Annotated in this window: 105 protein-coding genes, 1 tRNA gene and 1 other RNA gene (1 of these 107 running past the window's edge); 73 read left to right on the top strand and 34 right to left on the bottom strand. The window is 48.4% G+C overall.

Going from position 1 to position 115,343, the window contains the following annotated elements; translation table 11 throughout:
- Nucleotides 1–102, bottom strand: the start of a protein-coding gene (locus Q0G26_RS05060) for a hypothetical protein (RefSeq protein ID WP_293829022.1). Its footprint begins 411 nt before the window's first position; 102 of the gene's 513 nt are visible here — the first part of the coding sequence; its start codon is at nt 100–102; its stop codon lies off the left edge, out of view.
- 215 nt (nt 103–317) lie between these two features.
- On the opposite strand from Q0G26_RS05060, the gene Q0G26_RS05055 reads away from it, so the two are divergent.
- The 14 genes from Q0G26_RS05055 to Q0G26_RS04990 all read left to right on the top strand — a co-directional run bounded on the left by Q0G26_RS05055 (nt 318) and on the right by Q0G26_RS04990 (nt 13,701).
- Nucleotides 318–878, top strand: a complete 561-nt coding sequence (locus Q0G26_RS05055; RefSeq protein WP_293829021.1) for a hypothetical protein — start codon at nt 318–320, stop codon at nt 876–878.
- Between the two features lie 115 nt (nt 879–993).
- The gene (gene rsmI / locus Q0G26_RS05050; protein WP_366517734.1) at nt 994–1,881 is read left to right on the top strand and encodes a 16S rRNA (cytidine(1402)-2'-O)-methyltransferase; all 888 of its coding nucleotides are present in this window, start codon (nt 994–996) and stop codon (nt 1,879–1,881) included.
- Nucleotides 1,874–3,835: a methionine--tRNA ligase gene (metG, locus tag Q0G26_RS05045; protein WP_293829019.1), complete on the top strand. Its 1,962-nt coding sequence runs from the start codon at nt 1,874–1,876 to the stop codon at nt 3,833–3,835. Before rsmI ends, metG begins: the two co-directional genes overlap by 8 nt.
- 120 nt (nt 3,836–3,955) lie before the next feature.
- Entirely contained in the window at nt 3,956–4,546 is a 591-nt protein-coding gene (locus Q0G26_RS05040; protein ID WP_293829018.1) for a hypothetical protein, read from the top strand.
- 3 nt (nt 4,547–4,549) lie between these two features.
- Complete coding sequence (locus tag Q0G26_RS05035) at nt 4,550–5,329, top strand: TatD family hydrolase (protein ID WP_293829017.1); 780 nt, start codon at nt 4,550–4,552, stop codon at nt 5,327–5,329.
- Between the two features lie 190 nt (nt 5,330–5,519).
- Nucleotides 5,520–6,968 (top strand): aminotransferase class I/II-fold pyridoxal phosphate-dependent enzyme, encoded by a 1,449-nt coding sequence (locus tag Q0G26_RS05030; RefSeq protein WP_293829016.1) that lies wholly within the window; start codon nt 5,520–5,522, stop codon nt 6,966–6,968.
- A gap of 10 nt (nt 6,969–6,978) precedes the next feature.
- Complete coding sequence (gene tmk, locus Q0G26_RS05025; protein WP_293829015.1) at nt 6,979–7,614, top strand: dTMP kinase; 636 nt, start codon at nt 6,979–6,981, stop codon at nt 7,612–7,614.
- A 1-nt stretch (nt 7,615) separates the two neighbouring features.
- Nucleotides 7,616–8,641, top strand: a complete 1,026-nt coding sequence (locus Q0G26_RS05020) for a DNA polymerase III subunit delta' (protein ID WP_293829014.1) — start codon at nt 7,616–7,618, stop codon at nt 8,639–8,641.
- A 6-nt stretch (nt 8,642–8,647) separates the two neighbouring features.
- Nucleotides 8,648–9,490: a stage 0 sporulation family protein gene (locus tag Q0G26_RS05015; protein ID WP_021720771.1), complete on the top strand. Its 843-nt coding sequence runs from the start codon at nt 8,648–8,650 to the stop codon at nt 9,488–9,490.
- Complete coding sequence (locus Q0G26_RS05010; RefSeq protein ID WP_293829013.1) at nt 9,465–10,211, top strand: methyltransferase; 747 nt, start codon at nt 9,465–9,467, stop codon at nt 10,209–10,211. Before Q0G26_RS05015 ends, Q0G26_RS05010 begins: the two co-directional genes overlap by 26 nt.
- Nucleotides 10,212–10,359: 148 nt before the next feature.
- The gene (locus Q0G26_RS05005) at nt 10,360–11,328 is read left to right on the top strand and encodes a 3D domain-containing protein (RefSeq protein WP_293387884.1); all 969 of its coding nucleotides are present in this window, start codon (nt 10,360–10,362) and stop codon (nt 11,326–11,328) included.
- A 15-nt stretch (nt 11,329–11,343) separates the two neighbouring features.
- The gene (gene rnmV / locus Q0G26_RS05000) at nt 11,344–11,886 is read left to right on the top strand and encodes a ribonuclease M5 (RefSeq protein ID WP_293829012.1); all 543 of its coding nucleotides are present in this window, start codon (nt 11,344–11,346) and stop codon (nt 11,884–11,886) included.
- Nucleotides 11,883–12,734, top strand: a complete 852-nt coding sequence (rsmA, locus tag Q0G26_RS04995) for a 16S rRNA (adenine(1518)-N(6)/adenine(1519)-N(6))-dimethyltransferase RsmA (protein ID WP_210685194.1) — start codon at nt 11,883–11,885, stop codon at nt 12,732–12,734. Before rnmV ends, rsmA begins: the two co-directional genes overlap by 4 nt.
- Nucleotides 12,735–13,023: 289 nt before the next feature.
- Nucleotides 13,024–13,701: a heparan-alpha-glucosaminide N-acetyltransferase domain-containing protein gene (locus Q0G26_RS04990; RefSeq protein ID WP_293829011.1), complete on the top strand. Its 678-nt coding sequence runs from the start codon at nt 13,024–13,026 to the stop codon at nt 13,699–13,701.
- A 219-nt stretch (nt 13,702–13,920) separates the two neighbouring features.
- Here the strand turns inward: Q0G26_RS04990 and Q0G26_RS04985 are convergent, their stop codons facing one another.
- The 3 genes from Q0G26_RS04985 to Q0G26_RS04975 are packed head-to-tail and all read right to left on the bottom strand — an operon-like array spanning nt 13,921 to nt 15,986.
- Nucleotides 13,921–14,928 carry a hypothetical protein gene (locus tag Q0G26_RS04985; RefSeq protein WP_293829010.1) on the bottom strand — a complete coding sequence of 336 codons (1,008 nt, stop codon included), beginning with the start codon at nt 14,926–14,928 and terminating at the stop codon, nt 13,921–13,923.
- Nucleotides 14,925–15,500, bottom strand: a complete 576-nt coding sequence (locus Q0G26_RS04980; RefSeq protein ID WP_293829009.1) for a hydrolase — start codon at nt 15,498–15,500, stop codon at nt 14,925–14,927. Before Q0G26_RS04980 ends, Q0G26_RS04985 begins: the two co-directional genes overlap by 4 nt.
- A 51-nt stretch (nt 15,501–15,551) precedes the next feature.
- The gene (locus Q0G26_RS04975) at nt 15,552–15,986 is read right to left on the bottom strand and encodes an Rrf2 family transcriptional regulator (RefSeq protein WP_293829008.1); all 435 of its coding nucleotides are present in this window, start codon (nt 15,984–15,986) and stop codon (nt 15,552–15,554) included.
- Between the two features lie 186 nt (nt 15,987–16,172).
- Between Q0G26_RS04975 and Q0G26_RS04970 the strand changes: the two genes are divergently transcribed.
- From Q0G26_RS04970 to Q0G26_RS04950, 5 genes are all read left to right on the top strand, one after another.
- Nucleotides 16,173–16,511 carry a hypothetical protein gene (locus tag Q0G26_RS04970; protein ID WP_009144405.1) on the top strand — a complete coding sequence of 113 codons (339 nt, stop codon included), beginning with the start codon at nt 16,173–16,175 and terminating at the stop codon, nt 16,509–16,511.
- A 57-nt stretch (nt 16,512–16,568) separates the two neighbouring features.
- Nucleotides 16,569–17,507, top strand: a complete 939-nt coding sequence (locus Q0G26_RS04965) for an AEC family transporter (protein ID WP_293829007.1) — start codon at nt 16,569–16,571, stop codon at nt 17,505–17,507.
- A gap of 92 nt (nt 17,508–17,599) precedes the next feature.
- Nucleotides 17,600–19,003 (top strand): FAD-binding oxidoreductase, encoded by a 1,404-nt coding sequence (locus Q0G26_RS04960; protein WP_293829006.1) that lies wholly within the window; start codon nt 17,600–17,602, stop codon nt 19,001–19,003.
- Nucleotides 19,004–19,215: 212 nt separating this feature from the next.
- Nucleotides 19,216–19,506, top strand: a complete 291-nt coding sequence (locus tag Q0G26_RS04955) for a LysM peptidoglycan-binding domain-containing protein (RefSeq protein ID WP_293724767.1) — start codon at nt 19,216–19,218, stop codon at nt 19,504–19,506.
- Between the two features lie 248 nt (nt 19,507–19,754).
- Nucleotides 19,755–20,183, top strand: coding sequence for a hypothetical protein (locus tag Q0G26_RS04950; protein ID WP_293724754.1), 429 nt, complete (start codon nt 19,755–19,757; stop codon nt 20,181–20,183).
- 66 nt (nt 20,184–20,249) lie between these two features.
- On the opposite strand, the gene Q0G26_RS04945 is transcribed toward Q0G26_RS04950, so the two are convergent.
- The 6 genes from Q0G26_RS04945 to Q0G26_RS04920 form a co-directional block, all read right to left on the bottom strand.
- Complete coding sequence (locus tag Q0G26_RS04945) at nt 20,250–21,320, bottom strand: ABC transporter ATP-binding protein (RefSeq protein ID WP_293693702.1); 1,071 nt, start codon at nt 21,318–21,320, stop codon at nt 20,250–20,252.
- Nucleotides 21,321–21,322: 2 nt separating this feature from the next.
- Nucleotides 21,323–23,020 carry an iron ABC transporter permease gene (locus tag Q0G26_RS04940; protein ID WP_293829005.1) on the bottom strand — a complete coding sequence of 566 codons (1,698 nt, stop codon included), beginning with the start codon at nt 23,018–23,020 and terminating at the stop codon, nt 21,323–21,325.
- Entirely contained in the window at nt 23,020–24,111 is a 1,092-nt protein-coding gene (locus Q0G26_RS04935) for an ABC transporter ATP-binding protein (protein ID WP_293813525.1), read from the bottom strand. The genes Q0G26_RS04940 and Q0G26_RS04935 overlap by 1 nt, the downstream gene beginning before the upstream one ends.
- 98 nt (nt 24,112–24,209) lie before the next feature.
- Nucleotides 24,210–25,241 (bottom strand): ABC transporter substrate-binding protein, encoded by a 1,032-nt coding sequence (locus tag Q0G26_RS04930; RefSeq protein WP_293829004.1) that lies wholly within the window; start codon nt 25,239–25,241, stop codon nt 24,210–24,212.
- Between the two features lie 287 nt (nt 25,242–25,528).
- A complete protein-coding gene (locus Q0G26_RS04925; protein WP_021719170.1) occupies nt 25,529–25,735 on the bottom strand; it encodes a cold-shock protein in 207 nt (68 codons plus the stop codon).
- A gap of 124 nt (nt 25,736–25,859) precedes the next feature.
- A complete protein-coding gene (locus Q0G26_RS04920; RefSeq protein WP_293829003.1) occupies nt 25,860–26,507 on the bottom strand; it encodes a DUF6198 family protein in 648 nt (215 codons plus the stop codon).
- A 197-nt stretch (nt 26,508–26,704) separates the two neighbouring features.
- Between Q0G26_RS04920 and Q0G26_RS04915 the strand changes: the two genes are divergently transcribed.
- The 8 genes from Q0G26_RS04915 (at nt 26,705) to pdxT (ending at nt 35,840) form a co-directional block, all read left to right on the top strand.
- The gene (locus tag Q0G26_RS04915) at nt 26,705–27,676 is read left to right on the top strand and encodes a YybS family protein (protein WP_293829002.1); all 972 of its coding nucleotides are present in this window, start codon (nt 26,705–26,707) and stop codon (nt 27,674–27,676) included.
- Nucleotides 27,677–27,736: 60 nt separating this feature from the next.
- Nucleotides 27,737–29,785, top strand: coding sequence for a DHH family phosphoesterase (locus tag Q0G26_RS04910; RefSeq protein WP_293829001.1), 2,049 nt, complete (start codon nt 27,737–27,739; stop codon nt 29,783–29,785).
- Nucleotides 29,757–30,203, top strand: a complete 447-nt coding sequence (gene rplI / locus Q0G26_RS04905; protein WP_021719166.1) for a 50S ribosomal protein L9 — start codon at nt 29,757–29,759, stop codon at nt 30,201–30,203. Before Q0G26_RS04910 ends, rplI begins: the two co-directional genes overlap by 29 nt.
- 138 nt (nt 30,204–30,341) lie before the next feature.
- Nucleotides 30,342–31,526, top strand: a complete 1,185-nt coding sequence (locus Q0G26_RS04900; protein ID WP_293829000.1) for a M20 family metallopeptidase — start codon at nt 30,342–30,344, stop codon at nt 31,524–31,526.
- 21 nt (nt 31,527–31,547) lie between these two features.
- Nucleotides 31,548–32,951 (top strand): AbgT family transporter, encoded by a 1,404-nt coding sequence (locus Q0G26_RS04895; protein ID WP_293828999.1) that lies wholly within the window; start codon nt 31,548–31,550, stop codon nt 32,949–32,951.
- Nucleotides 32,952–33,239: 288 nt separating this feature from the next.
- Nucleotides 33,240–33,998: a sulfite exporter TauE/SafE family protein gene (locus Q0G26_RS04890; protein WP_293828998.1), complete on the top strand. Its 759-nt coding sequence runs from the start codon at nt 33,240–33,242 to the stop codon at nt 33,996–33,998.
- Between the two features lie 394 nt (nt 33,999–34,392).
- On the top strand, nt 34,393–35,265 hold the full coding sequence (gene pdxS, locus Q0G26_RS04885; protein WP_293692892.1) for a pyridoxal 5'-phosphate synthase lyase subunit PdxS: 873 nt from the start codon (nt 34,393–34,395) through the stop codon (nt 35,263–35,265).
- Entirely contained in the window at nt 35,265–35,840 is a 576-nt protein-coding gene (pdxT, locus tag Q0G26_RS04880; protein WP_293828997.1) for a pyridoxal 5'-phosphate synthase glutaminase subunit PdxT, read from the top strand. Before pdxS ends, pdxT begins: the two co-directional genes overlap by 1 nt.
- On the opposite strand, the gene Q0G26_RS04875 is transcribed toward pdxT, so the two are convergent.
- Complete coding sequence (locus Q0G26_RS04875) at nt 35,841–37,253, bottom strand: PLP-dependent aminotransferase family protein (protein WP_293828996.1); 1,413 nt, start codon at nt 37,251–37,253, stop codon at nt 35,841–35,843. It lies immediately after the preceding gene.
- Between the two features lie 268 nt (nt 37,254–37,521).
- Between Q0G26_RS04875 and Q0G26_RS04870 the strand changes: the two genes are divergently transcribed.
- The gene (locus Q0G26_RS04870) at nt 37,522–38,988 is read left to right on the top strand and encodes a bifunctional metallophosphatase/5'-nucleotidase (protein ID WP_293828995.1); all 1,467 of its coding nucleotides are present in this window, start codon (nt 37,522–37,524) and stop codon (nt 38,986–38,988) included.
- Nucleotides 38,989–39,122: 134 nt separating this feature from the next.
- On the opposite strand, the gene Q0G26_RS04865 is transcribed toward Q0G26_RS04870, so the two are convergent.
- The 5 genes from Q0G26_RS04865 to gluQRS form a co-directional block, all read right to left on the bottom strand.
- Nucleotides 39,123–40,286 carry a M20 family metallopeptidase gene (locus tag Q0G26_RS04865; RefSeq protein WP_293828994.1) on the bottom strand — a complete coding sequence of 388 codons (1,164 nt, stop codon included), beginning with the start codon at nt 40,284–40,286 and terminating at the stop codon, nt 39,123–39,125.
- Between the two features lie 167 nt (nt 40,287–40,453).
- Nucleotides 40,454–41,749, bottom strand: a complete 1,296-nt coding sequence (locus Q0G26_RS04860; RefSeq protein WP_293828993.1) for a hypothetical protein — start codon at nt 41,747–41,749, stop codon at nt 40,454–40,456.
- A gap of 88 nt (nt 41,750–41,837) precedes the next feature.
- The gene (locus tag Q0G26_RS04855) at nt 41,838–42,692 is read right to left on the bottom strand and encodes a patatin family protein (protein ID WP_293828992.1); all 855 of its coding nucleotides are present in this window, start codon (nt 42,690–42,692) and stop codon (nt 41,838–41,840) included.
- 175 nt (nt 42,693–42,867) lie between these two features.
- Nucleotides 42,868–43,086 carry a hypothetical protein gene (locus Q0G26_RS04850; protein ID WP_293828991.1) on the bottom strand — a complete coding sequence of 73 codons (219 nt, stop codon included), beginning with the start codon at nt 43,084–43,086 and terminating at the stop codon, nt 42,868–42,870.
- A gap of 53 nt (nt 43,087–43,139) precedes the next feature.
- Nucleotides 43,140–44,096 carry a tRNA glutamyl-Q(34) synthetase GluQRS gene (gene gluQRS / locus Q0G26_RS04845; protein ID WP_293828990.1) on the bottom strand — a complete coding sequence of 319 codons (957 nt, stop codon included), beginning with the start codon at nt 44,094–44,096 and terminating at the stop codon, nt 43,140–43,142.
- Between the two features lie 214 nt (nt 44,097–44,310).
- Here gluQRS and Q0G26_RS04840 point away from each other — a divergent pair, with 214 nt between their 5' ends.
- The 15 genes from Q0G26_RS04840 to Q0G26_RS04770 all read left to right on the top strand — a co-directional run bounded on the left by Q0G26_RS04840 (nt 44,311) and on the right by Q0G26_RS04770 (nt 62,379).
- The gene (locus Q0G26_RS04840; protein WP_293828989.1) at nt 44,311–44,871 is read left to right on the top strand and encodes a hypothetical protein; all 561 of its coding nucleotides are present in this window, start codon (nt 44,311–44,313) and stop codon (nt 44,869–44,871) included.
- Nucleotides 44,872–44,998: 127 nt separating this feature from the next.
- Nucleotides 44,999–45,637 carry a tRNA (guanosine(46)-N7)-methyltransferase TrmB gene (trmB, locus tag Q0G26_RS04835; RefSeq protein ID WP_009144566.1) on the top strand — a complete coding sequence of 213 codons (639 nt, stop codon included), beginning with the start codon at nt 44,999–45,001 and terminating at the stop codon, nt 45,635–45,637.
- A 13-nt stretch (nt 45,638–45,650) separates the two neighbouring features.
- Nucleotides 45,651–46,847 carry a putative peptidoglycan glycosyltransferase FtsW gene (locus Q0G26_RS04830; protein WP_293828988.1) on the top strand — a complete coding sequence of 399 codons (1,197 nt, stop codon included), beginning with the start codon at nt 45,651–45,653 and terminating at the stop codon, nt 46,845–46,847.
- Nucleotides 46,844–48,877, top strand: coding sequence for a penicillin-binding transpeptidase domain-containing protein (locus Q0G26_RS04825; RefSeq protein ID WP_293828987.1), 2,034 nt, complete (start codon nt 46,844–46,846; stop codon nt 48,875–48,877). The genes Q0G26_RS04830 and Q0G26_RS04825 overlap by 4 nt, the downstream gene beginning before the upstream one ends.
- Before the next feature lie 115 nt (nt 48,878–48,992).
- Nucleotides 48,993–50,663, top strand: coding sequence for a formate--tetrahydrofolate ligase (locus tag Q0G26_RS04820; RefSeq protein WP_293828986.1), 1,671 nt, complete (start codon nt 48,993–48,995; stop codon nt 50,661–50,663).
- Between the two features lie 113 nt (nt 50,664–50,776).
- Entirely contained in the window at nt 50,777–51,607 is an 831-nt protein-coding gene (locus Q0G26_RS04815) for a tetrahydrofolate dehydrogenase/cyclohydrolase catalytic domain-containing protein (protein ID WP_293828985.1), read from the top strand.
- A gap of 38 nt (nt 51,608–51,645) precedes the next feature.
- Entirely contained in the window at nt 51,646–52,071 is a 426-nt protein-coding gene (locus tag Q0G26_RS04810; RefSeq protein ID WP_293828984.1) for a VanZ family protein, read from the top strand.
- A 253-nt stretch (nt 52,072–52,324) separates the two neighbouring features.
- Nucleotides 52,325–53,344 (top strand): biotin synthase BioB, encoded by a 1,020-nt coding sequence (gene bioB / locus Q0G26_RS04805; protein ID WP_293828983.1) that lies wholly within the window; start codon nt 52,325–52,327, stop codon nt 53,342–53,344.
- 499 nt (nt 53,345–53,843) lie between these two features.
- Nucleotides 53,844–55,325 (top strand): Sau3AI family type II restriction endonuclease, encoded by a 1,482-nt coding sequence (locus Q0G26_RS04800; protein ID WP_293828982.1) that lies wholly within the window; start codon nt 53,844–53,846, stop codon nt 55,323–55,325.
- 64 nt (nt 55,326–55,389) lie between these two features.
- The gene (gene dcm / locus Q0G26_RS04795) at nt 55,390–56,592 is read left to right on the top strand and encodes a DNA (cytosine-5-)-methyltransferase (protein ID WP_366517737.1); all 1,203 of its coding nucleotides are present in this window, start codon (nt 55,390–55,392) and stop codon (nt 56,590–56,592) included.
- Between the two features lie 35 nt (nt 56,593–56,627).
- Nucleotides 56,628–57,041, top strand: a complete 414-nt coding sequence (locus Q0G26_RS04790) for a very short patch repair endonuclease (RefSeq protein WP_293828980.1) — start codon at nt 56,628–56,630, stop codon at nt 57,039–57,041.
- Between the two features lie 375 nt (nt 57,042–57,416).
- A complete protein-coding gene (locus Q0G26_RS04785; protein WP_293828979.1) occupies nt 57,417–59,918 on the top strand; it encodes a response regulator in 2,502 nt (833 codons plus the stop codon).
- A 22-nt stretch (nt 59,919–59,940) separates the two neighbouring features.
- Complete coding sequence (locus tag Q0G26_RS04780; protein WP_293828978.1) at nt 59,941–60,306, top strand: Hpt domain-containing protein; 366 nt, start codon at nt 59,941–59,943, stop codon at nt 60,304–60,306.
- The gene (crcB, locus tag Q0G26_RS04775; protein ID WP_293828977.1) at nt 60,303–60,677 is read left to right on the top strand and encodes a fluoride efflux transporter CrcB; all 375 of its coding nucleotides are present in this window, start codon (nt 60,303–60,305) and stop codon (nt 60,675–60,677) included. The genes Q0G26_RS04780 and crcB overlap by 4 nt, the downstream gene beginning before the upstream one ends.
- Before the next feature lie 91 nt (nt 60,678–60,768).
- On the top strand, nt 60,769–62,379 hold the full coding sequence (locus tag Q0G26_RS04770) for an AAA family ATPase (protein ID WP_293828976.1): 1,611 nt from the start codon (nt 60,769–60,771) through the stop codon (nt 62,377–62,379).
- Nucleotides 62,380–62,464: 85 nt separating this feature from the next.
- On the opposite strand, the gene Q0G26_RS04765 is transcribed toward Q0G26_RS04770, so the two are convergent.
- Together Q0G26_RS04765 and Q0G26_RS04760 are read right to left on the bottom strand one after the other, a co-directional pair.
- Nucleotides 62,465–63,334 (bottom strand): EamA family transporter, encoded by an 870-nt coding sequence (locus Q0G26_RS04765; protein ID WP_293828975.1) that lies wholly within the window; start codon nt 63,332–63,334, stop codon nt 62,465–62,467.
- Complete coding sequence (locus Q0G26_RS04760) at nt 63,331–64,134, bottom strand: tRNA 2-thiocytidine biosynthesis TtcA family protein (protein ID WP_293828974.1); 804 nt, start codon at nt 64,132–64,134, stop codon at nt 63,331–63,333. Before Q0G26_RS04760 ends, Q0G26_RS04765 begins: the two co-directional genes overlap by 4 nt.
- Nucleotides 64,135–64,333: 199 nt before the next feature.
- Between Q0G26_RS04760 and pcrA the strand changes: the two genes are divergently transcribed.
- Both pcrA and ligA read left to right on the top strand, forming a co-directional pair.
- Nucleotides 64,334–66,559 (top strand): DNA helicase PcrA, encoded by a 2,226-nt coding sequence (gene pcrA / locus Q0G26_RS04755; RefSeq protein ID WP_293828973.1) that lies wholly within the window; start codon nt 64,334–64,336, stop codon nt 66,557–66,559.
- A gap of 36 nt (nt 66,560–66,595) precedes the next feature.
- A complete protein-coding gene (ligA, locus tag Q0G26_RS04750) occupies nt 66,596–68,635 on the top strand; it encodes an NAD-dependent DNA ligase LigA (protein WP_293828972.1) in 2,040 nt (679 codons plus the stop codon).
- Nucleotides 68,636–68,680: 45 nt separating this feature from the next.
- Here ligA and Q0G26_RS04745 read toward each other — a convergent pair whose 3' ends face one another.
- Nucleotides 68,681–70,240: an amino acid carrier protein gene (locus tag Q0G26_RS04745; RefSeq protein ID WP_293828971.1), complete on the bottom strand. Its 1,560-nt coding sequence runs from the start codon at nt 70,238–70,240 to the stop codon at nt 68,681–68,683.
- A gap of 292 nt (nt 70,241–70,532) precedes the next feature.
- On the opposite strand from Q0G26_RS04745, the gene Q0G26_RS04740 reads away from it, so the two are divergent.
- The 7 genes from Q0G26_RS04740 (at nt 70,533) to ffs (ending at nt 76,936) form a co-directional block, all read left to right on the top strand.
- Complete coding sequence (locus Q0G26_RS04740; RefSeq protein WP_366517736.1) at nt 70,533–71,939, top strand: FAD-binding oxidoreductase; 1,407 nt, start codon at nt 70,533–70,535, stop codon at nt 71,937–71,939.
- A 133-nt stretch (nt 71,940–72,072) separates the two neighbouring features.
- Nucleotides 72,073–73,473, top strand: coding sequence for an FAD-binding oxidoreductase (locus tag Q0G26_RS04735; RefSeq protein WP_293828969.1), 1,401 nt, complete (start codon nt 72,073–72,075; stop codon nt 73,471–73,473).
- Between the two features lie 75 nt (nt 73,474–73,548).
- The gene (locus Q0G26_RS04730) at nt 73,549–74,946 is read left to right on the top strand and encodes an FAD-binding oxidoreductase (protein WP_293828968.1); all 1,398 of its coding nucleotides are present in this window, start codon (nt 73,549–73,551) and stop codon (nt 74,944–74,946) included.
- Nucleotides 74,947–75,195: 249 nt separating this feature from the next.
- Nucleotides 75,196–75,507, top strand: coding sequence for a helix-turn-helix transcriptional regulator (locus tag Q0G26_RS04725; RefSeq protein ID WP_293828967.1), 312 nt, complete (start codon nt 75,196–75,198; stop codon nt 75,505–75,507).
- A gap of 152 nt (nt 75,508–75,659) precedes the next feature.
- On the top strand, nt 75,660–76,520 hold the full coding sequence (locus Q0G26_RS04720) for a universal stress protein (RefSeq protein WP_293828966.1): 861 nt from the start codon (nt 75,660–75,662) through the stop codon (nt 76,518–76,520).
- Between the two features lie 156 nt (nt 76,521–76,676).
- A tRNA-Ser gene (locus tag Q0G26_RS04715) sits at nt 76,677–76,766 on the top strand.
- A gap of 70 nt (nt 76,767–76,836) precedes the next feature.
- Nucleotides 76,837–76,936: signal recognition particle sRNA small type (gene ffs / locus Q0G26_RS04710), an RNA gene on the top strand.
- Nucleotides 76,937–77,001: 65 nt separating this feature from the next.
- Here ffs and Q0G26_RS04705 read toward each other — a convergent pair.
- Nucleotides 77,002–78,570: a nitrite/sulfite reductase gene (locus Q0G26_RS04705; RefSeq protein WP_293828965.1), complete on the bottom strand. Its 1,569-nt coding sequence runs from the start codon at nt 78,568–78,570 to the stop codon at nt 77,002–77,004.
- Between the two features lie 167 nt (nt 78,571–78,737).
- On the opposite strand from Q0G26_RS04705, the gene dnaX reads away from it, so the two are divergent.
- The 13 genes from dnaX to rlmH all read left to right on the top strand — a co-directional run bounded on the left by dnaX (nt 78,738) and on the right by rlmH (nt 91,369).
- Entirely contained in the window at nt 78,738–80,558 is a 1,821-nt protein-coding gene (gene dnaX / locus Q0G26_RS04700; protein WP_293828964.1) for a DNA polymerase III subunit gamma/tau, read from the top strand.
- An 85-nt stretch (nt 80,559–80,643) separates the two neighbouring features.
- Nucleotides 80,644–80,970, top strand: coding sequence for a YbaB/EbfC family nucleoid-associated protein (locus Q0G26_RS04695; RefSeq protein WP_293693793.1), 327 nt, complete (start codon nt 80,644–80,646; stop codon nt 80,968–80,970).
- Between the two features lie 4 nt (nt 80,971–80,974).
- Nucleotides 80,975–81,574, top strand: coding sequence for a recombination mediator RecR (gene recR / locus Q0G26_RS04690; RefSeq protein ID WP_021720182.1), 600 nt, complete (start codon nt 80,975–80,977; stop codon nt 81,572–81,574).
- Nucleotides 81,575–81,596: 22 nt separating this feature from the next.
- Nucleotides 81,597–81,869 carry a pro-sigmaK processing inhibitor BofA family protein gene (locus Q0G26_RS04685; RefSeq protein WP_293828963.1) on the top strand — a complete coding sequence of 91 codons (273 nt, stop codon included), beginning with the start codon at nt 81,597–81,599 and terminating at the stop codon, nt 81,867–81,869.
- A gap of 199 nt (nt 81,870–82,068) precedes the next feature.
- Nucleotides 82,069–83,286: a dicarboxylate/amino acid:cation symporter gene (locus Q0G26_RS04680; protein ID WP_021720184.1), complete on the top strand. Its 1,218-nt coding sequence runs from the start codon at nt 82,069–82,071 to the stop codon at nt 83,284–83,286.
- Nucleotides 83,287–83,498: 212 nt separating this feature from the next.
- On the top strand, nt 83,499–84,164 hold the full coding sequence (locus tag Q0G26_RS04675; protein ID WP_293828962.1) for a CoA pyrophosphatase: 666 nt from the start codon (nt 83,499–83,501) through the stop codon (nt 84,162–84,164).
- 14 nt (nt 84,165–84,178) lie between these two features.
- Nucleotides 84,179–85,537: an LCP family protein gene (locus tag Q0G26_RS04670; protein WP_293828961.1), complete on the top strand. Its 1,359-nt coding sequence runs from the start codon at nt 84,179–84,181 to the stop codon at nt 85,535–85,537.
- Between the two features lie 341 nt (nt 85,538–85,878).
- On the top strand, nt 85,879–86,736 hold the full coding sequence (locus Q0G26_RS04665) for a DegV family protein (protein WP_293828960.1): 858 nt from the start codon (nt 85,879–85,881) through the stop codon (nt 86,734–86,736).
- Nucleotides 86,737–86,757: 21 nt separating this feature from the next.
- Nucleotides 86,758–88,365, top strand: coding sequence for a DAK2 domain-containing protein (locus Q0G26_RS04660; RefSeq protein WP_293828959.1), 1,608 nt, complete (start codon nt 86,758–86,760; stop codon nt 88,363–88,365).
- Nucleotides 88,366–88,371: 6 nt separating this feature from the next.
- On the top strand, nt 88,372–88,803 hold the full coding sequence (locus tag Q0G26_RS04655) for a Fur family transcriptional regulator (protein WP_293828958.1): 432 nt from the start codon (nt 88,372–88,374) through the stop codon (nt 88,801–88,803).
- Nucleotides 88,804–88,966: 163 nt separating this feature from the next.
- Complete coding sequence (locus Q0G26_RS04650; protein WP_293828957.1) at nt 88,967–89,782, top strand: MBL fold metallo-hydrolase; 816 nt, start codon at nt 88,967–88,969, stop codon at nt 89,780–89,782.
- A 13-nt stretch (nt 89,783–89,795) separates the two neighbouring features.
- Nucleotides 89,796–90,893: a trypsin-like peptidase domain-containing protein gene (locus tag Q0G26_RS04645; RefSeq protein WP_293828956.1), complete on the top strand. Its 1,098-nt coding sequence runs from the start codon at nt 89,796–89,798 to the stop codon at nt 90,891–90,893.
- The gene (gene rlmH / locus Q0G26_RS04640; RefSeq protein WP_210685123.1) at nt 90,890–91,369 is read left to right on the top strand and encodes a 23S rRNA (pseudouridine(1915)-N(3))-methyltransferase RlmH; all 480 of its coding nucleotides are present in this window, start codon (nt 90,890–90,892) and stop codon (nt 91,367–91,369) included. Before Q0G26_RS04645 ends, rlmH begins: the two co-directional genes overlap by 4 nt.
- 236 nt (nt 91,370–91,605) lie before the next feature.
- Here rlmH and mnmA read toward each other — a convergent pair whose 3' ends face one another.
- Genes mnmA through Q0G26_RS04625 form a run of 3 tightly spaced genes read right to left on the bottom strand, consistent with a single transcriptional unit; the run spans nt 91,606 to nt 94,902 of the window.
- Complete coding sequence (gene mnmA / locus Q0G26_RS04635) at nt 91,606–92,679, bottom strand: tRNA 2-thiouridine(34) synthase MnmA (protein WP_293828955.1); 1,074 nt, start codon at nt 92,677–92,679, stop codon at nt 91,606–91,608.
- Nucleotides 92,676–93,755 carry a [FeFe] hydrogenase H-cluster radical SAM maturase HydE gene (gene hydE, locus Q0G26_RS04630; protein ID WP_293828954.1) on the bottom strand — a complete coding sequence of 360 codons (1,080 nt, stop codon included), beginning with the start codon at nt 93,753–93,755 and terminating at the stop codon, nt 92,676–92,678. The genes mnmA and hydE overlap by 4 nt, the downstream gene beginning before the upstream one ends.
- A 4-nt stretch (nt 93,756–93,759) precedes the next feature.
- Entirely contained in the window at nt 93,760–94,902 is a 1,143-nt protein-coding gene (locus Q0G26_RS04625) for a cysteine desulfurase family protein (protein WP_293828953.1), read from the bottom strand.
- A gap of 406 nt (nt 94,903–95,308) precedes the next feature.
- Between Q0G26_RS04625 and cysK the strand changes: the two genes are divergently transcribed.
- Nucleotides 95,309–96,238 carry a cysteine synthase A gene (gene cysK / locus Q0G26_RS04620; protein ID WP_366517733.1) on the top strand — a complete coding sequence of 310 codons (930 nt, stop codon included), beginning with the start codon at nt 95,309–95,311 and terminating at the stop codon, nt 96,236–96,238.
- A gap of 118 nt (nt 96,239–96,356) precedes the next feature.
- Here the strand turns inward: cysK and Q0G26_RS04615 are convergent, their stop codons facing one another.
- Nucleotides 96,357–96,794, bottom strand: coding sequence for an Rrf2 family transcriptional regulator (locus tag Q0G26_RS04615; protein WP_293828952.1), 438 nt, complete (start codon nt 96,792–96,794; stop codon nt 96,357–96,359).
- Between the two features lie 366 nt (nt 96,795–97,160).
- On the opposite strand from Q0G26_RS04615, the gene Q0G26_RS04610 reads away from it, so the two are divergent.
- Nucleotides 97,161–97,718, top strand: a complete 558-nt coding sequence (locus Q0G26_RS04610; protein ID WP_293828951.1) for a hypothetical protein — start codon at nt 97,161–97,163, stop codon at nt 97,716–97,718.
- Nucleotides 97,719–97,814: 96 nt separating this feature from the next.
- Here the strand turns inward: Q0G26_RS04610 and hemL are convergent, their stop codons facing one another.
- The 8 genes from hemL to Q0G26_RS04570 all read right to left on the bottom strand — a co-directional run bounded on the left by hemL (nt 97,815) and on the right by Q0G26_RS04570 (nt 106,062).
- Complete coding sequence (hemL, locus tag Q0G26_RS04605; RefSeq protein ID WP_293828950.1) at nt 97,815–99,113, bottom strand: glutamate-1-semialdehyde 2,1-aminomutase; 1,299 nt, start codon at nt 99,111–99,113, stop codon at nt 97,815–97,817.
- A 12-nt stretch (nt 99,114–99,125) separates the two neighbouring features.
- The gene (hemB, locus tag Q0G26_RS04600) at nt 99,126–100,115 is read right to left on the bottom strand and encodes a porphobilinogen synthase (protein WP_293828949.1); all 990 of its coding nucleotides are present in this window, start codon (nt 100,113–100,115) and stop codon (nt 99,126–99,128) included.
- 14 nt (nt 100,116–100,129) lie between these two features.
- Complete coding sequence (gene cobA, locus Q0G26_RS04595) at nt 100,130–101,647, bottom strand: uroporphyrinogen-III C-methyltransferase (protein WP_293828948.1); 1,518 nt, start codon at nt 101,645–101,647, stop codon at nt 100,130–100,132.
- Between the two features lie 13 nt (nt 101,648–101,660).
- Nucleotides 101,661–102,581: a hydroxymethylbilane synthase gene (hemC, locus tag Q0G26_RS04590; RefSeq protein ID WP_293828947.1), complete on the bottom strand. Its 921-nt coding sequence runs from the start codon at nt 102,579–102,581 to the stop codon at nt 101,661–101,663.
- Nucleotides 102,553–103,857 carry a glutamyl-tRNA reductase gene (gene hemA, locus Q0G26_RS04585; RefSeq protein WP_293828946.1) on the bottom strand — a complete coding sequence of 435 codons (1,305 nt, stop codon included), beginning with the start codon at nt 103,855–103,857 and terminating at the stop codon, nt 102,553–102,555. The genes hemC and hemA overlap by 29 nt, the downstream gene beginning before the upstream one ends.
- Nucleotides 103,811–104,473, bottom strand: a complete 663-nt coding sequence (locus Q0G26_RS04580) for a bifunctional precorrin-2 dehydrogenase/sirohydrochlorin ferrochelatase (protein ID WP_293828945.1) — start codon at nt 104,471–104,473, stop codon at nt 103,811–103,813. The genes hemA and Q0G26_RS04580 overlap by 47 nt, the downstream gene beginning before the upstream one ends.
- A gap of 270 nt (nt 104,474–104,743) precedes the next feature.
- Nucleotides 104,744–105,289, bottom strand: a complete 546-nt coding sequence (locus Q0G26_RS04575; RefSeq protein ID WP_021720205.1) for an NADH peroxidase — start codon at nt 105,287–105,289, stop codon at nt 104,744–104,746.
- 161 nt (nt 105,290–105,450) lie between these two features.
- Nucleotides 105,451–106,062, bottom strand: coding sequence for a hypothetical protein (locus tag Q0G26_RS04570; protein WP_293828944.1), 612 nt, complete (start codon nt 106,060–106,062; stop codon nt 105,451–105,453).
- A gap of 177 nt (nt 106,063–106,239) precedes the next feature.
- On the opposite strand from Q0G26_RS04570, the gene Q0G26_RS04565 reads away from it, so the two are divergent.
- The 3 genes from Q0G26_RS04565 to Q0G26_RS04555 all read left to right on the top strand — a co-directional run bounded on the left by Q0G26_RS04565 (nt 106,240) and on the right by Q0G26_RS04555 (nt 109,976).
- Nucleotides 106,240–107,850, top strand: a complete 1,611-nt coding sequence (locus Q0G26_RS04565) for a polysaccharide biosynthesis protein (protein WP_293828943.1) — start codon at nt 106,240–106,242, stop codon at nt 107,848–107,850.
- Between the two features lie 13 nt (nt 107,851–107,863).
- Nucleotides 107,864–108,802 (top strand): peptidoglycan DD-metalloendopeptidase family protein, encoded by a 939-nt coding sequence (locus Q0G26_RS04560; RefSeq protein WP_293828942.1) that lies wholly within the window; start codon nt 107,864–107,866, stop codon nt 108,800–108,802.
- A gap of 247 nt (nt 108,803–109,049) precedes the next feature.
- Nucleotides 109,050–109,976 carry an alpha/beta fold hydrolase gene (locus tag Q0G26_RS04555; protein ID WP_293828941.1) on the top strand — a complete coding sequence of 309 codons (927 nt, stop codon included), beginning with the start codon at nt 109,050–109,052 and terminating at the stop codon, nt 109,974–109,976.
- 42 nt (nt 109,977–110,018) lie between these two features.
- On the opposite strand, the gene Q0G26_RS04550 is transcribed toward Q0G26_RS04555, so the two are convergent.
- Nucleotides 110,019–110,666 (bottom strand): HAD-IIIA family hydrolase, encoded by a 648-nt coding sequence (locus Q0G26_RS04550; RefSeq protein WP_293828940.1) that lies wholly within the window; start codon nt 110,664–110,666, stop codon nt 110,019–110,021.
- A 103-nt stretch (nt 110,667–110,769) separates the two neighbouring features.
- Here Q0G26_RS04550 and Q0G26_RS04545 point away from each other — a divergent pair, with 103 nt between their 5' ends.
- Together Q0G26_RS04545 and Q0G26_RS04540 are read left to right on the top strand one after the other, a co-directional pair.
- Complete coding sequence (locus Q0G26_RS04545) at nt 110,770–111,582, top strand: HAD-IIA family hydrolase (RefSeq protein ID WP_293828939.1); 813 nt, start codon at nt 110,770–110,772, stop codon at nt 111,580–111,582.
- Nucleotides 111,583–111,622: 40 nt separating this feature from the next.
- Nucleotides 111,623–112,849 carry a M24 family metallopeptidase gene (locus Q0G26_RS04540; RefSeq protein ID WP_293828938.1) on the top strand — a complete coding sequence of 409 codons (1,227 nt, stop codon included), beginning with the start codon at nt 111,623–111,625 and terminating at the stop codon, nt 112,847–112,849.
- A gap of 60 nt (nt 112,850–112,909) precedes the next feature.
- On the opposite strand, the gene Q0G26_RS04535 is transcribed toward Q0G26_RS04540, so the two are convergent.
- Nucleotides 112,910–113,548: an isochorismatase family protein gene (locus tag Q0G26_RS04535; protein ID WP_293828937.1), complete on the bottom strand. Its 639-nt coding sequence runs from the start codon at nt 113,546–113,548 to the stop codon at nt 112,910–112,912.
- Nucleotides 113,549–113,981: 433 nt separating this feature from the next.
- Here Q0G26_RS04535 and Q0G26_RS04530 point away from each other — a divergent pair.
- Nucleotides 113,982–115,343, top strand: a 1,362-nt coding sequence (locus tag Q0G26_RS04530; protein WP_293828936.1) for a ShlB/FhaC/HecB family hemolysin secretion/activation protein, incomplete at its 3' end; no start/stop codon positions are given.

The following is a 115,343-nucleotide window of genomic DNA, read 5'->3' as shown; positions in this document are numbered from 1 at the left end:
TTCTGTCATTAAACAGTATTGGCTGAAGAGCAATTTTTTTTCTTCTATGTAATGCTTGCGGATATAGGCTTCCAGGGAATGGCATAATTTAAAATCTAACATAGCGTATCTCCTTAAGTGAAAAGTATTTGCTTATAGTTTAGCAGATGCAAGGTAGTCTGTAAAATAGCCTGCTAAAGGATGTTTTTTATACTGTAAAAGCTTCGCCTGGTTTATAGCGTATTTATGTAGCAGAAAAGCTAATTTTTATCTCGACAAAATTTCCTGCGCAGGTTACAATTAAATTACAGAGAATACATTTAAGGATGGTGAATGCTATGAAAAAAATCTTGCTATTACTGTCGATGCTGATGTTTATTTTTACTGCTACCGTATCGGCGGCTAGTGCTGTTTTCCTAAAGAACCAATGGTATGAGCCCAGCGAAGGCACAGCAGAATATGTCAGAGTATTTACAACGGATAATCCTGATTATTATCGCTATATCAATGACAGATTTGCTTTTGCTATTAATCTCCCGGCAAATTTCAATCAGGCTTTCGAGAGCACTAACGGCGATGGCTGTATTTTTAAGGATGAATACGGCTCCAGCTTTACTGTCAGCGGCGGTCACAATATGGGCATGACGCTTGCCGATGAATATAATATGGATATCCAAAATCATCCGTCTGCTGCCTATAGGGCTAAGGGTGATGACTGGTACGTTATTTCCTATCTGGAAAATGACAGGATTTACTACAAAAAGTGCTTTATAAACGGTGAATATTGGAATACCTGGTATTTTGATTATCCTTCCTGGCTGGCAGACAGCTATAATAATAAATGCGCTGCTATTGAGCCGACATTTACACCCGGTTGGAAATCCGGCAGGGCTATTTAATGATAAGCTGAACGCGTAACGAAAGTTACGCGTTTTTTCTTTATTTATCGCGCCTTGTGTGATAAAATTAATATATTATGGGTTAGTATGTATTGCACCTGCTGACCACAGGTAAATGACAGGAGGCGGAGCTGTGACAGCAGAGCAAAACAATATATATGGAACACTTTATTTATGCGCTACGCCTATCGGTAATCTTGAGGATATGACACCGCGCGCTTTGCGGATGCTGCAGGAAGCAGATTTGATTGCGGCGGAGGATACACGTCATACGCTGCAGCTTTTGAATCACTTTAATGTCAAAGGTCGCCTGGTGCGTTATGATGAGCACAGCAAGGATAAGCAGGGCGAATATCTTTTAGGCCAACTGCTGGAGGGCAAAAATGTTGCCCTTGTGAGCGACGCAGGCTTTCCGGGAATTGCAGACCCCGGTGAGGCTTTGGCTCATGATGCGATTGCCCATGGTATCAGAGTGGTGCCTGTTCCCGGTGCCAACGCTGCTTTGTGCGCTTTGATTGCCAGCGGCCTGCCGACGTATCCGTTTTTCTTCGGCGGTTTTTTGCCCAAGAGCAAGCGCAACAGACGCGAGCAGCTGGAGCAATGGCAGCACATTCCTGCGACGATAATTCTTTACGAAGCGCCGCACAGAATTGTGGAGGTGCTGAAGGATATCCTGGTTGCCTGGGGCGACCGTCCTTTGGCGGCAGCACGCGAGCTGACGAAGCTGCATGAGGAATTCTACCGTGGCACAGTCAGCGGCTGTCTGGAATGGCTGGAGGCCAATTCACCGCGTGGTGAGTTCTGCCTGGTGCTTGGTGCCGGCGACGGTGCTTTCGCTGCAGCCGAGGAGGAGCTGGAGCCTCTTGACGAGGTGCGCAAGCTGATGGCTGATGGCGTAGATAAAAAGGCTGCCTTGGCGCAGGTAGCAAAAAAACGTAAAATTCCCAAACGGGAGCTATATAACCAACTAATTTCTGAAGGAGATGGGTCTGACAATGACTAAACCGAGTTATTATATTACAACACCAATTTATTATCCGAGTGATAATCTGCATATAGGCCATGCCTATTGCACAACTATCGCTGACAGCCTGGCACGCTTCCACCGCCTGAAGGGTGAGGATGTATTCTTCCTGACCGGCAGTGACGAGCACGGTCTGAAAATCCAGCGTAAGGCTAAGGAAAAGGGCGTAACCCCGATTCAGTATGTAGATGCAATTATTGCTAACTTCAAGCTGCTGTGGAAAGAGCTGAATATCTCCAATAATGACTTTATCCGCACCAGCCAGGAGCGTCATCACAAGGTAGTTCAGGATGCACTGCAAAAAATTTATGAGCAGGGCGATATCTATAAGAAAAACTACAAGGGCCTGTACTGCGTACCCTGCGAATCCTACTGGCTGGAGCGTCAGCTGGATGAAAACCATTGCTGTCCCGACTGCCATCGTCCGGTAGAGGAGATGGAGGAGGAAAGCTACTTCTTTAAAATGAGCAAATACCAGGATTGGTGGCTGCAATTCATCGAAGAGCATCCGGACTTTATCCAACCGGCAAGCCGCCGCAACGAGATGATTAATTTCGTTAAGCAAGGTCTGGAGGATTTGTGCATTACCCGTACCACCTTTGACTGGGGTATTCCTGTTCCGTTTGACAAAAAACACGTTGTTTATGTATGGTTCGACGCTCTGCTGAACTATCTGACCGGTATTAAATATGGTACCGATGATGCCTTCTTCCACAAATACTGGCCGGCAAGCCTGCATCTGGTAGGCAAGGAAATCGTGCGCTTCCACACCATTATCTGGCCGATCATGCTGCATGCTATGGGTTTGGAAATGCCGCAAGAGGTTTATGGTCATGGCTGGCTCGTAGTTGACGGTGACAAAATGTCCAAATCCAAGGGCAATGTTATCGACCCGCTGGGTCTGATTGATGAGTTCGGCGCTGATGCTATCCGCTACTTCCTGCTGCGCGAAATCAACCTGGGCAGTGACGGTAACTTCTCCCGTGATGCATTGATTACCCGTGTAAATGCAGATTTGGCCAACGACCTGGGCAACCTGCTGCACAGAACCGTAAGCATGATTGAAAAATATCATGGCGGTATTGTTGCTGATACGGGTGATAGCGAACCGATTGATGACGAGTTGAAGGCTCTCGTTAAAGAAACCGTAGCTAACTATGTTAAGGCTATGGACAACATGGAAATCAACACTGCAATTAAAGGCGTATGGGCTTTAATCAGCCGCGCCAACAAATATATCGACGAAACCGCTCCTTGGATTCTGGCTAAGGACGAGGCTAAGGCTGACCGTCTGAAGACTGTTATGTATAACCTGGCTGAAACCCTGCGTATCGTGGCTATTTTAATCAGCCCGTACATTCCGACCACCAGCCCGAAGATTTACACCCAGCTTGGTCTGGCTGTGCCTGAGCAGTTCCTGCTGGCTGACGCTGAATGGGGCGGCCTGGCAAACGGCACTAAGGTTTGCAAGGGCGAGCCTCTGTATCCGCGTATCGAGGTTACCGAAGACGGTGCAACCATCATCGGCGGCAAACGCTATGAGCATAAGGCTGCAGCTCCCGTACCTGCTCCGGTGGAAGAAGCAAAGCCTGCTATGGAGCCGATTAAACCGGAAATCGCCTTCCCTGACTTCGAGAAGATTGACCTGCGCGTAGGCAAGGTTCTGGAAGCGGAAAAGGTTAAGAAATCCAAAAAGCTCCTCAAGCTGCAGGTAGAAATCGGTGATGAGGTACGCACTATTGTCAGCGGTATCTCCCAATACTATGAGCCTGAACAGATGGTGGGCAAAAACGTTGTTGTTGTAGCAAACCTGGCACCTGCTAAGCTGATGGGTATCGAATCCTTCGGCATGCTGCTGTGTGCTTCCGACGGACAGGGCAATCTGGCTCTCGTTGACCCGCAAAATCTTGCTTCCGGCAGTCGTGTAAAATAAAAAAGTGCTTGATGCACTCTAAGATTTAGAGCAGTCACTCTGATACGTTTTGGCGGATGAGGAGTGCCTGCTCTTCGTCTATTAACATATAGTCTTTTGTTTTGGAAGGGGGACTTATCAGTGTCCGAAAAGCTTTTTTCGCGCTTGTTCTGGCGCCCGTATCTTTGTATAGGCATCAGCATGGTTTTAGTGCTGTTCAGCAGCATGGTGCCGTATATTCTGCCGCATGCATGGCTGGGGGAGCATTATCCCGGTTATGGCTTCTATATGTTTAAGGGTATGGCCTGGACGCTGAAGCTGGCGCTGCTGATTTATTTATATGGCATTGTCTGCATATTTACGAAAAATTATTTCCCTAAGCTGAGCAGCCTGTGCACCGAAGAGGTGCGCGCGGTGATTACCGGCTATAAGAGCAGCTGGAGCCGTGGCAAGCAGCTGTGTCCGGTTTTTACCTATAAAGTCGGTGATAAGGAATACAGCGAGGCTTTGAATGAAGCCAAGGGAACGAAGGAAAAGAGTGGCGACGTGCTGGAGCGTGGCTTTACGCTGAAGCTGCCGCGTAAAATTATTTATAATCCGCAAAACCCTAAGGAATTTTATCTGCTGGGATGCGAATATTATTCGCGTAAGGCGGCGGTTTTCCGTTATATTTTGTTCAGCATGCTGTTGTTTTTGCAGCTGTATCTGAACTTTTTTGTGAATGTGAGGTAGATTATGAGCAGAACTGGTTTGTGGGATTCGCATGCCCATTTAGATGACGAAGCGTTTAATGAGGACAGAGAGCAGCTGATTGCACAGCTGGAGCAGGATATGGACGGTATCGTCAATCCCGGCTGTGATGCTGCCAGCAGTGCTGTTGCGGTGGAGCTGGCGGAAAAATATCCGTTTATCTATGCGGCTGTTGGCTGGCATCCGGAAAATTTAAAGGGCATTCCTGCCGATTATCTGCAGCAGCTGGCAGAGTGGGCACAGCATCCGAAGGTTGTGGCAATCGGTGAAATCGGCCTTGATTATTACTGGAAGGAAAACGAGCCGAAGGAGGTACAGAAGCGTATTTTCTTAGAGCAGCTTGACCTGGCTAAGCAATTTAACCTGCCGGTGATTATTCATGACAGAGATGCGCATGGCGATATGCTGGAGCTGTTCCAAAAGGAGGTGCATGGCGTACAGGCAGTGTTCCACTGCTTCAGCGGCTCGCTGGAGATGGCGAAGGAGCTGGCTAAGCGTGGCTATTATTTTGGCTTCGGCGGCACGTCTACATATAAGAATGCGCAGAAGGTGCGCGAGGTTATGCAGTATATTCCTAAGGAGCTGCTGCTGTTTGAAACCGACAGCCCTTATCTGACGCCGGTGCCTTTCCGCGGCAAGCGCAATAATCCCGGCTATACGGAATATACAGCACGCAATGCTGCGCAGGTGCTGGGAATGGATTTTGAAGAGCTGGCGGCAATTGCTACGGCGAATACTAAAAGATTATTCTGGAAGATAAAATAAGCATAAAGTTGCTTTCAACAAAAATCAGAGAGGTCTTGTGATGCGCAGGCCTCTCCTTTTTTGTGCCCAAGCATGCGTTTAAAGAATAAATTTACGCTGTTAGCAGCTGAAATGCTATATCTGCAGTGCTAAATATGTTAAAATATAATGATGTACTAAATTAGTTTAGCTTTGCCGGAGGGAGCAAATAATGAAAAATAAAATTAGCATGCCTTTAATAGAGGCAATGCTGCAATATAAAAGTGAGGATGTCTATCCTCTGCATACTCCCGGACATAAGGGAGGACGCGGCATGCAGCGCTTGCTGCGTCAGGAGCTGGGTGCCAGCGTGCAGATGGACGTGTCGCTGATGAGCGAGCTGGACGATATCCACGAGCCGGAAACCTATATTAAAGAAGCGCAAGAGCTGGCAGCGCAAACCTACGGCAGTGATGCCTGCTTTTGGGCAGTCAATGGTACAAGTCAGGCGATTCATGCCATGCTGCTGACAGCGCTGAATCCGGGAGAGAAGCTGCTGTTGCCGCGCAATGCGCACCGCAGTGTTGCCGGCGGACTTGTTTTGGGTGGCATAGAGGCAGTGTATCTGCAGCCGGAGTATCAGCCGGAATTTGGCATTCAGATGCAGGTTACTGTGCAGCAGATAGAGACGGCGTTGGCGCAGGACAGCAAAATTAAAGCGGTGCTGCTGACCAGCCCCAATTATTACGGTGTGGCGGCAGATGTGCGGGCGATTGCCGATTGCTGCCATGCGCATAATGCAGTGCTGCTGGTGGATGAGGCGCATGGACCGCATCTGGGCTTCAGTGAGCTGTTGCCGCCGTCCGCTCTGCAGTGCGGTGCTGATGCCTGCGCTCAGAGTACGCATAAGATTTTGGGCGCGATGACGCAGTGCAGCATGCTGCATGTGCAGGGAGCACGTCTTGATTTGCAGCGTGCGGCTGATGTGATGAGCATTTTGACGACGACAAGTCCCAATTATCTGCTGATGGCATCGCTGGATGCTGCCAGAGCGCAGGTGCAGGCCTACGGCGGAGAGATGGCAGCGGCGGCTGTGCAGGCTGCCGCCAAGCTGCGCAGCCTGTGTGCCGCCTATAGCGGCCTGCGTGTAATGGAAACGGCAGATTGCGGCGGACTGCAGCTTGATACTACCAAGGTGACGGTGAATTTTGCAGCCTGGGGTTATACCGGCGTAGAGGTCGGGGAGCTTTTCCGTGAGGCAAGAATTGCTGTTGAGCTTGTAGATGCCTATAATGTACTCTTTTTGGTGACCTATGCCGATGTTACTACGGATTATGACGAGGCGTTGGCAAGGATTGCTGCCGTACTGGATAAGATGCAGGCGCAGAAGCGTACACCGCTGCAGCTGGCAGCGGCAGCGCAGGTGCCGCAGACGCAGGCAGTTCTGCCTTTGCGCGACGTATTCTATCGTGCGAAAAGAGCGGTGCCGTTGGCGCAGGCTGTTGGCAAAATCTGTGGCGAGCAGGTGAGCTTTTATCCGCCGGGAATACCGGTGCTGCTGCCAGGTGAGCTGGTAACGGAAGAGATTATTGCCTACTGCCAGGCGCAGAAGGAGCTTGGACTGCCGGTAAGCGGACCTGCAGACAGCAGCTTACAGACGATACGTATTATTGCGGATTGAGGTAAATAAAATGCGAGGAATTTTTATTACATTTGAAGGAATAGACGGAGCGGGGAAAACTACCCAGCAGCATTTGGCAGCGCAGGCCTTGCGCGAGCAGGGCTATGATGTGCTGGAAAGCCGCGAGCCCGGTGGTACTCAGCTGGCTGAAAAGGTGCGCGCCCTGGTGCTTGACCCGGAGCTGCCGCTGACAACGGCAACGCAGACGCTGCTGTATCTGGCAGCACGCAGTGAGCATGTCGACAAGCTGCTGCGTCCGGCGCTGGAGGCAGGCAAGATAATTATCTGTGACCGCTTCAGTGATTCTACGTTGGTGTATCAGGGACTGGCGCAGGGCAAAGCTCCGGAGGAACTGGCGCAGCTGCGCCAGCTGGGCTCTTTTGCTACCGGAGGCTTGGAGCCTGATTTGACGCTTGTTTTTGATGCCGACCCGGCAAAATTGCTGGTGCGTCGCCAGCAGCGCGGTGTACAGGACCGGTATGAGCAGCAGGGGCTGGATTTTCAGCAGCGCCTGCGTACAGGCTTCCAGCAGCTGGCCGCGGCAGAGCCGCAGAGGCTGCAGGTGATTGACGCCTTAGGCAGTCAGCAGGAGGTTGCTGCGAAGGTGCTGCAGGCCATCGGCAGAATAATCAGCGGAGAGAAATAAAATGTGGGAGCATATCATCGGCCACACAGAACAGAAAAAATTTTTGCAGAACTATCTGCAGGCCAAGGAGCGTCCGCACGCATTGCTGTTTAGCGGTGCAGCTGGCTTGGGCAAGCGTACACTGGCTCTGGAATTTGCCAAGGCACTGCTTTGCTTTAACCATAGCGGAACAGATGGCTGCGAGGCCTGTCGCCTGATGAATCTGCAGGACGGCAATTTGAGCCATCCGGATTTTGTGCTGGTGCAGCACGAATGGGATGATAAAAATGACCGCTTGAGGAATACGATTATCATCGACCAGATCAGAGAGCTGACTGCCAAAACGGTGCTGGCGCCGGTAATGTCACCGACGCGGGTGTGCCTGGTGGAGGATGCAGATACCATGGTGCCTGCGGCCGCCAATGCTTTTTTGAAGCTGCTGGAGGAGCCACCGGCAGGCTGGGTGATTATTTTGCTGGCAGCCAATGTAAATAAGCTGCTGCCGACGATTATGTCGCGCGTGGTGCAGCTGCGCTTTCAGGCGCTGGAGCCGCAATTGGTGGAGCAGGCGCTGCGTGCAAGGCAGATAGAGCCTGCCAAGGCCGCAGTGTTGGCACGTATCAGCGAAGGCTCCATCGGTCTGGCGCTGAATCTGGCTGCTGGCAAGGGACAGATGGACGTCTTTGAATGCCGTAAGCAGGCGGCAGCCTTTTTAGAGGCATTGCCGTTGGCAATGCCGATGAATTATCTGGCAGGACGTAGCTGGCTAGACAAAAAGCTGCAGCGTGAGCAGGCTTTACTGCTTGTGCAGCTGTGGCAGCTTTTGCTGCGCGATTTATTGATGTGCAAATTGCAGCTTTATGATAGAATATATAATATAGATTTACTGGATGAGCTGAAGAGCCAAAGCAGTGGCTGGCAGCTGTCAGCGCTGAAGCAGGCCTTAGTGATTGTACAGGAAGCGTATGACGCATTGGTAAGCAGTGTCGGTATGAAGACGGCATTGGAGACCATGGCGCTTAAAATAGATAAAATTTATAAGGAGTGATAATTTATGCCGACAGTAGTAGGCATTCGCTTTAAAAAAGCGTGCAAGATATATTATTTTGACCCGGCGGAAACAGGTGTAGCAAAGGGTGATTTTGCTATCGTGGAAACAGCTCGCGGTGTGGAATACGGCGAGGTTGTTATCGGACCGCGTGAGGTAGAAGACAAGCAGATTGTTTCCCCGCTCAAACCGGTTATGCGTAAAGCAACAGCCGATGATGACATGAAGCTGGCAGAAAACAAAATCCGTGAAAAGGAAGCGTTCAATATCTGCCTGCGCAAAATCAAAAATCATGGTCTGCCCATGCGTCTGATTGACGTAGAGTTTACCTTTGATGTGAATAAGATTATTTTCTACTTCACTGCTGACGGACGCATTGATTTCCGTGAGCTGGTTAAGGACCTGGCAGCTGTTTTCCGTACCCGTATCGAGCTGCGTCAGATCGGTGTGCGTGATGAGGCCAAAATGCTGGGCGGTATCGGCAGCTGTGGTCGTCCGCTGTGCTGTGCAACCTTTTTGGGCGACTTTGAGCCTGTTTCTATCCGCATGGCCAAGGACCAGAGCCTGTCCCTGAACCCGACGAAGATTTCCGGCATCTGCGGTCGTCTGATGTGCTGCCTGAAGTATGAAAACCATATGTACTGCAAGCATGGCTGCAACGGCTGTGGTCGTCGCGAGCGCATTGAAATTCCCAAGATGGGCAGCAAGGTAGTGACTACTATGGGCGAAGGCAAGGTAGTAGGCATCAACCGCAAGGAGCGTACCGCTGCCGTGCAGCTTTCTCCGGACAATACTATTCAGGTGGAGTGGGAAGAGCTTGTAGATGCTTCCCAGGCTGATAATGTCTGAGCAGGAAAGCAGCCTGCGCTGTGATTATGTGCCGGGCTGTGGCTATAAAATCTGGCAGGATGCCAAGGAATTCTGCTATACGACGGATTCCGTATTTTTAGGCAACTTTCCGCATGTCGTGCGTAAGGCTAAAGTGCTGGAGCTGGGCTGCGGTACCGGTGCCATCAGCATGCTGTTGGAAAGCAGAGGCGCCGCAGAGGTGACGGCGCTGGACTGTAATCCGAAGGTGACAAAGCTGGTACGCCAAAGCATTGCCGATAATTCTCTGCAGGATAAGTTTACAGTCATAGACGGAGATTTGCGCAATTACAAGCAGCTGCTGCAGCCGGAAAGCATGGATCTGGTGGCTGCTAATCCGCCCTACCGCAACAGCGGCAACGTGCGCCAGGTGGGCACTGCCGCCTGCCACGAGGTTACCTCGACGCTGGAGGATTTTTTCCGGGCGGCGGCCTTTGCTGTGCGCTATCGTGGACGCTTTGCCCTGGTGCAGCTGCCGGAGCGCTTTGCTGAAAGCATGCAGCTGGCGCTGAAGTATGGCCTGCAGCCGAAGCGCCTGCAATGGGTGCATTCCAAAATTGATAAGCCGGCCTGGATTTTCCTGATGGAAATGCAGAAGGGCGGCAGCTACGGCTTGGATGTTCTGCCACCGTTGATTATGTATAATCAGGATGGCAGCTATACAGAGCAGGTGAAAAAATTCTATGAGCCTGTTGTTAAATAATCTCAGTGGACGGGAAAAAATTAGACTATAACTAGTCTATATGCTAACAAATTACATATTTTAGATACGTGAAAATGCCGTAAATGTCACAAATTTGACGCTTCCTGCTGTTTTATGTTAAAATAATAACCGGATTAAGGAGGTTTTTATGATTAAGCATATATGCAGATTACATTTAAATTGTTTATTGTCTGCCGTTATTCTTATGCTGATGGTACCCTTCCTGACGGGTTTTGATATTTCACAGCAGGTGACTATTCTTTATGATGGTCAGACAAAGGAAGTGCGTACTAATGCAGTAAAGCCGGGCAAAATTTTGCAGGAGGCAGGCATTGTCCTGGAGAAGGGCGATGGCTGGAAGCTGCAGAATACTAAAAGGGTGCAGAACGGCAGTGTCATTGAGGTACTGCGCGGCAAGCCCTTTACTGTTATCCGTGGCAATGAAACGGTAGAATACAAAAGCTGCAAGCCGACTGTAGGCGAGGCGCTGAAGGATTTGGGCATCTCCTATAAAAAGGAGCGTGTATATCCGGATGTGCATGAGCCGTTCAAGGAAGGCATGCAGGTTTATATTTTGAATGCCGATGAGGAGCTGCAGTTCAGTGAAGCAAGTGTAGATATTCCGGTGAAGTATGAGGACGATTACAGTCTGAACTTCGGCACGGAAAAGATACATGTTGAAGGCAAGGCAGGTACAGCGAAGGTTGTTTCCAAAAAGGTGAAAAACGGTGACGGCAGTCATTCTGTGCAGGAGCTGACGCGTCATGTGCTGATTGAGCCGGAAACAAAGGTTATCCGCAAGGGTATGGCGATGAGCGTCTATACTCCTGAGGGCTATAAGCGCTATACGAAAAAAATCAGCGCCCATGCCTCTGCTTATGTAGCAACAGGCAGCCGTACTTCTATCGGCCTCGTTCCGTATGAAGGCATTGTGGCTGTTGACCCGCGCTTCATTCCGTATTATACAAAAATGTATATTCCTGGTTATGGTATCGCTATGGCTGGTGATACCGGTGGCGATATGGTTCACCATAGAGTAGATTTGTTCTTTAATGATTATCATCGTGCTATCCAGTGGGGCAGACGCGATGTAGATATTTATATTTTAGCTGATTAAGGTGGAATTTATCTGATGCTTAAGGAAGTGCTCGTAGTAGAAGGAAAAATGGATACGGTGGCAATTGGTAAGGCGCTGGAGGCCGACACTATCGAAACCGGTGGCTTTACGCTGGCCCCCTATACTCTGCGCCAGATAGAGGCTGCGTATAAAAAACGCGGGATAATTATCCTGACTGATCCTGACGGTGCAGGAGAACGCATTCGTCGCTTCCTGACGGAGCGCTTTCCGGACGCAGGGCAGGCGTTTATTCCCAAGCGTCAGGCGACTGCCAACAATGATGTAGGCGTGGAGCAGGCGCAGCCGGAGGCGATATTAGAAGCACTGTCTAAGGTGCGTCACCATGAATATCGTCCGCAGCAGGAATTTACCATGCGTGATTTATTCCAAAATGACCTGAATGGCAGCGAGCGTGCTTCTGCGCGCCGTGATGCGCTGGGTGCCGAGCTTGGTATAGGCTATGGCAATGCCAAACGCTTTTTGGAACGCCTGAATCATTATGGCGTGAGCCGTGAAGAGTTTACGGCTGCTTTAGAAAAATTGGAGAGTGAAGAGTGAATAAACCCGTTATTGCTTCTCCCCAGGTAACGAATCATATTCTGCACCGCTTTAAGTTGCGTGCCGATAAGAAGCTGGGGCAGAATTTCCTGATTGATGAAAATATCGTGCGCCGTATTGTGGAAGCAGCAGAGCTGTCCCCTGCGGATAAGGTGCTGGAGGTAGGCCCCGGCATAGGTACGCTGACGCAGGGGTTGGCAGAAAGCGGTGCCGATGTTGTAGCAGTAGAGCTGGATAAGCGCCTGCTGCCGGTACTGGATGTTACGCTGGAGGGCTATGACAATGTACGCATTGTCAATGGCGATATCCTGCAGGTAAATATTATGGAAACGGTGGCAGCACCGGAATTCAAGGTGTGCGCTAACCTGCCGTATTATATTACTACGCCGATTATTTTTGCCCTGCTGGAAAAGCGTCTGCCCATGGAACGCTTAGTTGCTATGGTGCAGAAGGAGGTTGCCGAGCGCATGGCTGCCAAACCAGGCAGCAGAGATTATGGTGCGCTTTCGGTAGCTATTCAGTATTATACCGAGCCGGAGATAGCGTTTATCGTACCGCCGACCTCGTTTATCCCCGCACCGGCTGTTGATTCGGCTGTTATTGTGTGCAAGCGCCGCTCCGAGCCGCCGGTAAAGGTGTGCGACGAAGCATTGTTCTTCCGCGTTGTGAAGGCAGCATTCTCCCTCAGACGTAAGATGCTCAGCAATTCGCTGAAGAATATGGGCATCAACTCCGAGCAGTGTGCGCAGTGGCTGCAGCGTGCCGGTGTAGATGGCAAGCGCAGAGCGGAAACGCTCAGCCTGGAGGATTTTGCGGCCTTGACCAATACCTTCGGTGCAGAAAAATAAAAAACGCTGAAAAGAAGTTGCTTTACAAAACAGCAGAGAAAATGTAATGTAGTTTACACTTTCTCTGCTGTTTTTGGCTTTTTCAGGGCATAGTTATTCCTGTTATGCATTATTAATATTCTAATAAAGCATAACTATTATAAACTTACTTGCTGTATTCCAAAGCGTTATAATTTGCCCTCTTGAAAATTCTGACGAAATCGTTTATATTATAACTACAGGGAATAATAAATATTCCCTAAGGTTTGCGCGGCGCTTCACCTCACAAGATGAAAGCGAGGTAAGTATTATGGAAAAGTTATTAGCAAAAATGTATGAGCAGTCAGAAACAAAAACAGAAAAGAAGCAGTATCGTGTGCTGAATGCACTCAAGGCTGCAGCCTTCCTGAATCTGGCAGTTTTCTACTTCATGTACAATATCAATGTAGCTCAGGGTACTAATCCTGCTTGGGATTATGCCTGGTGGCAGCGGCTGACGCTGTGGAGCATTGTGGTTCTGTGCGGTATGACCTTCAGCCAGGGCAGCAATTATCTCAAATGGGGATTGGGCCTTTTGGGTGTAGGTACTGCGATTTCGCTTTGCACCTATATTTTTACACCGCAGCACGCCATTTATTTTGGCATCTTTACCTTCCTTGGTCTTGCTTATCTGGTAGTACAGCCAATTCATTGGTGGCTACAGAAGTCTCCCGGTTCCTGCGGTTGGCTGTTATCTGCAATAGCCTATGATTTGACCAGGCATCTTACAGATGGCGTGATCATCTGGCAGGGTAAGATAATCGGACATCTGCCGTCCTTCCTGTACGGTGACTGGAACGTATGGTTGGGGCTGCCTAGTGCAGATTTTGTCTCGCTGGAGTATGTGCCTTTCCTGCCGAACATCTTCTTATTCTTGTGCGGTCTCTACCTGTTCCAGTTTATGTCCGAGCATGAAAAAGGACAAGCTTATCTGAAGAAGCTGAGCTAACTTAACAAGCCTTTCTTTAAAAGTCAATTTGCATAGAAATTCTCGTGGTTATCAAGTTTGTCTGCATATGGTGTTATCCCTCTACTTATTTCTTCTTAACCTTTAACACCCCATGCTTTTAGCCAATGTCCCAACAAAGCTAATGTCCCCGGACTCATAATTAACGAGAGAGAAAGAGGAAAATCCTCCGCAGCTGGCGAGCTGTCGGAGGATTTTTCTTTATGGCTGATTTAATTTAAAGCTGTCTAAGGAATAAATTGCCTGCGGCAGATAGTTATCTGCCTGAGCTGCAGGCATTACGTAAAGCAGCTGGTAGGTCTTACCGTTTTGCGTAGCTTCCGCAGTCAAGAGCAGCTTGTTGCCGTGATAGTCGTTGTGGGCACTTAGGCGACAGTTCCAGATGAACGGGCTGCCGTGCTGCCATTGCCAGTATACCTTGGCATTTTCGTAGACAGGCAATGCTTCTGTTGCTTTGAAGCTTGTGGTATCTGCAGCGTCAAGCACAGTTGCTGCCAGCATCAGAATGTTACTGGCGGTGCGCACCAGCATGGCACCCTCAGTATGTGGCAGGTCTGCCAGCGGATTTTTGCCGAAGGCTTTGGGCACGGCCATACTATAGCCGCCTGCTTCACTGCTGACAATCGTAAAATCGTTCACTTGCGGTGTACGCATGAACTGCCTGGGCAGCGGCGGCTTGCCTACTAAATTAAGCTTAGGCTTAGGCTTGGGTTTATCAGCGGGTGCTACAGGCTTGTTGCCGACAACAGGTGTCTTGGCAGCATTTGTGGCGCTGGCAGCTGTTTCTGCTGCGACAGTTTTGGCTTCTGTTGCTTTGGCTGGCGTTTCATTTACGACTGCTTCCGTAGTTTCGGTTGCGTTTGGTTCTGTAGCTGTTTTGGGTGCTTCTGTTACAATTGCTTGCTCTGCTGTTTTGGCGTCAGCAGTTGCTGCTTTTGCTTCCTTGGCGTTGGGCAGTGCTTCTGTTTGCTCTCTCGCTGCTGGCGCAGCTTCAGGAGCAACGTCTGCGGCGCTTTCTGCAGCAGCGTCTTTCGCTGCATGAATATCATTCTTGCTTGTTGCCTCCGGGCGCGTGACTGGTTTAGTTGGCGTTGTGGAAACTACAGATGGCTGCTGCTGGTAATTTTGCCACAGCTCTTCGGCTGTGGCTGCGAAGCTGCTGCCTGAAAGGCCGAGCAGCAGCGAGCAGATTAAAGCAGTACGCTTCATAATTTGTCGCAGGCTTCGTTGATGGCTGCTTCGTCTACACGCATAGCGGCGATGGTTTTTTCCATCAGCTCGTCTAAAGGCCAGCCTAAAATATCGGCACCTTGCTTGATTACATCGCGGCTGCAGCCGGCAGCAAAGTGTTTATCCTTAAATTTTTTCTTCAAGGATTTCAGCTCCATGTCCTGCACGCTTTTAGAGGGGCGCATCAGGGCAGCGGCACCGATTAAGCCGGAAAGCTCATCGATAGCGAAAAGCACCTTTTCCATCTGGTGCTCCGGCTCAATGTTAGCGGCAGTCAGGCCCCAGCCATGGCTGGCAGTGGAGCGGATAATGCTTTCGTCTACACCGTGCTCGCGCATCAGCTCCTGGGATTTTACGCAGTGCTCTTCAGGATAGAGCTCAAAATCCAGGTCATGCAGCAGGCCTACAATGCCCCAGTATTCCTCCTGGTCTGCATAGCCAAGCTCCTTGGCAAAGTAACGCATAATACCTTCTACAGTAAGAGCGTGACGCAGGTGAAAGGATTCCTTGTTATATTGACGTAATAAGTTCCAGGCTTCTTCTCTGTTCATATTATCTTCCTCCTAATGCTTTTATAAATAATGCGGGTGCTTAGCTCGCTTTTAAACGTTTGCAGCTTGCGGATGCTTGGCGCGGTAATCATTAATCATATCGCCCAGCGTAGTATGGTCAACTACGCCGTCAATGGCCTGCTGAATTTTTTTATACAGACCAATCGTGATACAGGAATCAATTTGGTCACAGGGCGTTTTGCAGTCCAGGCAGGATACAGGCGCCAGGCTGCCTTCTACTGTGCGCAGGATTTCGCCTATGGTGTATTCCTCAGGCGTGCGCGTCAGGCGGTAACCGCCCTGAGCGCCGCGGGCGCTTTGGACAAAGCCTGCCTTACTTAATTGATGGATAATCTGCTCCAAATATTTATCGGAAATTTTTTGCCGGTTGGCAACTGTTTTTAAGGGTATATAGCTACCGGTGTTGTTGATGGCTAAATCAAGCATCAAACGCAGGGCATATCGTCCTTTGGTAGAAATTTTCATTGCGGTCACAACCTTTCTAATGTCTATATTTTACTATGAATTTAGTAGGAATTCAATAATGATTATAATATCTGCTGCTTGCAGGCTAAAAGTGATGATTCTGGGAGCTGAATATGAAAATGCTAGTGCCATTTTATGTTTTTTGTGTTAAAATACCCTTATACAATTAATTTCGGAGGCAGGAAGATGGAAAAAAATAAATTAGATAAAACCTTTAAGCATTATCTGGGAATTTTTACTGAGGACAAGGAACTGGGCAAGATTTTGAACAAGGTATCCTTTCAGGAATTATTTAACCCCAAGTTTTTGCAGGAAAACAGCAAATTCACTTCTATGGATGATATGATTTGGCGCAGTGGCTTTGGCATCATGAACCTGATGGAAGTAGAAAATGTTAATCAGGATAAGTGGAATGAATATATTGCTAAAAATACTGAGTGCGAAACCTGGCATGATTTTGGCAAGGTAGCAATGATTGACTGGATGAAAAACAAACTGGAAGAAGTAAAAAAATCCAAAAACTAAAATCTTTACTGCCGAAGCTGCGTGCTTCGGCAATTTTTGTTTTATGAGGGGAAGACAATGGAAATAGTTTTACACGCACTGAATGGTGTGCTGACCATTATGCTGATGATTGCTGTCGGCTTTTGTTTAGAGCGCAGGGGCTGGTTCAGCGAGGAGAGTGTGGCTCTTATTTCACGTCTGGTGAATTATGTTTGCCTGCCTACGTATATGCTGACCAATATTTTGGGGCAGTTTAAGCATGATCAGCTTATCACGCTTTCACATGGCCTTATTGTACCCATGATTTCGATGCTGGCAGGCTATTTTATCAGTAGGCTGCTGGGACGATTGATAGGAGTTCCGCAAGAGCACAGAGGGATTTTTTCCATCTGTGTCAGCTTTTCCAATACAATCTTTATAGGCCTGCCGTTGGGTATAGCTCTGTTTGGCGATGCCGGCGCACCTTATATCATGATTTACTATATGGTGAACACAACTCTTTTCTGGACGATAGGCTTTCATGATTTGGCGAGCAGCAATGGTGTAATAATGCCGTTTTTCAGTCGTAAGACGCTGAAAAGCATTATGTCGCCGCCACTGATAGGCTTTACGCTGGGCGTGGTTATGGTGTTGTTGGAATGGAATCTGCCGGAGCCGTTGTTTAAGTCCTTTCATTATTTAGGCAGCATGACTACGCCGTTGGCAATGCTTTTTATCGGTATTGCTATGAGCAAAACTCGTTGGGAGGAGATTGCTGTAGGCAAGGAGCTGGTAGTAGCTATGCTGGGACGCTATTTAATTTGTCCCTGGATAGTTTTTCTGATTTTGCCGTTTTTCCATCTGGAGCCGATGATGGAAAAGGTTTTTGTGATTATGGCAGCGATGCCGGCAATGACCAATACGGCGATTGTAGCCAAGGGCTATGGCGGCGATTATAAATATGCCGCTATGCTGACGGCGGTAAGTACTGTGCTGGCAGTGTTGTCAATACCTTTTTATATGTGGCTGGTACACTAAAAAAGATTTGCTGTTATAAATATCGTGATTTGTGATAAAATAAGCATAGAGTTATGAAAAATCTTATTGTTACAAATGAGGAGGGCTGAATTATGGAGTATAACAAGCTGTCTAACGAAATAATTGCCAAGCTGCAGGCCTTGGTTGGCGCACAAAATGTTGTGACGGATGCAGGGCAGATGGAAATATATGCCCATGATGAAGTGACTGACCCGGCATATCATCATATGCCTGAGGCAGTGGTGTTTGCAGAAAATGCGCAGCAGGTAGCAGCTGTGGTGAAGCTGGCGAATGAATATCACTTCCCGGTTGTGCCGCGTGGCGCAGGCACAGGTCTTGCCTGCGGTGCAGTGCCTATTTATGGCGGTGTAGTGCTTTCACTCGAAAAGATGAATAAGATTATCGAGGTTAATGCCGATGCTATGTACGCGGTGGTAGAGCCTGGTGTGCGTACATCCGACCTGCAGGCGGCAGCTGCAGCTAAGGGTGCTTTTTATGCTGGTGACCCCTGCAGCGGTGATTCCTGCTTTATTGGCGGTAACGTGGCAACTAACGCCGGCGGCAACCGTGCGGTTAAATACGGCACCACGCGTCATCAGGTATATGCTGTGGAGGTGGTTAATCCTACCGGCAAGATTGTGCAGCTGGGAGCACGCCTGCAAAAGCAGACTACAGGCTACTGCTTGGAGCAGCTGGTTATTGGCAGTGAGGGTACCTTGGGTATCATCACGCAGATTACTGTGAAGCTGCTGCCGCTGCCTAAGTACAGCATGGATTTGTTGGCAGTTTTTGAAGCGCCGGAGGACGCCATCGGCACAGTTAACAAGCTTATTATGGCCGGTATTATGCCTACCTGCGTAGAATATATGGATAATATCACTATCAAATCTGTGGAGCGTTATCTTGGTACAACGCTGCAGGGCAGTGAAAAGGGCAATTATCTTATCGTGGAGGTAGAAGGCACCAGCGAGGACGACCTGGATGAAAAGGCCTGCACGATGGATGAAATCTGCTCCGAAAATGGCGCCGGTGATGTATTGGTGGCAGAGCACGATAAAATCTGGCAGGCACGCAAGGCCTTTGCCGAAGCGGTGCGTGCTGAAAGTCTGATTGTCTGCAAGGAGGACGTTGTCTGCCCGGTAGACCACGAGCCTGCGCTACTGGCGGAAATCCTGCGTCTGGCAGAAAAATATCAGCTGGTAACACGCATTGCCAGTCATGCCGGTGATGGCAACATTCATTTGAATATCCTGAAGCAGGAGGCTGAGGATTATGCTGATTGGGATGCCAGAGTAAAGGCTAACCAGCAGGAGCTGTATCGTTTTATTTATGCACATGGCGGCCGTTTGAGCGGTGAGCATGGCATTGGCTATAAACGCAAACAGCTGATGCAGGAATTTACTAATCCCGATGAGCTGGAAATGATGCGTGCTATTAAAAAAGCCCTGGATCCCAATAATATCCTGAATCCGGGCAAGATTTTCGATATAGAGTAGTACAAGCTTAGATAAAGAGGCATTGCCGAAAGGGAATGCCTTTTTCAATGTGCGGTAAATTTTTTAGATATAGCACATAAAGCATATTGGGTTTAGGAGAAATGTTCGAAAAACATCAGAAAATAGCAAACAAAAATTCATAAAAGCATTGACAAAGTTCGCGCCTAATACTATAATATAAGCAAACAGAGATTTATTAGGTGGTGATAGATATGAAAAGGTTTTTAACTATTATCTGCTGTGCTTGCTTACTTTATGCTGGCTATAGTGCTGTGTTTGCTGACGAACCTGTTTACAAGGAATATACTGTGACTGTTGCTGATGGCGAAACGCTGTGGGATATTGCCGGACGTCATACAGAAGAACGTGAGGATGTGCGTGAGGTTATTTTCCGCATTGCGCAGGCTAATAAGCTAAAATCTAAGACTATTTATCCCGGTCAGGTATTAAAGGTACCGCTGCGTGTGCATGATAGCGGTCTGATGGTAGCAGAAAATAAATGATAGCAAAATAGTATGAGCAAAATATAAAGGCTGTTGTACTTGCAGGGTAGTACAACAGCCTTTTTGTGCTTTAAAATCGAGCTTGTGGGTGAATTTATCTGTCTGAGTAATCTTTAGGGATGCGCTTTGGGTATAAGGGAATGTTAGGCTTGCGCAGTAACAATCTCGTTACTTTAATTTCACAGAATACTTGCAAGGCTTTTAACGCCGCTTGTCGAATATAATAAGTATTCGAGGAGGTATGCGTTATGCGAAATAAAAAATGGATTGCAGCAGCACTTGTGTGCGGTTTTGTTTTAGGTAACAGTATGCCTGCGGCGCAGGCCGGTATTTTAGATAAGGTCCTCAAGGGCGGCGCTATCGGTTATGCTGTAGATGCTACCGCTCCGGCGTTGAATAATGCAATTAACTCTGTAACGGCCAAATACGGTGTAAGCTCTACAGATGCGACGAAGGTAGTGCCGATTATTTCTGTTGGTGATGGCAGTCGTGCCGGTGCAGCGCAGGTTTCAGGACCGCAGTCTAAAGTAGACCAGGTAAAGGCGGCGCTGATGATCGAGCAGACGCTTTTGGGCGTGCGTTGTAAGGTGCTGATTCCGGTAGATAATGTGTCTTATCAAAATGTTAACCGCGTGCAGGGCGTTGGCGTGAGCGCTTCGCTGGACGTAAAGCTTTAAAAAGAGTGAAAATGGCATAAAAAACCAGCATATCATATTGATATGCTGGCTTTTTTTATGAAAAGCTTATTCGTTTACTTTGTACCAGAAGGGACGCAGGAAGTGCAGATAGCATACCTCGTTAACTTCAGGACCGGGATCACGGCGTCCGATTTGTACGCGGATTTCCTGATCACCGATTTTTACCAGATAATCGATTATTTCGCCCAGGAAGGCCTTGCGGATAACTATACCACGCACGCCGTTGGGATCGGTTTCGCTGGTAAAGCGGATCTCGGTCGGACGGCTGGCGAGGTTGAAGACAGTTTCGCCGCGCATACGGTCCGGGATAACAAGTGCGGACGGCAGTGCATGCTGTGAGCCTTTGATGAAGGCCTGGTTTCCTTGCCAGGTAACATCAGTGAAGCTGGATACACCGATGAAGCTGAAAACGAATTTGTTGGATGGGTTGTTGTAAACATTGAGCGGTGTATCAATCTGCTGCATAACACCTAATTTCATAACCAGGATACGATCAGAAAGTGCCATTGCCTCGGATTGGTCATGTGTTACGTAAATAATGGAGAAGCCATATTTACGCTGCAGGTCTTTGATTTCAAAGCGCATTTCCTCACGCAGATGCGGATCCAGACTGGAGAGAGGCTCATCAAGCAGCATTACGTCAGGATTAATAGCCAGCGCGCGTGCTAAAGCAACGCGCTGCTTGCCGCCGCCCGACAGGTTGGCCGGGCTGTCTTCTGCTGATTTCAGCAGGTTGGTGGCAATGAGGGCATCACGGGTGCGTTGATCGATTTCACTCTTGGGCAGTTTGCGCAGACGCAGCGGAAAAGCAACGTTTTCGTAAACGCTCATGTGCGGCCATACAGCAAAAGCCTGGAAAACCATGCCGAAATTACGGTTTTCCGGAGGTGTATAGTGATGCTTTTTAGGTGAGGAAAGCAGGCGGTCGCCTACCCATACTTCACCGTCAGACAAATCCTCGAAGCCTGCCACCATGCGCAGGGTGGTAGTTTTGCCGCAACCTGATGGTCCCAGCATGGAGAAGCATTCACCCTTGCCGATTTCCAAATTCAGGTTATTGACAGCGGTTACATCGCCAAATTGTTTGGTTACATTTACTAAACGGATATAGGACATAATTAACCCTCTACTTTCTTGGTAAAACGATTAATCAGCATCTGACCGACTACAATCAGGATCAGGGCGATACCTGCGAGGGCTGTAGACATAACCGTTTCGCCGTCCTCGTTTAAGGTATAGATAGCAACACCAATGGTTCTGGTGGTAGGAGCATACAGCATAATGGATACGGTTAATTCGCGCAGTGCCGGCAGGAAAATCAGGAAGAAAGCACTGATCATACCGGGCTTAACTAAAGGAATAACAATATCCTTTAATGATTGCCACATGGTTGCGCCGCAGGAGCGGGATGCTTCCATCAGGGAATCATGCACCTGTTCCAGGGCTGCAGAGTTAGCCTTCAGAGAGAAGGCCATGTAGCGGGCGATGTAGGCTACAAGAATAATCCATACTGTGTTGTAGAGGTTAACGCCAAATTGGCCGCTCCAGGCAAGGATTACGCCGAGGGCGATAACGGAGCCAGGTACGGAGAAGGGCAGCATGCCCAAGAATTCCAAAATACCTTTGCCGCGAACCTTCATCTTAACAATTACATAGGAAATCATAACACCGGCAAACATAGTGATAATTGCTGCTGCCAGGCCTAAGCTGATACTGTTGAAGATAGCGTCTTTGGTAACTTCATATTCAAAGAGAATATATTTGTAGTTGTCCAAAGAAAGGTTTTCCATTGTAAAGGGCAGGCCGTAGGTCTTAACGCCGCCTACAAGGAAGATAACTGCCGTAGGCAGCAGAATCGTGAAGGCGATGTAAGCCAGGCAGAAAAACAGCAGCGGATAACGCAGGCCACGCAGTTTGAGCTCCATAGGACGGAAGCTTTTGCCGCCGATAATCTGGTAATGGCCGTTGCTGAGAATTTTTTGCTGTGCCCAGATAATGCAGGCTGCGGAAACAACTAGTACGGTTGCCAGTACGGTACCGGTACGGATAGATTCAAAGCTGCCGCCGCTCTGGTGTATCTTTTCATAAATAAGTGTCGGGATGTTGTAAATACCCTGTTCAATACCCAAAACAGCTACAGTACCGAAGTGAGCCATGGAGTAAAGCATAATCAGCAGCGCGCCGCTCATGATAGATGGCATAACCAGCGGAATGGTGATTTTGCGGGTAATCGTAAACAGGCCGGCACCGGAAATACGGGCAGATTCTTCCAAGGTCGGGTCCATACGTTCCAATGCACCGCAAACCTGGATAAATACGAACGGGAAAAGATACATAACCTCTACGGCACTGATGCCATGGTAGGTGTAGATATCGAAAACCGGACCGGAAAAACCGAAGGTTTCGATAAAGAATTTGTTGATATAACCGGAGTTAGGAGATAAAAGCATTTTCCATGCTAATGCACCGATGAATGATGGCAGCATAAAGGGTACCAGGAAAAGGCTTTTCATAAAGTTCTTATAAGGCAGGTCAGTACGTGTTACCAGCCAGGCAAAGAAGGTACCGACAATAGTACTGCCGATAGTGGTCATGCTGGCGATAATCAGTGAATTGATGAGGGCCTGGAAGGTTTCAGGCTCGGTGAGTACTTCATAAAAGTCGTGGCTGTTGAAGGAGCCGTCAACAAAGAATGCGTTAAACAGAATCAGAAGTACCGGCCAGGCAACGAAGATGACCAGTACGGCGATAGAGATAAAAAGAATCAGCTGAGCTACGCCAAAGCCGGAATCTTTTTTGATGGTGCCTGTGCTCATTATTCCTCTACCTCCTTCAATTGCTCTGCATCAAACCAGAGCAGGCTGCGGAAGGTGATGTAGCATTCGTCGCCTTCCTTAAACATCAGGTTGTTATTGATAGCTTCATGCGTCAAAAGCTCTGTACGCAGGCTTTCGCCGTCAATATCGATGGCATAGTCCATGGTTGCGCCCAGGAAGTTGGCACGATGGATAATACCTTTCAGTCCGGGGCCTTCACGGTGGATTTCTACATCTGAAGGACGGAAGGCTGCTACCCAGGCAGCTGCTTTGCCCTGAGGTGCTTCCCAGGGAACCTCCTGAGTGCCGTTGCCTACGACAAATTTACCGTTAGCTTCCTTGACTGCCAGGAAATTAGCAATGCCCATAAATTTAAAGATGAATAAATCAGCAGGCTTTTCGAAAATTTCGTAGGGAGTGCCGATTTGGCGGATATGTCCCTGGGCATCCATAATAGCAATGCGGTCAGAAATAGCCAGTGCTACTTCCTGATCATGGGTTACATACATAACGGTGATGCCGAATTTGCGCTGCAGTGCTTTGATTTCAAAGCGCATTTCTTCACGCAGGTTAGCATCCAGGTTACTCAGGGGTTCGTCAAGCAGCATTACGGACGGGTCAGATACCAAGGCTCTCGCCAGAGCTACACGCTGCTGCTGTCCGCCGCTGAGCTCGGAAGGAAGGCGTTTTTCCAAACCCTTCATGCCGACTATTTCAACCATATCCATAACCAGCTTGTCGATTTCATCTTTAGGGCGCTTTTCCATTTTCAGCGGATAAGCAATATTTTCGTAAACCGTCATGTGCGGCCATACTGCGTAATCCTGGAACACGATACCAAGACCGCGTCTTTCCGGGGGAATATATTCGCCGCTGCTGCTGTCGGCAACAGTAGTATTATCAATACTGATTTTACCGGCATCCGGAACCTCGTGGCCTGCAATCAGGCGGATGAGGACAGTTTTGCCGCAGCCGGAAGGACCAAGCAGGGTAAAGCACTCACCTTTTTTGATATTCAGGTCCAGGTTTTGCAGCACCTGGTGCTTAGCGTACCCCTTGGCGACATTTTCAACTTTAATAATGTCTTCCATTCTACATAAAACTCCTTTTTGTTGAAAAAAGGCGGTACAGGTCAAACCTGTGCCGCCATTGCTTTGACTTACTAAATTTGACTGAGCTTGTCTGAAGCTTATTTCTTAACCTGCATAATATCAGAGAACTTCTTAATGGTCTCTTCTTTGGTCTTCACAGCTTCTTTGTAATCAATCTTAATGGATTTTTCCAGAGCAGCCTTCGGAGCCGGCAGATTAAATTTAGCAGGGATTTCTACGTCCTCGCGTACAGGGATGGTGCCTTGCTGTGCAACCAGGGTTTGTGCTTCTTTGCTCAACAGATAATCAACAAACTTTTTAGCAGCATCCAGTTTAGTGGTGCCTTTGAAAATAGCTACCGGGCTGGGAACTACCAGGAGTTCAGGCGGATAGCACATTTGCAGATGAGCACCTTTGGCAATCTTAGCGTTGGTGATATAGTCAACTGCTAAGGAAGAAACAAGCTCGCCAGAAGCGGTATCGTCGATAACTTGACCGGAGCCTTTACCGATGCGGCCGCCGTTAGCTTTGATATCTTCGAAGAATTTCCAACCGAATTGTTTTTCCAGCAGTGCTACGCTCATGTAAGAGGTGCCGGAAAGAGCAGGGTTAGCAATACCAAAGCCGTTTTTGTATTCCGGTTTCAGCAGGTCAGACCATTGGGTTGGAGCAGTTTTGATTTTATCGGTGTTGATGATGATGCCCAAAGTACCGAGACGTGCTGCATGGAAGGAGCCATCATAATCGGTGAACGGGTTAACAGTTTCTTTTAATACCGGGCTTTGGTATTTTTCCAAAATGCCCTCATCTTTCATTTTATAGAAATCAGGAACTTCACTGGTCCAGATAACGTCTGCCAAAATTTTGCCGCTTTGACGTTCAGCAGCGATTTTAGCCATCAGCTTGCCTGCGCCGGCAGACTGATAGTCGACATCAATGTCCGGATTTTGTTTTTTGAAGCCTTCAACAATGCCTTTAATCAGAGATTCCTTCATAGAGGTGTAGATGATAAGCTTTTTGTCATTAGCAGGAGCAGCCTTTTTCTCTCCGCCACCACCGCCGCAACCAGCTGTAAGCATAGTTACGAGCATTACGAGCAACAGTGCCCATAAACTAGTTTTCTTTGCCATTGATAAAACCTCCTTGGATATACCGCAGCAATTGCTGACGGCTGTTATTACTGTCCCGGTTTTGCTTACTCATTGCCTACAAAAACGCGACAATACTTTACTTAAATTTAACATAAATTTTACTAAACTGCAAGATAATTCCCGAAAGTCATACAGTTTTTTTGAGGTTGGCAAGCATTGATGTTGTGTAATCTGCTTTCACGAAGTGAATTCTTATCATTAGAATGTATCTAAACATGTTTGCAACAAAAAAAGACCGGCAGTCAAGCTGCCGGTGCAGGAGCGTTTTAAACAATTGGAGTGACGTTGAGCGCCATGAGACCATGCTTGCCGCGCGTCAGATGATAGGAAACACGCTGGCCTTCCTCCAGGCAGCGGTAGCCGTTCAGGTGGATGGCAGAAAAATGTACGAAAATCTCCTGACCATTGCCTGCAGTGATAAAACCATAGCCTTTATTGTTATTAAACCATTTTACTGTACCAATACTAAGCATAAGCGAGCACCTTCTTCAATAAATATTATTCTAACAGCTGTTGTAAGAGATTATAGCACACAATCTAACAGAATACAAGCAATATTCAGAAAATTAAAAATTAAAAATTAGAGTAAGAAAAATCTTACTCTAAAATGCTCCATTTGTCGAAAATATGCAGCTTATTGCTGTAAAGCTGTATCCAGCGGCCAACGAGGATGGCAGCAGCAATTGTACCTACGCCAACGCCGCGCATGGCGCCGAAGTGCATAAAGGAAATTGCCAGGCTGATGGCAACGAGTGTGCAATCAAAGCAGTTTTTGATGATGCTGAATTTAATTTTGCTGACGAAGGCGATAACCAGGACAATGCCTTCACCGGCAGCAACGAAAATTTTGGCGCGGATGCAGAGAAAAACACCGAAGGCAAGGATGATGGTGCTAAGGATGCAGTCAAACCATTGCCAAAACAAAGTATCCGGTTTTACCCAGCTCAGCAGGCTCATCGAAAAATCTATGCAGTAGCCGAAGGCGAGCAATGTTACTAACTGTCCCAACAGCTCACGCCAGTAAATTTGCCGCAGCAGAATGGGCTGGGCAATAATAAAAAGCAGATTCAAGACAATAGTTATTTCGCCGATGCTCCAGGGCATGAACATACTCAGAACCCAGGGTACACTGGAAATGGGCGATGTGCCTAAATCGGCCTTGCAGGAAAGAGCGATGCCAAGTGTCATGGTAAAGATGCCGACGAGAAACATAAAGCAGCGCTGCGGAAAATATTGCTTGTGCAAGCTAAGAACCCCTTTGAAAAAAATAAAAGACGCTTATGTACGGCAGGCGTTGCTATACAAGAGCGTAATATATATTATACCATTTTTGTATGAAATACACAATACGGCTTGTCGGCGGGTGTAAAGCCTTTGCTTTTCAGCGGTTGATGTAGTACAATAATATATTGAAGAAATATATCCATGAAGGAGGATAACCTGTGATTCGTAAAACATCTGCCATGGTGGAGGCCGGTATTTTAGCTGCCGTTGCTATCGTTATGGCTTTGATAAGTATGTATGTGCCTGTGCTGGGTGCTTTCGTCAATTTCGTCTGGCCTCTGCCTATCGTCATCTGTGGCTGCCGTCATGGCCTGAAGTGGAGCATTATGACACTGCTGGTTGCTACCGTGATTATCGCGATGATTATCAGCCCGATTAATGCCTTTTTCCTGGCGGCAATTTTTGGCCTTTTGGGCCTGATCTTGGGCGAGTGTATGCGATGTCATCTGCCGCCGATGAAAATGATGCTTTATGGCAGTGTTGGCGCAATAATTGCGCTGATTCTGAATATCGTGCTGAGCTTTTTGGTACTGGGCATTGACCCGATTGAGATGATGTTCAGCTCCTTCCATCAAAGCCTGGAGCAGCTGACGGTTTATTACCGCGAGCATGGCATGAGTGAGGCTGATATCAAAAAGACTGTCGACGGTTATGCTGAAATGCTGCGCATGATGCGCATTATCATGCCGGGTGCATTCATGATGTGTGCGCCGCTGATGGCTTTTGTAAACTACATGGCTGCCAAAAAGATTTTGACGAAGCTGGGTGAAAGCTTTGAAGCCTTCCCGCCGTTTACGATGCTGCAGGTTCCCGGCTGGATTTTGTGGCCCTATGCTGCGTCTTTGTTTGCAGTAACCTATTATTATCAGCATGATCAGGCCAGCTGGATGTATACGGTGTCGGTCAATGTGCAGACTGTCTGCAGCTTTGTGCTGGTTTTGCAGGGCATTGTGCTGCTGTACTGGTTTGTCGAAACCAAGCATAAGCCGCGTTGGTGGGCTAATATCGGTGTAGCGTTGCTCTTTATTGTACCTATCTTTACGCAGATTATGGTTTACGTAGGTGCCTTTGATATTGTTATGGATTTTAGGAAAATCCGTCCTGCAAGCAGATTCAGAAAACAAAATTAAAGTTCGGCCGCCTGTGCCGGATTTGAGGTGAAAATAATGTTCAGTAGGTTTAACCGGAATATGAATTCCAAAGCGGATACTAATATTTATTTGCTGATAATTGTGCTGCTGGCAGTATTGGTCTGCTATCTGCAGCCCAAGCTGATTTTTCCTGCACTGATTCTTTTTGGCGTTATCTACTATTTCAGTCGCCAGAACCTTATCAACAGGGAAATCTTCTTCAGCAGCTATCTGGATAATATTATCCGCAATATTGAACGTACCAACCATTTTGCGGTGCGCAAGCTGGATGTGGGGATTGCTGTTTTTTCTAAAGACGGCAAGCTGCAATGGAAAAATGAATTATTTGCCTCCTGGACCGGCAAAAGCAATCTGGAGGGCAAAAAGCCGGAGGAAATTCTGCCGTTGGCGCAGAATGCCTTTGAGCTGATGCGCGTGCGTGATGGTGAACAGGTTATCCAACTGGAGGACCACTATTACCGTATGCGCTATTACAGTGTAGAAACGCAGGAGCATCATAACAAAAAGGATGATACTTCCAGCGGTCTGATGTTGTTTTTGACTGATGTTACAGATTATGAGCTGCTGCGCCAGAAATGCAGCAATGATAAGCTGTGCCTGGCCTATGTGCGCTTTGACAACTATGAAGAGGTTATGCGTGGCCTGAGTGAAACCAATATGGCCAATCTGAATGGTGAAGTCAATGAGCTGCTGACGAAGTGGGCAGCCTCCAAGCAGGGCTTTATCTGCCGTATGAATAAGGAAAGCAGCCTGATGGGCTTTTCGCAGTCTGCCGTAATGGATATGATGGAAGATAAGTTCATGATACTTGATAAGGTGCGTGAAATCCGCAGCGGCAACAAAATACCGCCGACCGTAAGTATTGGTGTAGCTTGCGATGGTGTGACGCTGGAGGAGCTTATCGGCAACGCCAATAAGAGCTTGTATCTGGCATTGGGACGCGGCGGCGACCAGGCTGTTGTTATGAAGGATAAGAATACACAGTTCTTTGGCGGCACGAGCAGTGTTGGTGCTAAAAGTACGCGTGTGCGTGCACGTATTGTCGCACAAACGATTCATGAGCAGATGCTGCAGGCTGACCGTATTTTTGTTATGGGACATGTCAACGAGGATTATGATGCCATCGGTGCTACCATTGGTATGGCCAAGCTGGGCCTGTCGCTGGGCAAGGAAACATTTATTGTTAGCAGTGAGCATAACGCCTATTATAAGCGTATTACCGAGGTGCTGGATAATGAGAACATCATTCTTTCGGCTAACGAGACCAAGTATATAGATATAATGTATAGCGGCGCAGATGCTTTACCGCTGATGACCAATAAGAGTCTTCTGATTATCGTCGACCATCACCGTGAGGTGCTTTCTGCCAGCAAGGCAGTGCTGCAGGCAGCCAAAAACCGCATTATTATCGACCATCATCGTCGTGCTGAGGATATTATCGGTGATACGACGTTATTGTATCTGGAACCGTCCAGCTCGTCTACTAGTGAGCTGGTTACGGAGCTGATAGGTTATTTTGATGACAGGCTGGATATTACACCGGCGGAGGCCACTGCCCTGTATGCCGGTATTGTGCTGGATACGAAAAACTTCAATGTGCAGACAGGTGAGCGTACCTTTGAGGCAGCGGCGCTGCTAAGGCGCTGCGGTGCTAACCCGAATCTGGTGCGCCTGCTGTTTAAAGATGATCTGAGCTTTGTACAGCAAAAGGCTAAGCTGATAGCCAGTGCTAAAATGCCGATACCGGGCTTATCCATTGCGATTATGCGTAATGCTGATAATGATACTATGTCTTCCGTGCTTGCCGCGCAGACAGCAGATACTCTGATTACCATTGAGAGTGTAGCTGTAGGCATGGCAATTGTTGAATATAAAGATGGTTCCCTGAGCATAAGTGCCCGCAGTGACGGCAGCGTCAATGTGCAGGTAATTATGGAAGAGCTGGGCGGCGGCGGTCATCAGACGGTGGCCGGTGTGCAGCTGGCAAATAAACGTGCCAGGGATGTAGAAGCGCAGATTATTGCGCTGACTAAAAAACAGTTAGAGGAGTGTCGAACAGATGAAAGTAATTCTTTTACAAGATGTTAAAAGCTTAGGCAAAAAAGGTGAAATTGTAGAAACTGCTGAGGGCTATGGCCGCAACTACCTGCTGCCGCGTAAACTGGCTAAGGAAGCTACCGCAGCTAACCTCAATCAGGCTAAACAGGACCAGGCAACCGCTAAGCATCGTGCAGCTCAGGCTAAGGACGAGGCTGTTGTTTTGGGCGCACAGGTAGAAAAGGTTGTAGTAACCATGAAGGTACGCGTGGGTGAAAACGGTAAAATGTTTGGCTCCGTAACCTCCAAGGATGTTGCTGAAGCTTTGATTAAGCAAACCGGTCTGAACATTGACCGTCGTAAAATTGAGCTGAAATCCGCAGTTAAGGGCTTAGGCGAATACACTGCCGTTGCTAAGCTGCACACCGATGTAACTGCTACCTTCAAGGTTATGGTAGTTGCTGAATAATTTCAGAGCGAAGCTGATGTATGTGGCAGTCGCCGGTGGCGGCTGCCGCTTTTACTTTGTTGACAAGGCTTTAACTGTTTAGTACAATGAAATAGTTAGTTTTTTTATTTACAAAATAATTGTGTATTGCAGGAGGTTATGATGCAGGCTCCTATTGAAGAATTACGTGCCTTTGTGGAAAAGAACAGGCATGAAATGTTGTTGTTTTGGGAAAACCTGGTGAATATGCAGGCAGGCTCCCATGAAATCGAGAAGGTTAACAGGATAATTGACTTTTTGAAGAAGCATTTTGAAGCAGAAGGTATTGACTGCCGCCTTGTAGACAGCAAGGGCAGCGCCAATGTATTGGTTGCAGAGCTGAACAAGGATGTCCCCGGTAAGCCGCTTTTGCTTGCAGGTCATTGCGACACTGTTTTCCCTTCCGGCAGCTATCCTGACGATCCATTTCATATTAAGGACGGCTTTGCCTATGGTCCCGGCGTAGTGGATATGAAAAACGGCGTTGCCCAGATTTTTTATCTGCTGGTGGCCTTAAAGCATTTCGGCTACAAGGACAGACCGGTAAAGGCGGTGATTGTCGGTGATGAAGAAAGCAGTCATGGAGCAGGTATCGCTGATAAGATTTTGCTGCAGGAGGCTGAAGGCTCCTTATGCTGCTTTAATATGGAAAGCGGACGCATGGATAACTGCCTTACTGTCGGCCGCAAGGGCGGTATGGACTGCCATATCACAGTGCATGGCGTGGCGGCGCACGCAGGCAATGATTATCTGAAGGGACGCAATGCGATTATTGAAATGTCGCATAAGCTGCCGCTGCTGCAGGATCTGACGCTTTATGATGAGGGACTGACAGTAAGCGTAGGCGTTATCAAGGGCGGTATGGTTTCCAATGCCGTACCAGATATTTGCTATGCCGAGCTGGATGTACGCTACAAAAAGCTGGAGCATATGGAATATATCCAGCAGAAAATCCGCGAGGTCTGCGCCAAAACCTATATCGAAGGTACAACAACCGAGGTAGAGTTTGTAGCACCGATGCCGGCGTTTGAGGAAACAGAGGCCAACCATAAGCTGCTTGATTATATCAACAGCGTTGCTGCGAAGTTCGGTTATCCTGCTTCGGAGCCGATTTATGTCGGAGGTATGTCGGATGCGTCCTATTTTGGCAGTCTTGGTATTCCGACGGTCTGCTCTATGGGCGGTCAGGGCTCCGGTGCGCACACCAAGCAGGAGTGCGCTTCGGTAGACAGCTTCTTCCGCCGTTGGATGATTGCTGTAGCTTGCGCTATGGAACTGCAGGACTACACAGAAAAATTTGCATAATAAGCTAGGAGAAATGTATTGATGTCAAAGGAACAGGTTAAAGCCTTTAAGGCACCAAGTCCCATAATTATTCTGGTCTGCGTTATTTTGTTTTGCGCTTTGGCCAGCTATGTAATTCCTGCAGGTGTGTATGAACGCGTGAAGGATGTACACACCGGTAAAATGGTCGTTGACCCTGCTACCTTCCACTATGTAGCACAAAAGCCGACAGGCTTTATGGATTTCTTTACTTCCATCAACAAGGGCTTTAAGGGTGGTATCACTATTATCGCTTTCCTGTTTATGGTTGGCGGCTCGTTGAACATTTTGGCCAAGACCGGCGCTATTGTTGCCGGCCTCAGTGCTTTGGTTAAAAAAATGCGCAATCACAGTATTCTGCTGATTCCGGTGCTGATGACTACGCTGGCAACCTTTTCTACCTTAGCAGGCTGTAATGAGGAATATCTGGCCTTTACTCCGCTGGTAGTAAGCGTGGCGCTGGCGTTGGGCTTTGACTCCCTTACTGCGTTAGGCATGCTGTTCTGCTCCGTTGCTGCCGGCTATGGCGCAGGCTGCACCCAGCCGTTTTCCGTCGGCGTAGCACAGGGTATTGCCGGTGTGCCGATTTTTTCCGCTCTGCCCTATCGCGTAGGTATTTTCTTCGTCCTGCTGATACTGAATATTTCCTACGTTATGTATCATGCGCATAAGGTAAAGAAAAATCCGCAGAGCAGCCCTGTTTATGAAATTGACCAGGCTAAGACCCATGATATCAACATTGAGGAGGCAGAGCCGCTGACTGCGCGTCAGGCTGTCTGCTTAGCGCTTTTGGGCCTGAACTTTGTGGGTATTATCGTTGGCGTTTTGAAATTTGATTTTTATATGAATGAGATTTCCGCATTGTTCATCATCATGGGTGTTTTGTCCGGTATTATCTGCGGCCTGAAGCCCAATGATATCTGCGACGCCTTTCTTGACGGCTGCAAGGGTATGATGTTGCCCTGCCTGGCGGTAGCAATGTGTAAGGCGGCAACTATTCTGCTGGATAACGCCAGAGTTATGGATACCATCATTCATGCTCTCGCAGGTATGCTGGATGTATTCCCGTCCTCTGCGATTGCCTTCGGTATGTTCATTATCCAGGATTGCTTCAACCTGCTGGTGCCTTCCAGCTCCGGTCAGGCAGCAATTTCTATGCCGATTATGGCACCGCTGGCTGATATCGTGGGCCTGACACGCCAGACCGCAGTTTTCGCCTTCACCTTCGGTGATGCGTTCACCAACTGTATTACTCCTGCGTCCGGCGCAACGATGTCCTATCTGGCAATGGCAAACGTGCCTTATAAAAAATGGCTGCGCTTTGTACTGCCGCTGATTGGCGCATGGTGGATAGTAGCCTTCTGCTTCCTGACCTATGCAACAGCAATTAACCTCGGTCCGGTATAAAAAGCAGGCAATATAACGAATTTATCAAGGAAGTACGCTGCTGATAAAGCTGCTTGGAAAAATTAACTTTTTCTAAGCATTTTATTATCGCAGGTACTTCCTTTTTTGACTGTTTAGGTGTAAAATATTTGCTGTTCCGCAATTGTTTTTGAATACTTGCGGAATATATGAGAATACAGGTCAAAAGATGATTTTGACCGACGAGAGATTTAGAGAATTTTTAGAGATTTTAAAGAAAAAACTAAGTTAATCTGCAATGAGAATTATGAGAGAATGAGGGGGATGCAGATGGAATTAGCAGGATTTTTGGCATTAGGTGTTTTAGTTGGCTTATTGGGAGCGCTTTTAGGCATTGGCGGCGGTATGGTGATTGTACCGCTTCTGGTGTTTGTCTGGGATTATGAGCCACAGCTGGCCATCGGTACTTCGGTGCTGGTGGTACTGATGAATGCGGTTTCGGGGACCTGGGGCTATATCAGGCAGAAGAAGGCTTGCGTTGATGCGGCCTTGAAATTTGCCGTGGCTACCGTTCCCGGTGCATTTTTAGGCAGCTATGCCGCAGAATATCTGCAGGGCAGGCTTTTTTATCTGGTGTTTGGCGCTTTCTTTGTGCTGGCAGCGATAAATATGTATCGCAAGGCCAGTAAGAATGCGGCGGGTAAGACGGCCGGTGAGGTGCCGGAAGTCTATAACTGGAAGCTGGGCGTTCTTTGCAGCGTCGGTGTGGGTTTTTTAGCCAGCATTTTGGGCATAGGCGGCGGTATCGTCCACGTTCCCTTTATGGTATATGTACTGAATTTCCCGGTACACGTGGCCATTGCTACTTCTACCTGCATTTTGGCAGTTTCCTCGCTTGCAGGCTTAGTTTCGCATGCTATGCTGGGGCATATTGTGTGGAGTAGCGGCTTGGCGATTGGTGCGGGCGCCTTTGTCGGTGCTCAGGGCGGTGTAGCCTTGGCGCAAAGGCTACAGTCCGGCATTCTGATGAAGCTGGCGAGCGTGCTGGTGTTGATTACTGGTATTAAATTTTTATTGAATACTTTATAAAGCGCAGACGGTTTATAATTAAATATAGTGCAATAATAAAAGTTCAGTTTTGCATAAAAATGTGAGGCCAGATGCCCAGGTAATGGCATCCGGCAGTTGAATAATGTCACTGTCGTTGTTATGACGAAGGCAGAGATGTAAATGCATTACTGGCCTTCTGAATATACGCAAAAGCAGTCGCTGTCATCGTTGATGATAGAACGACTGCTTTTTTTTGCTGTCTGCGGCAATGCTTAAAGTGCTGCCGAGCAGGATGTTTGTGTAAGCTGTGAAAAATACCGATATGCAAACTGAACATAGCAAATTGATGAGAAATGAATATACTAATAAGCTCAGTTGTGAGTATAATACTACACATAACCTATTATTTGCATAAATTTTGGAGGTATTCACAATGAATGAACGTTATAAATTAAATGCACAGCTGGCACAGATGTTAAAGGGTGGCGTAATTATGGATGTTACGACACCGGAGCAGGCGCGTATCGCCGAGGCAGCAGGTGCCTGCGCTGTTATGGCGCTGGAGAAGATTCCTGCAGATATTCGCGCAGCAGGCGGCGTAGCACGCATGAGCGACCCGAAGCTGATTAAGGAAATTCAAAACGCAGTTTCCATTCCTGTTATGGCAAAGGTGCGCATCGGTCATTTTGTAGAAGCACAGATTCTAGAGGCTCTGGAGATTGACTATATCGATGAGAGCGAGGTGCTTTCTCCGGCTGATGATGTATACCATATCGACAAAACCAAGTTTAACGTACCGTTTGTCTGCGGTGCCAAGGATTTGGGCGAAGCATTGCGCCGTATCAACGAGGGTGCATCCATGATCCGTACCAAAGGCGAGCCCGGTACCGGTGACGTTGTGCAGGCAGTACGCCATATGCGCAAAATGAATCAGCAGATTGCACAAATCGCTGCTATGGAAGAAAACGAGCTGTTCAACGCTGCCAAGGAGCTGCAGGTTCCGTATGATTTAGTTGTTTACGTACACGAGCATAAACGCTTGCCGGTAGTAAATTTTGCAGCAGGCGGCGTAGCAACTCCGGCGGATGCAGCACTGATGATGCAGCTGGGTGCCGAGGGCGTATTCGTAGGCTCCGGTATTTTCAAATCCGGCGACCCGGCAAAGCGTGCGCAGGCCATTGTTAAAGCAGTAACCAATTTCAACGATGCCAAAATGCTGGCAGAGCTGTCCGAGGATTTGGGTGAGGCTATGGTTGGCATCAACGAGCAGGAAATTCAGCTGCTGATGGCGGAGCGTGGTAAATAATGAAAATCGGCGTTTTAGCACTGCAGGGGGCGTTTATTGAGCACGTGCAGGCATTGCGTCAGCTGGGCGTGGAGGCTGTAGAGCTGCGTCAGCTGCCGGATTTGGAGCAACCCCTGGACGGTATCGTCCTGCCGGGCGGTGAAAGTACGGTGCAGGGCAAGCTGCTGCAAGAGTTGGGAATGTTTGCACCGCTGCAGAAAAAAATAGCGCAGGGCTTGCCGGTACTGGCAACCTGCGCGGGTATGATTCTGTTGGCGGAAAAGCTGACGAACGACAGCAAGGTACATTTGGCAACTATGCCGATTACCGTGAAGCGCAATGCCTACGGCAGACAGCTGGGCAGCTTTTTTACCGAGGCTGAATTCGGCAAGCTGGGCAAGGTACCGATGACCTTTATCCGTGCGCCGTATATTGATAGCGTGGGTGACGGTGTAGAGGTGCTTGCTGCCGTAGATGAGCATATTGTGGCGGCACAGTACGGCAAACAGCTGGCGCTGGCCTTCCACCCGGAGCTGGACATAGCCAAAAGCACGGCCATCCACGAATATTTTGTCAGCCTGTGCGCTGCAAAATAATTATAGCTTCAGATAAGGCTTAAGCACGGTAAACAGTGTGTCTAAGGCCGGATACAGCTTATCATCCGCCAGACCGGTGTAATTCATTAGCAGGGTGTGCGAGCTGTCGCCAACCTTTTCGTGATAATAGTCCGAAAGGAATTTAATCTGAATGCCCTTGGCTGCTGCAGCCTGTACAAGCTGAGAATCCTTGGCATCGGTAGCAAGATGCAGCAGAAAATGCAGGCCGCTGTCCTCGCCTTCTACCGTAAGTGCAGGCGCAACATCGGACTGTGTGAGATACTGCAGCAGGCGATCGCGCTTGCTGCGGTAGTAGGTGCGCATTCTGTTGATGTGACGTTCAAAATAACCGTCCTCGATAAATTTAGCGAGCGTAAACTGCTCAAAATTGGATACAGTACAGGAATAAAAGCCCAGTTTGTCATAAAACAGCGATGCCAGGTGCGGTGGCAGCAGCATGTAGCTGATACGGAAGGTTGGTGCCAGTGTTTTGGAAAAGGTGTTGATATAGATAACCTTTTCCTCGGTATCAACACTCTGCAATGGCGGAATAGGCTTGCCGAATAGGCGGAATTCGCAGTCGTAATCATCTTCGATGATATAACGACTGCTTTTTTTTGCTGCCCAGCGCAGCAATTCGTAGCGGCGGCTGACGGGCATGACGATACCTGTCGGGAACTGGTGCGAGGGGCTGATGTGCAGAATATCGGCACCGCTGTTTTCCAGAACGTCGGCGCGGATACCCTGGGCGTCCATCGGCAGATAACGGCAGAAGACATCGTTGGCCTGATAAGCGGCTGCCAGCTGCGGATAGCCGGGATTTTCCAGCGCGTAGACGTGATTACGTCCCAAAAGCTGTACGATAAGGTTATACAGCGTCTGTGTGCCTGCGCCGATGATAATCTGCTCGGGTGCAACGTTCAGACCGCGGAACTGGTAAAGATGATGGGCGAGCGCCTGGCGCAGCGGCAAAACGCCGCCGGCGCTGGTGTCGCTGATGAGGGCGTGTTCGTCTGCTGTGGTGAGCGTGTTGCGCAAAAGGCGCGCCCAGATATTATAGGGAAAGGTGTCCGGCGGCACGCTGCTTTTGGCAAAGCTGAGGCCTGGTGCTGTTTGCGTTTGGAGTGCAGGCAGTGTTTGGCGTTCTGTCTTTTGTGGCAGAGGCTGCTGCTCAATGCGCGCCACGTAGTAACCGCGCTTGGGCTGGGAATAGATGTAGCCTTCGACAACGAGCTGGGCGTAGGCATTTTCTACGGTGATGAGGCTGATGCCCAGATTTTTGGCCAGCATGCGTTTGGAGGGCAGCTTTTCCTCGGCGTGCAGGACGCCGCTGGTAATATCATTTTTGATGCATTTGTAAAGGTGGGCGTACATGCTCTCACCCTGTAAATTGGCAAAGCTGTAGGTTAGCATAGCTTGTAATCCTTTCTTAAGTAGCAAGCTCAGGTTTAAATTTTGACTATATCGAAAATCTGCATAAGAGTCTAATTAATAAGTTCAGATGCAAATATGATACTATGTATTGGCTTAAAAGTAAAGCAGGCAGAAAAATAGTGCCAAATAAGGCAAAAAATCAGCCTATCCTACCCAAAAAACGCCTTTGGGGTAGGGGCAAATCACCAGGATTACCTTATAATAGAATTACACAAAATACAATAGCTGCAGGAAGCGAGGTGTAAACATGAAAAATTTAAAGAAACTGACACTCTTACATTCCAATGACCTGCATGGTGATTTCTTGGCTGAGAGAATTGATAATAAGCTTGTTGGTGGCGTATCCATGCTTTCCGGCTATATCAATAAGGTTCGCGCAGAAGAAGAGAATGTAATTTACTGCATCGCGGGTGATATGTTCCGTGGCTCCGTAATTGATGCGGAATACAAGGGCGTGTCGACTATAGAGATTATGAATCTGTTAGGTCCGGACGTTGTGACCATTGGTAACCATGAGGTTGATTACGGGCTGTCGCATCTGCTGTTTATTGAAAAATGCGCTAACTTCCCGATTATCAATGCCAATTTCCACATCCGCACGAATAATAAGCGCTTGTTTCAGCCGTTTTATATCGCTCATATTGACGGCATGAAGATTCTTTTCATCGGTATCATTACTGAGGACGTGCTGGCGCAGACGAAGATGGATAAGGTAATCGGTTCCTTTGTAGATATCTGCGAGGCGGCGGAGGAAATTGGCCGTATTTGTAATACCTACAATCCGATCGATATTGATTTTACGATTATTCTTACACATATCGGCTTTGAAGAGGATAAAAAGCTGGCGGCAATGCTGGACCCAGCTTGGGGCGTTGACGTTATTATCGGCGGTCATTCGCATACCTTTTTGGAGCAGCCTGTAAAGGTTAATGATATCCTGATTGTTCAGGCCGGAACAGGTACGGATCAGATAGGTCGCTTTGATATTATGGTGGATACCGACCTAAATGCGGTGGATACCTATACCTGGTCGACGGTGCCGATTGACGAAACCCATTGTCCGCGTGACGAGGGCCTGGAAAACTTCATTATGCACTATAAGGATTTGACGGATAAAAAGTACGGCAGACTGGTGACGCGCTTCGCCCGCAAGCTGGAGCATCCTTCGCGTGTTGCGGAAACCCCGTTAGGCAGTCTGGTGGCTGATGCGCTGCAGGAGAGCCTGGGCATTGATGTTATGCTGATGGGCTCCGGTGCTATCCGTAGCTATAATTTGGGACCGGTAGTGCTGTACAGCGACTTTACTGAATGCTTCCCCTATGATGAAGCGGTGTATATGCTGCCGGTTACCGGTGAGCAGCTGACGCGTATGATTAAACGCTTCCTGCGCGAAGAGGCTTTTACCGGCGAGCATACAGAATTTTACCAGCTGTCGCAGGGAATGCACGTAGTATGGAGCCGCAGCGGCCAATGCTTTAAGGAGCTGACGCTGGATGGTAAGCCGCTGGGCGCCGAGCAGATTTATAAGGTTGGCGTGTGCAAGTATCATTACAGCAGCCTGAAGCCCTTCCTGGATATCACGCTGGAGGAGATTGAGGCCAACGGCAGAGTACGCGTGCTGGCGACCTCGTACCGCGATGTGATTGAGGAATACTTTATGACGCATCAGCATCTCAAACGTGAGATTGAGGGGCGTCTGATTATTGAGGATTAAAGACAAAAGTGTAAAACAGATATAAAAAAGTACCGTCCCGGCATTTTTTGCCGGGACGGTACTTTTTAGGGGTATGTAGGAAGAATATGATATGTACGATGCTAATAAGGCATCTGCAAGCTTAATTATTTACCTCAGATATTAAGCATGATAGTAGCAAACAGTTTACATCTGCTGAAGAGGGTATCTACAACAGCAAATTCTTCTGCCGTATGGTTGCGTGCGCCCTGTACGCCGATAGCGCAGATTGTAGGAACGCCTGCAGCTGTAGCATAGGCACTGTCGCTGCCGCCGCCGACTGCTTTGGCTGTTGGTTGCGGTAAATTGCATTCTGCAGCTGCCTCCTGTACTAATTTGAGCAAAGCAGCAGTACCTGGAACCTCGTCCATGGATTTGAATTCCGTAACAGTCTTCATAACGGTTTTGGTATCGGGAACGTATTGCTTATCCGCAATAGCCTGTAATTTGGGTAACACTTCTTCCAGTACTGCATAGTCGGTATAGCGTGTATCGCAGGTGATTTTTGCGTAGTCAGGAACTGCGTTGCTGACTGTACCGCCTTCGAATAAACCTACGTTGAAGTTAATACCCTTGTCGAAATCGGTTAAGGCTTCGATATCAAGGCCCTTATGCATTAATTCTTTGATGGCGCTGCGACCGTTTTGCGGGTCATTGCCTACGTGCGCGCTGCGGCCATAGGCTTCCATGGTAAATTCATATCTGCCCTTGCGTCTGGTGACAACGCCCTGATCCAGGAAACCGGTTTCAAAGTTAAATGCAGCCAAAGCACCCTTGCTTTCCGCCAAAATTGTTTCGGAGGCATTACTTAAGTAATGTGCTACTTCTTCATCGCCTGCGAGGATTACTTTAATACCATGCTTGGTATAATTGTTTGCCAAAAGCACTTTTAAAGCTGTCAGCATGATAACAATACCGCCCTTCATATCAAGGCAGCCTGGGCCGTAGGCTTTTCCGTCAACAATTTTAAACGGACGCTCTGCTGCGGTGCCGTCCTTGAATACGGTGTCCATGTGACCTAATAAAACGATAAAATCCTTGATAGTATCGCCAATTTTGCCTACGAGAGTATTACCTGCTTTTTCAAATTCAACCTGGGTTGTAGCAAAGCCAAGTGTTTTTAAAATAGCTTCGATTTTTTGTGCGATGAAGTCAACGCCTGCTTTGTTGCCGGAACCGCAATCAACGTTAACTAATTCCTGCCAAAGCTGCAGCATGTTTTCCTTTTCGTCGTCTATCTGCTGCCAAATTTTGTTTTTATCTAATAATGTATCTGACATTGTTTTTGCCCCCTCAAAATAATAAAAGACTAATAAAGGCTAAGACCTTTATTAAAGAATACATCTTTTCGCCTAGTGTGTCAATAGGAGATATATGTGTATATAATTTAAAAATAAAAAGACTGAGATTACAGTTTGGCGCTGAACCTCAGTCTTTGGAGGAGTATTTATAATTTTATTTTATATATTTTGCGTGGGCGTCCTTTGGTTTCAGACATTTCCGAGCGGATTTCTTCCGCATAACCATGCTCCGTAAGGCAGGTGAGAATGCGGCGGGCGCTGCGGGGCAGGATCTGCAGTATCGTGGCAAGCTCCTGCGCATTAAGCTCATCACGTCCGTAAATTTTCAACGCATGGCAAATTTTGCTTAAGGTGGCCTGGCTGAGAGATGTCTTTTTGCTTACTGTTTCCAGCTGTGCGGATGCATACTGATAATCTATCTGTTGCGCACTTCCTAAAGGACCGCTGATGGTTTTGTCGTCAAGTACGACATACCAGCTGCCCTTTTTATCAGCGCAAGCATGCTTTAAAGCAATAACGGCATTATATTCTGCTTCGCGGGCACTGTTGCCTATACCGATGCCGCAGGCACGCAGGCTTTTGCTTAAATCGCGCAGCATCGGTAAGTCTGGCAGGCTGGTGAAGTTGTTGGTGAGCTGCTCTAAGCTGCCGCGCGTGGTGAAAATATAAAAATTACCTTCGTTGGCAGGCTTTAATGAGCCGCTGATGTTTTTGGTGTAGCTGATGAGCTTTTGCGAAATAGCAATTTCCCTGCTGTATAAGTCATCCACGGAATAAAAATTATCTTTATCTCCCAGAAGATTGAAGCTGAATACCTGCACGGCAATCTGGCCTTCCCTGAGTTTTTTTATCCGGAATTGAGTTAAAATTACGTTTAAAATATTTCGTACAGTAACACGCACCGGCATGATACAGAAGGCAGGGATGCCTTCCTGCTCCAATAAGTTTTTGACATAGCAGCTTCTGGTGACAGAAGCTTTAGTGATGCCTTTTTTAAAGAGCTCACGATGAAATGCAGCATATCCGTTGAGCGATAAGGCACCATGTTCATCGGATAAATGATTGATAACGTTATAGTTTATCTGCAGATCATCCAGAGCGCGGGTAATGTCATAATAGGGGATTGTATCTATACTTAATTCATCGATTTTAAAGCCTTGGTAAATAGTAGTGCAGAGCGTTTTATAAAAGCTGGCACCGCGGTAAGGAATGTAATAGACAGGCTTTTGTGCTTTGCCCCAGTTTTTTATATGCAGATAATTTATCTGGTCAAAGACGAGCCAGGCGTCAACCTCCTGTTGGTGGCTATCGATAATATTCAGTGTATGTGTTCCGTCGGCATCAATGAACGTAGCAATTTCGTAGTCATTATATTCTTCTATAACTTCCTGAAAGATATTTATATTATCTTTTTCGCCGATAATGCCTAACCTTATTTTCATATGAACCTCCAAGGAATAAAGAGTGGTTTGGTTATTATTCCTTATTATAGAATATATTATACACTGAATATAGTTTTGATAAAAGGATTTATTGCTGCTCTAATTCTTTTATCCTATCGATTGCAGCCAGTCCGCAGCCGATGCCATGGTCGTGCAGTGCCATTAATTTATCAGGTTTGATATCAAATTTATCAATTGTAAGTGGAATCTGCGGGCGGATGATGACAGCCTTGCCCTCACGTTCCATTTTTTCGACAGCCTCCAGCTGCTCGTTGTAGAGCTTGGGGCGCTGTTCCATAATTTCCCACAGCTTGGGATATTTTTTGTATACTGATTTAAGCAGAAATTTGGGCACGCCCTTTTTCTTGCGGTAGCCTTCGTTACGTGTAAGCACGACAATCAGCTTTTCGTAGCCTGCGTCGAGTGCTCTTTGGTAGGGAATAGGTGCAAGCAGTGCGCCGTCGAGCAGAGAGCGCCCTTCATGCTTGACAACAGGGGCTACGAAGGGCATGGAGGAAGAAGCGCGCACTGGAATAAAGTCCTGACCCAAGGCTTCCTGGTCATACCAGATGCTTTCGCCGTTGACGATATCGGTAGCAGCTACCTGCAGCGTGCCGGGATAGGCGCGGTAGGCTGCATAATCAAAGGGCAGCAGCTGCTTGGGAAGCTCCTTGAAGATGAAGTCAAAGCCGAAGATACTGCCGCTTTTAATCCAGTTGCGCACACTGAAGTAACGCTTGTCGGTGACGTAGTGTTCGATAATCTGACGTGTACGCAGCGGCTGGGCAGACATATATGATAAAATATTGCAGGCTCCGGCAGAAACGGCGGTGATGTAGGGAAAGGTGAGCTGATGCGCTAAAAAGGCTTCAAAAACACCGGCGGAAAACATTCCCCGCATACCGCCGCCCTCCAGAACGAGAGCTGTTTTTTGTAAATGCATAGTAAAGTCCTCCTAAGTGCTATTATACACTAGCGGTCTTGATATACCAATAGCAGAGTGGAGCGCAAATGTAAAATATCAGTGAGCAAAGCAGGAGAATATCAGAGATGCAGGACAGCAAAAACGACCTGTTGAGGCAATAACCGCAACAGGTCGTTTGAGATGACGTCATATCTTATCTGTACTTGTTAGTGTGTTTCTTTCTGGTGTGCTGCTCGCGGTAATCGGCCTGTACCTGATATACCTGATAGATATACAGAGCGCACAGGGGAATAGCGACAATCAGACCTAACCAGCGGTTGTTGAAGAAGTAGCTGCCGGCCATGCCACCGAGTAAGCTGATGATAAGTACAATCAGCATATTAACCTTGATTTTCATTAAAAATTTTTTCATTATATATTCCTCCCAGGTTTTATAATCAGTGAAATGTGTTATTGCCTGCGCAATCAAAGTAATTGCGGTACAACGATATTTTCATGGGGAACTTTTTCCGGACGGAAAAGCGGCAGCAGCTCTGCTGCTGTAAGAGGCTCCGGCTTGGGTAACTGTCCTGCAAGATAGGCCAGGAGGCCGATAATCGGCTCGGGACTGCCGAAGTGCTGCCTGAGGGCGGCGATTTCTAAATCACCGTCGCGCTTGGAAAGCCTGCGTCCTGCGGCATCTGTAAGCAGCGGAATGTGGCAGAAGGACGGCGGTGTGAGCTGCAGCAGGCGGTAAAGATAGAGCTGCACCGGCGTGGAGCTGAGCAAATCACAGCCACGCACTACCTGGTTTACGCCCATGAGCGCATCGTCGATGACAACAGCTAATTGGTAGGCGTAGACGCCGTCACTGCGGCGCAGGATGAAGTCACCGCATTCGTGCGCCAGGTTGGCCTGCTGCCTGCCGTAATGCAGGTCGGTAAAGGCAATAAGCTCGTCATCAACCTTGATACGCCAGGCCGGGCGGCGCTGCTGCATTTTGGCACTGCGCTGCGCTGCTGTCAGCTCGCGGCAGGTACCGGCGTAAATGACACGACCATCACTGGCGTGAGGCGCTTCGGCGGCGTGCAGCTCGCTGCGGCTGCAAAAGCAGGGGTAGACAAGCTCCTGCTGCTGTAAGCGGTCAAAGTAGTGAGCATAAATATCGCTGCGACGGCTTTGGAAAAAGCAGTCGCTGTCAGCGCTGCAATACGCACCCTCGTCCCACGTCAGCCCCAGCCATTCCAGCTCGCGTGCCAGTGCATCAGCCTTGGCGAGGGAACAGCGCTGCGGGTCCAGGTCTTCGATGCGCAAAACTATCTTGCCGTCGCTGCTTTTGGCGTAAAGCCAGGCCAGCAGGCTACAGAAAACATTGCCTAAATGCAAAAAGCCGCTGGGCGTAGGCGCAAAGCGTCCTACGACAGGCGTAGTAGCTGTAGCCATTTTATCTCACCACCTTGACGTAATATCAATATATACTATAATATTTTACCATAAACTCTCCTGCTTTGCTAAGGAGAATAGTGTAGCGACAGGAAAAAGTTTATTGTTGCCGGTGATTTCACGATAAACTCACTGTTTTGCCTGCCTGCTTTGCTGTATAATGTAATTATAAAAAGTATGCTGTTTATAAGCTCAAGGAATGGGGTGTAAAAAAATGACAGAATGCTTAGATGAGCATAAAATGAAATATGCTGTTGATACGGATAAGGAGGCAGAGGATATCTGCCGTTGGGCTGCTGCCCGCGCCGGTGTGATTGTAGTTGCTCCGGTAGTAGGTACGATGACGCTGATGGCCAATGAGGTTTATATGATTACCCGCCTGGCCAAGCTGCGCGGCATCAAGCTTTCCGAAAGCGCTGTGCTGGGACTTTTGGGTTCATTGGGCGGTGCTTTTGTAGGGCAGACGCTGGCAACGCTGATTCCCTTTGCGCCGGTGCAGATTCCTGTTGGTATGTCGGTGACCTATGCTGTGGGCAAGGTGGCGAATGCCTGGCTGGCAGCAGGCTGCCCGGAGGATTTGTCGGCCTTTAAGTCTACCTATGAGGAGGCGCGCATTGAAGGCATCAAAATGCTGGGCGAGCTGAAGAACATGGCCTGCAAGGATAAGCCGCTGGGTGATGAAAGCCGCCGCTTTGATGTGGATGATGCTTCCCCGGCCAATCAGAAGGCAGAGGAAATGCTGCGGAAGGTAAAGGACTTTTTGAAAAAGGACTGAGACTGATGCTTATGCCGGTAGTGTAGCAATTTTATACTACCGGCTTTTTTGTAATTCTTTTTTACACCATAAGAAGTTTTGTTGTATAATAGATAATTGAGAAAATATTTTTATGTGAGGTCTGACTATGCGCTTAAGAAAAAAACCGTGGATTGAAGAAGCAATGAAGGAAGTGCAGGGAGAATACGTTTTCCTACATGATATTGATAAGTTTAAGGGACATTGGCAGGAGATGTTCCCGGGCAAGCGCCTGTGCCTGGAAATTGGCTGTGGCAAGGGACGCTTTACCATCGGCATGGCTGAGCTGTATCCGGATAAAGCCTTTATCGGCATTGAAACACAGCACGATATCGCTTATTTTCCGGCGAAGGCTGCCAAGGATAAGGAGCTGACTAACGTCAAGATTATCTGCGCTAATGCCGAAAACCTGCTGGATTGGTTCGAGCCGGGCGAAATCAAGGAGCTGTACCTGAACTTCAGTGACCCCTGGCCGAAGGCACGTCATGCTAAACGCCGTCTGACGCACCGCAACTTCCTGGCGCTGTACAAGCAGCTGCTGGGCGAGGGTGGTCACCTGCGCTTTAAAACAGATAACCGCGCTCTGTTTGATTTTTCCGTAGAGGAATTCAAGGAGTTCGGCCTGCAGATTATTGCTTTGAGCTATGACCTGCATCATTCTGAATATGAAAACCCTGTACAGACAGAATATGAGCAGAAATTCAGTGCGCTGGGTACGCCGATTAATTTCTGCGAGGTAGTTTTTTAAGTAAGGCTTTGCCATGAAGAAGAGATTTTTGCTATGGGACAATCCCTGCATTGCTGTTTATGCACTTGTGGGAGTTTTGCTGCTAGTGGGTGGCATAAATGTGTTCAGCGCCAGCTTTGTGGCGGCACAGGATATGTTTGGTGATGGTCTTTATTTTCTGCTTTGGTATTATGTTTATGCGTTGCTTGGCATAGTAGCAATTGCTATTATCCGCTATTTTGGCTACAAATTTTGGTTGAATAAAAAATTGCTTTACTTGGCTTTGGCTGTTGTATTGGGCATGCTGATAGCGGTTGAGTTTGTGGGAGAAGTTAATAATGGCGCTGCCCGATGGCTCAAAATCGGTCCGCTTAAGCTTCAGCCATCGGAAATAGCTAAGCCTTTGCTGATAATGATAGCTGCGAAATATTTGGGCAATGTGATGAAGCTGGGGGAAAGATTAAGCCAGCGCATGGGCGATTGCCTGTGTGTAATAATACCGACGCTGATTATTGGCTATCTTGTTTATAGGCAGCCTGACATGGGAACGGCAGCAATTATCGTGGCTCTGGTCATGGGATTGTTTGTTGTTGCTGGTCTGCCGATGCTTTGGGTGACCGGTATGGGTATCTTAGGTGTCGTGGGAGGCGGCATTCTGGCTTTTTCTTCAGAGTATCGTGCGCATCGTTTTATGGTATGGCTTGATCCCTGGCTTGACGCTCAGGGTAGGGGCTATCAGACGATACAGTCGCTGAAGGCCATTGGCAGTGGTGGGCTTACAGGTACTGGCTGGGGACATGGTGCAGCTAAGTTTGCTTTCCTGCCGGAGTCGCATACGGACTTTGCCTTTGCTATTTTTTGTCAGGAAAATGGCTTGATCGGTGCTATGCTGTTGCTTCTTGTGTTTTGTCTTTTATGTGCTGCCTTTTGTAAGATTGCCTTCCATACACGTGATAAGGTTGGTTTTTTGCTGGCTGTCGGTGTTACATTTTTAATTATCGGTCAGGCAGTTTCCAATATGGCCATGGTTTGCGGTTTGCTGCCGGTTATCGGTGTACCGCTTACCTTTATCAGCTATGGTGGTACCTCGATGGTAATTTCGATGGCAGCAATCGGCTTGCTATTGTCAGTTTATGATGAGGAAGAAAAACAGCAGAAGCTGGAGGCTGAGCCGCCGGAAAAACGCCGCAGTGATTTGCGCGTTGTGCGTAGCGGGAGGTGGCAGCGGTGAAGCGTTTTTCTTTATTGGATGCGCAAAAACGTTTTGTTAGCCTGTGTTTATTGATGGGATTGTTAGTGTTCCTTGTATTTTTGCGACTTGTCTGGCTGCAGGTGGTAGATGCCGCAAAGTACAAGGAAATGAGCAAATACCAGATGACATTAGATTACGAGCGTGGCACTCCGCGTGGGCGCATTATGGATCGCGATGGAGAGGAGCTGGCCGTGAGCATTATGACGGGCTCGCTTTATGCGGACCCAGAGAAGATGGTTGATAGCGAGAACAGAATAAAAGAGCACGGGCCGCGTGATGCACGTCGCCTGTGTGCTGATCTGTTGGCGCCGGTGTTGAAGCGGGATCCTGATAAGCTTTATAAGGACTTTTGTGGCGGCGGTAATTATCTTTGGCTGAAGCGTTATATGGATCCCAAGGAAGTGGCGCAAATCCAGAAAATTATTAAGGCTAATGATTTGCCTGGCCTGCATTTTGAGCAGGAAAGCAAGCGCTACTATACTAAAAAGCGGGCAGCGGCACAGGTTATCGGCTATGTTGGTACGGATGACAAGGGTTTGGCCGGTATTGAACACGTATATGATGACCTGCTTAAGGGTAAGAAAACGCTTTATTCGTGCCTCAAGGATGCTAACGGCAAGCGGTTGGTAGGCCTGCTGTTTAATGAGCCTGCGCAGGATTTGCAGCGCCAGCAGGAGCAGCTGCCGACGATTTATTTGACTTTGGACAGCAAAATCCAGTATGTGCTGGAGGATGCGATGGATGATGCTATGAAGCGCACCAAGGCTCAAGGAGCAGCGGCAATCATCATGGACCCGTATACGGGTGAAATCCTTGGTATGGTCAGCCGTCCAACCTTTGATCCGAATAATTTTGGCAAATATGGTGAGGATAGCTGGAAGAATCGTGCTGTTTCACTGGTTTATGAGCCTGGCTCGGTTTTTAAGCCGATTGTAGGCTGTATGGGCCTGACAGAGGGTATTATTACGCCGGATACACTAATTCAGGACAACGGTCATATCAAGATTGCTGACCGTACTATCTATAACTGGGACGGCGAGGGCCTGGGTACGGTGCCCTTTTCTACGGTTATCAAGTTTTCGATTAATACCGGTATGGTACAGCTGGGTATGCAGCTGGGCGCGGAAAAGCTTACGAGCTATGCGAAAAAGTTTGGCTTTGGCTCACCCACCGGCATTGAGCTTCCCGGTGATGAAAACGGCATTTTGTATAATCCCAAGAATATGTACGAGCCTGATATTGCTACCATGGCCATTGGCCAGGGCATTGGCGTGACACCGCTGCAGGAGCTGCGCGCGATTTGCGCTATTGCCAACGGCGGCGAGCTACTACAGCCGTATATCGTCAAAAAAATAGTGGCAGCTGACGGAACTGTCATCAAGGAAGGCAAGAAGACAGTGGTGCGCAATGTAATTACCGAGCAGGTTGCTCGCCAGATGCGCGAGATGATGGAAATGGTAGTAAGCGATGGTGGCGGTAAGACGGCTTCCATTAAGGGCTACCGCATTGCCGGCAAGACCGGTACGGCCGAAAAGCGGGCCGAGAGCGGCGTCGGTTATGCTGCCGGTCAGTACATTGCTTCCTTCGTAGGCTTTGTGCCTGCTGATAAACCGCGCTATGCAATGATCGTTATGTTGGATACACCGAAGGGTGCCTTCTACGGCTCGCAGGTCAGCGCGCCTATCTTCCGCGATACGCTGCAGCAGATTCTGGTAGCGAAGGGGATTCAGCCGGTCTACAGTAAGGGTTTACCTTCGTTTGAGGAATTGAATACTGTCAGCCAGAAGGCTGATAACAAGCCGAAGCAGCTGCCGGTGCTGCAAAGACTGCCGGACGGTAAAATTAAGCTGCCGGACTTCAAGGGACTGGATATGCGTAATACTATCGACCTGCTGGAGCCGTATAAGCTGCGGCTGAAACCTTATGGCAGCGGCCATGCGTGGCAGCAGAAGCCGCCACCTGGCAGTGAGGTGCTTGAAAACACTACGGTAGAAGTTTGGTTTAACTAAAAATTTTTGTATTATTTTACTTCCCCGGGCAGGAGAAAAGCTGCTCGGGGAAGAACTATATATGATACTTTGTTTTCAGTTGTATTTTTACGCAATGAAATAGGAGGAGATAAAAATGTTATCCGATATTGAAATTGCCCAACAGGCAAAAATGCAGAAAATTACTGATGTTGCTGCCAAATTAGGCATCAGCGAGGACGATATTGAATTATATGGCAAATATAAAGCAAAGCTGTCCTACGATTTAATCCGTCGTGTGAAAGAAAATAAGGACGGTAAGCTGATTCTGGTTACCGCTATCACCCCGACACCGGCTGGCGAAGGCAAGTCCACTACTACCGTAGGTTTGGCACAGGGCCTGGCTAAGCTCGGCAAAAAGGTTATCGTAGCTCTGCGTGAGCCTTCCCTTGGCCCCTGCATGGGCATTAAGGGCGGCGCTGCAGGCGGCGGCTATTCCCAGGTTGTGCCGATGGAGGATATCAACCTGCACTTTACCGGTGACTTCCATGCTATCACCTCTGCGCATATGCTGCTGGCAGCAATGCTCGACAACCATATCCAACAGGGCAACGCTCTGAATATTGATCCGCGCCGCATTGCCTGGAAGCGTGTTGTAGATATGAACGACCGCGAGCTGCGTAACATCGTAGTAGGCCTGGGCGGCAAGGCTCATGGCGTACCGCGTCAGGATGGCTTTGATATTACTGTTGCTTCCGAGGTTATGGCTATTCTTTGCCTGGCAAGCAGCCTGCACGACCTCAAGGAGCGTCTGGCAAAAATTATTGTTGCTTATGATTACAACGGAAACCCTGTTACCGCAGGCCAGATTAAGGCTCAGGGAGCAATGGCAGCTTTGCTGAAGGATGCTGTTAAGCCGAACCTGGTACAGACTCTGGAAAACGTACCGGCGATTATCCATGGCGGCCCGTTTGCTAATATTGCCCATGGCTGCAACAGCGTTATGGCAACTCAGACTGGCATGAAGCTGGCTGATTACACTATCACCGAGGCAGGCTTCGGCGCTGACCTGGGTGCAGAAAAATTCTTCGATATCAAATGCCGTTATGCTGGCCTGAAGCCGGACGCAACTGTTATCGTTGCTACCGTTCGTGCGCTGAAGATGCATGGTGGCGTACCGAAAACTGAGCTGAAGACTCCGAATGTAGAGGCTGTTAAAAAAGGTCTCGTAAACCTGGAGAAGCATATCGAAAACGTGAAGAAATTCGGCGTTCCCTGCGTTGTTGCTATCAACATCTTTGCTCAGGATACTGCTGAAGAGCTGGAAGCAGTACGCGAGCACTGCGCTAAGCATGGCGTTAATGTAGCACTGTCCGACGTATTCGCTAAAGGCGGCGAGGGCGGTATCGACCTTGCTAAGGAAGTAATTGCCCTGGCAGACAGCGGCGAGAGCAAATTCGCGCCGATTTATCCGCTGGAGATGAGCCTGAAGGGTAAGATTGAAACCATCGCTAAAGAGATTTATGGCGCTGACGGCGTTAACTATACTAAGGAAGCAGATAAGGCTCTTAAGGAATTTGAAGAGCTTGGCTACGGCAACCTGCCTATCTGCATGGCTAAAACCCAATATTCCTTCTCTGATGACCCGGCACTTTTAGGTCGTCCGAGCGGCTTCAAGATTACTATCCGCAACTGCCGCATTGCAGCAGGCGCAGGCTTTATCGTAGTTCTGACCGGGGATGTTATGACTATGCCTGGTCTGCCTAAGGTTCCGGCAGCTGAGAAGATTGACGTTACGGATGATGGCGTTATCAGCGGTTTGTTCTAAGAAAGTCTGACGCTTTTCCGCCAGCCTTTAAGGAAATCGGAGGATAAAGAGTCATCTATAATATAATTTCTATCTATAATAAATTATCTGTTTTGTTTTGAGGTGAATTTACTATGGAAACTGTTTTAATGAGGGGTAAGCCTGTTGCTGATGTTTACCGTGAGGCTATTTCAAAAAAGATTGCTGTTGCTAAGCAGCAAGGCCTGGTAGTAACCCTGGCTATTTTAGTTGTGGGTGATGATCCTGCATCTCACGTATATAAGGACAGACTGGTCAAATTGATTGAAAGCATGGGCGGTGCAGCCAAGGTTATCGCCTGCCCTGCTGATACTCCTGAGGCAGAGGTTATCAGCATCATCAAAAAGCTGAACCGTAATCGTTATGTTTCCGGTATTATGCCGATGATGCCGATGCCGAAGCATATCAACAGCGATAACGTGGGCGCAGCAGTTTCCCCGAACAAGGACGTGGACTGCCTGAATCCGCAGAATATTGGTGATGTGTTCATGGGACGCAGTCGTTTTGCTGCCTGCACGCCGCGTGCCTGCATGGCAACTTTGGCGCACTATGGCATTGAGCTGGAGGGCAAGAACGTTGTTGTTATCGGCCGCAGCAATGTTGTAGGCAAGCCTGTGAGCGTGTTGCTGCTGCAGAAAAATGCTACGGTTACCATTTGTCATTCACGTACACGCAACCTGCCGGAGATTTTGCAGCAGGCAGATGTTATTGTCGCTGCAGTGGGCAAGGCCTGCTTTGTGAAGCCGGAAATGGTTAAAGAGGGCGTTGTGATTGTGGACGTAGGCATCAACGCTGTGGACGGCAAGCTGGTGGGCGACGTTGATCCTGCTGTTGCTGAAAAGGCCAGCGCCTTTACACCTGTGCCGGGCGGTATCGGTGTTGTTAGCAACATGATGGTAATGGAGTGCCTGACGCGTCATATCTGATTTTGGCTGCAGACACATTAAGTGAGTGATGGAGCTATATGAAGTATTTTTGGTTTTTACTAACTGCCTGTTTTGTGGGCATAATCTTTTATAATTCGTCGCTACCCCTGCGGCAGTCATCCCAGCTTAGCGGCTGGGTGACTGCGCTGACGCAGCTTTTGGCGCAGCATCTGGATATCCATCTGACGGGTGATGTGGAGCATCATATCCGCAAGCTGGCGCATTTCTGCGAATTTGCGCTGCTGGGACTTTTACTGTGTCACAGCTTCAGTGCTGTGGGCGTGTCAAATCGCACAGCAACCGGCTATATCCTGTTTTTGGCTTTGTTCGCGGCGGTGCTGGACGAATATATTCAAAGTTTTTCGCCGGGACGTGCCAGCAGGGTGTCGGATGTGTTGCTGGATTTCAGCGGTGTGTTCTGCGCCTGGCTGGAATACCGCATCTGGCAGTGGTGCCGAAGATAATTAAAAATTGCAGGCTGCAGCCTGGCGCCGACAGGCGCTGGGCTGTAGCTTTTTACTTGCTGCTTCGCCGGTAGCTGGTGTCTAAGATTTTTAGCGGCAAAATTTTGCTGATTCTTTTCTTGCACTCATGGTTATCCTGTGCTATAATTTTGGTTAACAGATGGTGAACGTTAAAAACGTCAAGGTTAACGTACCACTTATTTTTTTACGGTATAAACCTACCGAGTAAATAGGTTATAAAGGAGAAGAGATTATGAACCCGCAAGCATTAGCACAAGAAATTATTGATGGCAGAAGATTGACACGTCAGGACGATTTAAAGGCCTTTCTGACCTGCGACCTGCAGGAATTATGTGAAGGCGCAGATAAAATCCGTAAGCATTTTGTCGGTGAGCGCGTGGATTTGTGCTCCATAATCAACGGGCGCAGCGGCCGCTGTCCGGAAAACTGCAAATTTTGCGCGCAGTCCGCACATAACCACACCGATTGCGAGGTTTACAGCTTCCTGCCGGAGGAGGATATCGTGAAGCTGGCACGCCTGAACCAGGAGGAAGGCGTGCACCGCTTTTCCATTGTAACTGCAGGCAAGGCGCTGACCGGCGAGGAATTTGACAAGGCTATTCATGCGTATGAAACTATGCACCGTGATTTGAAGATAGACCTGTGCGCTTCCATGGGCTTCCTTTCCCGTGAGCAGCTGCATCGTCTGCATGAGGCCGGTGTCACCAGCTATCATCATAACATTGAAACCTCTAAGCGCAACTTCCCCAATATCTGCACTACCCATACCTACGATATGAAAATCAATACGCTGAAGATGGTCAAGGAGGAGGGCATGTGCGCCTGCTCCGGCGGTATTATCGGTATGGGCGAAACCTGGGAGGACCGTCTGGATATGGCTATCAGCCTTGCTGAGCTGGGCATTGATTCTATTCCTCTGAATGCGCTGATGCCGATTCCCGGTACGCCGCTGGAGCATCTGCCAAGTCTGAGTGAGGCGGATATCCTGCGTACTGTGGCCTTCTTCCGTTATATCAATCCGCTGGCCAACATACGCCTAGGCGCTGGCCGTGCGTTGCTGACTAATGATGGTGAAACAGCGTTTAAGGCTGGTGCATCTGCTACTATTACCGGCAATATGCTGACGACTGTGGCCTGCGCTACGATTCGCAGTGACAGAAAGATGCTGAACCATATGGGACGTGACATTAAGCCGGAATATATGACGGATGCGGAAGCTGCGGCTATTGATGTCAGAGCGGAACAGGCATAATTATATATTGCAAAAAAATCAGCTGCCTGCGGAGGAGAAAAATCCTTTTGCAGGCAGCTTTTGGTGTGCTGCTTTAACGGTGCGTTTTGCACCAGTTGCACCGGTTGAACCACTTTTTGCAGCCTTTTTGCTGAAAAATCGTAGGCTCGAAAACTTTAATATAATATAAATAAAAATAACGTAAATTTACTCTAAAGCCTATAAAATAAAGGGTTTGAACCCTTACGAAGACTTTACTTACAGGGATATATATTAGGGGTTGTGGAGCAGTTTTTATTTTTGCACAAAAAGTAGTGGTGCAAGTGGTTCAAGTGGTGCAGAGGGTGGAATTTTTAGTTTTACGTAAAGGTCTTTGTATGCTATACTAATAGCAGTTGCATGGTAGCTCTATCTTTAAGAGAGGTCATGCCTGACTGTGGGAGTCAGTGGCATCTGTCGAGCTTGGCAGATGCCTTTTTTATTAAGTGATGATTTGTAAGGTTATGATGAGGTGATGGATATGGCGAAATATGAATTTGATGATGGAAATCCTAAATCAATAGAAGAATATGCAAAACAGCTGTTAGGTAAAAGCTTTTATGATGTTATAGGCTGGAAGATAGAACGGGATTGTAATCAGGTTGCTGCGGAACAGGTTGACAGTTATGCTAACAAGCATCGTAAGGGTGGACTAGGCAATTTATTGGAGAATGTCTATTTTAATTATAAATCTAATAGTGATCCACACGCAGACTTTGTTAAGGCTGGCGTAGAGCTGAAAGTAACTCCTTATGAAAAGAATAAGAAAGGAGAGCTTCGTGCAGGCGAAAGACTGGTTCTGACTATGATAAGTTACAATTCGCCAGTAGAAGAAGACTTTTTTAAATCGCATTTATGGGATAAATGCAGATTGCTTTTATTGGTATATTATTTGAGGGATAAGGCATTGAAAAGCAATCTGATGTATTCTATTGACTATGTTACGTTGTTTACTCCGCCTGCCAAGGATTTGGAGATTATTCGCCAGGACTATCGTAAAATTATTGAGAAAATCAAGGCTGGCAAGGCAGAAGAGCTTTCGGAAGGCGATACTATTTACCTTGGTGCCTGTACAAAAGGAGCGACTGCAGCTAAAAGTATAGTGCCACAGTTTTATCCGCCGTATACTTTAGCTAAGAAGAGGGCATTTTGCTATAAGAACTCATATATGACATATGTATTGAACCAATATATAGTTAAGGGCGTTAATACATATGAGGAGATTATAACTGATCCTGCGGAGCTGGAAAAGAAGAGCTTTGAAGAGATTATCACGAATAAAATTAATCAGTATATTGGTACATCAGATGAGATGTTATGCGGTATGTTTGATAGAGAATATAATAACAACAAAGCGCAATGGATTGAACTGGCATATCGTATGCTGGGCATCAAATCAAACAGAGCAGAAGAGTTTGCCAAAGCCAATATAGTTCCTAAAGCTATTCGATTGGATGAAAAGGGTTCCTTGAGAGAAAATAGTCCGCTACCCCCATTCAGTTTTATGGATTTGGTTAATGAGGAATGGGAAGACTCGACGCTTTATGAGTATTTAAGTGAGACGAAATTTCTCTTTGTTATCTACCAGAAGCATGATGATAATTATATTTTAAAGGGTTGCCTGTTATGGAATATGTCCGTCAATGATCTGGAAAAAGTCAAGAGTGAATGGGAGGCAGTCAGAGATGTTGCAAAGGCTGGCATCAAGTTTCAGATAACTTCTAGTGCGAGTGGACCGATAGTCAAGAACAACTTGCCAAAGAAATCGGATGCTGAAATTATACATATACGTCCGCATACAGCAAAAAGATATTATCAGTTTGCTGATGGCAGTATTATAGGTAATGGTACTTTGGCAGATAGTGATTTGTTGCCAGATGGGCAACGTATGCCGAAGCAGAGCTTTTGGCTTAATAATACATATATTATGAATTTGATTAATCAACGAATGAGAGAAAATTAAAACTTGATCAAATTACTAGGATATGGTATAATATATTTATATTATATTAGAAAGGCGTGGAATGATGGAGAAAACAGTTTGCGAGCTCTTTGCGGGGGTAGGAGGGTTCCGCCTTGGCTTGGAGCGTGCTTCCAGCGATTTTCATACAGTGTGGTTTTCTCAATGGGAACCTGGAAAGACAAAACAATGGGCTCATGACTGTTATGTCCAACATTGGGGCGATGTTGATGAATTTACCGGCGTAGATATCTCTGTTGTAGATAAGCATAATATACCTGACCATAATCTGCTTGTTGGAGGTTTTCCTTGCCAGGATTATTCTGTTGCCAGACCATTGCCAGGCTCTGCTGGTTTAGAAGGAAAAAAAGGTGTTCTTTGGTGGCAGATACGTGACACTTTGGAAGCTAAACACGCACCTTTTATATTGCTAGAGAATGTCGACAGATTATTAAAATCGCCTGCATCTCAGCGAGGACGTGATTTTGGTGTAATCCTTGCTTGTTTGGCTGCTTTGGGTTATGCTGTAGAATGGCGTGTGGTTAATGCAGCTGAGTATGGCGCTGCACAAAGGCGTCGCAGGACTTTTATTTTTGCGTATTCTACAGATACTCGTTATGCAGAAAGAATGAACAGACAAAATCCTAAGCATATAATAAGTTCTATAGGCTTTTTTGCAAGAAGTTTCCCAATCGAGCAGAATTTTGTTGTGAATGAGGAAAGGCTTGATTTTCAAGATATCCCTACAGTATCAGAAAGTTTCAGCTTCGAGTTTAAAAATGCAGGTTATATGCTAAATGGACAGATTTATACTGCTAATGTTCAACCTATAGAGGAAGAACCGACTTTGTTGCGTGATATTCTTGAAAAGGATGTTGCAGAAGATTATTATTTAGGCTATAAGCTGGAAAAGTGGGAATACCTTAAGGGCGCTAAGAAGATAGAACGTACTTCTAAAACAGGTCATAGATATATATTTAGTGAAGGTGCTATTGCTTTTCCTGATTCTATTGATGCACCGGCACGTACAATGCTGACGTCAGAGTCTAGCCTGAATCGTAGCACTCACGTAATTCGTGATCCGGAAAATAATAGGCTGAGATTACTGACACAAGTTGAAGCAGAGCGTATCCAAGGCTTTGACGATAACTGGACTGATACTGGTATGCCGCAGAAGTTCCGATATTTTTGTATGGGCAATGCTTTGGTTGTGCCTATGGTTACGCGTATGGGAAGAACTTTAAGTACTATAATGGAAAGCGAACCATAAGATTATTACTGCATGCTTGTTGGTGGTGTTTGCAAATGGATGCGAAAAATGCAATAGTGTCTAAAACTATGAGTAGAATAAAAGGCAAGGATACCAAAATAGAGGTGTTATTGCGTAAAGCTCTCTGGCATGAAGGCATTCGATACAGAAAATACTATCGTATATATGATTGTCATCCTGATATAGTTATTACTAAATACAAGATAGTGATTTTTTGTGATGGTGTGTTTTGGCATGGAAAGAATTTTCATGAGCACCAGATTAAGCATAATAGTGTGTATTGGGATAATAAAATCAAACGCAATATAGAACGTGATTTAGAGAATACGATTATGCTTAGGGATAATGGCTGGATTGTTATCAGGTTTTGGGAGGATGAGATTTTGCATGACTTGCAAGGGTGTGTGGAAAAAGTGAAGGAAACTATCCGTTTGTTGGAAATTCAATGACATATCATAGCAATTACACATTAAGATGTATTCAGCTGTTTGCAGATGTAATAATTACTTCCGCAGGCAGCTTTTCTCTTTTTTAGTGCAGAGAATTTTGTATACAAAATAACTCTTTCTTTAACAACAAAATTAGAATCCTACTCCTTCCCCTTTGCCCTCATCGTTACCTAATACCATATTTTAGTTAACAATAGTAACGCAACAAGCATATTTATACATTAATACCTAATCAGCTGCCTGCAGAGGAAATTCCTACCTCCGCAGGCGGCTTTTTGACGTGTGCACTTGTAGAGATGTGCCGGGTGTTATATAATAAAATATGTATGCATGAAATATGCACTTGTTTGTTGACAATGGCTCAATGGAGGACTTATGGACTTTAAATTTTTTAGGAACAGAATAAAGGTATCTCTATACAGCATAGGCATCTTCGCTTTCTTCCTGCTGGTTTCCTTAGTGAGCCTGTATATTGTGCGCGAAAAAATATTGGATAATTCGCATATTATGGGACAGCAGCTGGCAGCCCGCTTTGCCACAAGGGAAACAGGACGCATAAAAGCTCAGGAAATGCTGCTGCGCAGTGCTGCGCAGAACCTGGCACATATGCTGGAAATGAAGCCTGATATGACGGATGCGGAGCTGGAGGAGGCGCTGACGCATTTTACCGACTACATGGAAAAAAATGCTGATGTGGGCCGTTTTGACATGTGCGCTGTCGTTCACGGGCATCTTATCGGCAAGCGCCTGGAGGGACAGCCGACAGATGTTGCTTCGCTGAAATGGTATCAGGCGGCATTGAGCAATAAAAGCGGCGTGGCTTATACTAATATATATAAATACGGTAAGAATAATGAACGCTTGCTGACGATGGCTGTGCGCTTTGGCGATGACAATGTACTGGCGCTGAATCTTTATCCGGAGCGTCTGAACGGTCTGCTTGCTGACAATAAGCTTCCCCGGCACAGCTATTATTATCTCTGCGATCCGTCAGGTAATATTATGTTTACTATCAACGACCGCAATCTGTCGATAGAAGAAGAGCAACCTTATGTAGATAAAATCTTTAAGGAAATCCGTGATTCTGACAGTGATGTATCTTATATTACTGACTATGAAGGTAATAAGCGCGGTGTTTATTACACCGTTTCTGAAAAAGGCTGGATATCTATTGTAACCATTCCATATGACTTCCTGCTGGGTGATTATGAAAGCCTGATGCAGTGGTTCAGCCTGACGCTGGCCATTTTTCTGCTGCTGGCTGCCGGTTTGGCGCTGCGTGAGCATATGCTGAACAAGCAGCTGCAGAGCATCAATGAGGTTATCCGCGTCATGAGCAAATCCTTCCTGGCGGTGTTCAGAGTAAATTACGTTACCGGACGTTATTATATGCTAAAGAGCACCAGTCCGGGGCCGCAGGAGCCGGAGGGAGATTATGATGAGCTGTTGCAGGAGATGATAAAGAATGTGGAGCCGGAGGCTACCGATGAGTTTGCGACCAGCTTTGCGCGTGAGCATATCAAGGAGCTGGTGGAGCGTCACATTAATGACTTCGGCGGTGAGTTCCGCTATCGCTTCGGCAAGGAATACAGATGGCTGAATGTCCGTCTTATGCGCGATGATTTGCTGAATGAGGATGAAGCAGTTTTCTTCTTCCGTGAGGTGGAGGCTGAAAAGCAGAAGGAGCTGGAGCATCTGCAGCTGACGGAGCAGGCACTGCAGGTAGCACGCGAAAACGCCAAATCGAGAAATATGTTCTTCTCCGCACTGTCGCATGATATGCGTGCGCCGCTCAACGGCATTATCGGCATGGCGGAGCTGGCAGAGCTGCACAAGGATGACTGCATGCAGGTGAAGGAATATATCCGCAAAATACGCACCGCAGGCCAACAGCTGCTGACCTTGATTAATGATATCCTGGAAATGGCACGATTGGACAATGGTAAGGTGGAGCATGTGCAGGAAACCTTTACGATGGCCAAGGTGGCACAGGATACCAGTGATATTTTTGCGGCGCAGGCCGAGCTGGAGCAAAAGTTCTTTGATTCTCAGCTGATGCTTAACGCTGACGAAATGGTGAGCGGCGATTTGCAGGGCTTGCAGCAGATTTTGAATAATATTTTGTCGAATGCGCTTAAATATACCAAGGCACATGGCAAAATCAGCTTCCTGGCGCGTCGCGAGCCAGGGAACGAGCGCAACCGCGTGCATTTTACCTTTGTCATCAAGGATACCGGCTGTGGTATGTCGGCCAAATTCCTGGAGAAGATTTATAAGCCGTTTGAACGCGACAGCCGTTTTGGTGTGCCGCGCGTTACCGGCACCGGTTTGGGCATGACAATTGTCAAAAGCCTGGTGGAGCGTATGGATGGCAGCATTCACATCAGCAGTCGTGTTGATGAAGGCACCTGCGTGATTATTTCCCTGCCGTTCAACATCGTGAAAAAGGTGGAAAGCAAGCCGCAGGATGCGCAGCCGAAGCTGGAGGATTTTGCCGGTTGCAAAATCCTGGTAGCCGAGGACAACAATATCAACATGGAAATAATCAGCGAGCTGCTGACGATGAACGGCCTGGAGGTTGTGCCTGCCTGCGACGGCAAGGAGGCTGTGGAGCTGTTTGAGGCTTCGGACGAGGGCAGCATCAGCATGGTGCTGATGGATATGCAGATGCCGGAAATGGACGGCTGCGAGGCAGCCAAGGCCATCAGAGCGCTGCAGCGCTCTGATGTGCGTACAGTGCCGATTCTGGCGCTGACCGGTAATAGCGACAGCAGCGACGTGGAACGGGCGAGGGCTGCTGGCATGAACGATTTTATGGTGAAGCCCGTACAGATGAAGCTGCTGGCGCAGATGATGAGTGTGTACCTGCAGCGTTAAAAGCAGAAAGGGGTGCGAAGCTGTGCGTTTACAGGAACTGCCACAGTATGTGGCGATTGATATCAAGGAAGCGCTGGAGGAGCGCTTTATGGACAGTGAAGCGATGTATGTGCGTTTTTTGCGCAAGCTGCTGACAACGGATGATTACAGATTGATGGAGGAGGCTGCGGAGGTAGGCAACTGGCAGGAGGTGCTGCGTTATGCGCACAATCTGAAGGGCGTGTGTGCAACGCTGGGGCTGACCGGCCTGCAGGCGCAGTTTGCCGATATTGTGAATGTGCTGCGCAGTGAGGAATATACCGTGCCACAACTGCAGGCAAAGCTGGCGGCGCTGAAGACACATTGGCAGCATACACTGCAATATATTGAGCAGCTGGAGAGTGCATGATGGAAATAATCAGTGTAGCAGTTGGCGGTGCCCTGGGCGCAGTGTGCCGTTACATGCTGGGCAATTTTATCAGCAGGGCGAGCGGCAGCGCGCTTCCCTGGGGAACCTTTGCTATTAATATTATAGGCTGCTTTTGCATGGGCCTTCTGATGACGCTGATTGTGGAGCGGGGGCTGCTGCCTGCAGCCTGGCGCCTGTTTCTTTGCGTAGGCTTGTTGGGTGGCTTTACTACCTTTTCCTCGTTCGGCTATGAAAGCCTGATGCTGCTGACGGAGGGCAATGTCGCCGCTGCGGCAGCGTATAGCGGCGGCAGCCTGCTTTTGGGGCTGCTGGCTGCGGGAGCAGGCGTGCTGGCGGGTAAAGGGGTATAGGTTAAACGCTTAATGGAATAGAGAACGCTTGTAAAATGTATGTTATAATCAGTAATACAGACTATGCGCAAAAAGCAAGGGGGAGAATCATATGGGCCTGTTGTTAAATACTTTTTCTCCGGCAGTTTTATACGAGGAGATGGCTAAAAGTACATATTTTGTTGATAAAACTGCTTTTATAGGCCAAATGCTGCAGCGTATAGGCACCAATGGCAAGTATGTATGTATTACGCGCCCGCGCCGTTTTGGCAAAACAGTTATGGCCAATATGCTGGGAGCATTTTTGACTAAAAGCGCTGCTACAAAAAAGCTTTTTGCACAGTTAACCATAGGTCGTGATGCTGAGGCTATGCAACACATCAATCAATATAATGTTATTTATATTGATTTCAGCAGAATCAGCAGCAATGATTACCAAAGCTATATAGATAATATTGCCGATGCCTTAAAGAACGATTTGCATAAGGCTTATCCAGATGTTGATTATCGTGCGGCAGGCGGCGTAGCTGAGGATTTGGAAAGGATTACTGCAGCGACGGGCGAAAGATTTATTTTCATTTTTGACGAATGGGATGCTATCTTTCACGCTGCCTTTATTTCTGAAGATGACAGGAAAAAATATCTGCTGTTCTTAAAGGATTTGCTGAAGGACAGAGTTTATGTCCAGCTGGCGTATATGACGGGTGTGCTGCCGATATCAAAATATACCAGCGGCTCGGAATTAAATACCTTTGCTGAATATAATATGGCGACGATGTCGTTATATAGTGATGTTTTCGGGTTTGATGATGCGGAAGTAGATGCGCTGTTTGCCAAGTATCAGGCTTTGACGCCTAAACCACAGGTTACACGTGAAGGCTTGAAAATGTGGTACGACGGTTATCACACTGCTGCCGGTAATTTGCTGTATAATCCGCGTTCAGTGGTTATGGCTTTGCAGAATAACCAGCTTTATAATTATTGGACCAGCTCTGGTCCCTATGACGAATTATTTTATTATATCCGCAACAATGTGACGGCGGTGCGAGATGATTTGGCACTGATGGCTGCAGGCGAACGCATACCATTGAAAATTCAGGAATATGCGGCTATGCTGCTGGAGCTTAATACTAAGCAGCAGATTTTTTCTGCGATGGTTGTTTATGGTCTGCTGACATATGAAAATGGTAAAGTGTTCATCCCGAATAAGGAATTGATGGATAAATTTAATGAGCTGCTCCTGAACAAGGATTCCTTGGGCTATGTACATCAGCTGGCAATAAAATCGGAAGCGATGCTGCAGGCTACGCTTAAGGGTGATACCGCTACAATGAGCAGGATTCTGGAATTTGCGCATAATACGGAAACACCGCTGTTGGCGTATAACAATGAAACCGAACTGGCTGCTATTGTTAATCTCATATATCTGGCAGCACGTGACAGATATAATGTCCAGAGGGAGGATAAGGCCGGGACAGGCTATGTTGACTTTATCTTCTATCCCTATCAGGAAAACGATGATTGTCTTATATTAGAGCTGAAGGTGGACTATACGCCTGAGGAAGCGATTGAGCAGATTAAACGCAGGCAGTATGCGCTCAAATTTGCCGGAACTCTGGGAGATGGTAGCAAGCGTTATAAAGGACGGATTTTGGCTGTCGGTATAGGCTATTCCAAGAAAACAAAGCAGCACCGCTGTAAGGTAGAGGTGCTGCAGAAGTAGTTGGCTGTATAAAACAAAAAGCAATTTGTAACTGCGATTTGGCAGAGGCAAATTGCTTTTTATTTTTTATATTGTTATTGTTTTTCTATGCTCTCCTGATATTCAACACGGCAATCGCTGCAAATATCAGTCCCATGCCGATGATTTTCACCATCGTCAGTGCTTCCGCAAAGAAGATGACACCGACGGCGGCAGCCACAAAGGGCTCAATCGTCGCCAGGATGGAAGCCTGTCCTGCTTCAATCTGCTCCAGTCCCTTGGTGTAGAGCAGATAAGGAAGCACGGCGCAGAGCAGGCCCAGTCCTAAAACGCTGACGATGGACGGCAGGTCAATGGCTGCAAGACGCTGATAATCAAAATCTGCGAGCGGCCATGAGGCTGCGAGTGCCAGATAAAAGGTGTAGGCGGTTATGGTAAATGACGAATACCTGCGCACGGCGTACTTGCCGAAAATGCTGTACAGCGCATAGCCGAAGCCGCTGCCAAGTCCGTAGAGCAGGCCGCTGAGCGTAAGCGTCAGACTGCTGCCGAAAACACCGGTGACGCAGGCGCAGCCGCTGAAGGTGAGCAACAGAGCGAGTGCCTTAGTACGCGTGAAGGCTTCACCGAAGCATAGCAGTGACATTAGCATAACAAAGACAGGCGCAGTGTAAAGCAGTAGCGCTGCCACCGCCAGACTTGTCTGCTGCATAGCGTTGAAGTAGCAGTAGTTGAAGAATACCAGGCTGCAGATGCCGGTGCCGACGAAGAGCCAGAGGTCACGCAATCTGATGCGCAGGGCGGCACGCCCTGAACGCAGCAGCGGCAGCGTGACGCAGATTGCCGCTGCCAGCGAACGCAGGGCAACAATCTGCATGGAGTTGAAGCCTTGTGCTGCCAGCGTCCTGACGAAGAGCCCGATTAACCCCCAGCAGACGGCAGCAGTGGTGATATAAAGATAGGCCTTTGTTTTCATTGCTCAGCCTTCCTTTTGCCGCGTCCCCAGAAGGTGTGGAATTTTTGCAGCAGCTCCTTGCCGGGCTTGGGCGGCCACAGCTCCTGTCTGTCGCTGTCACGCATAGCTGCTGCCAGATGCTCATAGATTTCCGGATACTGAGCATCGAGCGCTGCGATATGCTCCTTGATGTCCTGACGCATGGTGTGACCGTCATAGGGACAGGGGTTTTTAATGGGCTTCAGTCCCAGCTTTGCCACCAGCTCACGGATTTCCTGCTCGCGGTAGTAAAGCAGCGGGCGCAGTACCGTGATGCCGGAGCGCGACAGCGGCGTTACCGGCAAGAAGGTGCGCAGCTGACCGCTGGTCACCAGATTCATGAAGAAGGTTTCAACGGCATCGTCATTGTGGTGTGCCAAGGCCACCTTGTTGAAGCCAAGCTCCTGCGCGCGGCGGTTGGTAGCGGCGCGGCGAAAGTAGGCGCAGGTGAAGCAGGGGCTGCCGCCCTTTTTTTCATGTGCCGCCATTACGTCAATATCGTCGCTGTAGTGCTCAAGGCCAAACTGCGCGCAGAAGGCTGCCAGCTCTGTCTTGGGAAAGTTGGGTGCAAACATGCCGTTGACGGTATAGCAGGCAAGGTCGAAGGGAATCGGCGAATATTTTTTGATTTCCGCCAGCATAGCTGTCAGAAGCATGCTGTCCTTGCCGCCGCTGAGGCCGATGAGAATACGGTCGCCTGGCTGCAGCATATCAAATTCTATAATAGCCCGCCACAGCTTGCTTAAATCCTTGGCGGGAACGAAGGTGCTTTTTTTGCTCATCTGAAAAATCTCCTTTTGCATTACATAGCCTTATTTTAACACAATGCAGCCGCTTTTCCTAGCATCTCTCTAGGCAAAAAGCGGCTGCTTTTCTTCTGCTAAGCGTTGCGTTTTGTGATATAATATTTAAGTCAAAAATATTTTTACCCAAGCAGAGGATGCTGGTGCATCTGTGAAATATGATGGAGGCTAACGACTAATGACCGATACAATGCAAGGACTGAATAAACAGCAGCTTGATGCAGTACAGACTATCAACGGACCGATGCTGATTCTGGCAGGCGCAGGCAGCGGCAAGACCAAGGTGCTTACCTGCCGCATTGCGCACCTGCTGCAGCAGGGTGTGCGTCCCTATCGCATTTTGGCGATTACCTTTACTAATAAAGCCGCCGCGGAAATGCGCGAGCGTGTAGACCGTATGGCAGGAGCTGCTGCCAGAGATGTGTGGCTGTTCACCTTCCATGCCTTCTGTGCGCGCCTTTTGCGCTACGAGCTGGAAAATCTCAACGGCTATGCCAATAATTTTGCTATTTATGATACGAGCGACAGCAAAAACCTGATTAAGCAGGTGCTGAAGGAAATGAACCTTGATGAAAAGCGTTTCCCGCTGCCGGCGATTATCAGCAATATCAGTAACGCCAAAAACGCTTTGCTGCTGCCTGATGCCTATGCTCGCGAGGCTACCGGCTATTATGAGCAGCAGGTGGCAAAAATTTATGATGCTTATCAGAAGAAGCTGCAGGCCAACAATGCCGTAGACTTTGACGATTTGCTGCTGCTGGCGCTGCGTCTGCTGCAGGAAAATCCGGCGGTAAGAGAAAAATACCAGCAGAAGTTTGATTATCTGATGGTTGACGAATATCAGGATACCAACCATGCACAATATCTGCTGACAAAGCTGCTGGCTGCAGGCCACAGAAATATCTGCGTAGTAGGCGATGCCGACCAGAGCATTTACGGCTGGCGCGGTGCCGATATCCAGAATATCCTTGATTTTGAAAAAGATTACCCCGATGCCAAGCTGGTGAAGCTGGAGCAGAACTACCGCAGCACGCAGGTTATTTTGGACGCAGCTAATGCTGTTATCGAGAACAACAGCGGTCGCAAGCCGAAAAATTTGTGGACAGCCAACGGCAACGGTTCGGAAATTGTTTACTATCAGGCGAACGATGAAAGAGATGAAGCACGCTATGTGATTGAAAATATGCAGAAGCTGCAGCTGAATGAAGGCGCTAAGCTGGGCGATATGGCAGTGCTGTACCGCACTAACGCGCAGTCGCGTGTATTCGAGGAAATGCTGATTAAGAGCGGTATCGCCTATACGATGGTCGGCGGTACAAAGTTCTATGAGCGCAAGGAAATCAAGGACGCGCTGGCTTATCTGCGTCTGCTTTATAACCCGCATGACAGCCTGAGCCTGCTGCGTATTATCAACGTACCGCGCCGCGGTATCGGCGATGCGACGCTGGCGCGCTTGCAGGAATATGCCAATGCCAGTGGACAGTCCCTGTTCGAGGTTGTGACCAATGCAGCGGATGTTCCGGGACTTGCCAGCCGTTTTGCCGCTAAGCTGGACGAGCTGAGCGGTCTGCTCTTTGAGCTGATGGGTGAGGCTGCCGATGTGCCGGTAAAGCAGCTGTTAGACGATGTGCTGCTGAAGACCGGTTATCTGGAAGAGCTGCAAAGCAGCAAGGACCCGCAGGACGAAAGCCGTGTGGAGAACCTGCAGGAAATGCTGAGCGTAACCGAGGACTTTGCTGCCAAATGCGAGCGCAATGGTGAGGAGCCGACGCTGGAAAACTTCCTGGCGGACGTAGCGCTGGTTGCTGATATTGATGATGCAGAGCTGGGTGAGGATGCGGTAACGCTGATGACGCTGCATTCTGCCAAGGGCCTGGAATTCCCTGATGTCTTTCTGGTAGGTATGGAGGAGGGCATCTTCCCGCATTCCCGTACGCTGATGAACGATAACGAAATTGAAGAGGAGCGCCGCCTGTGCTATGTAGGCATTACACGTGCAGAAAAGCATTTGTTTTTGAGCAATGCCAGAACACGCACTATCTACGGTCGCACGCAGTACTATACACCATCTCGCTTCCTGCAGGAGGTGCCGCGTAATCTGGTGCACGTGATTAAACGCCAGGCGCCACAGCGTCAGGCGATGACGCAGCAGGTGCATAAGACGACTGCCAGGGAGGCTGCCAGCGGGTTTGACCTGAGCAAGGCCAGCTTCTTCCCGAAGGAAAGCAGTGCGGCGGTAGGCTGCAGCTTCCATGTCGGCGATAAGGTTATGCATAAAAAGTGGGGCGCAGGCACGATAGTTACCGCCAAAGATGCCGATGATGGCCAGGAGGTTACGGTTGCATTTGCCGGCGGCGGTATCCGCAGCCTGCTGACGAAGTATGCCAAGCTGGAAAAGCTGTAAGCTGTTTTTCTTATAAAAATTTTGGAGGATAAAGCAATGGCAGAAATGGATTTATTTGCTGATGAGCGCGCAGCGGATTTGGCTGAGGCCGACAAGCTACGCCAGGAAATCCGTCATAACGAATATTTATATTATGTATTAGACGCGCCGGAGCTGACGGACGCTGAATATGACAGCCTGATGGCACGTCTGCGTGAGCTGGAGGCGCGCTATCCTGACAGTATTCCGGCTGATTCGCCTACGCAGCGCGTAGGCGGTCGTGCTTCCTCGCAGTTTACCGAGGTGCGTCACCTAGAGCCGCTGCTGAGCCTGGGCAATGTGTTTTCCGCCGAGGAACTGCGAGCCTTTGGTGAACGCGTTCACAGCGGTCTGCCTGCAGGCAGCAAGGTTGAATACGTTATGGAGCCGAAGATTGACGGCCTAGCCTGTAGCCTGATTTACGAAAACGGTAAGCTGGTGCGCGCTGCTACCCGCGGTGACGGTGTAGTGGGTGAAAATGTTACGGCCAACGTGCGCACCATCCGCAGCATTCCGCTGACGCTAAAGGTGCCTGAGGGTGAAGCAGTGCCGGAGCTTCTTGATGTGCGCGGTGAGGTCTATATGCCGCGTCAGGCATTTATGCGCTTGAACGAGCAGCGCGCTGAGCGCGGCGAGAGCGAGTTTGCCAACCCGCGTAATGCAGCGGCAGGCAGCCTGCGTCAGCTGGACCCGCAGGTAACGGCAAGCCGCAGCCTGAGCTTTTTTGCCTATTATCTGGTAGGCGAGGGCGCGCAGCCTAAGCACAGCGAATCGCTGGCTTTGCTGGCGCACTACGGCTTTAAGGTGAGTGAAAACTACAAGGTTGTCGAAAATATCGACGAAGCGATTAAATATATCGGCGATTTCAACGCGCTGCGTCAAGGTCTGTCCTATGATACCGACGGCGCTGTTATCAAGGTCAATGATGTTTACCAGCAGCGTATTTTGGGCGCGACAGGCAAGGATCCGCGTTGGGCAACGGCCTATAAATATCCGCCCGAGCAGGCGGAAACTACGCTGGAGGATATCGACTGGCGTGTAGGACGCACAGGCGTACTGACACCGACGGCAGTGCTGACACCGGTAAAATTAAGCGGCAGCGTTATCAGCCGCGCTACCTTGCATAATGAGGACTTTATCCGTGCTAAGGATATCCGTATCGGTGACAGGGTTGTCATCAACAAGGCCGGTGAGATTATTCCCGAGGTGCTGCGCGTAGTTGTTGAAAAGCGTACCGGTGACGAAAAAGAGGTAGAGATTCCCAGCGTTTGTCCGGAATGTGGCTGGCGTGTAGAGCGTCAGGGCGAGGAGGCAGCTATCCGCTGCACCAATCCGCATTGTCCTGCGCTGGGACGCGAGGGTTTGATTCACTTTGTCAGCCGTGATGCGATGAATATCGACGGCTGCGGTCCTTCCGTTATCAATGCACTGCTTGATGCGGGCTTAGTGCGTGATGCTGCGGATTTGTACAGCCTGCGCAAGGAGGATTTGCTGAAGCTGGAGCGTATGGGCGAAAAGTCGGCGGATAACCTGCTGGCGGCTTTGGCTGAAAGCAAGAATAACGAGCTGGACAAGCTGCTTTTTGCTTTGGGTATCCGTCATGTGGGAGCCAAGGTAGCGCGTATTCTGGCAACGGAATTCGGCAGCATGGAAAAGCTGCAGCAGGCACAGCCGGGAGAGCTGGCGCAGATTCGTGATATCGGTGACAAGATTGCGGAAAGTGCTGTTACCTGGCTGAATGTGCCGGCGAATATCGATTTGGTAGAGCGCTTGGCGGCAGCAGGTCTGACGATGACGTTTACACCGCCTGCCAGTCAGGAGGATAATCCCTTCTTCGGCAAAACGCTTGTCTTTACAGGCACCATGCCTACACTGGGACGCGCCGAGGCAAAGACGATGGCGCAGGACGTGGGTGCTAAGGTCAGCGGCAGCGTCAGCAAAAAGACGGATTACGTCATTGCGGGTGCGGAGGCCGGCAGTAAGCTGGAAAAGGCACAGCAATTAGGCGTAACAGTTATTGATGAGGCAGAATTCCTGCGTCTGCTTAAAGGAGAATAAGGCATAAAAATAGCGTGGCTGCGAGTAGCGGCCACGCTTAATTTTTTAGTGATGATATTCGTTTTTGTGTTCCCTAGCCAAAGCATCCCAAACAGGCAGCTGCAGGCCGGCGATTTCGGAGGTGAACGGAGTACCGTCGTTCTTTTCGAAATGCTTCCAGGCACGCAGTACATATTTAAAGCCGATATATTGCAGCGGTAAGTTGCAGTATACCATGAGGATATTGGCAAAGTCGCTCAAATCCCACAGTGCGCCTAAGTCCATACCGGCGATGTTGGTGATAACGCCAAAGGAAATAACGATGAGGCACAGTACGCGGATGGAGTTGATAAAGGATGCCTTACCGGAAATGCGGTTGGCGCACATTTCGGTGAAGGACATGAAGCCCAACAGGCAGGTAAAGGCAAACAGGCCGAAGCAAACGCTTACAAGCAGAGTAACAACACTGTAAAGAGTGTCGTTGCCGCCGGTCAGAGCACCGCAGGAGGCTAAGAATTTATCTAGCTTGCCCAGCTCGAACCAGGCATTGGCATCTGCCGTGAGCCACATGCTGCCCATGATAACGACAAAGCCCGTCAGGGTGCAGATGACGATGGTGTCGAGGAAAACGCCTAAGGCCTGCACGCAGCCCTGCTCGCAGGGGTGGGCAACCTCTGCTGCCGCTGCCGGCATGGTGATGGTACCCTGGCCTGCTTCGTTGGACATCAGGCCGCGTTTAATACCTTGGCTGAGCGCCAGACCGAAGGCACCGCCGAAAACAGCGTCAGGCGCAAAGGCCTGCGTGAAAACGGAGCTGAAAAACAACGGAATGCGGTCGATGTTACCGACGGTCAAGGCAATGACGGTGAGTACATAAATAACTGCCATAACGGGAACGATGCGGTCGGTAACCTTCGTAACCTTTTTGATACCGCCAAAGCTGATAACAGCGGTGATAACGATAAGCACCGCAAAGGAAATCCAGTAGAGCGAAGAATTGGTGGAAATGTTCACACCGGAGATTTTGCTGGCGATGGCACCCACGGCGGAAATAGTGTTGAAGCCCTGTGCTGGGAAGCAGAGCAACGCATAAACGATGTACAGCATGCTGAGCGCAACGCCGGCAGCGGCGGAATCGTTCAACAATTTGCGTGCGTAAAAGGGCAGGCCGCCGACATATTCGTTATCGCGTTTTTCCTTGAAGATCTGCGAGAGCGTGGATTCGGCGAAGGACGTTGCCATGCCGAAGAAGGCGGAAACCCACATCCAGAACAGTGCGCCCGGGCCACCGATGGAAATTGCGCCGGTTACGCCCAAAATATTGCCGGGGCCGACACGCATAGCGGTGGAAAGCAAAAAGGCTGTGAGTGAGGAAATACCGTTGCGCGTATGGTTGCGCTGCATCAGCACCTTCACGGCGAAAATAAAATTGTGTACCTGGACAAAGTGCAGACGGAAGGTAAAGTAAATACCTGTGCCGACCAATAAAACAATTGCCAGACTAAAATTTCCTAAAATAGGGATAGAACCGTACCAGTCGAGATTGCAGGGAAAATCCCAGAACCAGTTGGAAACAATCTGGATTTTGGCGCAGATTGCGTTAACTGCATCAAATAAAGCTTGCATAAGACTCCTCTCCTATAGCTGTAAATTTATTTTGCCCTTACGTTAAGGCGCAGCAAAGGCAACTTCATTATCTATATCTTAACCTTTTTTATATTGCTTGGCAATGGTGGCAGTGAAGTATACAATATGTGGGTATTGCTATTTCCTCTGTAAGAGAAATCTTTTATGTTGATTTCTCATACATAATTTACAGACAAACAGCGCGATTTGTACTATAATATAAAGTTAGATAAGTAACATCTGCTTTCTTTCGCACAGATGTCTATATGTAATTTAGAAATGAGGGAATATGATGAAAGAGTATAATTCCGTATCGGAACCGTTTTTAGCGGATGTGCGCGCCGTAGTCGGTGACGCCAATGTTTTTACCGAGCCTGAAAAGCTGGAGCAATATAAAACTGACGAGGAATATGATCCGCGCCGTTTTCGTGTGCCTGAGGCTGTTGTGCGTCCTGCCAATGCCGAAGAGATTGCCGCAGTTGTGAAGCTGTGCAACAAGTACAATGTGCCGCTGACTGTCCGCAGCGGCGGTACCAGCCTTGCCGATGGCGCGATTGCTGTCTGTGGCGGTATTGTGCTGCTCATGGAGCGCTTGAATAGAATTATTGAAATGAATACCGAAGCGATGTATGTTGTCGCCGAAGCAGGCGTGCGTACAGTTGATATTCAGAAGATGGCCAATGAAGCAGGCTATCTTTACGCCGGTGACCCCTGCAGCGCCGAAAGCTGCCTGATCGGCGGCAATCTGGCAACCAACGCCGGCGGCAGCAAGGCTGTACGCTATGGCGTTACCCGTAATCAGGTTTACAGCCTGGAGATGGTTACCCCGACCGGCGAAATCGTGGAGGTTGGCAGCCGTCTGAAAAAATGCAGCACAGGCTACTGCATGGAGCAGCTGGTAATGGGCAGTGAGGGCACTTTGGGTATTATCACCAAGGTAACGCTGAAGCTGCAGCCTATGCCTCCGTATCGCTTTGACCTGCTGGCAGTATTTGACGACCCGTTCAAGGCTCTTGATGTAGTGCCGAAGATTATGCAGGCCGGTCTGAACCCGACGAGCATGGAATATATGGATAATTCCTATGTGCGTGCCTGCGCCGATTATATTGAATTTAAGGGCGCACCGCACTATGAGGACGGTATTTATGTTATCATTACGGTAGAAACCTTCAGCGAGGATGAGCTGGACATGAAGATGGAGCAGCTCGACGAGCTGTGCGAGGCAGCAGGCGCTGTTGAAGTTTTGGAAGCGGATGACCGTATCTGGGCAATGCGCCGCAACTGCCAGGAATCCATCAGCCTTGTGAGCAAGGTTTCCCTGACCGATGATGTTGTTGTGCCTGTAGACCGCATTGCGCCGACCATTAAAGAAATTATGCATATCGGCAGCAAGTATCCCTTCCCGATTCCGGTAAAAATCAACGCGCATATCGGTGACGGTAATCTGCATATCGTTCTCTGCAAATGCGATTTGGATGATGCAACCTGGGAAAAAATCGTGCATGACTTCCACGAAGAGGTTTATGCCTATGCTTACGCTCAGGGCGGTCGCTTAGCCGGTGAGCATGGTATCGGTGCCAAGAAGCTGGCTTACATGGAAGAATTTACACCTGCCGGTGAGCTGGAGCTGATGCGCAGAATTAAGCTGGCTTGGGATCCGAATCTTATCTTGAATCCCGGCAAAGTCTTCAACGCATAAGTAAGAGCGCATATAAAGCACCATCTGCGTCGGGATGGCTCCTAGGAGTACGTGGAAGTACGCCGTCGTCGCCCTCCCTCGCATCTGATACTTTCTCTGCACTCTTTATGAAAATTAGAAAAAGAGATATATTATGAGCAATTACAATTCTGTAACTCCTAAATTTATTGATGAATTAAAAACGCTGTTGGGCGAAAAATATGTCAAAACCGATGCTGATACGCTCGACCGCTATAAGACGGACGAGGAGGCGGACGAACGCTGCTTCCATCTGCCGGATGTAGTGGTAATTCCGGCAAACGCCGAAGAAATTGCCGGCGTAGTGAAGCTGTGCAACAAGTATCTCATTCCGCTGACTGTGCGCGGTGGCGGTACAGGCATCGTTGACGGCGCTATTGCCGACAAGGGTGGCGTAGTGCTTTTAATGGAACGCCTCAACAAAATTATCGAGCTGAATAAGGAAGGCTTGTACATGGTAGCACAGGCCGGTGTGCGTACGCTGGATATCCAGGCAGCGGCGAAGGCGGAGAACCTGCTTTATGCAGGTGACCCGTCGAGCAGCGACAGCTGTCAGATTGGCGGCAACCTGGCGACGAATGCCGGCGGTATTAAGGCTGTGCGCTACGGTGTAACGCGTAATCAGGTCTACGCTGTGCAGATTGTTACGCCCTACGGCGACATTGTTGACCTGGGCTCACCGCTCAAAAAGTGCAGCACAGGCTACTGCATGGAGCAGCTTGTTATCGGCAGTGAGGGTACGCTGGGTATCATTACGCAGGTAACGCTGAAGCTGCAGCCCTTGCCTCCGTATAAAATTGATATGCTGGCAATTTTCCACGACCCGATGGCAGCGATTGGTGTGGTGCCGCAACTTGTGAAAGCAGGTATTGACCCGACAAGCATCGAATATATGGATAATCCTAATGTGCGGACAACCTCAGAATATCTTGAATTCCCTGGCGCACCGCACGTGGAAGATGGCATTTACGTTATCATTACGATAGAAACCTTCAACGAAGATGAGCTGGACATGAAAATGGAGCAGGCCGGCGATATCTGTGAGGCAGCAGGCGCTGTGGATGTTCTGGAGGCTGATGAGCGTATCTGGTCGATGCGCCGCAACTGTCTGGAATCTGTCAGCCTTATCAGCAAGGTGTGCACGACAGATGACGTTGTTGTGCCGGTTGATGAAATGAGCGATATGATTCAGTACATCATTAAAACTGTGGCGAAATATCCCTTCCCGCTGCGTATCAACGCACATATCGGTGACGGTAACCTGCATATCGTTTTGTGCAAGCTGGATTTGTCCGATGAAGAGTGGGAAGCTGAACTGAGCCGCTTTACGGAAGAGGTTTATACATATGCTTATGCGCATGGTGGCCGCCTTTCCGGTGAGCATGGCATTGGCAGCAAGAAGGCTCACTTTTTGGAGCGCTTTACTCCGAGCGGTGAGCTGGAGCTGATGAGAAAAATTAAAAAAGCCTGGGACCCGAATAATATTCTGAACCCCGGCAAGGTTTTTAATTTATAAGAAGACCTTTTCAGTGGTCTTGGAGAAGCTAAAATATGTAGCATAGTAGCTAAGTAGCAAAGGAGAGATTTTAGTATGACAAATTACAATCCCGTAACCGAAGAAGTTCTGGAGGAGCTGCGTAAAGCAGTCGGCGCAGAGCATGTAAAAAATGATGCCGAAACTTTGGAGCGTTACAAAACCGACGAAGAGCCGGATGCTCATTACCATCATCTGCCAGAGGTAGTTGTAGCACCGGGCAGCACCGAAGAGGTGGCTGCTGTTATGAAAATCGCCAATAAATATCTTGTGCCTGTAACTCCGCGCAGTGCAGGCACCAGTGTATCCTGCGGTGCGATTCCTGTTTACGGCGGCATTGTGCTGCTTATGGAGCGCATGAACAAAATTATTAAGCTTGATGCAGATGCTATGTATATGGAGGTTGAGGCTGGTGCGCTGACCTCTGATATTCAGGCTAAGGCTAACGAAGTAGGCCTGCTGTATGCCGGTGACCCCTGCAGCGCTGACAGCTGCATGATCGGCGGCAACATTGCAACCAATGCCGGCGGCAATAAGGCTGTACGCTATGGCACTACCCGTCATCAGGTTTATTCTATCGAGGTTGTTACTCCGACCGGCGAAATCGTTGAGCTGGGCAACCGTCTGAAAAAATGCAGCACCGGCTACTGCCTCGACCAGCTGGTAATGGGCAGTGAGGGTACTCTGGGTATCATCACCAAAGCAACCTTGAAGTTGTTGCCGTTGGCTCCGTATCGTCTGGATATCCTTGCCGTCTTCACCGAGGTACAGAAGGCTGTTGACCTGGTGCCTGCACTGGTTAAGGCTGGTCTGAATCCGACCAGTGTGGAATTTATGGACAACGGCTTTGTACGTGCTGCCAGCGATTATGCAGAACAGCGTCTGCCGCATTACGAGGATGGCAGCTACGTTATCGTTACCGTAGAAACCTTTAACGAGGACGAGCTGGATATGAAGATGGAGCAGCTTGACGAAATCTGTACTGCCTGCGGTGCAACTGATGTTGTTGAAGCAGACGAGCGTGTATGGAAGGTACGCCGCAGCTGTCTGGAAGGCTCCAAGGCTTTGAGCAAGGTTTCTACTTCTGATGACCTTGTTGTACCTATCGACAAAATCGCTGTCTGCCTGAACCACCTTATGGATGTTTCCAAGCAATTTGATTTCGAATGCATGTGCCTGGCTCACGCCGGTGACGGTAACCTGCATTTCAACTGCCTGAAGATGGATATGACCGACGAAGAATGGGAAAAACAGCTCGCAGAGTTCCACAAAATCTGCTATGCATATGTTTACAGCCTGGGCGGACGTCTTTCCGGCGAGCATGGCATCGGTGCGAAAAAGATTGACGCACTGGCAGCTTATTGCGACCCTGTAGAAATGTCTATCATGCAGACTATTAAACGCGCTATGGATCCTAACAATATCCTGAATCCTGGCAAGCTGATTCGTGCCTGATTTGCTGTGAAGCGTTAAATAAATTTAATATATTGCCTGACGTGCTCATTTTTTTAAGAGCACGTCACTTTTTTTTATTTACTTTATTCCTGCTAACATTATAAATATTCCCAATTTGATAGAAACAGCGTTAAATAATTTGAGGATAATTAAAAAGGTATTGCTTGAAAAACAGGCGTATGATATAATGCTGTTTATATAAATTCGATTAGGTATAAAGAATATATATATTATGGAAAGGGGATGATAATGATGAATATGACAGAGGAGTACAATCGCCTGATAGGCAAGCGTGTAAAAATGCAGCGCATTGCGAAAAAGGTATCTCAGACGGATTTGGCGAAGGAGATGGGGGTAACTCAAACGCATCTTAGCAACATTGAAAATGGCCGCGCAGGCCTGACAATACCTAATCTGATTAAGATGCATCAGATTTTGGAATGCCCTATCAGCACTTTTTTCGTAGATATCGAAGGGGAAAAGGAAGCGCCGGCTAATGATGAGATAACATTGGAAAATGTTATGGAGCTGGCAAAGCTTCTGAAAAGAGCACGTGCCTAAAAATATTAAGCAGAGTCGGAATTGCTAAGACTCTGCTTTTTATTTTGTTGCGTTCTGCAGTTTTTTAGGCAAGGTGTATTTTGCTTAGGCAGGAATTTCCAGTTTTGTGGCGAACTATCCATATATTACATATTTTTTAAAGGAGCAATTAGATGAGTACATTCACCAAGGTCCTGTTGGCCACAGATCTGTCCCCGCAGGCTGATAAATTGACCGAGTGTCTGTTTTGCTTATGCCCCGATACCGAAACGGAAGTGGTTTTGGCTCACGTCTTTGATGATGACGATGATGCCGACCCTGACGGTAGCAGCTTTAAAAAAGCGCGCAGCCGGTTGGATGGCTATAAAAATGATATAGAGCAGGCAGGCTATGAAGAAATTTCTATTGTAACCCCCGCAGGTGAGACCTGCGAGACCTTAAGCAGGCTGGCGGAAGAAAATGACGCTGACCTGATGCTGGTAGCATCGCATCGTAAGGGCTTTTTGAAGCGTGCGCTGATGGGCAGCACTACCTATGAGCTGGCACGGGCTACAATGATTCCCCTGCTGATTAACAAAGATGAGGAAGACGACGTTACCGAAAATTTGCTGGCTACTGTATTGGTGCCGACAGATTTTTCCCGTAAATCCTTGGAAGCGCTGAACGTTATCCGCAGTCTGCGTGAATATGTGGGTAAGGTGTTGTTTGTGCATGTTGTTGAGCATAGCAGAAACAAGCATGATTACAAGGAAAAATATGGCAGCGCCAGAATGCTTTTGCAAGAGCTGGTAGATGAAATGAAAATTTTTGGCATTGAGGCCGATTATCGCATTGCGCATGGTGTAGCCTCCAAAAAAATTTCTGCTATCTGCGAGCGTGATAATGTCAGCCTGATTATGATGACTAAAACCGGCGCTGATATGACTAATGGCGATGACTTGGGCAGTACGTCAGAAAACGTGGTCCTGAATTCAGATTGTGCAGTAATGCTGTTGCCTGCTGAAGACAGTGATGAGGAGGATTCCTTCTCCTAAACTGCTGCAGAAGAAAAATTTGAGGATTTTATAAAAATTTTTACGAAAAACGCTTGACTTTCATTGAAAATGCCAGTATAATACTACTTGCAGTTATGTTGACTGCAGGTACGTATTGTGCTGGCAAATTGAAAATAGTTTAAAGTTTTCAACCTTGGAGAGATGACCGAGTGGTTGAAGGTGCACGCCTGGAAAGCGTGTGTACGGGAAACCGTACCGAGGGTTCGAATCCCTCTCTCTCCGCCACTTAAAAATCTGCCGCACTAAGCGGCTTTTTTAATAAAAACATATAGCTTGTTTCTCTGTAGGATCGTAGAGCCGGGTCCTGCGCAATGGGAGCCTGTGAACCAGGTCAGGTCCGGAAGGAAGCAGCCTTAAGCGGATACTTTCATGTGCCGTGGGGAAGCCCGTCTTTGCGGTCCTACAGGGAAATAAACGAAAAAACTCCGTCGCATGTGCGACGGAGTTTTTTGTGCTGCGCTTATTTGCTGAGCAGCTCGATTTTCTTCATATAGGGAGCAATGATAGTAGCGATGGCCTGAGGATTTGCTGCCTGCCAGGCGGCAAAGTCCAGCCCGCTTTGGGCGATATGCTTGCCGATTTCCAAAAGGACGAAGGGGACATCTTCGGCGAGCAGTGTACCGACTTCTTCCCCTAGGCGTTCATTGCCCTGCAGTGAGCAGCCGTTGATGTACATGGTGAAGGCAGGGTGCGCTGTGCCCTTGATAACCTTAACTGTACCGCGGAAGCCGAGTTCACCTATTTGGTGAGTGCCGCAGCTGGAAGGACAGCCGGAAATATAAATCTGCGGCAGCGCATCGCTGGCGGCGTACTGCGTAGCCATTTCTTCAAAACAGCTTGTCAGCAGGCTTTGGGAATCACCCATGCCCATCTGGCAGACTGTGGAGCCGATGCAGGCCACGCTGCTGGTGAAGGCGTTATAGGCAGTGTCTGGCGTGAGCGACATTACCTTTGCTGCTTCGGGAGCAGTGAGGTTGATAATATAGACGCTTTGGTCGGGAGCAAGGCGCAGCTCGGCGGCTTTAACGTTCTGCAGATAATCCGCCAGAGCGAGGAAGCTTGCAATTTTGGGCAGGCCTGCCTGCGGATGATAATTTACGGCGTAAAGACCGGGCTGCTTCTGCGAGGTAATGCGGAAGCCGGTAATTAGCTTGAAGTCTCGTTTAGTGATTTTTGTGGCTTCCGGCTGCAAATCAAGTCCGCCCTCCTGCAGCGCCTGCAGGAGGCGTTCACTGTAGGCTGCCTTGTAGGCAGCCTCGCCGCCCAAAAGCTCAGGCAGATAACGGGTGCGTGATTTGGATCTTTGCGTATAGGTGCCGCATTCGCGGAAGGTGGCGAGCATTGCTTTGATATGATACAAGATTTTTTCGGGAGCAACAGCCTCCGCCATTTTTATACCGATGCAGGGAGCAGGTCCCAAACCGCCGGCGCTATAGACATCAAAACGGCCGTCGGGACGGGCGGCGAAGCCTAAATCGCGCATGGTGGCGTGCGTAAAATTTTGCGGGGAATTGGAAAAGCCGGTCTTTAATTTGCGTGGCAGCTTGCCGTCGGGAATGGCAGCGACAAGATATTGCGCTGCTGCTTCGGCGTAAGGCAGCACGTCAAAATATTCCTCGCGCTCCACACCGCTTAAGGGTGAGCAGAGGACATTACCTGGATAGTCACCGCCACAGCCGAAGGGGATGATATCCGCGTCCAGGCATTGCTCCAAAATTTCAGCGGCAGCTTCGGCGCCGAGGTCATGCAGCTGGATAGTCTGGCCGGTGGTGAAGTGGATACGGCCGATGTTATACTTGCGGATCATCTTGGCGATGAAGGCCAGTTTATCTGCAGTTATGCGACCGGCACTGCAGCGCAGGCGCAGCATATTGCTTTTGCCGTCGCGCTGGGCGAAGCTGCCGAAGTAGCCGGAAAACTCCTTATAGGCAATTTTGCCGATTTTTTCATTATGGTAGTCAGCAGTCTGCCTGGCAAAGTCAGGTAACTGCTTGCGTAAAAAGTCCTTGTCAATTTCTGGTATGGTCATTGCTGTAGCCTCCTTTTGATTAGCTGATGATATTATATAATACTTCAGTGCATTAGTAAAATATTTGTTTTGATGGTAAACTGGAGCATCTAAACTGTAATTTACTTTTTAGGCTATTTTGAGTATAATAGTTATGTATGTAATTAATTCCGGGGGAGGTGGCAGTGTTGGCTTATGTAGCTTTGTATCGCCAGTGGCGACCGCAGGATTTTGACGCTCTTGTGGGACAAAAGGCTGTGAAAACAACCTTGAAAAATGCTTTGGCAAGCGGTAAAATAGCCCACGCCTATTTGTTTTCCGGTCCTCGTGGCACCGGCAAAACCAGTATGGCGCGTATTCTGGCCAAGGCTCTGAACTGCGAGCAGGGGCCTACTGCCGAGCCCTGTGGTCAATGCAGCAATTGTCAGCGCATTGTACAGGGAACATCTCTGGATGTAATTGAAATTGACGCTGCGTCCAACACCAGCGTAGATAATATCCGTGACCTGCGCGAGCAGGTAGCCTTTACACCTGCCGAAAGCCGTTATAAGGTCTATATTATCGACGAGGTGCATATGCTTTCTACGGGCGCTTTTAATGCCTTGCTGAAGACATTGGAGGAGCCGCCGGCACACGCTGTATTTATTCTGGCGACGACAGACCCGCAGAAGGTGCCTGCGACAATTCAGTCGCGCTGTCAGCGCTTTGAATTCCGCAGGGTGACGGTAGACGAGATTGCGGAGCATCTGGCTATGGTAGCGGCAGGCAGTGGTATTGAGGCCGATGCGGACGCGCTGCGTTTAATAGCTATTCAGGCTGAGGGCGGTATGCGTGATGCGCTGAGCCTGCTGGACCAGTGCGGGGTCATGGCTAAGCGTGTTACTGTGGCGACTGTGCGCGAGGTGCTGGGCATCGTAGGGCGCGAAGCGCTGCACGAGCTGACGGGTGCCATAGGCCGCAGACAGCTGCCGCAGGCGCTGGCTACGTTGAATCTGCTGCTGGAGCAGGGCAAGGACGTCAAGCAGGTGCTTACGGAGCTTATTGAGTATCTGCGGGCGTTGGTACTTTATCTGGCGGTGCCTGATTATGAGGAAATTTATTTGACGGATACCAAAGAAGCCTTGGCGGAGCTGGCACCGTTGTTCGGACGTGACCGTCTGCTGGCGGCAGAAGAAAGACTGCACAGTGCTATTCAGGAGCTGCGCGGTTCTATGCGTCCGCGCATTACTGCGGAGCTGTGCCTGCTTGATTTGTGCCGCGTAGAGGGCAGTACCTTGGCTGCTTTGTCGGCAAGAATAGAACAGCTGGAGCGTCAGCTGGCAGGTGGGGTGATGCCTGTTTATCAGCAGGCTCCGGTTAACGCTCAGCCTGCACCTGCTGTGGCAGTGCAGCAACCAACCGTACAGGAATATGCTGCACCGGCAGCTTCGCAGCCGATGGCACAGCAAGCTCCTGCGGCAGAACGGCTGCAGGCAGCGAAAGCTGCACCGGCTAAGAAGTCTGTAGCAGCGCAGCAGCCTGCTGCTGATACGCTGGCTGCAGCGGTGAACGCTGCGCCTAAGCCTAAAAGTGCTAAAGTGCAGCAGACTGAGGAATATGCCGGTGATTTTGCCGCCGGTGAGGACTTCTGGAAGCAGGCTCTGGAGATTATGAAGGCTGAAAAGAAGAACTCAATGGTATCCTGCGCTAAAAACGGCAGAGTCTTCAGCTTTGCCAACAACATTCTGCAGGTTGCCTTCAAGGCGCCCTTCCTTGCAGACAGAATGAACAAGGATGATTATCGCGGTGCCTTTGAGGATGTTCTGCTGCGTCTGGCAAGGCGCGAAATCAGGCTGGAGTCTGTTATTGAGGGCAAGGCCAAGCTGCCGCAGTCCACTGCAAAAAAACAGGCAGTACAGCAGCCGGAGGAGAGCGAAGCGCAAAATCTGGAGGCAGCGCAGCTGCCGGAAAACCTGCGCAAGGCCTTTAATGCTTTGGGTGGCAGCGTAACAGATATATCTGACCAATGAAACTAAATTGAGACTAGCAGGTCTTGGCTTATGTTTCTGAGAATATATAATATCAATATATGTAATATCAAGGAGGAATTTAATTATGTTTCCAGGTGGCATGGGTAATATGCAGGCAATGATGAAAAAGGTACAAAAAATGCAGTCCGATATGGCGAAAATGCAGGAGGATCTGAAAAGCCGTACTGTAGAAACTTCTGTTGGCGGCGGTGCTGTAACTGTTGTTGTCAGCGGCAAAAAAGAACTGAAATCCATCAAAATCAATCCGACCGCTGTAGATCCCGAGGATGTAGAAATGCTTGAGGATATGATTCTGACAGCTGTTAATGACGCTATGAAGCAGATTGACGAGCTGACCGAAAAAGAAATGGCTAAGGTTACCGGCGGCATGAAGCTGCCTGGCATGTTCTAAGCTGATGGCAAGAATGATCAGGCCGCTGGCTAATTTATATGAGCAGCTCAGGCGCTTGCCGGGCATTGGCTCGAAAACAGCTATGCGACTGGCCTATCATGTGATTGACATGCCTGCGGAGGATGTGAAGCAGCTGGCGGCGGCCTTAAGCGGCGCCAAGGAGCAGATTCATTACTGCAGCCGCTGCTTTAATCTTACTGACAGCGATGTATGTGAGATTTGCCGCGATAGCTCACGTGACAGCTTTACTATCTGTGTAGTAGAGCAGCCACAGGATATTGCAGCGATGGAGCGCAGTCATGGCTATCATGGACTGTATCATGTGCTGCATGGTGTGCTTTCGCCGCTGGATGGTATTGGCCCGGAAAAGCTGCGCATCAGGGAACTGCTCTTGCGTTTGCAGCAGGAATCAGTCAGTGAAATTATTATTGCAACCAACTCAGATGTAGAGGGCGAGGCGACTGCTACCTATCTGGCGCAGCTGCTGAAGCCTGTAGGAATAACCGTCAGCCGTATTGCTCATGGACTGCCGATGGGCGGCGATCTGGAGTATGCTGACGAAATAACCTTGTCTAAGGCGCTGGAAAACAGGCGCAAGATGTAGAAAGGACTGGCGTTATTTATTTATGGAACTTAATGCTATTTTGTCACCGCTTGGTGCCTTTGGGCCGATGATTGCAGGCGTGCTGCTGCTTTTGGTAGTAGTAAAGCTGCTGTCGATGCCCTTCAAGCTGGTGTGGAATGGTCTCTGCGGCGCTTTGCTGCTGTGGTTTATCAATGTAGTAGGCTCTTTAGCTGGCTTTACTATGAAGATTACCATTATCAAGGCTTTGATTGCCGGCTTCTTTGGTGTTCCCGGTGCTCTTGCTATAGTGCTGTATGAGCTTTTAGTTAAATAAGATAATTTGTTTTGCCTCTGCGCACCTGTGCAGGGGTATTTTTATGTGCTTACATAGTAGACTTAGTACATTTTACAAGGAGTCTCGTAAATAATATTGTATACAAGGCAATAATACTGTATACAATCGGACTTTTCTCTGATAAGTTGTTATAATTAGCTTAACAGTTTTTTTACTTAATTATCTGGGGGTTGTAAAAATGAATTTATCTACAAAAATTTTAATCGGCCTTGCGCTTGGTATTATTGCAGGCCTGGAGCTGGGTGCTGAAGGCGCCGGCTTCGCCAAGACCTGGATTGGTCCTCTGGGAACAATTTTTATGAACATGATCAAAATGGTTATCGTACCGCTGGTATTCTCCAGCCTGGTAATTGGTGTCACCAGCTTGGGCGATATCAAAAAGGTAGGCCGTATCGGTGTTAAAACCGTAGCGTACTATCTGGTAACCACCGCTTTTGCTATCGTTATCGGTCTGGCAATCGGTACCATCATGCAGCCGGGTGTTGGCCTGCATATGGCTGCTGATACCGCTAAGGTTGCTGCTAAGGCTGCACCGCCTATTTCCAAGGTTATCATTGACATTTTCCCGACTAACCCGCTGGAAGCTATGGTTAAAGCCAACATGCTGCAAATCATCGTTTTCTCTCTCTTCGTTGGTGCTGGTATCACCGTTGTCGGTGAAAAGGCTAACGCTCTGAAGCACACCATTGATGGTCTGGCTGAGGTTTCCTACAAAATCGTTGGCATGATCATGGCTGTTGCTCCGATTGGTGTTTTCGGCTTGATTACTCCGGTAGTTGCATCTAACGGTCCTTCCGTACTGTTGCCGCTGCTGAAGGTTGTTATTGCTGTATATCTGGCTTGCCTTCTGCACGCCGTTCTCGTTTATGGCTCTATGATTAAATTCTTGGCTGGCATGGGCTTTATCCAATTTATTAAGGGTATCGCTCCGGCATCCCTGATGGCTTTCAGCTCCTGCTCCTCCGGTGGTACTCTGCCGCTGACCATGAGCTGTGCTCAAAAAATGGGCGCTTCCAAAGAGGTTTCCAGCTTCGTTCTGCCGTTGGGCGCAACCATCAACATGGATGGTACTGCTGCTTATCAGGGTGTATGCGCACTGTTCATTGCTCAACTGTACGGCATTGACCTCACCGCTTCCCAATACATGACCATTATAGTTACCGGTACTTTGGCTTCTATCGGTACTGCAGGTGTTCCAGGTGCAGGCTTCATCATGTTGACCATGATTCTGACCAGCCTTGGTCTGCCGCTGGAAGGCTCTGCTCTTATCGCAGGTATCGACCGTATCCTGGATATGCCGCGTACCTCTGTTAACATCACCGGCGATGCTGCTGTAACTCTGCTGGTTGACAAGAGCGAAAAAAAGCATGCAGAAGCTGAAGCTCCTCTGTACTAATTAAAATCTGTCTTTCCCTTGGCGTCAGCTGCATTAGCGGCTGGCGCTTTCCTTTTATGCAGAAACATAATATTTAAAGTGCAGTTTTCAAGGATTGTTACCTGGATTTTACAGCTTAGTTACATTTGTTGGCAGGAAAAAACTTTTGCTGCGCAGAAATTTATAAATACTATTTAATTTTACAGGCAAAGGTGTTAAAATAAGGTGTTATTATGAATGAGATGGAAAAATTACAGTATGTATTGTTTGAGCGACTGCACCGTCGTGCTCCTGGCATTGATAAGCTGGACCGCTTGTGGGATGCTGCTGTGCTGCTGCCCTTAGTGCGTACTCCCGAAGGCATCGGTGTGCTTTTTGAAGAGCGGGCGCATACGCTGCGCAGTCAGCCGGGTGAAATATGCTTCCCTGGCGGTAAGTACGAATGTGCGGATAACAGCTTCCGCAATACCGCAGTGCGCGAAACCTGCGAGGAGCTTGGCCTGCAGCCGGAGAATATCACCATCTGCGGTGAGCTGGACTGTCTGGTAACGCATAACGGACCAATCATCCACCCCTTTGTTGGTCTGATTGATGATATCAGCAAGATTACGTACAGCAAGAGTGAGGTGGAGCGCATCTTTACTGTGCCGCTAAAGGTGCTTTTGGAGCAAAAGCCGCGGCGTGGCTCTGTACAGCTGGCAGACCATCCGGGTGATGATTTTCCGTTTGACCTGGTGCCGCAGCGCAAGCGTGGCTGGCGCATGAACAAGTCCTATTATGTGTATTTTTACCTGTATGAGGATAAGGTTATCTGGGGCCTGACCGCACGCATGCTGTATGCTTTCCTGTACCGCAGCCGCAAAGAGCTGACGGAATATCTGGCAGAAGAAATTGATTGAGAGGTTATATAAGGATGAAAAGCATTCTCCAGACAAAAATTTTAATGATTGTAACGGCTATCTGTGTAGTAGGCTATATTGCCTTCGGTTATTTTTTTCCGGAAACGGGATTGGATAATCTTGCGCCGACTGACAGGCTGAACCTGAAAAAGAATATCGTTGTTATGGGTGTTGACGAACGCTCTGATGATGTTGGCCGCAGTGATACGCTTTTTGTCGTAATGTTCGACAGCAGTAATAAGAGCGCTTCCCTGCTTTCTGTGCCGCGTGATACACGTGTACGCATTGACGGTCACGGCTGGGATAAGATTAACCATGCCTACGCTTACGGCGGACGTGAGCTGACACAGAAAACTGTAGAAGAGCTGCTGGGTATCAAAATCAACAATTACGTAATGGTTGATTTTAAAGGCTTTACCGGTCTTGTAGATGCTATTGGCGGTATTGATATCGATGTGGAAAAGGACATGTACTACCATGATACCTGGGACGGCTTTACCGTTGACCTGAAAAAAGGTCGCCAGCATCTGGATGGCAAAACAGCCATTCAATATGTGCGCTTCCGTGATGAAGAAGGCGATATCGGTCGTATCCGTCGTCAACAGCATTTCCTGATGGCAGTTTATGATAAAATTACATCTGCCGATATGCTGCTGCATATCCCCGGTCTGGCCAAGCAGCTGACCTCTATGGTGAAGACTGATATGCCTTTGGGTGATATGATGGATCTGGGCAGAGCGCTGCATTCTATGGTTAAGGAAAAGGGCCTGTCTATGGCGATGGTTCCCGGTACTCCGAAGTATATCGATGGCGTCAGCTATTGGCTGCCGGATATTACTGACCTGCGTGAGCTGATGGTCAAGATGCAGGGTGCAACCATGACGGAGCACTACAAATCTGCAGCTGAGCTGATGGAGAAGGAATACAACAATGCTGTGGAAAAGGTAGAAAAGGGCGATGACAGCGAGGAAAACAAGGAAGCTGTCAAGGAAGAAAAGGAACTGAAGGCTAAGAAAGAAGAAAAAGCGAAGGAAGAAAAGAAGAAGCAGGCTGATAAAGCCAAGGATGCAGGTAAAAATACTGCTTCCCAAGAAACTTCTTCTGACAGCCGCGGAGTTGTACGTCTTGTTAACTGCAGCGGCAGCAAGACAGCAGGCGCAGATGCTGCTGCGCGCTTGCGCAATGCAGGCTTTGAGGTTATCAGCGGCGGCAGTGGTGATGTGATTGCCAATACAGTTGTTATTTCTACGACTAATAATGGTGCTGTTGTCAATCGTCTTTCCAATGTACCCTTTGCGCACCAGATGCGCATCAGCCGCGATGGTGCTGCTGACTGCGATGGTGTTGTTATGCTGGGCGCAGACTTCAAATAAGCTTGATAATAAATAAAAGAGCTGTCCACGAATCAGAAGGTGCTTCTGAAGCTCGTGGACAGTTTCGTTATTTAACGTAAAAAAATTTACAAAAAACTCTTGCATTTTGTATACAAAGATGGTATACTAAGAACATCAAAACAGCCCCTCATTTGGCCCTTCTTCGTAAGGGCTTTTTTTTTTGCCATTTTTAGAAATTTAGTATATAATTTTTGAAATATTGTCAGCTAGCTATAGTCAATGTAGCAATAGTTTTCAGAATATGGTACAATATAATATAATATGGGAGAAGAACGGATATAACTTATATAGAGAATATTCATAACTAACAGGAGGCTTATATGCACGATGAAATACATGTTGTCGTAGATAGTCTTTCGGCAGCAGACGAAACAGCTTTGAAGGATGATTCACGTTGCCACATTCTGCGTTTGATTATCCGTCACGGAGATTTGGAATGGCAGGACGGGGAACGTTCGCTGGCAGAATTGTTCGGTATGGTAGAAGCAACCGGCAAGCTGCCGATTACTTCACAGCCGCCTATCGGCGTTGTAATTGAGCTTTTTACCAAGCTTGCTCAGGAAGGTAAAAAGGTTATTATGCTGACAGTAGACAGCGTGCTCAGCGGTACCTATCAGACCGCCTGCGTTGCTGCACGTCAGGTAATGGATGATATAAAGGGCGCGGATATCCGTGTAATCGACAGCAAGACTGCTGCCTGCCCTATCAGCGGTATTGCGATGGAAGTACTGAAGCATACAGCTGCAGGCATGGATATTGACGAGGCCGAAAAAATGGCGCGTGAGATGGTTGCGCGTACAGAAACATTTTTCAGTGTAAATACATTAGACTATTTGCAAAAGGGTGGACGCATTGGCGCAGTTGGCGCTTTGATAGGAAGTATTTTTGGTATTCGCCCTATTGTGCACTTAGATAAAGAGGGCAGACTGGAAGTTGCGGACAAATGCCGTACCCGTAAAAAGGTTATGAAGCGCATGGTTGAGATGGCTGCGGAAAAAGCACCCATTGAAGCAATTTTCGTCGCTCATGCAGAGGCTTTGGCAGATGCAGAGGAATTGAAACAGCAGATGCAGGAATTATTCCCGAATGTACCGACTATGCTTACAGGTATCGGCACCGTTTTGGCTGCTCATCTTGGACCCGGTGCTATCGGTGTATTCGTCCGTCGCAAAGCCTGAAAGGAAAGGTGTGGGGTTTAGATGAATAATATCAAGGTAATTACCGGCAAGCAGCTGAAGGATATGCTGCTGGGTGCTTACCATAGCTTTGAAAAAAATTTTGAAGCTATCAATGATTTAAATGTTTTTCCGGTGCCGGATGGCGATACCGGTACGAATATGATGCATACTATGGCGTCCGTGGCGAAGGCTATCAGCGCAATGAGCGATGAAGCCGAGGCCGGCGAAATCGGTGCCGCAGCTGCCCGCAGCGCTATTATGGGCGCACGCGGCAATTCCGGCGTAATTTTGTCGCAGCTGCTGCGTGGTATCGGCAAGGGTGTTGCCGGTAAAAAGACGCTGAACAATACAGAAATCGGCAAGGCCTTCCAGTTTGGTATTTTATATGCTTACCGCAGTGTCTCCAAACCGGTAGAAGGTACTATTCTGACAGTAGCCCGCGGCATGGCCAAGGGTGCTTATAACGCTGTTCGTGGTAATGTGAGCCTGGAGGAAGTGCTGCTGGAGGCTATCCGCAGCGGCAAGGAAGAGCTTGCCAGAACTCCGGAGCTGTTGCCTGCACTGAAGGCAGCCGGTGTTGTTGATGCCGGCGGTCAGGGCCTGATTGTCTTTTTCGAGGGCTGTCTGGCAGGCCTGCGCGGTCAGGATTGCGAAGTGCTTCCTGTTACACCGCGTGCCAAGGTACAGATTCAGAAGGGCGAGCCGCTTGATCTGGAATATCCTTATTGCACCGAATTTATCGTCAAGGATGCTAATGTTGATAAGCAGACTGTCAGCAAGGCCTTAGAGGGCATGGGCAATTCCATGATTGTGGCAGTGGTAGAGGATATCGTTAAGGTACATATTCATACCAAGCATCCTGGTGATGCGCTCAACATGGCGCAGACCTGGGGAACTCTGCATGATATCAAGGTAGAAAATATGCGCGACCAGCACGAAAACCGTCTCTTTAGCGCTGATGATATTCAGCCGGTTAAGCATGGCGTTGGTGTGCTTACTGTTGCTGCCGGTGACGGTATTGCCAAGATTATGCATGAAATGGGCGCTGCAGAGATTATCAGCGGCGGCCAGAGCATGAATCCTCCGGTAGAAGAGTTTGTTAATGCTATTGAAAATGGTACCTGCGAGCAGTATATTATTTTGCCGAACAATAAGAATATTGTTTTGGCAGCTGAGCAGGTGCGTAAGCTGCTGGGTAATTCCAAGGTAGCTTATGTTCCTACTACCAATATGGCGCAGGGTTTGTCCGCACTGCTGCATTTTGATGCAACCCGCAGCATGGAAGAAAACACTGTTATTATGACCAAGGAAGCCAAGGAAACAGCCAGTGGCAGTATTACCGTAGCTGTACGCGACAGCGTAGTTAACGGCATTGCTATCCATGAGGGCGATTATCTTGGTATTTTAAACGATAAAATTGTTTGCAACGGCAGCAGCATGGAGGAAGTGTTGCAGAAGATGCTGACAGATGGGGATTATGAACTGATCAGCTTATATTATGGTGCCGATGTAACTGAAGAGCAGGCTGAAAAGCTGGCAGCTGAAGTGGAAGAGCTGAATGATGAGTGGGAGGTTGAAACCTTTTACGGCGGACAGCCGCTGTATCCGATTCTTTTGGCAATGGAGTGATGAAATATGCTTACAAGTCAGGAATTAACCAACCTGTTGCGCGAGCGTGGCTATAAGGTCACCCCTCAAAGACTTGCTGTTTATGAAGCCTTGGCTGATGAAACGTGGCATCCGAATGCAGAGATGCTGTTCAATAAGCTGCAGCCGAAGTTTCCTGCTATGAGCTTTGCTACGGTGTATAAAACCGTAGAAATTCTGCATGATATCAACGTTATCCAGATTCTGAATACAGGCGAGGACAGCTTCCGCTATGATGCCGATGTCAGTGAGCATTATCATCTGCGCTGCTTGAAATGCGGGGCAGTAGATGATGCGCTGATGGACGAGGGCGTCAAGCTGCAGCTGACAAATGAGGTAGAAAAGCAGAGCGGTTACACTATCAGCAGCCGTCAGTTCTATTTCTTTGGCCTGTGTCCGAAGTGCTCAAGATTGCATTAAATTATAAAGAAGTGTACCGATTATTTAGCTGATTGGTACACTTTTCTTTATATATTGGGCAGTTATGTCAGAATTTTGTAGACTTATTTTTACGAAAATGCCACAATAGAAGTTTATGAATTTGCTATAATAAAGATGTTATATTGATAGGAGTGAAGGCTTGGTGCTAAACGACTTTCAGATAGTCATGCTGGCCAGCGGCAGCAAGGGGAATGCTGCCTTGATAAGCACAGCAAACCAGCGCTTTTTGGTTGATATAGGTATCAGCTGCAGAGCGTTGACTACAAGAATGAAGGAAATAGGCGTCAGCGTAGACGAGCTGGATGGCGTGTTTATTACACATGAGCATGTCGACCATGTGCGCGGGCTGGCAACCTTTTTAAAAAATTATCAGGTGCCTGTATATAGCAGTGCACTTACCTGGCGGGCATTGCTGGCGAAGGACAGCAAGCTGGTGCGTCAGAACTGTCGTCTTATTGACAATAACCGCCTGCTTTGCGGTGATGTGGAGGTGCAGAGCTTCAGCATACCACATGATGCTGCAGACCCGCACGGTTACACCTTTACGAGCCGCAGCAATGGTTCTAAGTGCACCTATCTTACGGATGCAGGCTTTGTGACTGATACTATACGTGAGGCTGTTGCAGGCAGCAGTGCATTGGTCCTGGAGGCTAATCATGATGTGGAAATGCTGAAAAACGGTCCTTATCCGCGTCAGCTGAAGCAGCGTATCTTGAGTACGCTGGGACATTTATCCAATGATACTGCCGGACATTTTCTGACAGAGCTTGAGCGTTTGCCAGAGCATATTGTGCTGGCGCACCTGAGTGAACACAATAACCTGCCACAGCTGGCGCAGGATACGGTGCAGAATATTTTACATGATAATAACCGCCTGCAGGAAACAGAGCTTTTTGTAGCTGCCCAAAACAGGGTAGTGGCAGATAGTCCGCTGCCGGCAGTCTTAGATTTTAAATAAGGAGTGGATACAGATGAATAAGAGTATCTGGAAAAAATCAGCTAATATTTTTGTCTGTGGCCTTTTAGGTGCGGCAATTCTGGTTGCCGGCTGTGGCGACAATAAAACTTCTGCCGCAGTGCATGAAAAGCCTGCTGTCAAGACTGAGCAGCAGCTGAGCGCGGCACGCAATACACCGATTGTAGCAGCAGCCAAGAAGGTTGGTCCTGCTGTCGTAGGTATTACCAACAAGGCGTATGTGCGCGACTTCTTTAACCGTACGCAGCTGATGGAGCGCGGTACAGGCAGCGGTGTTATTTATGATAAGGCCGGTTATATTGCGACTAATAACCATGTAGTTGAGGGCGCTTCGGAAATTATCGTCAGCCTGCCTGACGGACGTACTGTTAAGGGTAGAGTTCTTGGCGCTGATGCTGTAACCGATTTGGCTGTAGTAAAGATTGATGCAGATAATCTTACCGTTGCTACCTTTGGTGACAGCGATACCCTGCAGGTTGGCGAACCGGCAATTGCTATCGGCAATCCGCTGGGCCTGGAATTCCGCGGCAGTGTAACTGCAGGCGTTATCAGTGCTTTGAACCGCAGCATTGAAGTAGGCGAGCGCAAGTTTAACCTGATTCAGACTGATGCGGCAATCAACCCCGGCAACAGTGGTGGTGCCTTGGTCAATGCTGATGGTGAGGTAGTAGGCATCAACAGTGCTAAGGTTGCTGTAAGCGGTGTTGAAGGCATTGGCTTTGCTATTCCTATCAACACAGCTAAACCGATTCTGCAGGAGCTGGCAGAGCGCGGTCGCGTGGCAAGACCTTATCTGGGTGCTTCGCTGATGGATCAGGAAATTGCTAACCGTTATGGCTTTGAGATAGATCTGCATGGCGGCATCTTCCTTGTGAAGGTTGTTCCCGGCAGCCCGGCAGCTAAGGCTGACATCCGCCCCGGCGATATTCTCCTGAGCTTTAATGGCAGCAAAGTGAAGACTGCTGTTGACCTGCGCACTGCTCTGTCTAAATGCAAGGTAGGCGAAAGAGCCGAGGTAGTGATTATGCGTAACGGTCAGAGAGAAAGCAGAACTGTGGTATTGGAAGAGGTTCCGAAGGATTACGGCAATTGAAGATAACGATAGCCTGTGTAGGCAAAATTAAGGAAAAATATCTTACTGCGGGGATAGAGGAATTCAGCAAAAGGCTGACACCCTTCTGCAAGCTGGAGACACTGGCGATTAATGAGGAGCGTATGCCAGATAATCCTTCCCCGGCAGAAAAGCAGCAGGTGCTGGAGCGTGAAACGCAGCGCCTGCTGGCAATTATTCCGGCAAATTCCTATGTGATTTTGTTGGATGTCATTGGTAAGCAGCTGAGCAGCCCGGATTTGGCGGCAAAGCTGGATGAGCTGGCGCTTGCCGGCAACAGCCATATCACTTTCGTGATTGGTGGTGCCTTTGGCTATACTGATGCGTTGCGTAAGCGTGCTGATTTGGCGCTGAGCTTTTCTAAAATGACTTTTACGCATCAGATGATTCGCCTGCTGTTGATTGAGCAGATTTATCGTGCTTTTAAAATCAGCAGAGGCGAAAAGTACCATTGGTAAAATAAGTAGAATAATCCAAGCAAAAAGAGTCGTGCGCAGGCACGGCTCTTTTTTGCGTTGCAACAAGAATGAGACGTAAAAATTTGCGTTTCGTTTGCGTATTGGTTTTGAAACGTAAGCGAAGATGAAAGTGAAACGAAAATATAATCCGGACTGCAATTTTGGCACACAAAAACGCGTAAAAGCGATGCTTCTACGCGTTCTAATGTGCTTCATTTTTTATCAGATTTACAGCTTTATACGATTGTGCCGCCGCCGACAACTACGTCACCGTCATACATAACAACGGACTGACCTTTAGTGATGGCGCGCTGAGGCTCGTCGAAAACGAGCTGCAGAGTATCTGCGTCAGGCTGGGTAACAGTTGCCCACTGCTCCTGCTGGTGGTAGCGGATGCGTGCTTTCACGCGGCGCGGTTCGGTGATAGCGTCGCAGTCAATGAGGTTGATATTCTTGGCTGTAACATTTTTGGTGAACAATCCCTCGTTTGTCGTAAGGATAACAGCGTTGTTCTTGGTGTCAATCTCTTTAACGTACATAGGCTGCGGCAGCGCCAGGCCTAGGCCTTTGCGCTGGCCTACGGTGTAATGGATAATGCCTTTATGTCTGCCAAGCACGTTGCCTGCTTCATCTACGAAGTTGCCGGGCTTGAATTTTCGTCCCAAGCGTGCTTCGATGAAATCAGCGTAGGTGCCGGTCTGGATAAAGCAGATATCCTGGCTGTCATGCTTTTGAGCGTTGACGAAGCCATGCTTTTCGGCAATTTCACGCACCTGTGTCTTATGCAGACCTCCGAGAGGGAACATAGCGTGTGCCAGCTGCTCCTGTGTGAGTGAATAAAGCACATAGCTCTGGTCCTTCAGAGGGTCAACAGCCTTGCGCAGCAGGTAGCGTCCCTTTGCTTCGTCATAGCTGATTTGTGCATAGTGGCCGGTGACAACGTAATCACAGCCAAGCTCCTGTGCACGTACAAAGAGCTGGTCGAATTTCAGATAGCGGTTGCAGTCAATGCAGGGGTTAGGCGTTCTGCCGTTAACGTAAGCGTCAACGAAACGGTCGATAACATCGCGCTCAAAGCGGTCGGCAAAGTTGAAAACGTAGTAAGGCATACCAAGGCTGGCAGCTACGCTGCGGGCATCTGCTACGTCATCGATAGAGCAGCAGCTGTTAGCTTTGGAAACGCCGATATCCTCGTTGGCAAAGAGCTTCATGGTTACGCCGGTGCATTCGTAGCCCTGCTCCAGCATCATCAATGCGGAAACGCTGGAATCAACGCCGCCGCTCATGGCGATTAGTGCTTTTTTGTTCATAATTTTTCTCCTTCTGGTTTATCTAAAGTGCGGCGTACATCGCCTCTGTCGGTTACTATGTTATAGCCTGCTATTTTTACGCGTGCCTCCAGACAGCCACGGCATTGGGCTGCCTCCTCGCCGGTACAGATTTTGTTGGCGTACAGCTCGTATTTTTTGCGTACTCCTATCGGAGAAAGGTTAGGCATTACGACGTTGCCGCCGGCCTGCAGCCCCAGCTCGCGTCCATTGGGATGGATGGTGCCGAGCGCTGTTGTCGAAGGCAGCAGCGCGTAAGGGAAGAGCAGTCGCAGGATAGAAAGCAGGCGTAGCGTCTGCTCCAGCGTACCGCTTGTCATATCCTTAAACGGGGTGTGCTCGTGTGTAATATAGGGGCCTATGCCAATCATATCAGGCTGCAGCTTTTGCAGAAAGCGCAGGTCGCTGACAAGGTTTTGCGGCGTTTGGTAGGGGGAGCCGACCATGAAGCCTGAGCCAACCTGATAACCGATTTCCTTGAGGTCAAACAGGCAGCGCTTGCGGTTTTCCAGGCTCATGCTGGCAGGATGGAGCTTGGCGTAATGCTCTACGTCTGCAGTTTCGTGGCGCAGCAGATAACGGTTGGCGCCTGCATCGAAGTATGCCTGATAGCTGGCACGGCTTTTTTCGCCGATGGAAAGTGTAATGGCGCAGTCCGGATGCTGCTTGCGAATGGCGCTGACGATGGCGCAGATTTTGTCGTCTGTATAATACGCATCCTCGCCGCCCTGCAGCACGAAGGTGCGGAAGCCGAGCCTATAGCCTTCGGCGCAACAGGCCAGGATTTCCTCCTGCGTCAGACGGTAGCGTTCCGCACAGCTGTTGCCTGCGCGGATACCGCAGTAGTAGCAGTTGTTTTTGCAGTAATTGGTGAATTCAATCAGTCCGCGGATATAGACTTTGTCGCCGTAATATTGACGGCGGAGTTTATCCGCTTCGCAGGCGAGCAGCTTGTTGATGTCCGGTTCAGTGCTTGTTATCAGCGTCAACAGCTCTGTGTCGCTCAGGTCATGCTCGTAGGTGAGCTTGTTTATTAAATTGGCAGCTGTTGACAGCATATTTTTACCTCCGTAAGCGGTTTACCGCTTCTGCAACTTTAGTGATGATTATCCGAACTTCGTCCATGGTATTGTATTCGCACAGCGAAAAGCGCAGGGCGCTTTGTGCTGTTTCGTGGCTCAGGCCGAGGGCGAGCAGTACATGGCTGGGCTCAAGCGAGCCTGCGGAGCAGGCGGAGCCGGACGAGCAGCAGATACCTTCATTGGAAAGCAGTGAAAGCAAAGCTTCGCCGTTTACGCCCTGAAAGCTGTAGTTGATTGTACCGGGCAGGCAGTGCTCGCGGTTGCCGTTAAAGCTTGCGCCGTCAATTTTATCTAAACCGTTGCGCAGAGCATCGCGCAGGCCTGTGATATAAGCAGTGTTTTGCTGCATATTTTCCTGTGCGTCCTTAAGCGCTGCGGCGAGACCGATGATGCCGGGAAGATTTTCTGTACCGGCGCGCTTGCCGCGCTCCTGACCGCCGCCACGGATAAGACTTGTAAGCTGAAAGCTGCTTTTGGCAAATAACAAACCAATGCCTTTAGGTCCATGGAATTTGTGCGCGGAAAGCGAAAGCATATCGATATTATCGTGCTGTACGTCGATAGCAAGATGGCCTGCGGCCTGCACAGCGTCGGTATGGAAAAGCACGCCGCGCTTGCGGCAGAGAGCACCGATTTCGCGGATAGGCTGGATGGCACCGGTTTCATTGTTGGCGTACATGACGGAAACTAGGCAGGTGGTATTTGTAATAGCTTCTGCTACCTGTGCGGCGGTGACGATGCCGTCAGCCTGCGGGCGCAGCAGCGTCACTGTAAAGCCTTGCGCTTCCAACGCTTCAAGCGTATGCAAAATAGCGTGATGCTCCATATCAGTGGAAACGATGTGGCATTTGCCCTGCTTTTTGCCAATAGCCGCAGCGCTGATAAGCGCCTGGTTATCTGCTTCGCTGCCGCCGGAGGTAAAGAAAAGCTCCTTCGGCGCACAGTTCAGTACCTGCGCTACCTGCTGGCGCGCGCGGAAAAGCGCAGCGGCGCTTTGCTGGCCTAAAAGGTGCACACTGGATGCATTGGCATATATTTCCTGAAGATAGGGCAGCATTGCCTTGACGGCAACGTCACTCATTTTAGTTGTAGCTGCATTATCTACATAGATAAATTGCTTCATAATAGTAAAACATTCTCCTTCAATAGCGGAAATCCTGCTTTTACTTTTCTATTATACGCTTACTGGCGCGATATTTACAGAGTCAGCGTCTTTTTGAGGCGTATTTTGAGTAAAATTTAATTCCTACTGTCTTAATATGTTTCATATGGTACAGTACGACTGCTTTTTTGTCAAGCGAAGAAAATTTTAATTCTTTTTGTTGACAGGCAGAAAAAAATCAGTATAATAATACCTATAAATCAACTATGATTACTAGAGATTACAAAACAGAGAAAATGAGGGATTATACTAATGAAAAGCTTGCATTTTGATACACGATGTTGACTCTGGTTACCTGTTAATATAAGAAAGAAAAACTATACAACGATAATATACTGATTAGATGAAGACAAAGGAGCGATTTATTATGGCAATTTATACTAGCATTACTGATTTGATTGGCGGCACTCCGCTGCTGGAGCTGAAAAACTACGAAGCTGAAAACAAGCTGGAAGCAAAGATTCTGGGTAAACTGGAATACTTCAATCCCGCTGGCAGCGTCAAAGATAGAATTGCGAAGGCTATGATTGATGATGCAGAGGCTAAAGGTGCTTTGAAGCCGGGGGCTACTATTATTGAGCCCACCAGCGGCAACACCGGTATCGGTCTGGCATCCGTAGCTGCTGCCCGCGGTTACAAAATCATTTTGACTATGCCTGAAACCATGAGTGTTGAACGTCGTAACCTGCTGAAGGCTTATGGCGCACAGCTGGTACTGACTGACGGTGCTAAGGGTATGAAGGGTGCGATTGCCAAAGCTCAGGAGCTGGCAGAAAGCACTCCGAACAGCTTTATCCCCAGTCAGTTTACCAATCCTGCTAACCCTGCAACCCACAGAGCCTCTACCGGTCCGGAAATCTGGCAGGATACCGAAGGCAAGGTTGATATCTTTGTTGCCGGTGTAGGTACCGGTGGTACTGTTTCCGGTGTAGGCGAATACCTGAAATCCCAAAATCCAAATGTGAAGGTTGTTGCTGTAGAGCCTGCAGGTTCCCCGGTACTTTCCAAAGGTGTTGCCGGTCCGCATAAAATTCAGGGCATTGGTGCAGGCTTCGTTCCTGACACTTTGGATACTAAGGTTTATGATGAAATCATTGCTGTTGAAAATGAGGATGCCTTCAAAACCGGTCGTACTATTGCCCATAAGGAAGGCGTGCTGGTAGGCATTTCCTCCGGTGCTGCTGTTTATGCGGCAACGCTGCTGGCAAAACGTCCGGAAAACAAGGGCAAGGTTATCGTAGCGTTGCTGCCTGATACCGGCGAGCGTTATCTCTCCACTCCGTTATTTGCTGAATAAGCAGATAAAATACATATCACATCCCATTTCCTAACCAAAAGAAAGCAGTCTGCGCGGACTGCTTTCTTTAATTTAGAGCGCAAAAAACCGCCGGCGTTATGCAACCGGCGGGTAAGCATTAAATCGAATAATTATCAATGCTGCGCGCTTTGTAATTGTCAAGGATATCCTGCAGAGTGATGTTATCCAGGTAATCCGCAATAACCTTGCTCAGTCCCTGCCACAGCGGCAGCGTGATGCATTCATCGCGGCGTTCGCAGCCTACAGGGTTAAAGTCCAGACAGGCTACTGGCGTAAGGTTGCCTTCTGTCAGGCGCAGGATGCTGCCGACAGTATACTCACGCGGTGCGTTGACTAGACGGTATCCACCCTGAAAGCCACGGTTGGCCTGTAGGAAATTTGATTTATTCAGAATAGGAACAATTTGCTCCAGATATTTTTTGGAAATGTTTTGTCTTGCGGCAATGTCCTTGAGGGCAACAAAGCCATCCTGCTGATGCTCTGCCAGATCCAGCATCATACGCAGGGCATAGCGTCCTTTAGTTGATATTTTCATTGTTTCTCCACCTTTGAGTTGAACTGGGTAATTATCTGTAAACCTACTTAAATTATATGCTATTATTGCCAATAAGTCAAATAGCGAAGGCTGTACACGTGGAATAATAGGCAGGAGGCGGAAACGTTTATTGTTGAGCAGATTTTTATAAAGGAAATGCATAGCTTTTATCCACCAATCCACAAAAGTTATGCACACTGTGGATAACTTTTGTGAAAAGCTGGGGATAAGTGGGAAATTATCGGGATAAATTTGGCAGGAAAAGTGAATAACTTGATTTTAAAAAAATCAATGATACATAGTACTTGCAAGTTATCATAAATAGTGCTATAATCACTAGCTAATACGTGAGAGGAGGAAATACTCTTGGAACATAAAAATATTTATCAACTTGTTCTCGCTGGCGTACTGTGCGCTATAGGTCTTGTTATTCCTATGGTTATGCCGAAGGTGATTATCGGGCCGATGTCCTTTACCTTGGGTGCGCATGTAGCAATTTTTTTGGCAATGTTTATTTCGCCTAAGGTGGCAGCAGCTGTCTGCTTAGGTACAACGATGGGCTTTTTTGTAACTACACCTCTGATTATTGCTGCGCGTGCGGCAACCCATCTTATTTTTGCTCTGGTTGGTGCTTATATCATTAAGCGTTATCCTGATATTATGGAAAGCTTTGTAGCTGGTATCAGTCTGAATCTGGGACTTGCTGTATTGCATGCTGTGGGCGAGGTGCTGGTGGTAGCGCCCTTTTTCTTCAGCGGCTATATGTTTACGCTGGAGCAGCTGTCCAATGGCTTTGTAATGAGCGTTATTGTGCTGGTCGGTGCAGGTACAGTTTTGCATTCTGTTATGGATTGCAGTATTTCCGTGCTGCTGTGGAAATTTGTCAGAGCAGCAGTGCCTTCGATTAAGCTGATTCGCGGGTAATACTCAATATTAAAATTAAAACTAAAAGCGTGCAGGCTTGCAGCTGACGAATGTCAGCATGTGCAAGCCTGCACGCTTATTTTTATGCTTTAGCTATTATTTTCTTGCTTTAGCAACCTCAGCGAAAGCAACTTCTGCTGCGTCGATAGTCTTTTGTAAATCTTCGGGACTATGAGCAACGGAAACAAAGTTTGTTTCGAACTGAGAAGGAGGCAGATAGATGCCCTGTTCCAGCATGGAGTGGAAGTAAATCTTGAAGGCTTCCAAATCGCTGGCTGCAGCGCTGTCAAAATCAGTTACCGGTTTATCGCTGAAGAAGACGGTAAACATGCTGCCGAGACGATTAATCTGTACAGGTACACCGGCCTTAGCTGCGGCCTTTTCCAAACCGCCGGTCAGAATAGCGCAAAGGCTTTCTGCACGGTTGCAGACATCGTTCTGCTCCATGTAGGTGAGTGCAGCAATACCTGCAGCCATAGCCAGCGGGTTACCGCTTAAGGTACCTGCCTGATACATCGGGCCTGCAGGAGAAACCATTTGCATGATTTCGCGTTTGCCGCCGTAAGCAGCAACAGGCAGACCGCCGCCGATTACCTTGCCGAGGCAGGTGATATCTGGGTCGATGTCATAAAGGGACTGGCTGCCGCCCTGAGCGCTGCGGAAGCCGCTCATAACCTCATCGCAGATGAGGAGAGCGCCATACTTTTTAGTGATGGCACGTACGCCTTCCAGGAAGCCTTCATGCGGAAGTACCAGGCCCATGTTGCCCGGAGTCGGTTCCATAATAACGCAGGCGATTTCTTCGCCGCGCTCAGCAAAAACCTTTTCCAGAGCGGGCAGGTCATTGAACGGTACGGTAATAGTGGTTGCCGCTACTGCTTTAGGTACGCCCGGGCTGTCGGGTACGCCGAAGGTAGCGCCGCCGCTGCCTGCTTTTACAAGCAGGCTGTCATGATGACCATGGTAGCAGCCGATGAATTTGATGATGCAGTCACGGCCTGTGTAGGCACGTGCTAAGCGCAGAGCGCTCATGGTTGCTTCAGTACCGCTGTTGACCATGCGGACCATATCCATAGACGGAACGAGGCGGCAGACTAATTTTGCCAGCTCGGTTTCGGCAACTGTCGGAGCGCCGTAGGAGGTGCCCTTTTCAGCAGCAGCCTTGATAGCGTCGGTTACGCAGTCGGGTACATGGCCCATGAGCAGCGGACCATAGGACATAACGTAGTCGATGTATTCGTTGCCGTCGATGTCATAGATTTTGCTGCCCTTGCCGCCGGAGATGAACGGCGGTACACCGCCGACACTGCGGAAGGAGCGCACGGGGCTGTTAACGCCGCCGGGGATATATTGGCGTGCTTCTTCAAAAGCAGCCTGAGATTTTGTATGTTCCATTGTTATATCTCCTTATTTGCCTTGCAGCCATTTTGCTACGTCAAGCGCATGGTAGGTAATAATCATTTTGGCACCGGCACGCTTGAAGCCCAGCATGGTTTCCATAACGATACGTTTTTCGTCAATCCAGCCTTTTTCAGCTGCAGCCTTAACCATAGCATATTCACCGCTGACATTATAAACACACAGCGGACGGTTAAAGGTTTCGTGTACACGTTGTACAATGTCGAGGAAGGCCAGCGCCGGTTTAACCATAACGATATCTGCGCCTTCTTCAATATCCAGAGCAACTTCGCGCAGAGCCTCGTCACTGTTGGCGGGGTCCATCTGGTAGCCTTTGCGGTCACCTGCGGACGGAGCAGAGTCTGCTGCAGCACGGAAGGGGCCATAGTATGCGGAAGCAAATTTTGCGGAATAAGCCATGATAGGAATATGGTTGAAGCCTGCTGCATCCAGTGCTTCGCGGATAGCCTTAACATAACCGTCCATCATATTGGAGGGAGCAATCATGTCAGCACCGGCCTGAGCGTGGGAAACAGCAACCTTAGCCAGCAGCGGCAGAGTTTCATCGTTGTTGACGGTGCAGCCGTTTTGCAGCACGCCGCAATGACCATGTTCGGTGTATTCGCACAGGCAGACGTCGGTAATGATAACCAGCTCAGGATATTTTGCTTTAATCAGCTTGCAGGCCTGTTGTACAGGCTCGTTCATATCCCAGCCGCTGCTGCCGACAGCGTCCTTGTAGGACGGTACGCCGAAGAGCAGGACAGCGGGAATACCCAGCTCTACAACCTCGTCAACGCATTCCATAACGCGGTCGATGGACCAGTGATAGTTGCCGGGCAGAGATTCGATTTCATGTTTAACGTTTTTACCGGGAACGACGAAAAGCGGATAGATTAAGTCCTTTACGGAAACCTCGGTTTCGCGGATCATTGCACGCAGATTTTCAGTAGCGCGTGTGCGGCGCGGACGGTATACAGGAAAACCGGTAATACTCATCTTGATACACTTCCTTATTTATTATAAAAATTTGTGATAGCGGTCATGAGGCCGTCGATTGTATATTCAGCGGCATTGATAGCCGGAGTATAGCCATGCTTTTTCAGGGTATCAGCAGTTACGGGGCCGATAGCAGCCAGAGCAGCCTTGTTCAGCAGCTCCTTCTTGTCACCGAGAACCTCGAGCAGGTTGGTTACGGTGCTGCTGCTGGTGAAGGTTACGATGCTTGCTTCGCCGCTTTCAAGGGCTTCGATGAGCTCGTCCTTGTTTTCGCAGTCAGCAACAGTTTCGTAAGCAGTTACAACGTCAACGGTAGCACCGATTTTGCGCAGAGATTCGGGCAATACTTCGCGTGCAACCTTAGCACGTGCCAGCAGGATTTTGTCACCGGCGGTGATTTCGCCTGCCAGTGCTTCAGCCAGCTCCTCTGCTTTGTAAGCGGAAGGAATGAGGTCGGCGGTGAGGCCGTGCTCTGCCAGAGCCTTGGCGGTGGCGCTGCCGATAGCGGCAAGCTTAACGTTAGCCAGGGCGCGGGCATCCTTCTTAGCTGCGCCCAAACGCTCAAAGAAGTAGTCTACGCCGTTAGCGCTGGTGAAGACGAGCCATTTGTAGTCATTGATGCTGGCAATAGCGTTGTCCAGCGGAGTGTAATCTGCCGCCGGAACAATTTTGATTGCCGGAGCTTCGATAACTTTAGCGCCTTGTGCTTCCAGCTTTTTGGTGAGAGCGCTGGCTTGTGCACGTGCGCGGGTAACGATAACAGTTTTGCCGAAGAGCGGCTTGTTATCGAACCATTGCAGCTGCTCACGCAGGCGTACAACCTCGCCAACGAGGAAGATAGCAGGCGGTTTCATACCGGTTGCCTTAACGTCAGCGGCAGCTCTGCCCAAGGTGGTAATCAGAGTGCGCTGTTCAGGATGAGTGCCCCAACGGATAACGGCAGCCGGGCAGTCGGCACTGCGGCCGTTAGCGATGAGCTCGCGGCTGATTTTTTCAATGTTTTCTACGCCCATGAGGAAGACGAGGGTGTCAACAGAGGTTGCCAGGCCCTTCCAATGGATGGTGGATTCGCCTTTAGTAGGATCCTCGTGGCCGGTAATAACAGCGAAGGAGGTTGCTACATGGCGATGGGTAACAGGAATGCCTGCATATTCAGCAACGGCAATAGCACTGGTTACGCCGGGAACGAATTCAAACGGCAGGCCTGCTTCACGCAGTTCGATGGCTTCTTCGCCACCGCGACCGAATACAAAGGGGTCGCCACCCTTTAAACGTGCTACAACCTTGCCCTCAGCAGCCAGCTTTACCAGCAGCTTGTTGATATCGGGCTGGCGCATGGTGTGGTTAGCGCTGGCTTTGCCAACATAAACCATTTCTGCGTCCTTGCGGGCGAAGGCCAGAATACGCGGATCTGCCAGGCGGTCATAAACAACAGCGTCAGCAGTCTGCAGGCATTCCTTAGCCTTGAGTCCCAAAAGTCCCGGGTCGCCGGGGCCTGCACCGATTAAATATACTTTACCTTGTTTCGTCATGATGTCACTCTCCTTAAAGAATTGCGGCCAGAATTTCCTGACCACCGGCAGCCAGCATTTTTTTGCCCAGCTGTTGGCCGAGGCTGACAGCATCATCAGCTTTGCCGTTAATTGTATCACGCAGAATAGTGCTGCCGTCTAAAGCAGCAATGATTGCTTCAATGCGAATGTTTTCACCTTCAACGTCGGCATGTACACCGATAGGAACCTGACAGCCGCCTTCCAGTAAGCCTAAGAAGGCACGTTCAGCGTCGGTAGCCTGCTTGGTGTTCAGGTCGTTTAAGAAGCTCAGCATATCGCGTACGTCCTTATCCTCGGTACGTGCTTCGATTGCCAATGCGCCCTGGCCTACAGCCGGCAGGCAGACATCAGCAGGAATCAGGCTGGAGATGCGGTCGCCATGACCAAGACGCTCCAGGCCTGCAGCTGCCAGAATAATAGCATCATACAGTCCTTCGTCCAGCTTACGCAGGCGGGTATCAACGTTGCCGCGCAGGTCACGGATTTCCAGATCCGGACGCTTAGCTAACAGCTGCGCCTTACGGCGCAGACTGCTGGTGCCGACTACGGCACCGAGAGGCAGCTCTTCGAAGCTGCCATATTTGTTGCTGACGAAAGCATCGCCAACGTTGGCACGCTCGGTAATTGCGGTCAGGCACAGGCCTTCCGGAAGAACGGTAGGCATATCCTTCAGGCTATGTACAGCCAGATCAACAGTGCCATCTAAAAGATCCTCTTCAATTTCCTTGGTAAACAAACCCTTGCCGCCGATTTGCGCCAGGGGCACGTCTAAAATACGGTCGCCTTTGGTGACAATTTTTTTCAGTACAACCTCACATTCAGGATATTGCTTGCGCAGTAAGGCTGCAATATGATTGCTTTGCCAAAGCGCTAAAAGACTTTGTCTAGTCCCAATCGTCAATTTTGCTTTCATCACCAAACTCCTCTCCGGTTTCATTTAATAAAAATAAATCACACATCATTTTCTTGTAGCGTTCTTCCTCAGAAGTACCTGCTACAGCATTCATGGCCTTCATAGGCTCGCGCAGGAATTTATGTTCCAGACGTTGAGTCATCAGGTCGATAATGCGCTTTTCATGATCGGTAAGCTCCGGCATTTTAATAAAGGCCTTCTTCAAAACCTTCTGGCGCAGGAAATTCATTTTATCATGCAGCTGTACCATAACAGGGCGCATGGTGTAATAACGCAGGCGCTCCTTGAGGGCGCCGATTTCCTCGCTGATAATCTGCTCGGCAACATGCGCTTCCTTTTCGCGGAAGTTTTTATTGGTATCAACAACGCCTTCCAGATCATCAATGTTATAAATAGTTACGCCGGCAACATCGGCCAGTCTGGGGTCGACGTCACGCGGAACGGCAATATCAATCAGAATCAGCGGTCTGCCGTTGCGCTTGGGGAGCAGAGGTCCTAAATTTTCTACGGTAAGCACGTAATGCGGCGCACCGGTAGATGTTATGATGATATCGGCATCGGCGGCATGTTCGAACATGGCACGGTAGGGAATAGCCGTACCGTGGAATTTGCCTGCCAAATCCTGCGCTCTTTCGTAGTGACGGTTGCTGACGCAAATAGTCTGCGCACCCTTGTCCAACAGATGCTGTGCAGTAAGCTCACTCATATGACCGGCACCGACTACCAAAATCTGCGCCTTGCTCAAGTCGCCTAAAATTTTGATGGCCAGGTCAACAGCTGCACTGGAAACAGATACGCTGCTGTAGGCAATTTTTGTTTCGGTACGCACGCGCTTGCCGACGGCAATAGCCTTATTCATAATGGTATTGAGAATCGTATCTGTCATACCGTTATTGCGGGCAATCTGATAAGCATTTTTAATCTGGCTGAGAATCTGGCCTTCACCGACAATCAGGGAGTCCAGACTGGATGCTACGCGGAACAGATGCTTTACGCAGTTCGTACCGTTCAGATTATAAAAATATTCACTTTGATAATGTTCACCTGCCAAATGCTTGAGCAATGATTTGATAAAGGGGATTGCTTCATGCGGATTTTCAATCACCATGTACAGCTCGGTGCGGTTGCAGGTGGAAAGCAGCATGGCTTCGGGAATATTATCGTAATTGCGCAGACGGCGCAGAATACTTGCCACCCTGTCATTGGAAAAATTAAAACGTTCACGGATCTCAACGGGGGCGGTTCTGTGATTGAGTCCTAAAACTGTTAACTGCATCTAATACCTTCTCCTTTGCTTGAGCAGGCTTACCTGCTATAACTAAATTTAGTAAATCCTGTTTTAAAACACTGCGCCAGAATTGTGTCCGTTCCTCTGGCGTGCTGTCGATACTCTTTACTTCTTCTCTCTGCAGCAGCAGGAAGCTGTTGAAGTCAGCCAGCTCCGGTGTCAGGATATGCTCCAGCTGCTTTTTCAGCAAGCGTGTGAAGGCAGGCATACCGCCTGTTGCCAGCGCTATGGTAATATCACCTTCGCTGATAGCTGAGGGGACAGTGAAATTACTCAGCTCCGGTTCAGTAATATTGTTGATAAGGCAGGGAGCAGCGTCTGAAATCTGCCTGTTGACGACCTTATTATCTGTGGCGGCAATAACCACAAAGGCGTTCTGCAGATATTCAGGCTTGTAGTAATCCTTGATGAGCGTGCAGCCTTGTGCAGAGGCAAGCTTTTGCACATCGTCGCAGAAGATGGGAGCGACAACGGTTACATTGGCACCGGCATCCAAAAGCGTGGCAAGCTTACGGGCGGCAACAGTGCCGCCGCCGATAATTACACAGCTTTTGTCCGCTACACGCAGCATTGCAGGATAATGAAAATTAGTTTTATTAAGCATATAATTAACCACCTTTAGGAACGTGATAATGAGTGTCATTAAAGATGTTTCCTAACCTTTATATAATATCATATCTGAAGCAATTTATAAAGATATTAAAGGCTTTGTAAGTGCGAAAAACATAAGAAAATGCATAGAACATAGAAGAAGAGTGAAATAATTCAGGAAAAGAAAAAAAAGAGGGACTTGAACGCACAAAAACTCCCGCCGCAATCCATTTGGATTGTCAGGCGGGAGCCTTATTAAGTCTTATTAAATTTTATTGGTTAATTATTTGCCGAAGTATCTTTTCAGCAGGCCAGCGAAAGCTTTGCCATGGCGAGCTTCGTCACGAGCCATTTCATGAACGGTGTCATGGATAGCATCCAAGTTCAGAGCCTTAGCGCGTTTAGCCAGGTCGGTTTTACCAGCGGTTGCACCGTTTTCAGCTTCTACACGCATTTCCAGGTTCTTTTTGGTGGAGTCGGTTACAACTTCGCCCAGCAGTTCTGCAAATTTAGCAGCATGTTCAGCTTCTTCGAAAGCAGCTTTTTCCCAGTACAGGCCGATTTCCGGATAGCCTTCGCGGAAAGCTACGCGGCTCATAGCCAGGTACATACCAACTTCGGAGCATTCGCCGTTGAAGTTAGCACGCAGGTCAGCTTTGATATCTTCAGGAACGTCGGAAGCGATACCTACAACGTGTTCAGCAGCCCAGCCCATTTCAGCAGCCATTTCCTGGAATTTGGAAGCGGGAGCACCACATTGCGGGCATTTTGCCGGAGCAGCTTCGCCTTCATATACATAACCACATACTTGACATACAAATTTTTTCATATTATTTCCCTCCATGATTTTATATTGCATTGCTTAATTTTATTTTTGACTTGCACAGCTTGTGTGCCTTTGACACTTATATAATAACACAAGCTGCAAGAGTTGTCAATAATAATTATCCGTTAATTTTCATTTTAATTTAGTTAGCTGTAGCTGACAAATTAAAATTTGAGAGTTAAGCCCAGGTTAACTCCTTTAGCCTTCATGTCGCGGTCTTCGCCGAAGGCATCATCAAATGTCTGATTATAGTAGGAAGCGTTTACTTCCAGATTGTTCAGGATAGGCTTGCTGATGCCGATTTCGTAGCCGCTGTTTCTGTTGCCGTAGCCTACATTACCCCAAACGGTGAAGAGTGCGGGAATATCATAGGCTGCCTGTAGGCCAACCTGGCCGGAGTTTTTGGTTTTGCCGCCAACATAACCGGAGGTATCAGCATTCAGATAACCTGCGTAAGCAGAAATACCCGGCAGCACCTTGTACATAAGGTTGAATTGCTGGGCGCGGGTTTTCGCTTCGTCAGCCTTGTAGTTGTTCCATTTGTAATTTAAGGCAGTATTTTGACCGAGACCAACAGTTGCGCCAAGATAGGTGCTGTTGGACTTGCTGAATTTGTAGTTGTCACCATTAAGACTGGAAGGCAACGTAATGCCTGCATCAATAGCTACCTTGCCTGCATCATAATTTTTGAGCGGAGAAGCATAAGCGCTCAGGCTGCAGGTAGTAGCAAGGCAGATTGCAGCGCTGAAAGCTAATAAAGCATGTATGGATTTCATCTTGTATCACTCCTTTTACAACATAATTTTGCTTTTAACTTAATTTTAGCATATAAAGATAGTTATGCAAGCAAAAAGCAGTGATGTGTTTATGACAAATCTGTTAAAAGTACTTGTAAATTCGCGCGGAAAAGAGGATAATTATAATGTATATCTATCTATAAACAAGGGGATTTTATGAGCGCAGATAATAAAGCTTCTAATAGCAAATTTTTAAAGGGAACCTTAATCCTTACAGCTTCCAGTATTGTGGTCAAGGTTATCGGTTCCTTAAACTGGATTATTTTATCACGTGTATTGGGTGGCGAAGGCATTGGCCTGTATCAGATGGGCTTTCCCATCTATCTGATGGCAATTACTGTATCGAGTGCCGGTGTGCCGGTGGCTATTTCCATCATCACGTCTGAAAAGCTGGCGAATAAGGACTATCGCGGTGCAAAGCGAGTCTTTAATGTTTCGTTGCGAGTGCTGCTGTTAAGTGGCCTGTTGTTTTCGTCCTCGCTGTTTTTCGGTGCGGACTGGTTGATTAATAACCATATCATCCGTGACAGCCGTGCTTATTATTCTATTATTGCTTTGGCTCCGGCTGTTTTCTTTGTAACCTTTCTGGCAAGCTTCCGCGGTTACCTGCAGGGCTGGCAGATTATGACGCCGACGGCGGTCAGTGAGATTGTCGAGCAGCTGACGCGTGTTATTACCATGCTCATTTTTGCCGACCTCTTTATGCCGTACGGTCTGGCGTTCGCTGCAGGCGGTGCCAGCATGGGCGCTGGCGTAGGCGCGTTCTGTGCACTTTTGGTGCTGATGTGGTTCTATCGTCGCCTGAAGCAGCGCCTGCAAAAGGAAATGGCGGAGCAGGATGACGGTGCGCCGGTAGAAAGCGCCGGACATATTATCAAGCGTCTGCTGAAGCTGGCGTTGCCTGTATCGCTGACCAGCCTGATGCTGCCGATTGGTGCCAACCTGGACCTTCTGATTGTGCCGCAGCGTTTGGAAGCAGCCGGCTTTGATATTCATCATGCGACAGAGCTGTTCGGTTATCTGACCGGCATGGCAGTGCCACTGGTTAATCTGGCAACAATTTTTACTGCGGCAATGACCATCAGTCTGGTGCCGTCTATTTCCGAATCTCGTGCGTTGGGCAGCTTTGATGCAATTCGTGATAAAATCCGTATCGCCTTCCGTGTAGCGATGATTATCACCTTCCCCTGCTTTATGGGCTTGTATTGTCTGGCAGAAAAGGTTGCGGCGCTTGTGTACAATGCTCCCGGTGCGGCACCTGCGATTCAGACGATGAGTATTGGTATTCTGTTCTTAGGTATGCATCAGATCAGTACAGGTATTCTGCAAGGCCTGGGCCGCACAGCAATCCCTGTAATCAATATGATTATTGCCTGCATTGTAAAAATTGCTATGAGTTGGTATCTTACTGCTGTGCCGGAGCTGGGCATCCGTGGTGCTTCGATGGCGACGGTGGCAGATTTCGCCGTGGCAGCGATTATCAATATGGGCTTTATTTATAAGCTGACAGGCTATAGCTTCTCTGTTGGCAGCATTATCCGCCCTTGTTTTGCTTCTGGCGTGATGGGCGCTGCAATTTACGGCGTGCTGATGCTTACGGAAAGCATGGGTATGTGGTGCGTACTGTTTGCTATGGCAGCAGCTGTACCTGTCTACGCGCTGGCGTTGCTGGCCTGCGGTGGTCTGAATAAAGAGGATTTGGACAACGTGCCCTTTGTGGGACGTAGATTGTTGGCAGTAGGCCAACGCTTTGGTCTTTTCAAGTGAGGTAATAAAAATAATGGAGGAAAGGAATTGTGAGCTTCGCTTGCCTAATGGCAAGGTAGTAAGTTTTTCGTATGCTAAGCTCAAGGCTGGCGTTGCTGTTGCTGCCTTGGTGCTGGTTGGAGCAGTCGGCGGAGCCGGCTATTTATATCATCAGCTGGCAGATTATCGCAGCGAAGCAGCTGATTATGCTGCTTATAAGCAAAATAAGGCTGAGCAGCAGACAAAGCTGCAGAAGCTTTTGCAGGACAATGAAAAAATGCTGCGCGATATGGCAGAAATCTCTAATCTGGAGAAAAAGCTGCGTCGTGCTATTATCCGTGATGTAGACAGCAGTAAGCTGGGCGAGGGTACCAGTATGGTGGATTCGACAGCAGCCAAGGAAACGTCTGCCAGTACGTCTTATACAGGCAAGGGCGGTCCTGCTAAAATGGATATCAATGGTACTATGGCTGTGCTGACAGCCCAGAATGCGAATATCCAAAAAATGCTTGATGGCACAAAAAAATCTGTCAGTGAGCTTTTGAGTGAGGTTGAAGGTTCCGGTGGCGGTATGTCATCCTTCCCTGATAAATGGCCTACAGACGGCGGCACTATCAGCAGTAATTACGGTGTGCGCACTGGTCCGATTGAGGGCGGTTATGATTGGCATCCTGGTCTGGATATAGCGGTTGATTTTGGCACGCCGATTTATGCGACTGCTGCCGGTACGATTGAGCAGGCAGGCTGGAATGGCGGCTACGGACGCTATGTGCGTATCAATCATGGCAATGGCTATGAAACAGCCTATGGACATATGAGCGGCATTGCTGTTGCTGCAGGACAGAAGGTCATTAAAGGCGAAATCATCGGCTTTGTCGGCAGTACAGGCTATAGCACCGGTCCCCATGTACATTACGAGGTGCTGGCAGATGGGCAGAATATCGATCCGTTCTATGTACTGAAAAACAGGTAAAGGCTGATAAATGCTGCTATCTGCGGTAAATAGCAGATCAGTAAAATTAAAAATAGATTTTTGTGAGCCACTATGACAGAATTGTTGTAGTGGTTTTTTGTATGCGTTGGTTGAAATTATGGGTGCAGCAGATTGTAAAAAATACGTAAAACATGCTTCTATGCGCTATTATTGCTTTACAGCAGCAAATGCAGGTGTTATCATTATCTTAATATTATAAATAATTACAGGCGAGGAGGTCCGCATTATGTCCATCAGAGAAATTTCCTTCCCTTCTGCCAACGGCAGAGATACCATCAAGGCCTGGTCCTACAGTCCTTTAGGTCAACCGAAAGCTATTGTACAGCTGATTCACGGCTATGGTGAGCATTCACGCCGCTATCTGCACATGATCAGCAAGTTCAATGAAGCAGGCTTTGTAGTCTTTGCTGATGACCATCTCGGTCATGGTAAAACCGGCTATGACGGAGGCACCTTGGGTGACCCGCATTCCGGCGGCTATATGACCTACCTGAAGGATGAAAAAGCCTTGCATGATATTGCTAAAGAGGCATATCCCGAGCTGCCGTATTTCGTTTTCGGCCACAGCTGGGGTTCTATGCTGGCGCGTGCTTATGCGTCAATCTACGGTGAGGATATCAAAGGTATGATGCTGTGCGGTGTCTGCTCGCAGTGGCAGGGCTGTGAGGATGCTTATGTTAATGCAGAATTCAAGGCTGCTTATGAGGCAGATCCGTATCAGCCTTGTGGCGTCTGGTTTGAGCGTGTTTTCTGCGGTATGACGGACAGAGTGGAAAATCCCAACGGTCCGGCAGACTGGATTGCAACAGATCCGCGCATTGTTGCGGACCATGCTGGCGATATGTTCAATACCTTTGATACTACGCTGGAGCTGTGCTATGATTTCGTGCAGTTGTATCATTATATTGAGAATGATGAGTGGGCTGCCAAGGTACCGCAAAATATTCCCAGCTATCTGATTGCCGGGGACCAGGATCCCTGTGGTAATTACGGCGAGGGCTTGTATCATGTAGCCAATCTGCTGGCAAAAACCGGACATAAGGTTTCTGTAAAGCCATATCCGGGCTTCCGTCATGAGATTCACAATGAGCTGTGCTTGCGCGATGAAGTAGAAGCTGGTTTGATTAAATTTATGGATGATTGCTTGGCGTAAAATAGTTATAAAGTAAAAGAGGCTGCCTTACGGCAGCCTCTTTTACTTTATAAGCTCCCAGATATCGCCCACGTTTTCAGCCAGCAGCTTGGCACCGTGTGCTTCCAAAAAGGCACGGCCTCTGAAGCCCCAGCAAGCGCCGATGCAGGCTACGCCTGCATTGCTTGCTGTGGCAATGTCGGTATCCGAATCACCGATATAGATAGTGCTTGCAGGCTCAGCGTTTAATTGCTGCATGATTGCCAGCAGCATATCCGGCGCAGGCTTTTTGGCGATGCCGGCGCGCTCGCCGCAGGCAGCGTCGAGCTGGCTGTCGAAGTATTGCTTAGCCAGCGCCTGTACGCCGTAATCCGCTTTGTTGGAAACAATGGCGGTGCGGCAGCCTGCAGCGCGCAGCTGCTGCAAAAGCTGCGGCACGCCGTCATAGGGGCGGGTGCTGTCGGCGCAGTGCTGCTTGTAGTATTTGTTGAAGCTGGCAAAGACCTCCTCCTGCAGCTCTGCAGTGGTGTCAGCCGGTACTGCACGCTCAATCAGCTTGCGGATGCCATTGCCGACAAACAGGCGCACCTCGTCTGTGGTGCGCTTTGGCAGCTTGTGCTCTGCTAAAGCATGGTTGGTAGCAGCAGCTAAATCTGCCAATGTGTTGAGTAAGGTACCGTCAAGATCGAAAATAATGGTTGTATATTTCATGGTTAATCTCCTTTGGAACTTAAGATTTTCTTCCTTGTCTATTGTAGCACAAAAAAGGCAAATGCTTTATAATATTATTATATTTAAGTTTGGAGGATAAGGCATGGCTTATGATTACGCTCGCTTAGCGAAAATAAAGTGTTTTCTTTTTGATATGGACGGAACAATTAATTTGGGCAACGAACTGATTCCTGGTATGGAAGGCTTTTTTGATAAATTAAAGGCAGCAGGCAAGGAATATTATCTGCTGACGAATAATTCTTCCCGTAGCCACGAGCATTATGTGCAGAAAATGAATGGACTGGGCGTGCCGGTTACGCGTGAGAATATCCTGATTTCATCAGACGCACTGACCAACTGGATGCAGAAGAACAAACCTGGTGCGAAGCTGTTTGTGCTGGGAACGCCGCAGCTGTTGGCAACGATTGAGGAAGCAGGCTTTACGCTGACGAATACGCTGGAGGAGGGCGCTGATTATGTAGTTGTCGGCTTTGACCAGACACTTACCTATGACCGCCTTACTACCGCCTGCCGCCTGATTGACAAGGGTGTGCCGTATGTTGCTACGCATCCTGATGTGCGCTGCCCGATTGAAGGCGGCGAATTCATTCCTGATACCGGTGCAATGCTGGAGCTGATTAAAACTGCTACCGGCAAAAAGCCGCAGCTGATTTTCGGTAAGCCTTATAAGTATATGGTAGATGTGGTTTTGGATAAAACCGGTTATAAAAAAGAGGAAATTGCTATGGTGGGTGACCGCCTGGCAACAGATATTGCCTTTGGCTTGAATAACGATATTCTTTCTGTGATGGTGCTGACCGGTGAGGCAACCATGGAAGATGTGGAAAATGGTTCCATCAAGCCGGATATTATTCTGCCACATGCTAAGGAAATTTTGCAATATCTTGGTGAATAACGTATAAATACTTTGCTTTGATAACGAAAGGAGTAGTGCTATGGCTGTTTTGGAGCAGACTGCTGTATTGACTGATGCTATTCGTCCTGTGCCTGCCAGTGAGCTGGAGACGCGTATGGAGAAGTTTCGCCGCCTGATGGATGAAATGCATCCCGGTTGGGAAATGGCTGCAGTCAATCATAAGATTGCAATGTATTATTTTACGGGTACGATGCAGGAGGGTGTGCTGCTGATTCGTCCGCAGGATGCAATTTTCTGGGTGCGCCGCAACTATGAGCGCGCAGTAAACGAATCGCATTTCAGCGATATCCGTCCGATGCACAGCTTTCGTGAGGCTGCTGCCTATTATGGCAGTGCGCCACGCATTATGTATGTAGAAACGAAGAAGGCTACCCTTGATTGGGAGCGCATGCTGCATAAGTATTTTGCTTTTGAAGAGGTTGGCTCCTTTGACGCAGTACTGCAGGAGCTGCGTCTGCGCAAGAGTGCTTACGAGCTGCAGCAGATGGAACACTCCGGCGCTATTCACGAAACAGTGCTGGACGTTGTTGCTCCGAAGCTGATTCATGCAGGCATCAGTGAAGCGCAGCTGGCCATTGAGCTTTATAGCGAGATGGTGCAGCGCGGTTCACACGGAACAGCGCGCTTTAACCAGTCCTTGGGCGAGGAGGTTGTCGGTTTGGCTTCCTTTGGCAAGAGCGGTTTAGTACGCACCGGCTTTGACGGCCCCGGCGGTACCGGCGGCACCTGCATAGCGGTGCAGTCTATCGGTAATGCTTTCCGCAAGTTGCAGTCCGGTCGATTGGTTTATCTTGATGTTCCCTGCGGCTTTGATGGTTATCATACAGATAAGACTGTTGTGTATTATTTCGGCATCCTGCAAAAGGATGAGCAATGCGCAAGACTTTTGGCGGCACAGGAGCGCTGCCTGGAGCTGGAGCAAGAGGTAGTGTCCATGATGGTTCCTGGTGAGCCGATTGAAAACCTGTACTTGCACACTATGGAAAAGTTTGATAATGTCTATGGCGATGCGTTTATGAACGGCGGTAAATTCCTGGGGCACAGCATTGGTCTGGTGATGGATGAAGCGCCGGCTATAGCCAAAGGCTTTAAGCAGCCGCTGGAGCCAGGCATGACCTTTGCCGTAGAGCCTAAAATTGCTTTGCCGGGCTTAGGCCTGGTAGGCACGGAAAATACCTATGTGGTTACGGAAAAGGGCGCACGTTCGCTGACCGGTCGCTCACACGCACTGCGTGAAATTGAATAGTATTACGGTAAAACAAAAATGCTGCGGGCGTTATGCCTGCAGCATTTTTCAGTAATAGTCTTATTCAGCTAATTCCTTGGCGCATTCTACGAATTTTACTCCGGCAGCGGCCATTTCCTGCATAGCACTTGCGATGGTTTCGGGAGCAATGCCGCGGCAGGCAGCCTTGTTCAGGATAACGTCGAAGCCTGCAGCCTTCAGCTGCAGTACAGTGTTCTTTACGCAGTAATCGGTTGCCAAACCGCCGCAGATAACGGTGGTGATACCGTGACAGCGCAGATATTCGATGGCACCGGTGGAAAGAGTGTCCTTCAGGTCATGGTAGCAGGCACCGTAGGGATGCTTATCTGCTTCAATGCCCTTGAACACCTGATAGTCATAGGCATCTTCATCAAGGCCGTCGATAAAGTCAAAGCCTTTGGTGCCGATAATAGCATGTGCCGGCCAACGGATATCGAGATCAGGATAGCCGCTGATGGGAGTGAGCGGAGCGTGCTCGGCATCGCTGATCCAGAGCGCGCAACGGCTGTGCGCATCGCGGGAAGCGAGGCGCAGGCTGGCGAATTGCGCCTGGGCGTTCAGCTCGGGAGCGATGGTGTCGCCTTCGGCAACCGGCAGCTCGTCGGGGCAGACTGGGGTGAAGGTGTTTTGCGCGTCGATATCAAAGGAAGCAATGTATTTTTTTCCCGGTAATTGCATAGTAAACCCTGCTTTCTGTTTTAATTTAGACTTATTGTAGTATACTGCGGTGATTTTAGCAATAGGGAAAATGCTTTTGCTATAGGAACACCTTGAAGTTAAAGATTTTCTCTCTGCTGATTAGATTGCAGATATGTCGCTACAAACCACTTATCATTGCTCTTGGCGCTGCACTCGGTATCGTGGATAGAGGAACTTGCTAGAGAATCGAGATAGACTACATGGTCAATTTTATAATGTTCCCTGAAGGCTTCGGAGAGCGAATCAGCTAGGAACGATTCAGCTTTGATGAGGTTGCGTTCTGATTTTTCCCAATTTAAAAGTACTCATGAAAATAAATTATTCACAAATCAGAGTTTTTATGATAGAATCATCTTAGGAATAGTTTAATTAAAGTTACTTGAATTATAAAATATTTTAAGCAGGTGATTTTGTGGGAAAAGGATTGGTGGTTTCGTCATTAGCTTTGGCAGCAGGTTTTTTATTGCCTGTATATGTTTATGCAGCTCAATTAGATACACAACAACAGATAATTGCTCAGAAAGAGCAGGAACAAGCTTCTAAACGTGCTGAAAAGGAATTGCAGTATCGTGTGGGTCAGTCTATGACTAAAACACAACAGCAAGGCAGTCGTTTGGAGGCTTTTGTTTTACCCGAGGAAGAGAACAGTTTTAGAATTAAACGTTTCGTGCTTTATGCTCCGAAATATGGCTATAAATTTACTTGGATAGATGAATATCTGGCACAGTTTAACGGTCAGAGAATCGGCGTGAACGGCATAAATGAATTGCTGAAACGAATCAACCAGGAAATCATTAACCGCGGATATGTAACAACGCGAGTTTATGTTGGGGAACAGGATTTATCAAAAGGTAAATTTGTCTTTTCATTAGTTCCGGGTATTGTGGGGGATATTAAATTCAGAAATGAAAATACCTGGGGGACATGGCATAATGCAGTTTGCATGAAGCGAGGTTCAATACTTAATATACGTGATATAGAACAGACCATAGATAATTTCAACAATGTGCCTTCGCAGAGTGCAGATATAAAGATTGAGCCGGGCAGTAATGAAGGTGAAAGCAATCTAGTTATAGATATTAAGCGCACAAAGCCCTGGACTTTAATGACTTCAGTAGATAACAGTGGCACTAAGACAACAGGCATGGCACAGATGAGCGCAACATTGCAGCTGCTGCAGCCTTTTTCAGCGAACGATGTGTTTTATGCAAGCTGGAATGAAGATGCTACGCAATCAGGAGAACGCAAGGGAACAAGGGCGAACAGCTTGTACTACAGTGTCCCGTTCGGTAAGGAGCGGTTTACTTTCAGCCACAGCAAGAATGATTACCACCAGACTGTCGAATATGCGGTAAACCCTTTTGTTTCCAGCGGTAAATTTACAAGTGACAGCATCAGCTGGAATCATTTGCTGCAACGTGACCAAAAGAGTAAGACTGATTTTGAGCTTGGTCTTGTACATAAAACTCGCCACAGCTATATAGACGGTACAGAAATAGAGGTGCAACGCCAAAAGACAACTGCAATGCAGGTCGGTGTCAACCACAGGCAGTACCTTGGCGCAAGCGTATTAGATGCCTCGCTGAAATGGCAGAAGGGCTTGCCGTGGTATGCAGATGCAGGGCCTACGGACGGTATGACGGATGAAGCAACAACGCAGTACAATATGTATCTGTTCAGCGCTAATTATACTGCTCCGGTGCCTTTTGGAAGCGGGTATGATGCGCAGTATAATGTTTCCGTGCGTGGGCAAAAAGCAGACCAGAGAATATAT

The sequence above is a fragment of the uncultured Phascolarctobacterium sp. genome (assembly GCF_934190775.1).
Taxonomy (GTDB): Bacteria; Bacillota; Negativicutes; order Acidaminococcales; family Acidaminococcaceae; genus Phascolarctobacterium_A.
This window is presented reverse-complemented; position numbering and strand designations above follow the sequence as displayed.

Coding starts and splice junctions, on each gene's coding strand:
- Q0G26_RS05055 (WP_293829021.1), top strand. CDS start 318: ATGAAAAAAATCTTGCTATTACTGTCGATGCTGATGTTTATTTTTACT.
- rsmI (WP_366517734.1), top strand. CDS start 994: ATGACAGGAGGCGGAGCTGTGACAGCAGAGCAAAACAATATATATGGA.
- metG (WP_293829019.1), top strand. CDS start 1,874: ATGACTAAACCGAGTTATTATATTACAACACCAATTTATTATCCGAGT.
- Q0G26_RS05035 (WP_293829017.1), top strand. CDS start 4,550: ATGAGCAGAACTGGTTTGTGGGATTCGCATGCCCATTTAGATGACGAA.
- Q0G26_RS05030 (WP_293829016.1), top strand. CDS start 5,520: ATGAAAAATAAAATTAGCATGCCTTTAATAGAGGCAATGCTGCAATAT.
- tmk (WP_293829015.1), top strand. CDS start 6,979: ATGCGAGGAATTTTTATTACATTTGAAGGAATAGACGGAGCGGGGAAA.
- Q0G26_RS05020 (WP_293829014.1), top strand. CDS start 7,616: ATGTGGGAGCATATCATCGGCCACACAGAACAGAAAAAATTTTTGCAG.
- Q0G26_RS05015 (WP_021720771.1), top strand. CDS start 8,648: ATGCCGACAGTAGTAGGCATTCGCTTTAAAAAAGCGTGCAAGATATAT.
- Q0G26_RS05010 (WP_293829013.1), top strand. CDS start 9,465: ATGCTTCCCAGGCTGATAATGTCTGAGCAGGAAAGCAGCCTGCGCTGT.
- Q0G26_RS05005 (WP_293387884.1), top strand. CDS start 10,360: ATGATTAAGCATATATGCAGATTACATTTAAATTGTTTATTGTCTGCC.
- rnmV (WP_293829012.1), top strand. CDS start 11,344: ATGCTTAAGGAAGTGCTCGTAGTAGAAGGAAAAATGGATACGGTGGCA.
- Q0G26_RS04990 (WP_293829011.1), top strand. CDS start 13,024: ATGGAAAAGTTATTAGCAAAAATGTATGAGCAGTCAGAAACAAAAACA.
- Q0G26_RS04985 (WP_293829010.1), bottom strand. CDS start 14,928: ATGAAGCGTACTGCTTTAATCTGCTCGCTGCTGCTCGGCCTTTCAGGC.
- Q0G26_RS04980 (WP_293829009.1), bottom strand. CDS start 15,500: ATGAACAGAGAAGAAGCCTGGAACTTATTACGTCAATATAACAAGGAA.
- Q0G26_RS04975 (WP_293829008.1), bottom strand. CDS start 15,986: ATGAAAATTTCTACCAAAGGACGATATGCCCTGCGTTTGATGCTTGAT.
- Q0G26_RS04970 (WP_009144405.1), top strand. CDS start 16,173: ATGGAAAAAAATAAATTAGATAAAACCTTTAAGCATTATCTGGGAATT.
- Q0G26_RS04965 (WP_293829007.1), top strand. CDS start 16,569: ATGGAAATAGTTTTACACGCACTGAATGGTGTGCTGACCATTATGCTG.
- Q0G26_RS04960 (WP_293829006.1), top strand. CDS start 17,600: ATGGAGTATAACAAGCTGTCTAACGAAATAATTGCCAAGCTGCAGGCC.
- Q0G26_RS04955 (WP_293724767.1), top strand. CDS start 19,216: ATGAAAAGGTTTTTAACTATTATCTGCTGTGCTTGCTTACTTTATGCT.
- Q0G26_RS04950 (WP_293724754.1), top strand. CDS start 19,755: ATGCGAAATAAAAAATGGATTGCAGCAGCACTTGTGTGCGGTTTTGTT.
- Q0G26_RS04945 (WP_293693702.1), bottom strand. CDS start 21,320: ATGTCCTATATCCGTTTAGTAAATGTAACCAAACAATTTGGCGATGTA.
- Q0G26_RS04940 (WP_293829005.1), bottom strand. CDS start 23,020: ATGAGCACAGGCACCATCAAAAAAGATTCCGGCTTTGGCGTAGCTCAG.
- Q0G26_RS04935 (WP_293813525.1), bottom strand. CDS start 24,111: ATGGAAGACATTATTAAAGTTGAAAATGTCGCCAAGGGGTACGCTAAG.
- Q0G26_RS04930 (WP_293829004.1), bottom strand. CDS start 25,241: ATGGCAAAGAAAACTAGTTTATGGGCACTGTTGCTCGTAATGCTCGTA.
- Q0G26_RS04925 (WP_021719170.1), bottom strand. CDS start 25,735: ATGCTTAGTATTGGTACAGTAAAATGGTTTAATAACAATAAAGGCTAT.
- Q0G26_RS04910 (WP_293829001.1), top strand. CDS start 27,737: ATGAATTCCAAAGCGGATACTAATATTTATTTGCTGATAATTGTGCTG.
- rplI (WP_021719166.1), top strand. CDS start 29,757: ATGAAAGTAATTCTTTTACAAGATGTTAAAAGCTTAGGCAAAAAAGGT.
- Q0G26_RS04900 (WP_293829000.1), top strand. CDS start 30,342: ATGATGCAGGCTCCTATTGAAGAATTACGTGCCTTTGTGGAAAAGAAC.
- Q0G26_RS04895 (WP_293828999.1), top strand. CDS start 31,548: ATGTCAAAGGAACAGGTTAAAGCCTTTAAGGCACCAAGTCCCATAATT.
- Q0G26_RS04890 (WP_293828998.1), top strand. CDS start 33,240: ATGGAATTAGCAGGATTTTTGGCATTAGGTGTTTTAGTTGGCTTATTG.
- pdxS (WP_293692892.1), top strand. CDS start 34,393: ATGAATGAACGTTATAAATTAAATGCACAGCTGGCACAGATGTTAAAG.
- pdxT (WP_293828997.1), top strand. CDS start 35,265: ATGAAAATCGGCGTTTTAGCACTGCAGGGGGCGTTTATTGAGCACGTG.
- Q0G26_RS04875 (WP_293828996.1), bottom strand. CDS start 37,253: ATGCTAACCTACAGCTTTGCCAATTTACAGGGTGAGAGCATGTACGCC.
- Q0G26_RS04870 (WP_293828995.1), top strand. CDS start 37,522: ATGAAAAATTTAAAGAAACTGACACTCTTACATTCCAATGACCTGCAT.
- Q0G26_RS04865 (WP_293828994.1), bottom strand. CDS start 40,286: ATGTCAGATACATTATTAGATAAAAACAAAATTTGGCAGCAGATAGAC.
- Q0G26_RS04860 (WP_293828993.1), bottom strand. CDS start 41,749: ATGAAAATAAGGTTAGGCATTATCGGCGAAAAAGATAATATAAATATC.
- Q0G26_RS04855 (WP_293828992.1), bottom strand. CDS start 42,692: ATGCATTTACAAAAAACAGCTCTCGTTCTGGAGGGCGGCGGTATGCGG.
- Q0G26_RS04850 (WP_293828991.1), bottom strand. CDS start 43,086: ATGAAAAAATTTTTAATGAAAATCAAGGTTAATATGCTGATTGTACTT.
- gluQRS (WP_293828990.1), bottom strand. CDS start 44,096: ATGGCTACAGCTACTACGCCTGTCGTAGGACGCTTTGCGCCTACGCCC.
- Q0G26_RS04840 (WP_293828989.1), top strand. CDS start 44,311: ATGACAGAATGCTTAGATGAGCATAAAATGAAATATGCTGTTGATACG.
- trmB (WP_009144566.1), top strand. CDS start 44,999: ATGCGCTTAAGAAAAAAACCGTGGATTGAAGAAGCAATGAAGGAAGTG.
- Q0G26_RS04830 (WP_293828988.1), top strand. CDS start 45,651: ATGAAGAAGAGATTTTTGCTATGGGACAATCCCTGCATTGCTGTTTAT.
- Q0G26_RS04820 (WP_293828986.1), top strand. CDS start 48,993: ATGTTATCCGATATTGAAATTGCCCAACAGGCAAAAATGCAGAAAATT.
- Q0G26_RS04815 (WP_293828985.1), top strand. CDS start 50,777: ATGGAAACTGTTTTAATGAGGGGTAAGCCTGTTGCTGATGTTTACCGT.
- Q0G26_RS04810 (WP_293828984.1), top strand. CDS start 51,646: ATGAAGTATTTTTGGTTTTTACTAACTGCCTGTTTTGTGGGCATAATC.
- bioB (WP_293828983.1), top strand. CDS start 52,325: ATGAACCCGCAAGCATTAGCACAAGAAATTATTGATGGCAGAAGATTG.
- Q0G26_RS04800 (WP_293828982.1), top strand. CDS start 53,844: ATGGCGAAATATGAATTTGATGATGGAAATCCTAAATCAATAGAAGAA.
- dcm (WP_366517737.1), top strand. CDS start 55,390: ATGGAGAAAACAGTTTGCGAGCTCTTTGCGGGGGTAGGAGGGTTCCGC.
- Q0G26_RS04790 (WP_293828980.1), top strand. CDS start 56,628: ATGGATGCGAAAAATGCAATAGTGTCTAAAACTATGAGTAGAATAAAA.
- Q0G26_RS04785 (WP_293828979.1), top strand. CDS start 57,417: ATGGACTTTAAATTTTTTAGGAACAGAATAAAGGTATCTCTATACAGC.
- crcB (WP_293828977.1), top strand. CDS start 60,303: ATGATGGAAATAATCAGTGTAGCAGTTGGCGGTGCCCTGGGCGCAGTG.
- Q0G26_RS04770 (WP_293828976.1), top strand. CDS start 60,769: ATGGGCCTGTTGTTAAATACTTTTTCTCCGGCAGTTTTATACGAGGAG.
- Q0G26_RS04765 (WP_293828975.1), bottom strand. CDS start 63,334: ATGAAAACAAAGGCCTATCTTTATATCACCACTGCTGCCGTCTGCTGG.
- Q0G26_RS04760 (WP_293828974.1), bottom strand. CDS start 64,134: ATGAGCAAAAAAAGCACCTTCGTTCCCGCCAAGGATTTAAGCAAGCTG.
- pcrA (WP_293828973.1), top strand. CDS start 64,334: ATGACCGATACAATGCAAGGACTGAATAAACAGCAGCTTGATGCAGTA.
- ligA (WP_293828972.1), top strand. CDS start 66,596: ATGGCAGAAATGGATTTATTTGCTGATGAGCGCGCAGCGGATTTGGCT.
- Q0G26_RS04745 (WP_293828971.1), bottom strand. CDS start 70,240: ATGCAAGCTTTATTTGATGCAGTTAACGCAATCTGCGCCAAAATCCAG.
- Q0G26_RS04740 (WP_366517736.1), top strand. CDS start 70,533: ATGAAAGAGTATAATTCCGTATCGGAACCGTTTTTAGCGGATGTGCGC.
- Q0G26_RS04735 (WP_293828969.1), top strand. CDS start 72,073: ATGAGCAATTACAATTCTGTAACTCCTAAATTTATTGATGAATTAAAA.
- Q0G26_RS04730 (WP_293828968.1), top strand. CDS start 73,549: ATGACAAATTACAATCCCGTAACCGAAGAAGTTCTGGAGGAGCTGCGT.
- Q0G26_RS04725 (WP_293828967.1), top strand. CDS start 75,196: ATGATGAATATGACAGAGGAGTACAATCGCCTGATAGGCAAGCGTGTA.
- Q0G26_RS04720 (WP_293828966.1), top strand. CDS start 75,660: ATGAGTACATTCACCAAGGTCCTGTTGGCCACAGATCTGTCCCCGCAG.
- Q0G26_RS04705 (WP_293828965.1), bottom strand. CDS start 78,570: ATGACCATACCAGAAATTGACAAGGACTTTTTACGCAAGCAGTTACCT.
- Q0G26_RS04695 (WP_293693793.1), top strand. CDS start 80,644: ATGTTTCCAGGTGGCATGGGTAATATGCAGGCAATGATGAAAAAGGTA.
- recR (WP_021720182.1), top strand. CDS start 80,975: ATGGCAAGAATGATCAGGCCGCTGGCTAATTTATATGAGCAGCTCAGG.
- Q0G26_RS04685 (WP_293828963.1), top strand. CDS start 81,597: ATGGAACTTAATGCTATTTTGTCACCGCTTGGTGCCTTTGGGCCGATG.
- Q0G26_RS04680 (WP_021720184.1), top strand. CDS start 82,069: ATGAATTTATCTACAAAAATTTTAATCGGCCTTGCGCTTGGTATTATT.
- Q0G26_RS04675 (WP_293828962.1), top strand. CDS start 83,499: ATGAATGAGATGGAAAAATTACAGTATGTATTGTTTGAGCGACTGCAC.
- Q0G26_RS04670 (WP_293828961.1), top strand. CDS start 84,179: ATGAAAAGCATTCTCCAGACAAAAATTTTAATGATTGTAACGGCTATC.
- Q0G26_RS04665 (WP_293828960.1), top strand. CDS start 85,879: ATGCACGATGAAATACATGTTGTCGTAGATAGTCTTTCGGCAGCAGAC.
- Q0G26_RS04660 (WP_293828959.1), top strand. CDS start 86,758: ATGAATAATATCAAGGTAATTACCGGCAAGCAGCTGAAGGATATGCTG.
- Q0G26_RS04655 (WP_293828958.1), top strand. CDS start 88,372: ATGCTTACAAGTCAGGAATTAACCAACCTGTTGCGCGAGCGTGGCTAT.
- Q0G26_RS04645 (WP_293828956.1), top strand. CDS start 89,796: ATGAATAAGAGTATCTGGAAAAAATCAGCTAATATTTTTGTCTGTGGC.
- mnmA (WP_293828955.1), bottom strand. CDS start 92,679: ATGAACAAAAAAGCACTAATCGCCATGAGCGGCGGCGTTGATTCCAGC.
- hydE (WP_293828954.1), bottom strand. CDS start 93,755: ATGCTGTCAACAGCTGCCAATTTAATAAACAAGCTCACCTACGAGCAT.
- Q0G26_RS04625 (WP_293828953.1), bottom strand. CDS start 94,902: ATGAAGCAATTTATCTATGTAGATAATGCAGCTACAACTAAAATGAGT.
- cysK (WP_366517733.1), top strand. CDS start 95,309: ATGGCAATTTATACTAGCATTACTGATTTGATTGGCGGCACTCCGCTG.
- Q0G26_RS04615 (WP_293828952.1), bottom strand. CDS start 96,794: ATGAAAATATCAACTAAAGGACGCTATGCCCTGCGTATGATGCTGGAT.
- hemL (WP_293828950.1), bottom strand. CDS start 99,113: ATGGAACATACAAAATCTCAGGCTGCTTTTGAAGAAGCACGCCAATAT.
- hemB (WP_293828949.1), bottom strand. CDS start 100,115: ATGAGTATTACCGGTTTTCCTGTATACCGTCCGCGCCGCACACGCGCT.
- cobA (WP_293828948.1), bottom strand. CDS start 101,647: ATGACGAAACAAGGTAAAGTATATTTAATCGGTGCAGGCCCCGGCGAC.
- hemC (WP_293828947.1), bottom strand. CDS start 102,581: ATGAAAGCAAAATTGACGATTGGGACTAGACAAAGTCTTTTAGCGCTT.
- hemA (WP_293828946.1), bottom strand. CDS start 103,857: ATGCAGTTAACAGTTTTAGGACTCAATCACAGAACCGCCCCCGTTGAG.
- Q0G26_RS04580 (WP_293828945.1), bottom strand. CDS start 104,473: ATGCTTAATAAAACTAATTTTCATTATCCTGCAATGCTGCGTGTAGCG.
- Q0G26_RS04575 (WP_021720205.1), bottom strand. CDS start 105,289: ATGAAAAAATTTGTATGTCAAGTATGTGGTTATGTATATGAAGGCGAA.
- Q0G26_RS04570 (WP_293828944.1), bottom strand. CDS start 106,062: ATGAAATCCATACATGCTTTATTAGCTTTCAGCGCTGCAATCTGCCTT.
- Q0G26_RS04565 (WP_293828943.1), top strand. CDS start 106,240: ATGAGCGCAGATAATAAAGCTTCTAATAGCAAATTTTTAAAGGGAACC.
- Q0G26_RS04560 (WP_293828942.1), top strand. CDS start 107,864: ATGGAGGAAAGGAATTGTGAGCTTCGCTTGCCTAATGGCAAGGTAGTA.
- Q0G26_RS04555 (WP_293828941.1), top strand. CDS start 109,050: ATGTCCATCAGAGAAATTTCCTTCCCTTCTGCCAACGGCAGAGATACC.
- Q0G26_RS04550 (WP_293828940.1), bottom strand. CDS start 110,666: ATGAAATATACAACCATTATTTTCGATCTTGACGGTACCTTACTCAAC.
- Q0G26_RS04545 (WP_293828939.1), top strand. CDS start 110,770: ATGGCTTATGATTACGCTCGCTTAGCGAAAATAAAGTGTTTTCTTTTT.
- Q0G26_RS04540 (WP_293828938.1), top strand. CDS start 111,623: ATGGCTGTTTTGGAGCAGACTGCTGTATTGACTGATGCTATTCGTCCT.
- Q0G26_RS04535 (WP_293828937.1), bottom strand. CDS start 113,548: ATGCAATTACCGGGAAAAAAATACATTGCTTCCTTTGATATCGACGCG.